Origin of the sequence: Desulfogranum japonicum DSM 18378, assembly GCF_000429945.1 — a bacterium.
In the GTDB taxonomy this organism is placed as follows: domain Bacteria; phylum Desulfobacterota; class Desulfobulbia; order Desulfobulbales; family Desulfobulbaceae; genus Desulfogranum; species Desulfogranum japonicum.
In genome coordinates this window covers 1-115,343 of sequence record NZ_AUCV01000005.1, presented here as the reverse complement: position 1 = coordinate 115,343, position 115,343 = coordinate 1, and the positions used below count along the sequence as shown (strand labels likewise).

Annotated in this window: 98 protein-coding genes, 1 tRNA gene and 1 pseudogene (1 of these 100 running past the window's edge); 47 read left to right on the top strand and 53 right to left on the bottom strand. The window is 47.1% G+C overall.

The window, feature by feature from the left end; genetic code table 11:
* The 5 genes from G493_RS0106095 to G493_RS28050 all read left to right on the top strand — a co-directional run.
* A protein-coding gene (locus tag G493_RS0106095) for an ABC transporter ATP-binding protein/permease (protein WP_028579664.1) crosses the window boundary here: on the top strand, positions 1-2,173 show its 3' portion. It extends 392 nt beyond the left edge of the window; 2,173 of the gene's 2,565 nt are visible here — the last part of the coding sequence; its start codon lies off the left edge, out of view; the stop codon is at positions 2,171-2,173.
* Positions 2,151-2,702, top strand: a complete 552-nt coding sequence (locus G493_RS0106090) for a cyclic nucleotide-binding domain-containing protein (protein ID WP_028579663.1) — start codon at positions 2,151-2,153, stop codon at positions 2,700-2,702. The genes G493_RS0106095 and G493_RS0106090 overlap by 23 nt, the downstream gene beginning before the upstream one ends.
* A 21-nt stretch (positions 2,703-2,723) precedes the next feature.
* Complete coding sequence (locus tag G493_RS0106085) at positions 2,724-3,353, top strand: hypothetical protein (RefSeq protein ID WP_028579662.1); 630 nt, start codon at positions 2,724-2,726, stop codon at positions 3,351-3,353.
* A gap of 157 nt (positions 3,354-3,510) precedes the next feature.
* Entirely contained in the window at positions 3,511-4,374 is an 864-nt protein-coding gene (locus tag G493_RS0106080) for a hypothetical protein (RefSeq protein ID WP_028579661.1), read from the top strand.
* A 68-nt stretch (positions 4,375-4,442) separates the two neighbouring features.
* On the top strand, positions 4,443-4,850 hold the full coding sequence (locus tag G493_RS28050; protein WP_035273810.1) for a PqqD family protein: 408 nt from the start codon (positions 4,443-4,445) through the stop codon (positions 4,848-4,850).
* Here G493_RS28050 and G493_RS31860 read toward each other — a convergent pair whose 3' ends face one another.
* Positions 4,851-5,708 carry a uracil-DNA glycosylase gene (locus tag G493_RS31860; protein ID WP_051309054.1) on the bottom strand — a complete coding sequence of 286 codons (858 nt, stop codon included), beginning with the start codon at positions 5,706-5,708 and terminating at the stop codon, positions 4,851-4,853.
* A 152-nt stretch (positions 5,709-5,860) separates the two neighbouring features.
* Between G493_RS31860 and G493_RS34805 the strand changes: the two genes are divergently transcribed.
* Positions 5,861-6,073 (top strand): FmdB family zinc ribbon protein, encoded by a 213-nt coding sequence (locus G493_RS34805; protein ID WP_084813445.1) that lies wholly within the window; start codon positions 5,861-5,863, stop codon positions 6,071-6,073.
* 120 nt (positions 6,074-6,193) lie between these two features.
* Here G493_RS34805 and G493_RS0106065 read toward each other — a convergent pair whose 3' ends face one another.
* Positions 6,194-6,508 (bottom strand): FtsB family cell division protein, encoded by a 315-nt coding sequence (locus G493_RS0106065; protein ID WP_035273808.1) that lies wholly within the window; start codon positions 6,506-6,508, stop codon positions 6,194-6,196.
* Positions 6,509-6,539: 31 nt separating this feature from the next.
* Between G493_RS0106065 and G493_RS0106060 the strand changes: the two genes are divergently transcribed.
* Entirely contained in the window at positions 6,540-6,959 is a 420-nt protein-coding gene (locus G493_RS0106060; protein WP_035273805.1) for a DUF523 domain-containing protein, read from the top strand.
* Between the two features lie 38 nt (positions 6,960-6,997).
* Here G493_RS0106060 and tatC read toward each other — a convergent pair whose 3' ends face one another.
* The gene (gene tatC / locus G493_RS0106055; protein ID WP_028579658.1) at positions 6,998-7,708 is read right to left on the bottom strand and encodes a twin-arginine translocase subunit TatC; all 711 of its coding nucleotides are present in this window, start codon (positions 7,706-7,708) and stop codon (positions 6,998-7,000) included.
* Positions 7,709-8,239: 531 nt separating this feature from the next.
* On the opposite strand from tatC, the gene serS reads away from it, so the two are divergent.
* Positions 8,240-9,511, top strand: a complete 1,272-nt coding sequence (gene serS / locus G493_RS0106050; protein ID WP_028579657.1) for a serine--tRNA ligase — start codon at positions 8,240-8,242, stop codon at positions 9,509-9,511.
* A gap of 149 nt (positions 9,512-9,660) precedes the next feature.
* Here the strand turns inward: serS and G493_RS0106045 are convergent, their stop codons facing one another.
* Complete coding sequence (locus G493_RS0106045) at positions 9,661-10,599, bottom strand: D-alanine--D-alanine ligase family protein (RefSeq protein ID WP_028579656.1); 939 nt, start codon at positions 10,597-10,599, stop codon at positions 9,661-9,663.
* Positions 10,600-11,069: 470 nt separating this feature from the next.
* Here G493_RS0106045 and rpsU point away from each other — a divergent pair, with 470 nt between their 5' ends.
* Entirely contained in the window at positions 11,070-11,261 is a 192-nt protein-coding gene (rpsU, locus tag G493_RS0106035; RefSeq protein WP_408608808.1) for a 30S ribosomal protein S21, read from the top strand.
* Between the two features lie 250 nt (positions 11,262-11,511).
* Complete coding sequence (xerD, locus tag G493_RS0106030) at positions 11,512-12,417, top strand: site-specific tyrosine recombinase XerD (RefSeq protein ID WP_028579654.1); 906 nt, start codon at positions 11,512-11,514, stop codon at positions 12,415-12,417.
* Positions 12,418-12,508: 91 nt separating this feature from the next.
* Here xerD and G493_RS31855 read toward each other — a convergent pair whose 3' ends face one another.
* The 13 genes from G493_RS31855 to G493_RS0105970 all read right to left on the bottom strand — a co-directional run bounded on the left by G493_RS31855 (position 12,509) and on the right by G493_RS0105970 (position 25,451).
* The gene (locus G493_RS31855; RefSeq protein ID WP_028579653.1) at positions 12,509-13,648 is read right to left on the bottom strand and encodes a two-component system sensor histidine kinase NtrB; all 1,140 of its coding nucleotides are present in this window, start codon (positions 13,646-13,648) and stop codon (positions 12,509-12,511) included.
* A gap of 21 nt (positions 13,649-13,669) precedes the next feature.
* Complete coding sequence (locus tag G493_RS0106020) at positions 13,670-14,515, bottom strand: MBL fold metallo-hydrolase (RefSeq protein ID WP_232363718.1); 846 nt, start codon at positions 14,513-14,515, stop codon at positions 13,670-13,672.
* Complete coding sequence (gene dut, locus G493_RS0106015) at positions 14,457-14,918, bottom strand: dUTP diphosphatase (RefSeq protein ID WP_035273836.1); 462 nt, start codon at positions 14,916-14,918, stop codon at positions 14,457-14,459. The genes G493_RS0106020 and dut overlap by 59 nt, the downstream gene beginning before the upstream one ends.
* Positions 14,919-14,996: 78 nt before the next feature.
* Positions 14,997-17,084: a polyribonucleotide nucleotidyltransferase gene (gene pnp, locus G493_RS0106010; protein WP_028579650.1), complete on the bottom strand. Its 2,088-nt coding sequence runs from the start codon at positions 17,082-17,084 to the stop codon at positions 14,997-14,999.
* Positions 17,085-17,464: 380 nt separating this feature from the next.
* The gene (rpsO, locus tag G493_RS0106005; RefSeq protein WP_028579649.1) at positions 17,465-17,734 is read right to left on the bottom strand and encodes a 30S ribosomal protein S15; all 270 of its coding nucleotides are present in this window, start codon (positions 17,732-17,734) and stop codon (positions 17,465-17,467) included.
* Positions 17,735-17,863: 129 nt separating this feature from the next.
* Positions 17,864-18,607, bottom strand: coding sequence for a tRNA pseudouridine(55) synthase TruB (gene truB / locus G493_RS28035; protein WP_035273800.1), 744 nt, complete (start codon positions 18,605-18,607; stop codon positions 17,864-17,866).
* A gap of 21 nt (positions 18,608-18,628) precedes the next feature.
* On the bottom strand, positions 18,629-19,615 hold the full coding sequence (locus G493_RS0105995; protein ID WP_028579648.1) for a DHH family phosphoesterase: 987 nt from the start codon (positions 19,613-19,615) through the stop codon (positions 18,629-18,631).
* Positions 19,602-19,997: a 30S ribosome-binding factor RbfA gene (gene rbfA, locus G493_RS0105990; protein ID WP_051309052.1), complete on the bottom strand. Its 396-nt coding sequence runs from the start codon at positions 19,995-19,997 to the stop codon at positions 19,602-19,604. Before rbfA ends, G493_RS0105995 begins: the two co-directional genes overlap by 14 nt.
* Before the next feature lie 13 nt (positions 19,998-20,010).
* The gene (infB, locus tag G493_RS0105985) at positions 20,011-23,013 is read right to left on the bottom strand and encodes a translation initiation factor IF-2 (RefSeq protein ID WP_028579646.1); all 3,003 of its coding nucleotides are present in this window, start codon (positions 23,011-23,013) and stop codon (positions 20,011-20,013) included.
* Positions 23,006-23,248: a DUF448 domain-containing protein gene (locus tag G493_RS34800; RefSeq protein ID WP_408608806.1), complete on the bottom strand. Its 243-nt coding sequence runs from the start codon at positions 23,246-23,248 to the stop codon at positions 23,006-23,008. Before G493_RS34800 ends, infB begins: the two co-directional genes overlap by 8 nt.
* Positions 23,249-23,259: 11 nt before the next feature.
* Positions 23,260-24,684, bottom strand: a complete 1,425-nt coding sequence (gene nusA, locus G493_RS28030) for a transcription termination factor NusA (protein ID WP_035273797.1) — start codon at positions 24,682-24,684, stop codon at positions 23,260-23,262.
* A 72-nt stretch (positions 24,685-24,756) separates the two neighbouring features.
* On the bottom strand, positions 24,757-25,218 hold the full coding sequence (locus tag G493_RS0105975) for a ribosome maturation factor RimP (protein ID WP_035273795.1): 462 nt from the start codon (positions 25,216-25,218) through the stop codon (positions 24,757-24,759).
* Positions 25,219-25,375: 157 nt separating this feature from the next.
* Positions 25,376-25,451 (bottom strand) — tRNA-Gly (locus tag G493_RS0105970).
* A gap of 108 nt (positions 25,452-25,559) precedes the next feature.
* On the opposite strand from G493_RS0105970, the gene G493_RS0105965 reads away from it, so the two are divergent.
* Together G493_RS0105965 and G493_RS0105960 are read left to right on the top strand one after the other, a co-directional pair.
* The gene (locus G493_RS0105965) at positions 25,560-28,268 is read left to right on the top strand and encodes a CBS domain-containing protein (RefSeq protein ID WP_153306442.1); all 2,709 of its coding nucleotides are present in this window, start codon (positions 25,560-25,562) and stop codon (positions 28,266-28,268) included.
* A 180-nt stretch (positions 28,269-28,448) separates the two neighbouring features.
* Positions 28,449-29,084, top strand: a complete 636-nt coding sequence (locus G493_RS0105960) for a site-2 protease family protein (RefSeq protein ID WP_028579643.1) — start codon at positions 28,449-28,451, stop codon at positions 29,082-29,084.
* A 154-nt stretch (positions 29,085-29,238) separates the two neighbouring features.
* On the opposite strand, the gene G493_RS0105955 is transcribed toward G493_RS0105960, so the two are convergent.
* Positions 29,239-30,486: an OmpP1/FadL family transporter gene (locus G493_RS0105955; protein WP_232363717.1), complete on the bottom strand. Its 1,248-nt coding sequence runs from the start codon at positions 30,484-30,486 to the stop codon at positions 29,239-29,241.
* A 173-nt stretch (positions 30,487-30,659) separates the two neighbouring features.
* Positions 30,660-32,438 (bottom strand): AMP-binding protein, encoded by a 1,779-nt coding sequence (locus G493_RS0105950; protein WP_084813457.1) that lies wholly within the window; start codon positions 32,436-32,438, stop codon positions 30,660-30,662.
* A gap of 170 nt (positions 32,439-32,608) precedes the next feature.
* Between G493_RS0105950 and G493_RS28025 the strand changes: the two genes are divergently transcribed.
* The 3 genes from G493_RS28025 (at position 32,609) to G493_RS0105935 (ending at position 35,826) form a co-directional block, all read left to right on the top strand.
* Positions 32,609-33,559: a D-alanyl-D-alanine carboxypeptidase family protein gene (locus G493_RS28025; RefSeq protein WP_232363716.1), complete on the top strand. Its 951-nt coding sequence runs from the start codon at positions 32,609-32,611 to the stop codon at positions 33,557-33,559.
* Positions 33,560-33,619: 60 nt separating this feature from the next.
* Complete coding sequence (locus G493_RS0105940; RefSeq protein WP_028579640.1) at positions 33,620-34,549, top strand: hypothetical protein; 930 nt, start codon at positions 33,620-33,622, stop codon at positions 34,547-34,549.
* A 131-nt stretch (positions 34,550-34,680) separates the two neighbouring features.
* Positions 34,681-35,826 (top strand): amidohydrolase, encoded by a 1,146-nt coding sequence (locus G493_RS0105935; RefSeq protein ID WP_028579639.1) that lies wholly within the window; start codon positions 34,681-34,683, stop codon positions 35,824-35,826.
* Positions 35,827-35,874: 48 nt separating this feature from the next.
* On the opposite strand, the gene rfaD is transcribed toward G493_RS0105935, so the two are convergent.
* Genes rfaD through nikA form a run of 6 tightly spaced genes read right to left on the bottom strand, consistent with a single transcriptional unit; the run spans position 35,875 to position 41,874 of the window.
* Positions 35,875-36,828 (bottom strand): ADP-glyceromanno-heptose 6-epimerase, encoded by a 954-nt coding sequence (gene rfaD, locus G493_RS0105930; protein WP_028579638.1) that lies wholly within the window; start codon positions 36,826-36,828, stop codon positions 35,875-35,877.
* Positions 36,829-36,852: 24 nt separating this feature from the next.
* Positions 36,853-37,647 carry an ABC transporter ATP-binding protein gene (locus G493_RS0105925; protein ID WP_028579637.1) on the bottom strand — a complete coding sequence of 265 codons (795 nt, stop codon included), beginning with the start codon at positions 37,645-37,647 and terminating at the stop codon, positions 36,853-36,855.
* Positions 37,644-38,462: an ABC transporter ATP-binding protein gene (locus G493_RS0105920; protein WP_028579636.1), complete on the bottom strand. Its 819-nt coding sequence runs from the start codon at positions 38,460-38,462 to the stop codon at positions 37,644-37,646. The genes G493_RS0105925 and G493_RS0105920 overlap by 4 nt, the downstream gene beginning before the upstream one ends.
* Positions 38,459-39,295: a nickel ABC transporter permease subunit NikC gene (gene nikC / locus G493_RS0105915; protein ID WP_028579635.1), complete on the bottom strand. Its 837-nt coding sequence runs from the start codon at positions 39,293-39,295 to the stop codon at positions 38,459-38,461. Before nikC ends, G493_RS0105920 begins: the two co-directional genes overlap by 4 nt.
* Complete coding sequence (gene nikB, locus G493_RS0105910) at positions 39,292-40,236, bottom strand: nickel ABC transporter permease subunit NikB (protein ID WP_028579634.1); 945 nt, start codon at positions 40,234-40,236, stop codon at positions 39,292-39,294. Before nikB ends, nikC begins: the two co-directional genes overlap by 4 nt.
* Before the next feature lie 33 nt (positions 40,237-40,269).
* Positions 40,270-41,874: a nickel ABC transporter substrate-binding protein gene (gene nikA, locus G493_RS0105905; protein WP_028579633.1), complete on the bottom strand. Its 1,605-nt coding sequence runs from the start codon at positions 41,872-41,874 to the stop codon at positions 40,270-40,272.
* Between the two features lie 307 nt (positions 41,875-42,181).
* Here nikA and G493_RS0105900 point away from each other — a divergent pair, with 307 nt between their 5' ends.
* Positions 42,182-43,018: a DODA-type extradiol aromatic ring-opening family dioxygenase gene (locus G493_RS0105900; protein ID WP_028579632.1), complete on the top strand. Its 837-nt coding sequence runs from the start codon at positions 42,182-42,184 to the stop codon at positions 43,016-43,018.
* A 73-nt stretch (positions 43,019-43,091) separates the two neighbouring features.
* Here the strand turns inward: G493_RS0105900 and G493_RS0105895 are convergent, their stop codons facing one another.
* The gene (locus G493_RS0105895) at positions 43,092-43,463 is read right to left on the bottom strand and encodes a response regulator (protein ID WP_028579631.1); all 372 of its coding nucleotides are present in this window, start codon (positions 43,461-43,463) and stop codon (positions 43,092-43,094) included.
* Positions 43,464-43,568: 105 nt separating this feature from the next.
* Entirely contained in the window at positions 43,569-44,504 is a 936-nt protein-coding gene (locus tag G493_RS0105890) for an Lcl C-terminal domain-containing protein (RefSeq protein ID WP_028579630.1), read from the bottom strand.
* Positions 44,505-44,679: 175 nt separating this feature from the next.
* On the opposite strand from G493_RS0105890, the gene glgX reads away from it, so the two are divergent.
* The 5 genes from glgX to G493_RS0105865 are packed head-to-tail and all read left to right on the top strand — an operon-like array spanning position 44,680 to position 49,380.
* On the top strand, positions 44,680-46,815 hold the full coding sequence (gene glgX / locus G493_RS28020) for a glycogen debranching protein GlgX (protein WP_051309050.1): 2,136 nt from the start codon (positions 44,680-44,682) through the stop codon (positions 46,813-46,815).
* Positions 46,816-46,847: 32 nt separating this feature from the next.
* The gene (locus G493_RS0105880; RefSeq protein WP_028579629.1) at positions 46,848-47,378 is read left to right on the top strand and encodes a GDSL-type esterase/lipase family protein; all 531 of its coding nucleotides are present in this window, start codon (positions 46,848-46,850) and stop codon (positions 47,376-47,378) included.
* A gap of 57 nt (positions 47,379-47,435) precedes the next feature.
* Positions 47,436-48,296 (top strand): hypothetical protein, encoded by an 861-nt coding sequence (locus tag G493_RS0105875; RefSeq protein ID WP_035273790.1) that lies wholly within the window; start codon positions 47,436-47,438, stop codon positions 48,294-48,296.
* 2 nt (positions 48,297-48,298) lie between these two features.
* Complete coding sequence (locus tag G493_RS0105870) at positions 48,299-48,886, top strand: 5' nucleotidase, NT5C type (RefSeq protein WP_028579627.1); 588 nt, start codon at positions 48,299-48,301, stop codon at positions 48,884-48,886.
* Positions 48,887-48,936: 50 nt separating this feature from the next.
* Positions 48,937-49,380, top strand: a complete 444-nt coding sequence (locus tag G493_RS0105865; protein ID WP_051309049.1) for an NUDIX domain-containing protein — start codon at positions 48,937-48,939, stop codon at positions 49,378-49,380.
* 369 nt (positions 49,381-49,749) lie between these two features.
* Here the strand turns inward: G493_RS0105865 and typA are convergent, their stop codons facing one another.
* Positions 49,750-51,549: a translational GTPase TypA gene (gene typA / locus G493_RS0105850; RefSeq protein ID WP_028579625.1), complete on the bottom strand. Its 1,800-nt coding sequence runs from the start codon at positions 51,547-51,549 to the stop codon at positions 49,750-49,752.
* Between the two features lie 483 nt (positions 51,550-52,032).
* Positions 52,033-53,394 (bottom strand): DEAD/DEAH box helicase, encoded by a 1,362-nt coding sequence (locus G493_RS0105845; RefSeq protein ID WP_028579624.1) that lies wholly within the window; start codon positions 53,392-53,394, stop codon positions 52,033-52,035.
* Between the two features lie 547 nt (positions 53,395-53,941).
* Here G493_RS0105845 and G493_RS0105835 point away from each other — a divergent pair.
* Positions 53,942-54,568, top strand: coding sequence for a hypothetical protein (locus tag G493_RS0105835; protein WP_153306441.1), 627 nt, complete (start codon positions 53,942-53,944; stop codon positions 54,566-54,568).
* A 179-nt stretch (positions 54,569-54,747) separates the two neighbouring features.
* Positions 54,748-55,089 carry a histidine triad nucleotide-binding protein gene (locus G493_RS0105830; RefSeq protein WP_028579621.1) on the top strand — a complete coding sequence of 114 codons (342 nt, stop codon included), beginning with the start codon at positions 54,748-54,750 and terminating at the stop codon, positions 55,087-55,089.
* Between the two features lie 208 nt (positions 55,090-55,297).
* Here G493_RS0105830 and G493_RS31850 read toward each other — a convergent pair whose 3' ends face one another.
* Entirely contained in the window at positions 55,298-58,141 is a 2,844-nt protein-coding gene (locus G493_RS31850; RefSeq protein WP_051309048.1) for a response regulator, read from the bottom strand.
* 179 nt (positions 58,142-58,320) lie between these two features.
* Positions 58,321-59,619, bottom strand: coding sequence for a CBS domain-containing protein (locus G493_RS0105820; RefSeq protein ID WP_028579620.1), 1,299 nt, complete (start codon positions 59,617-59,619; stop codon positions 58,321-58,323).
* Between the two features lie 291 nt (positions 59,620-59,910).
* Here G493_RS0105820 and gltB point away from each other — a divergent pair, with 291 nt between their 5' ends.
* The gene (gene gltB / locus G493_RS0105815; RefSeq protein ID WP_028579619.1) at positions 59,911-64,362 is read left to right on the top strand and encodes a glutamate synthase large subunit; all 4,452 of its coding nucleotides are present in this window, start codon (positions 59,911-59,913) and stop codon (positions 64,360-64,362) included.
* 67 nt (positions 64,363-64,429) lie between these two features.
* The gene (locus G493_RS0105810; RefSeq protein ID WP_028579618.1) at positions 64,430-65,851 is read left to right on the top strand and encodes an FAD-dependent oxidoreductase; all 1,422 of its coding nucleotides are present in this window, start codon (positions 64,430-64,432) and stop codon (positions 65,849-65,851) included.
* A gap of 82 nt (positions 65,852-65,933) precedes the next feature.
* Here the strand turns inward: G493_RS0105810 and G493_RS0105805 are convergent, their stop codons facing one another.
* The 3 genes from G493_RS0105805 to G493_RS0105795 form a co-directional block, all read right to left on the bottom strand.
* A complete protein-coding gene (locus G493_RS0105805) occupies positions 65,934-66,653 on the bottom strand; it encodes a helix-turn-helix domain-containing protein (protein ID WP_028579617.1) in 720 nt (239 codons plus the stop codon).
* Positions 66,654-66,866: 213 nt separating this feature from the next.
* Positions 66,867-68,372: a pyridoxal phosphate-dependent decarboxylase family protein gene (locus tag G493_RS0105800; RefSeq protein WP_232363715.1), complete on the bottom strand. Its 1,506-nt coding sequence runs from the start codon at positions 68,370-68,372 to the stop codon at positions 66,867-66,869.
* A gap of 342 nt (positions 68,373-68,714) precedes the next feature.
* Positions 68,715-69,332, bottom strand: coding sequence for a DUF4388 domain-containing protein (locus G493_RS0105795; RefSeq protein WP_028579615.1), 618 nt, complete (start codon positions 69,330-69,332; stop codon positions 68,715-68,717).
* Positions 69,333-69,588: 256 nt separating this feature from the next.
* On the opposite strand from G493_RS0105795, the gene G493_RS0105785 reads away from it, so the two are divergent.
* The 7 genes from G493_RS0105785 to G493_RS31845 all read left to right on the top strand — a co-directional run bounded on the left by G493_RS0105785 (position 69,589) and on the right by G493_RS31845 (position 76,427).
* On the top strand, positions 69,589-70,155 hold the full coding sequence (locus G493_RS0105785) for a flavodoxin family protein (RefSeq protein ID WP_028579614.1): 567 nt from the start codon (positions 69,589-69,591) through the stop codon (positions 70,153-70,155).
* 359 nt (positions 70,156-70,514) lie between these two features.
* Positions 70,515-71,567, top strand: coding sequence for a TRAP transporter substrate-binding protein DctP (dctP, locus tag G493_RS0105775; protein WP_161629797.1), 1,053 nt, complete (start codon positions 70,515-70,517; stop codon positions 71,565-71,567).
* Between the two features lie 71 nt (positions 71,568-71,638).
* Positions 71,639-72,157 carry a TRAP transporter small permease subunit gene (locus G493_RS28005; protein ID WP_035273783.1) on the top strand — a complete coding sequence of 173 codons (519 nt, stop codon included), beginning with the start codon at positions 71,639-71,641 and terminating at the stop codon, positions 72,155-72,157.
* Positions 72,154-73,473 (top strand): TRAP transporter large permease, encoded by a 1,320-nt coding sequence (locus G493_RS0105765; RefSeq protein WP_028579612.1) that lies wholly within the window; start codon positions 72,154-72,156, stop codon positions 73,471-73,473. The genes G493_RS28005 and G493_RS0105765 overlap by 4 nt, the downstream gene beginning before the upstream one ends.
* An 8-nt stretch (positions 73,474-73,481) precedes the next feature.
* Complete coding sequence (locus G493_RS0105760; RefSeq protein WP_028579611.1) at positions 73,482-74,213, top strand: (Fe-S)-binding protein; 732 nt, start codon at positions 73,482-73,484, stop codon at positions 74,211-74,213.
* A 1-nt stretch (position 74,214) separates the two neighbouring features.
* Positions 74,215-75,654 (top strand): LutB/LldF family L-lactate oxidation iron-sulfur protein, encoded by a 1,440-nt coding sequence (locus G493_RS0105755; RefSeq protein WP_028579610.1) that lies wholly within the window; start codon positions 74,215-74,217, stop codon positions 75,652-75,654.
* Complete coding sequence (locus G493_RS31845; RefSeq protein WP_161629796.1) at positions 75,654-76,427, top strand: LutC/YkgG family protein; 774 nt, start codon at positions 75,654-75,656, stop codon at positions 76,425-76,427. The genes G493_RS0105755 and G493_RS31845 overlap by 1 nt, the downstream gene beginning before the upstream one ends.
* A 78-nt stretch (positions 76,428-76,505) precedes the next feature.
* On the opposite strand, the gene G493_RS0105745 is transcribed toward G493_RS31845, so the two are convergent.
* Entirely contained in the window at positions 76,506-78,008 is a 1,503-nt protein-coding gene (locus G493_RS0105745) for a protein adenylyltransferase SelO (protein ID WP_051309047.1), read from the bottom strand.
* 466 nt (positions 78,009-78,474) lie between these two features.
* Here G493_RS0105745 and G493_RS0105740 point away from each other — a divergent pair, with 466 nt between their 5' ends.
* The 6 genes from G493_RS0105740 to G493_RS0105715 all read left to right on the top strand — a co-directional run bounded on the left by G493_RS0105740 (position 78,475) and on the right by G493_RS0105715 (position 82,908).
* The gene (locus tag G493_RS0105740; RefSeq protein ID WP_051309046.1) at positions 78,475-78,765 is read left to right on the top strand and encodes a TIGR03905 family TSCPD domain-containing protein; all 291 of its coding nucleotides are present in this window, start codon (positions 78,475-78,477) and stop codon (positions 78,763-78,765) included.
* 227 nt (positions 78,766-78,992) lie between these two features.
* Positions 78,993-80,183, top strand: coding sequence for an iron-containing alcohol dehydrogenase (locus tag G493_RS0105735; protein WP_028579606.1), 1,191 nt, complete (start codon positions 78,993-78,995; stop codon positions 80,181-80,183).
* 40 nt (positions 80,184-80,223) lie between these two features.
* Positions 80,224-80,790 (top strand): sugar O-acetyltransferase, encoded by a 567-nt coding sequence (locus G493_RS34620; RefSeq protein ID WP_028579605.1) that lies wholly within the window; start codon positions 80,224-80,226, stop codon positions 80,788-80,790.
* Between the two features lie 81 nt (positions 80,791-80,871).
* A complete protein-coding gene (locus G493_RS0105725) occupies positions 80,872-81,873 on the top strand; it encodes an alpha/beta hydrolase (RefSeq protein ID WP_205623644.1) in 1,002 nt (333 codons plus the stop codon).
* Between the two features lie 11 nt (positions 81,874-81,884).
* Complete coding sequence (locus G493_RS27995; protein WP_051309045.1) at positions 81,885-82,247, top strand: cyclophilin-like fold protein; 363 nt, start codon at positions 81,885-81,887, stop codon at positions 82,245-82,247.
* 127 nt (positions 82,248-82,374) lie between these two features.
* Positions 82,375-82,908, top strand: a complete 534-nt coding sequence (locus G493_RS0105715) for a flavodoxin family protein (RefSeq protein WP_028579603.1) — start codon at positions 82,375-82,377, stop codon at positions 82,906-82,908.
* 174 nt (positions 82,909-83,082) lie between these two features.
* Here G493_RS0105715 and G493_RS0105710 read toward each other — a convergent pair whose 3' ends face one another.
* The gene (locus G493_RS0105710; protein WP_028579602.1) at positions 83,083-84,015 is read right to left on the bottom strand and encodes an AraC family transcriptional regulator; all 933 of its coding nucleotides are present in this window, start codon (positions 84,013-84,015) and stop codon (positions 83,083-83,085) included.
* Between the two features lie 381 nt (positions 84,016-84,396).
* Positions 84,397-85,038 carry a TetR/AcrR family transcriptional regulator gene (locus tag G493_RS0105705; protein ID WP_028579601.1) on the bottom strand — a complete coding sequence of 214 codons (642 nt, stop codon included), beginning with the start codon at positions 85,036-85,038 and terminating at the stop codon, positions 84,397-84,399.
* Between the two features lie 313 nt (positions 85,039-85,351).
* Between G493_RS0105705 and G493_RS0105700 the strand changes: the two genes are divergently transcribed.
* Positions 85,352-87,562 carry a molybdopterin-containing oxidoreductase family protein gene (locus tag G493_RS0105700; protein WP_028579600.1) on the top strand — a complete coding sequence of 737 codons (2,211 nt, stop codon included), beginning with the start codon at positions 85,352-85,354 and terminating at the stop codon, positions 87,560-87,562.
* A gap of 181 nt (positions 87,563-87,743) precedes the next feature.
* Here G493_RS0105700 and hrpB read toward each other — a convergent pair whose 3' ends face one another.
* The 3 genes from hrpB to G493_RS0105685 all read right to left on the bottom strand — a co-directional run bounded on the left by hrpB (position 87,744) and on the right by G493_RS0105685 (position 91,501).
* Complete coding sequence (hrpB, locus tag G493_RS0105695) at positions 87,744-90,263, bottom strand: ATP-dependent helicase HrpB (RefSeq protein WP_028579599.1); 2,520 nt, start codon at positions 90,261-90,263, stop codon at positions 87,744-87,746.
* A 129-nt stretch (positions 90,264-90,392) separates the two neighbouring features.
* Positions 90,393-90,983 (bottom strand): NAD(P)H-dependent oxidoreductase, encoded by a 591-nt coding sequence (locus tag G493_RS0105690; protein ID WP_028579598.1) that lies wholly within the window; start codon positions 90,981-90,983, stop codon positions 90,393-90,395.
* 128 nt (positions 90,984-91,111) lie between these two features.
* On the bottom strand, positions 91,112-91,501 hold the full coding sequence (locus G493_RS0105685) for a hypothetical protein (RefSeq protein ID WP_028579597.1): 390 nt from the start codon (positions 91,499-91,501) through the stop codon (positions 91,112-91,114).
* A 592-nt stretch (positions 91,502-92,093) separates the two neighbouring features.
* Here G493_RS0105685 and G493_RS0105680 point away from each other — a divergent pair.
* The 3 genes from G493_RS0105680 to G493_RS0105670 all read left to right on the top strand — a co-directional run bounded on the left by G493_RS0105680 (position 92,094) and on the right by G493_RS0105670 (position 94,849).
* Positions 92,094-92,684: a TetR/AcrR family transcriptional regulator gene (locus tag G493_RS0105680; RefSeq protein WP_028579596.1), complete on the top strand. Its 591-nt coding sequence runs from the start codon at positions 92,094-92,096 to the stop codon at positions 92,682-92,684.
* Positions 92,685-92,771: 87 nt separating this feature from the next.
* Positions 92,772-93,776, top strand: a complete 1,005-nt coding sequence (locus G493_RS0105675) for a YhdH/YhfP family quinone oxidoreductase (protein ID WP_028579595.1) — start codon at positions 92,772-92,774, stop codon at positions 93,774-93,776.
* 203 nt (positions 93,777-93,979) lie between these two features.
* Entirely contained in the window at positions 93,980-94,849 is an 870-nt protein-coding gene (locus G493_RS0105670; RefSeq protein WP_028579594.1) for a radical SAM protein, read from the top strand.
* A gap of 356 nt (positions 94,850-95,205) precedes the next feature.
* Here G493_RS0105670 and G493_RS27990 read toward each other — a convergent pair whose 3' ends face one another.
* The 4 genes from G493_RS27990 to G493_RS0105645 all read right to left on the bottom strand — a co-directional run bounded on the left by G493_RS27990 (position 95,206) and on the right by G493_RS0105645 (position 98,342).
* Positions 95,206-95,559, bottom strand: coding sequence for a putative signal transducing protein (locus G493_RS27990; RefSeq protein WP_084813442.1), 354 nt, complete (start codon positions 95,557-95,559; stop codon positions 95,206-95,208).
* 179 nt (positions 95,560-95,738) lie between these two features.
* Positions 95,739-96,458: a methyltransferase family protein gene (locus G493_RS0105655; RefSeq protein WP_028579593.1), complete on the bottom strand. Its 720-nt coding sequence runs from the start codon at positions 96,456-96,458 to the stop codon at positions 95,739-95,741.
* Between the two features lie 227 nt (positions 96,459-96,685).
* A complete protein-coding gene (locus G493_RS0105650) occupies positions 96,686-97,099 on the bottom strand; it encodes a cupin domain-containing protein (protein ID WP_028579592.1) in 414 nt (137 codons plus the stop codon).
* A 76-nt stretch (positions 97,100-97,175) separates the two neighbouring features.
* Positions 97,176-98,342 (bottom strand): iron-containing alcohol dehydrogenase, encoded by a 1,167-nt coding sequence (locus tag G493_RS0105645; RefSeq protein ID WP_028579591.1) that lies wholly within the window; start codon positions 98,340-98,342, stop codon positions 97,176-97,178.
* A gap of 795 nt (positions 98,343-99,137) precedes the next feature.
* Here G493_RS0105645 and G493_RS0105640 point away from each other — a divergent pair.
* Entirely contained in the window at positions 99,138-100,874 is a 1,737-nt protein-coding gene (locus G493_RS0105640) for an ABC transporter ATP-binding protein (protein WP_028579590.1), read from the top strand.
* Entirely contained in the window at positions 100,874-102,658 is a 1,785-nt protein-coding gene (locus G493_RS0105635; RefSeq protein ID WP_035273780.1) for an ABC transporter ATP-binding protein, read from the top strand. Before G493_RS0105640 ends, G493_RS0105635 begins: the two co-directional genes overlap by 1 nt.
* 206 nt (positions 102,659-102,864) lie before the next feature.
* Here G493_RS0105635 and G493_RS0105630 read toward each other — a convergent pair whose 3' ends face one another.
* Entirely contained in the window at positions 102,865-104,100 is a 1,236-nt protein-coding gene (locus G493_RS0105630) for a Bcr/CflA family multidrug efflux MFS transporter (RefSeq protein WP_051309043.1), read from the bottom strand.
* Between the two features lie 123 nt (positions 104,101-104,223).
* Positions 104,224-105,192, bottom strand: coding sequence for a DUF2860 family protein (locus tag G493_RS0105625; RefSeq protein WP_035273778.1), 969 nt, complete (start codon positions 105,190-105,192; stop codon positions 104,224-104,226).
* Positions 105,193-105,693: 501 nt separating this feature from the next.
* Here G493_RS0105625 and G493_RS27985 point away from each other — a divergent pair.
* Positions 105,694-106,656, top strand: coding sequence for an AraC family transcriptional regulator (locus G493_RS27985; RefSeq protein WP_035273776.1), 963 nt, complete (start codon positions 105,694-105,696; stop codon positions 106,654-106,656).
* A gap of 163 nt (positions 106,657-106,819) precedes the next feature.
* On the opposite strand, the gene G493_RS0105610 is transcribed toward G493_RS27985, so the two are convergent.
* The gene (locus G493_RS0105610; protein ID WP_028579586.1) at positions 106,820-107,671 is read right to left on the bottom strand and encodes an SDR family oxidoreductase; all 852 of its coding nucleotides are present in this window, start codon (positions 107,669-107,671) and stop codon (positions 106,820-106,822) included.
* A gap of 101 nt (positions 107,672-107,772) precedes the next feature.
* Between G493_RS0105610 and G493_RS0105605 the strand changes: the two genes are divergently transcribed.
* Positions 107,773-108,189, top strand: a complete 417-nt coding sequence (locus tag G493_RS0105605; protein WP_035273774.1) for a winged helix-turn-helix transcriptional regulator — start codon at positions 107,773-107,775, stop codon at positions 108,187-108,189.
* 126 nt (positions 108,190-108,315) lie between these two features.
* On the opposite strand, the gene G493_RS0105600 is transcribed toward G493_RS0105605, so the two are convergent.
* Positions 108,316-108,591 (bottom strand): FAD-binding protein, encoded by a 276-nt coding sequence (locus G493_RS0105600; RefSeq protein ID WP_084813441.1) that lies wholly within the window; start codon positions 108,589-108,591, stop codon positions 108,316-108,318.
* 19 nt (positions 108,592-108,610) lie between these two features.
* On the opposite strand from G493_RS0105600, the pseudogene G493_RS27980 reads away from it, so the two are divergent.
* Positions 108,611-109,143, top strand: a pseudogene (locus G493_RS27980) (zinc-binding dehydrogenase); the annotation flags it as partial.
* A gap of 130 nt (positions 109,144-109,273) precedes the next feature.
* On the opposite strand, the gene G493_RS34795 reads toward G493_RS27980, so the two are convergent.
* From G493_RS34795 to G493_RS27965, 5 genes are all read right to left on the bottom strand, one after another.
* Entirely contained in the window at positions 109,274-109,546 is a 273-nt protein-coding gene (locus G493_RS34795; RefSeq protein ID WP_028579583.1) for a DUF4242 domain-containing protein, read from the bottom strand.
* 429 nt (positions 109,547-109,975) lie between these two features.
* Complete coding sequence (locus G493_RS27975) at positions 109,976-111,136, bottom strand: MFS transporter (protein WP_051309042.1); 1,161 nt, start codon at positions 111,134-111,136, stop codon at positions 109,976-109,978.
* 88 nt (positions 111,137-111,224) lie between these two features.
* Entirely contained in the window at positions 111,225-112,304 is a 1,080-nt protein-coding gene (locus tag G493_RS0105580) for a Gfo/Idh/MocA family protein (protein WP_035273770.1), read from the bottom strand.
* Between the two features lie 438 nt (positions 112,305-112,742).
* A complete protein-coding gene (locus G493_RS27970; RefSeq protein ID WP_051309041.1) occupies positions 112,743-113,471 on the bottom strand; it encodes a substrate-binding periplasmic protein in 729 nt (242 codons plus the stop codon).
* 251 nt (positions 113,472-113,722) lie between these two features.
* A complete protein-coding gene (locus G493_RS27965) occupies positions 113,723-114,940 on the bottom strand; it encodes a two-component system sensor histidine kinase NtrB (protein ID WP_051309040.1) in 1,218 nt (405 codons plus the stop codon).
* Between the last annotated feature and the right edge of the window lie 403 nt (positions 114,941-115,343).

Sequence of the window (115,343 nt, the reverse complement as noted above, 5' to 3'; positions counted from 1 at the left end):
GAATGCCATAGGCACGTTCATTGGCGGTGCTATCACCATCCCTCTGACCAGCGTGCTCAGTTTTCTGGTCTTTCTGGGGTATATGTTTTCACTAAGCCCTCTGCTTGCTCTGCTCTCTATGGTGGTATACCCTCTGGAGCTGATTACGGTTCCCATCCTGCAAAACAAGTACAACATTTCTAATCGTAAAAGAATCAAAACGACCAGGTCCATGTCAAACGTGGTCAATGAAGCCATAAACGGTTTACACGAAATACATTCCAATGCCAGCTTTCCTCTTGAAGAAAACAAATTCGGTACATTAACTCAAAAACTGTACCGCATTATAAACCGGCTTAATTTAGTCAAGTATGGTATTAAATTTACCAATAATCTGTTTCAATCCATAGGCCCGTTCATTCTTTTTCTCATCGGCGGGTACCTGGCTATTCAGGGAGAATTTACCCTCGGTGCTCTGATTGCCTTCCTCACTGCCTATGAAAAGGTATATGATCCCTGGAAGGAACTCATTGAATATTACCAATCTCTGCAGGACACCAGGGTTAGGTATAGACAGATCATGAGAATTTTTGACCAGGATCTCGAATATCCGATGTTTCCGGGAGATCGGCCTCCACTTTCCCTTGCAGGCAACATTCGCACAAAAAACGCAGGTTTCACAGTGGATGACGGCCTTAGCCTGCTTAATGATATTAACCTTGATATACGTCCCGGAGAACTCATAGCACTGGTGGGTTTCTCTGGATCGGGCAAATCGACCCTGGCTTTGCTCCTAGCTCAACTCTACTCTATCAACAGAGGGTACATCTTTCTCGATGATGTCGATATCACGACATTGACCAAGTCCGATATAAGCAGCAACATTACCATGATTGCCCAGCATCCATTTATTTTCACAGGGACAATTCGAGAAAACCTGCTTTACGGGGTACATGCTTCCGGCGAACAAGATGTTACACCTTCCCGCAAAAAACTCCTGCAAACCATCTACGACGTAGGCCTCAAGGACGACATTCTCCATTTTGGATTCAACATGGTTCTTCCACCGGAGCGTGTTCAGCCAATCAAGTCACATCTCATGCGGATGCGGCAGATCATCAATCGAGAGCTGAAAAACGAATTCTCCAAGGTTATTGAGCCATATACCCTTGATTCCTTTCTATATTATTCCAGCATCAGAGATAATCTTATTTTTGGAGACAGCCTCAGTGGGAAGTATACAACTGAAAATTTGGCAACCAATAGCGAATTCCGTTACCTGACAGAGGCCAACAAACTCTACCAACGATTAATTGATCTTGGCCTAACCATTGCCCAGGCAACAGTAACGATGCTCAGGGATGTTGGAGATGATGATTTCTTTTTCCAGGGAAGTCCAATGGAGCCACGTGAGCTTGAATATTTTCAGGATATGCTCAACAGTTCCAAAGGCAAGGTTCCCTCCAGTAAAAATGCACAGAACGATCTCCTTTGCCTGGCTCTTCGATTCATTCCCGGCAGACACAAAATCACCACTATTTCCCATGATCTACAGGTTGATATCGTGCAAGCGCGTCATACCTTCCTACATGATATTGTTCACCTGGATTTTAAAGCCTGCCGCAGCGCAAGCGAGCATTTAAGCAATGATACGACTTTACAGCCACTTCCTATTTACCAGAATCACCCCGATTTCATAGCCTATTGTCCCTCACAATACCTCTACAGCCACAGCCTGAAGGATAATATTCTTTTTGGCGCTGTAAAAAAAGAACTCCAGGAGCACCAGGATGTCCTTGATCTTTCTCTTCGTTTTTTTGAGCAGGAAGGCCTGGTTGATGAAATCCTTGATGTGGGTCTGGATTTTGAAGTAGGCAGCCAGGGGGACAGATTGTCCGGAGGACAAAAACAAAAAGTCGCCATAGCAAGGGCCTTCCTTAAAGATACACAGATTATGATTCTGGACGAAGCTACAGCAAGTCTTGACAATAGTTCCCAAAGACGCATCCAAAATGTACTGGAAAGACAATTCCGCGGCAAAAAAACAGTTATCTCTGTCATCCACAGGTTGGATCTTGCCCCTGGATACGATAAAATTTATGTACTTAAATCAGGTTCCGTCATTGAACAGGGAACCTATGATGAACTGATGGCGAAACAAGGTGCATTTTATGAACTCACACGGGCACAATAAAACAACCGCCCAAGGACAGACATGTCAAATCCAGGAAGCGCTGTCCTTTTTGCGAAAGATGCCTCTTTTTAAAGATACTCCGGTTGACATTCTGCGCTTGTTTGCCTACCTAAGTGAGAAAGAGTATTTTTCTGCACGATCATCAATTATTATCCAGGGCCAACCCTGCCAAAAAATGTACTTGATAGTTTCCGGGACAGTGGCAATCTGTGATGAATATAACGGTCGAATGTATAATCTTCAGCAATTGCCGTCAGACGAGATCAATTACTTTGGTGAACTGGCTCAGCTCGCGCAATTTGACTGTTTTTTTTCAGCATGGGCAGAAACCGACACAACGCTTCTCTCCATATCGCGGGAAGCCTTTCAAAAAGTTATGGAAAAATATCCTCAGGCCTACGGTAAAGCCGTTGAAAAAATTATAAAATTACATATTAACCGTTTTGTTGATCAAAATCGAAAGCTCATTGAAAAAACAGAACTCGAGGCCATGCCCGACGGTTCATTTCTCTCACAAGATGAAAGATAATTTTACATCCCGGCCCCAGCCATGAGAACAACGACACACACTGTTTTGCATATATTGGCAACAATTTGGCTGACACTCCTGTTTCCTCTTTCTGCATATCCGGCAGACCAGAAAGCCCCCAAGCAGATTGCCGGTTTCAGTCTGGGAGCCTCTATTGAGGAATACGACTACCTCAGTTACAGCAATTTCCTCAAACAGGTAATCGTGGAGGATATAGGGGAATTTCGCAAAGGTATCATTGAATACGGAGTATGTGATAAACCAGGAAAAATCGTTCGCATCAAAATGAAATACGCCAACACGGAAGAAGCATATTTTAATCGTCTCTTTCGAAGGTATAAAAAACAGCTTGGTCCTCCAACAAAGTATACCGGGGATGCATTTGGAATCCTGAAAGCATGGAAGTGGTATTTTACAGATGAATTGGGTGAAAAAGTTTCCATAACCCTGCAATATAATAAAAAGGATCCTGATGAAAATTTTGGTAGTATGGTAAAAATGTCCCTGCCTGAGCGTATTAAAATTGAACGGGCTTGTTTTAATGAGATTTGCCACGCCAAAACAAAGGAAGCAACCCCGGAACAAAGACGCAACTGGGACCAAATCATCCCGTATTCTGTTGCACCTGAGCAATCAAACGAACAAGAATAAAATCGTAGACCATAAACAGGATCAATACGGACTATCTTTACTATCGCGTTACGCCTTACAGCTCTGGTCTTGACCAAAAACAATTCAGAAAAACAGTCGTATTTCCCTGAAAAATCACTGGAGTCTCCACTGCTTTTCAACAGGAATCATTTATCTCGTGCGCCCCTATCCTGACGATACCCTACAGAACCTGGCCTGGAATAGCCTCTCATTCAAGGCCCCGAACGAATGGACGCCTGTCACCGTATTTCGTGACTACCTTTTACTCGAAAAAGATGGTTTCCCCGATGTCGCGCTGCGCTGGCTGCAAATCAACACACCTCCGGCACCTGAAAAAATCCTGGACAAGATGGCAAAATCAAAGAGATTTTCATTGCACTCTCCCTGGATTTTGCCGCATACGTTCCGGGAATCCCTTCCGCAACTTGACCTGACAGGTTTTTACTGGTCGGAAAATCGGTTCCAGGGACATGGTATATTGGCCATTAACCGTCTTAAAGGATGGATTGTCTTGCTACAGATCTACAATCCGGAATTACTGGAATCATCTCTGCTGATTTCACTGCTTGCCAGCATACACTTCTCCGGTAAAGACGGTCCTACAGACTATGCGCTGTTTGATATTGCCCTGCAGACACCACCCCGATATACGCTACACACATACAGGTTCCTGCCAGGAAAATTTGAATTGAACTTTTCCTATAAAAAAAGCAGACTCTTTTTCTCTCGTTTCAAGCCAGCGGAAATATTACTTAAAGACCATAGTCTTCAGAATTGGGGACACCAACTTGCCGGTTCCCTTCAACCTCTGGAAAACCAACAGGCCAATAGGCAGACATGGGAAGATAAACGCCTGGGGTTACAAAAAGTATTTGCCTTCCTACAGCAAAAACCTGCCCACAAGTGGTTGGAACTAACCCATCATAGGGAGAACAATTGTATCCTGGGAGTGGAATATAACGGTTCTGTACAACCAGAGTCGTTCTTTGATGCAATACGAGAATCTTTTCATCCCCGCTGAGGTGAATATGCTAAAGCCCCGGTATATACACCCATGTTAATAGAAGATGCAATTTCGACAGCTTAGCTATGTTTTCATTTCTTAAAAAAAGTCCCAGCCAGGATCCACTCAGCCGTCAGGAAGCATTGGCCTGTATTCCCGTGCAACATCCATTGATCGAAGAAGAAAACAATGAACAGGGGCTATTGATTCGATATCCTGTGGAGCAGGCACCGTTCTTTGAAAAAGTACTCATCAGGATCTCGGGTACCCATCCTGAGCGCAAATACATGATGAAAAAATTACAACTTGATGTCCTTGGAAGTCAGGTCTGGAGACTCATTGATGGGCAACGCACAGTCCGTGAGATTGCTACAGTCCTCCACAGGGAACATCAACTCAATCCGCGGGAAGCTGAGATCGCTGTGGGCAGTTTCCTGCGCGAATTGGGAAGACGCAGCATCATAGCCATGCGCCAGGCGAAGCAAAATGAGTAATTATACCCTCTTCTCCTGGAGAAAACGCCGTTGAATCTGCTGCAGGTCTTCCCAGGTTGCGCGCTTCATTTCCGGCTGGCCAAGAAGAAATCTTGGATGAAAAGTCACCATAACCTGAACATTGACATGTTCAGCATAGCGATAAGGGAGAAAACGACCTCGTAAACGAATAACGCTGTCATTGGTACCCAAAAGCATCTGACCGGCCATGGTACCCATTGCACAAATTACAGGAGGTCGAACAGCGGCTATTTCGCGACTGAGAAGAGCCAGGCAACGATCCATATCAATTTTACTTTCCCGTGGATGGCCATCACAGAGGCACTTCAAACAATTCGTCACATAGACCTCTTCCTTCCGAAGCCCTAAGGCCTCCACCATTCGCCAGAGCATCTGATCCTCCTGCTCGCCGAAAAGCATTTTTTGCCCAGCTGAAGAAACAAGGCAATAATCACCGACGATCATGAGCTTTACACCACCTGGCCTGCCCGGTGCCGGCTGAATTCTCCTGCCAGCCTGTTCACATTGAGAACAGGCAACAATATCTTTCAATACAGCATCTACAGACTCTCTGCTGAGAGAAGTTGGAGGGGACTGCTGTACAGTCTTTTGCTGCGGGCTTATTTTCTGAGTTGTTTTCTGAGGATACGGCTTCGAACGGGAAGGAACCTTTGGCTGAGCAGTTTTCTCCACCCGCAACAGACCTTCTTCTGCAGGATACGTATCGATTCCCAATTGTTGATGAAAGCAAAGATAGCTGCGAAGATCGTTGGCCAGCAGAGCTGCGTACCGGGCACGTACTTCGGAGTCCTGTACGTTTTTCCCGGCGGATGGGACTGTTTGTTTATCCGATGACAAAGTGAACTACCATGGTTATTTTCTATAGCACACAACCCAAAAAAGGTTACGAAAATACAACCTGTGCAAAAACTACTTACCAGAAGAGAGCCCCCTGTTGCATATAAAGGAACTCGCACCACCTTACAGTACTAGCCCGGAGGAACTGCACAATGCCTATTTATGAATATCAATGTCGCGACTGCAGTACTCTTTTCGAACATTTAACCACGAGTTCGCAAGACAGTGAAACTCCAAAATGTCCTAAATGTGCAAGCAGGCATGTCCAAAAACGTATTTCTGCTTCGGCTATGCGTGTAGGCAAAAAAGGTACTTCTCTGCCGGTTGCGGGTTCTCCATGTTCTGCACCTTCCGGCTTCTCCTGAGCCTGAATTTCAGAGGCCCCGTGCGGGCCGCCATTATTTCAGGCAGTTCCTCTCCCCCACGGTGGCACTATGCGTTAAACGGTGCGCTGCCACCGGCATCTTTAAATGCCTTCACTTCTTCTATTTCCGTTTAAACTCATAAACCTCTTCATTCTTTTTCAACAGGCCGTACTCCTTGCGCGCAACGTTTTCGATATACTTTTCATCATTCTTCAGGAGATCAATTTCCTGCGCGAGTTGTTCATTTTCCTTTTGCATGCGTTGATTTTCCTGTATCTGTATAGTTTGCTGTTTCACGGCCTTACGGTAGGAAAACAAACCGTAGCCAGGAGTAAACAGAAGGGCAAGAATAAAACAGAGGCCCAACAATACAGCGCAACGCAAAAAGATTTTTTTTTGCTGTTGTGCCTGTCGTCTTTTACTTCGATCAATCATAATCAATGCATCTTTGCTCTATTTCATCACTATGAATACCTACCCGACATGCTGCCTTGTCAGCGCCTGCCTCACAGGACTGCCAACGCGATACGACGGCAAAAGCAAGCCGGACCCTCTTTGCCAACAGCATCTGCAGAAACACATCTGGATCCCTGTCTGCCCTGAACAACTTGGTGGACTCACCACCCCTCGGTTACCGGCTAATCTGACAGGTGGAGACGGCCACGACGTATTGCAAGGTAAAGCCCGGGTTATACGATCTGACGGTGAAGACGTCACCACAGCCTTCATTCAGGGGGCCAATATGGTCCTTAACATTGCTCAACAGCAAAATATCCAATACTGTTTGCTTAAATCAAAAAGTCCATCCTGCGGTGCAGGGGCTGTTCTCGGGGTTACTGCGGCACTTCTTCGCAGGCACGGCATCTCAGTTATTGAATACGGTTAAAGGGCCAAGAAAAAGCGAATCATAAATATTTCAGGAGATTATACCCTTTTTTCAATCCCCATAAGCCGAATAACAAAAATGCCGACTTCATAAAGAAGATAAAGAGGGCATCCCATCAGGGCCATATTCACAACATCCGGAGTTGGGGTGAGAACAGCAGCTAAAATGGCAATCCCTAAGACGGCAAATCGTCTGTTGCGTTCAAAGGTTTGCCGTGAAAATAAACCGACTTTCGCACTGAAAACCATAAAAACAGGTAGCTCAAATATCAACCCAAAAGCCAGGATAAAAATAGTGACGAAATTCACAAATTTACCAATGGAAATCACAGCCTTTAAATCTTCGGATTGAAAACCAAGCAGAAACTGCACCCCGTAAGGCAGTGTAACCAGATAACAAAAAACCGTGCCTGCATAAAAAAGCGCACAGGTCGCAGCGACAAAGCCTGCCAGTGATTTTCCTTCCACCCCAAAGGCTTTACCCATAGATTTCCATAAAACCAACGTCAACAGTGGCATAAGTATATACAACGCACCAAAAAAAGAAACCTTCACGTGGGCCAGAAAAGGACCAGCCACGGAAAAAAAATACAACTTTTCGCCAAGATGATCCTGCAACAGTGGAATCAAGCTGTTGGAATAAAGAAATAACCCAACTGTTACCAGAATCAGGGACAATCCAGTATATTTAATTGTTCTGCGTAACTCAGAAAGAAAAACGATAATTTGTGTTCTGGTTTCAGTGTTCATATTATAAATCGACAACCGGCTTTCCCCGTATGGGGGCGTTGCGGAAAAAAATAACTGTCTATGTAACTACTCACAGGGGAAGCCCGGTAAGTTCGATTAACATTTGTATTGACAACGGGTTGCAAGGGGTCCGACATCTCTGCAACCAGGCTGGCGCAGGAAACTGAATACGAGGTAAACCAACCTGATCGCAGAGAGATCGAATGCCCTGTGATCAGTTACCAATCTCTTATATCACGGATGAAAATAACAAACCATCGCCTGAATAGCAATCTAATAGCCATTGCGTTTCATATTACGACGTGCTACAAATCACAACGTATTTTATAAACGATTTTTTCGCTCAGAATCCGCGGTACAGGTACACTCTGTGATCTGCCTGAACATATCACAATGTTTCTGGAGAGACATTTACGCTGAGCATAAAGATTGAACGAGAAAGCAATACTACAAGATGAGCGGCTGTCTCACGCATTGCCCCCCAAGGCCAGGCCGTTTTCCCATCCGTAACAAATACACACCTGAATAACCATGCTAGAGCTTCGATTTATTCGAGAAAATATTGATCTTGTCAGAGAAAAAAGTCAACTCCGTGGTGTCGATCCACAACTGTTTGAACAGTTCACCAGACTTGATGAACAACGATTGGCCACATTGGGAGAGGCGGAAGCATTAAAAAACAAACGTAATACCGTCTCCAAAGAGATCGGTCCGCTCAAACAGGCTGGCGAACATGAGAAAGCTGAACCACTTATTCGTGAGATGAAGCAGGTAAGCGATGCCATCAAAGCCCTGGACACTGATCTTGCCGAAATAGAACAGCAACTTCAGGAAATCGTCCTCTCCATTCCCAACCTATGCCATGAATCTGTTCCCCAAGGCAAAGACGACAGTGACAACCTGGAAATAAAACGTTGGGGTACATTACCCGAGTTCGGCTTCACGCCTAAACCCCACTGGGAATTAGGAGAAGCGCTGGGCATACTGGATTTCGAAACTTCGGCAAAGTTAGCTGGAGCGAGGTTCTCTTTACTTAAAGGTTTTGGCTCCAAACTTTCCCGGGCACTCGTGAATTTTTTTCTTGATCTGCATACACAGCGACATGGGTATACCGAGGTACTGCCACCGTATATGGTGAACAGTAAAACCATGACAGGCACAGGGCAGTTACCTAAATTTGAAGAAGATCTCTTCCGTATCAAAGACTGGGACCTGTGGCTCATACCCACCGCAGAGGTACCTGTTACCAATATACACGCGGGTGAAACCATAGCAGAAGCAGACCTTCCAGTAAAATATACTGCTTACACTCCCTGTTTCAGGTCTGAAGCAGGCTCCTACGGCAAAGATACCCGCGGCCTGATCCGGCAGCACCAGTTTGAAAAAGTTGAATTGGTTAAATTTACTACTCCGGAGAAGTCCGAAGAGGAACTGGAATCCCTTCTTGCAGATGCTGAAGAAGTACTACAGCTTCTGGAACTGCCCTATAGAGTGGTAACCCTTTGCACCGGGGATCTTGGATTTTCCGCCACCAAAACATACGATATTGAAGTCTGGCTGCCAGGGCAACAGGCGTTCAGAGAAATTTCTTCCTGCTCCAATTTCCTGGACTTTCAGGCCCGTCGCGCCGGCATTCGCTATAAGTCCCTTGATCAGAAAAAAAGCAGATTGGTACATACACTTAACGGTTCAGGACTTGCTGTGGGTAGAACCCTGCTGGCCATTATGGAAAATTACCAGCAGCCAGATGGCACCATCGCCATACCCAAGGTACTGGAACCGTACTTTGAAACCCGGTTCTGATGGTTTACATGCCGGCTCCCAGATATGGGGATTGTTGCTCAAGTCGAGTTTAAGGGTCACGGCAAGAAAAACTATCCGACAGGTACCAGCTTTTCAGCAGCAGTAAGACCCAGGGCGCAGGAGTATCTCCTGCGCCCTGCCCGGTAACACTATTTATTTCCACCTTCCATAGCTAACTCAATCAAACGATCCAGCAACTGGCTGAATGACAGTCCTGCTTCAGCTGCAGCCTGCGGAAACAGACTGGTTGGAGTCATTCCAGGAATAGTATTGGTCTCCAGCAAGTACAATTCGCTCCCCTGAAGTATCATATCCGTTCTACTGTATCCGCGCAGCTGCAGGCAGTTATGAGCAGCCACTGCGTAGGCACCGGCTTTGGCTGCAATATCGGCGTCAACATCTGCCGGGCAGATCTCCTGGCTTGCTCCAGGAATATATTTCGCCTCATAGTCAAAAAACTCGTATTTGCTGTCTGGAATAATTTCAATGAGTGGAAGTGCCTGTGGGTTACTGTTTCCCAGCACGCCCACGGTGATTTCCCTTCCCTGGATAAACTCTTCCACCATAACATCATCATCATGCTGAAAAGCCAATCTGAGGGCCGGCGCAAGCTGTTGTTCATCACGTACGATAGTCATACCGATAGAAGACCCCTGTTTCACAGGCTTGACCACCAGCGGCATCTGTAACGATGAAAGAATACGTTCTGGCGCAGTTATATCCCCTTTCACAGCCATAACCCAATCAGCCACAGGAAGTCCGTGCAGACGATACAATTCCTTGGCCAGATGTTTATTCATGGCAAGAGCACTTCCAAGCACGCCTGCCCCCTGATAGGGAATGGACAGTAGGTCTAAAAACCCCTGGATGGTCCCATCTTCTCCAAAGATCCCATGCAAGAGCACAAAAGCGACATCTATACGATCAGCATTACGGGCAATAGCTGCGAGATCGGTGGCAGGGTCATAACGGATAACTTCATACTTGTCTTTATCGAGTGCCTCTTCAACACCTTTTGCACCTTTCAGAGAAACCTCACGTTCATCTGATTTTCCCCCAGCAATAAGTGCTAATCGAATTTTGGCCATCATGTTCCTCCTCGTAATATTGGGGAGTTGCCCCCCTTAAGTAAGCACGCTGTCCTGTGAATTCACTCTCTCTATCTTGCAACAGGAGAGCCACCACGCAATATTGCCAGCATTATTTTCTTAAATAACACTAAACCGGGAAAAATTGGCATTCTCGGACAGCCTCCTGGTATCAAATCGCCAGGGCCCATGCATCCTTTTCACTTTTCCCATAACTATACAGTACAGAACCAGTATTCATCCACCAAACACTTCCCGGAAGTGGGATTTTTTCATTGCAATATTCCCCTTCTCCGGCTTCCATGGATCAGTCTGAAGCGGGAAACATTACACATGTGTGCTTCATATTATCCCGGTGTTACAACGTAATTTTCTTGACAAGCAAATTATGTATGGCTATATTAGCTGGTTTTTACAATTAACCCATTAATCAAAGCTGTACAGATCGCAAAAGGATGTGATGCTCCATGATTGAAGTAGAAGTGAAAGGTGACCTTGAATATGCGATCCGTCAATTAAAAAAGAAACTCCAGATTGACGGAATTAAACGCGAGCTGAAACGACGCGAATTTTATGAAAAACCAAGCGTAAAAAAACGTCGCAAAGCTGCTGAGGCACTGCGTAAACTTCGAAAATTCAACCGCATGCGCAACAGAGGTTGAATATAAAGCTCTGACATCTGTCAGAGCTTTTTTTGTTATTACTCACAGACACTCCATGTGCGGCAAACATGGTTGTCCGGCAAAGTAACCGCCACAGTCGCTTTGGATCGCTAATCTAGTGTCTGTCCATAAATAAAGACTTTTATTCGAGAGCAAGGCATATTAGAAATTATGCCACAGGTAACCTGCATCAACGATGTTACATTTCCTGTAAACGGCTACTTTTTTGCATCCATTCTCCACTCGCAGCGTGAAACAACGTTTTTCTCATCGTCAACTTCTTGAAAACTTCAGGCAACACCTGCTCTTTCAACGCAGGCTGGCTGACAACACCTCCGCAGCCTACACTGCAGACGTGGAAACTTTTCTTCATTTCCTCGCGCAGCAGGGAAATCAAAACCTGAACCAGATCAACATAGAGCATATACGACAGTACCTGCTTCAGGCCCACGAAAAAAACATCAGTAATCGTTCCAATGCTCGTCGTCTTGCGTCGTTGCGATCTTTTTTTCACTACCTGCTGGCCCAAAATCTTGTCCAGCAGAATCCCCTGGAGCATATAGATGCTCCCAAAACAGGCCAAAGTCTGCCCAAAGCATTGAGCCGTCAGGAGGTAGAACAACTGCTTGTGCGGCCGCAGGTCATCACGCCATTAAGCCTTCGCAACCACACCATGATCCACATGCTGTACGCAACAGGACTGAGAGTAAGCGAGCTGGTTCACTTACCCTTAAAAAACTGCAACTTTACAAACTGCCATTTACGCGTATTGGGTAAAGGCAGTAAAGAGAGGATTATTCCCTTTGCAGCAACAACAGGGGAACTTATCCAGGAGTATATACAAAAAAGCAGGCCTGCACTGATCAAGCCACCACAGTGTGAACAGCTTTTTCTCTCCAACAGGGGTCGAGCCATGTCCCGCAACCGGTTTTGGCAAATCCTCCGCGATACAGCAGCCTCTGCCGGTATACACAAGGAAATCAGTCCCCATATGCTGCGGCACTCCTTTGCCACTCACCTCCTCATCGGAGGAGCGGATCTACGCTCTGTACAAATGATGCTTGGCCATGCAGACATAGCCACCACTCAAATTTACACGCAAATCGAAGGGGATCGGCTCAAGGCTGTTCATCGTAAATTTCATCCACGGGGATAGGAATCTGTCGGAGAATTGTAATTTTTTCTCAGCTTAACTTCAATTGAAGATGCTTGCCCAAATTCAGGTAATATTTTTCTGAAACGCAATTTTACTTCTCCGCCTCCGGCTGCTCACAGGGCAGTGCAACGGTAAAATCGGTGTTTCCGTTGTGACAGCGAACGTATATATCCCCACCGTATGCTCGAATAATGCCATAGGAAACCGACAACCCCAGACCAGTTCCGTGAACATCATCTTGAGTTTTGGAAAACGGTTCAAAGATATGCACCATGTCTTCCTGGCTTATTTCTCGCCCGTTATTACGGACCATAACCATCACCCTGTCTCCGTCCAACCATGTTTTCAAAGTGATGGCGCCACCAGTTCCTTTTGCGCAAATCGAATCGCAACTATGCAGAATGAGGTTAATAAAGACTTGTTGCAGTTCTGTCATTAAGCCAACAAGAATAATTTTGTTCTCACCAAATTGGTAATCGAGAGATATCTTTCTGGAAGCAAGATATTTACGTTGCAGCGTGATCACAGAAAGCAACATTTCATGAAGGTCAAATGGAACCTTCTTTCCCGAAGCAGGTCGGTTGAACTGTTGCAGATCTTTTATAAGTTGCCGGATTCGCTCACACTCACTTTCAGCCATTATCAGCAGTTGCCGGTCGCTATCTGCCAGCTCCAGACGCTTCTGAAAATCCCGCAGGACAAAGCGGATGCCAAGCAACGGGTTACCGAACTCGTGGGCAATGGAAGAGACGAGTTTACTTATGGCTTCCATCTTCTGTGCATGATGGAGTTGCTGCATCATTTCGTGCTCCCGGGTCAGATCATTGGCCAGGATAACAATATTGCAAAGACGCCCCTGAGTATCTGCAACCGGGGTAACTATGATCTCCAAGGTCAGCCTGTTACCGGAAGCCGAAGTAACAGATACTTGTTCTTGATACCTCTGCAGCTTGCCTATCCTACGAAAAATCTCTTTTCTGAGCTGCGGAGATACATGTTTTTGAAAATGAGACTGCACCTTTTTTCCCAGCAAGTCGCCCTGGCTGTATTCAAGGATTTCTTCAAACCGAGAATTCACGTATTTGATGAAGCCATGACTATCAGTGATCAGCAGCGGAGCAGGAGAAAACCTTATTATACTGTCAAGCAATTCGTTCTCACATGTAAAACGATGTGCTGTAGCTGATACCTCATGCACAGAACCATTCACATTCAATGTATTCTTGTTCATTTTTTAATCCATGTAACAACCTTACTCTGCCACACGAATAAAAGGGCCCGGTTTATCCTGCGCGGCAATATGGACGGTGACAGTGGAATAATCGTTCAAGTATTGTTGCATAATCTGACCTACAATCTCAGGCGCATTGTTAGTCTCGCTCAAATGCGCTAAAACCAGATGACACAGATTTTCGGAACATAACTCGGAAGCAAAATGTAACGCGTCTTCATTTTCCAGATGACCGCCGGCAGAAAGTATACGTTGTTGCAGATAAATAGGGTACGGGCCATTACGAAGCATACCCGGATCGTGGTTTGCTTCAAGAATCAGCGCCCTGCACTTGCGCAGATGATGACGTATAAGTTTGGTGATTTTGCCTGTATCCGTGCAATATCCCATGTGCAGCCCCTTATGTTGAAAAACAAATCCAACAGGATCAACAGTGTCATGGGAAATAGCAAAAGGATGCACATTCACCCCTTGAATACTAAAGCTCTCCCCAGTTGTGAAATATTGTAATTCTGGCAATTCCTTTATTTTTTGACGACACGCTTCGTGGGTTCCCTGGTTCATATACACAGGAATCGCGTATCTCCTGCCAAGAACGCCCACTCCGGCGACATGATCATTATGTTCATGGGTCACGACAACGGCAGAAAGCATGGTTGCATCTCGTCCAATCATGGACAAACGCCTTTCAATTTCTTTTCCGGAGAAACCGGCATCTACAAGAATTCTGGTGTCTTCGGCCTCAACAAGAGTGCAGTTTCCTTTACTTCCGCTTCCCAAAACGCAAAATTGCATTCCCAGCCCCTGACTATCGGATACCAGTGTGTCCAAACCCACCACTGCCCCTTTCGGTATCGCTGAGCTCATCTACAGCTTCTATCTGTGCACAAATAACCGGCGCAAGAATCATCTGAGCAATTCGGTCACCACGATGAATTGTGAAGGGAGCCTGGGAGAGATTAATCAAACCTATTTTCACTTCACCACGATAATCAGCATCAATGGTACCCGGTGAATTGATGACAGTTATCCCATGCTTGATGGCAAGACCGGAACGAGGCCGTACCTGTATTTCAAATCCAGGTGGAATTGCCACTGCAAAACCACTGGGAACAAGGTACCTCTCGCCAGGCGCAAGCGTAACGGGTTCCGTAATGGCAGCACTCACATCCATACCGGCAGCTAAAGACGAAGCGTATGATGGCAGAGGTATATCTGCTGCTGCCTGCTCATCAAGCCACTTAAATTGTACAGTCACCTGATTTGACATAGTTCCATTATCCTTGTAATCAAAAAAAAAGCCGGCTCCCTGAACGAGGAAACCGGCTGAGGTTTGCAAAAAGAATACTTATTCTTCGCCCTCCTGGAGGGCAGCCTTACGGCTGAGGCGAATCCGGCCACGGTTGTCAATGTCAATAACTTTGACTTTGACCATGTCTCCTTCCTTGAGCACATCGGTAACTTTGTTTACCCTGCTGTGCTTCAACTCAGAAATGTGAACCATACCATCAACACCGGGAAGAATCTGTACAAATGCCCCAAAGTCCTTGATGGTTCGGACCTCACCTTCATAGATTTTACCAACTTCCGGTACAGCGGTGATCTCTTCAATACGTGCAACCAATGCTCTGGCATCTTCAGCAGTGTTACTGAAGATCTTGATGGTACCGTCATCCTCAACGTCAATCTTAGAGTCGTATTCGCTTGTCATTTCACGAATTACCTTGCCACCGGGGCCGATAATATCGCGAATTTTATCCGGATGAATTTTCATGGTAGAGTATTTTGGAGCATGCTCAGAGACATCGGTACGTGGAGTAAGAATTACATCGTTCATTTTCCCAAGGATATGAATACGACCACGTTTGGCCTGATCCAGGGCACGCCCCATGATGGAACGGTCCACTCCATCTATCTTGATATCCATCTGCAGCCCCGTAATACCGGCTTCAGTGCCCACAACTTTAAAATCCATGTCACCGAGATGATCTTCATCACCCAGAATGTCTGTGAGAATAACCAGCTTCTCATCTTCCTTGATCAACCCCATGGCAACACCGGAAACAGGTGCCTTTACAGGTACCCCCGCATCCATGAGCGCAAGACTGGATCCACAGACTGTGGCCATGGAGGATGAGCCATTGGACTCAAGTACTTCGGAAACCACCCGCATGGTATACGGGAACTCGCCATTCTCCGGAAGTATCGCTTCCACACCACGGCGGGCCAGGGTACCATGTCCGATATCTCGACGACTTGGTCCTCGCATGGGACGAACTTCCCCAACACAGAAAGGAGGGAAATTATAGTGCAGCATAAAACTGCGATACACATCGCCACCAAGGCCTTCCAAATGCTGTTCGTCTTTTTCGCTACCCAGTGTGGCAATGACCAGAGCCTGGGTCTCTCCACGGGTAAAAAGTGCTGATCCGTGAGCTCGCGGAAGAATACCAACCTCACATGTAATAGGACGAACATCTTCAAAGGATCGTCCATCAAGGCGTTCACCCTTAGTGACGATACGATCACGCATAATTTTCTTTTTATAACCGCTGAGAAGGTCGAAAACCTCGCCTTCATCTTCGTACATCTCAGGATCGATCTGCTCAAGAACTTCCTGTTTTAAAAGATCGTAACGATCTCCACGAGCAATCTTTTCAGCTGTTGTTACGACTTCCTCCATTCCGGAAGCTGCAGCGGCTTCGACCGCTGCCTGGAGAGCTTCATTTACCTCAGGGGTAGTAACCTCTCTTTTTGCTTTACCAGCTTGTTTCTGTAAATCAAGTTGCAGGTCTATTAAGGGCTGCAGGCCTTCATGAGCAAAAAAGATAGCCTCCAGTACGATATCCTCGGCAAGTTCTTCAGCACGTCCCTCAACCATGACTACCGCAGTTTTAGTTCCTGCAACAACCAGATTTAACTCTGCCTTGGCAAGCTGGCTTTTGGATGGATTAAGCACATATTCACCATCCACATACGCTACACGGGCAGCGGCTATAGGCCCTTGAAAAGGGATATCTGAGATAGCCAGGGCTGCAGAGGCACCATTCATGGCAAGAATATCAGGATCAAAATCCTGATCTGCGGAAAAGACAGTAGCTATGAGTTGAGTTTCACAACTATAGCCGTCCGGAAAAAGAGGACGTAAAGGACGGTCAATGAGTCGGCAGGTTAAAATTTCCTTTTCACTGGGACGACCTATCTCACGACGAAAATAACTGCCAGGAATACGTCCTGCAGCGTACATGCGCTCCTGGTATTCAATGGTCAGGGGTAAAAAACCCATGTCCTTATTCTTTTTTTCAGCGACTACCGTCACCAGAACTTTGGTATCTCCACTGGAAACAACCACAGACCCACTGGTCTGCTTTGCCATCTTTCCGGTTTCAAAGTTAATAGTTCTTCCACCAATCTCAGTTTCAATAACTGTATGCATAAATTCTCCTGATACGGATCATATTAAACTGAAATTGGAGCGAGCATGCATTGCGTGGTTATCGTAAAGGCACAAAGGATGCAGCGACAATGTGCTACCATTTTCTCTGTTTCCTTTGTGTCTTTGCGCCTGCGGCAACATCGGTTGTGCTCAACTCCAATCAGCAAAAAGGCGGGAGGCAGTCCAATACTGCTCCCGCCCTTGTACCATCTACTCAATGTCAGTCTGAAAACGACACATTCTACCCGATTCGAAAAATGAGAAACTTTGCAAGAGGTACAACACCTCTGTGCAGGCACTGTTGCCTGCGATAAATATGTGATGTATCTCTAAACGTGCATCGCAAAAATCTGGCAAAATAATCGTTTCCCTGGACAGTACTATTTACGAATGCCGAGTGCTTTGATGAGCTCACGGTATTTAACAACATCTTTTTTCTGAAGATACCTGAGCAAACTACGACGCTGACCAACCAGTTTCAACAGGCCTCTGCGGCTGTGATGATCTTTGCCGTGTTGTTTAAAGTGCTCTGTCAGATACTGAATACGATCAGTAAGCAGTGCAATCTGTACCTCACAGGACCCAGTGTCATTGGCATGGGTCTTGAACTGTTCAATGATTTCTTTTTTCTTTTCTCCTGTCTGTGCCATGAAAGCACCTCCGGTTTCCTTCTGCTATCAGCAAAGCTATACTCCCTCGGCCCCGCTGAAGTCTGGATAAGATGCCCTACTTGTTCTGTACCAGAGGGTTGGCACAGATAGGGCGGTTCAACCTGGTTGTCATGCCACGTCTGGTATGACAATATGTTCTTGTGGTAATTGTTGCAAGGCATTATCAACAGACATTCCTGCTTCCTGCAATATTTTCTTGCCTGCATCCCCCTCCAGTGTATCAACACAAAGGGCATCATTGACATGGAACGGTCCACTGACGGTTCGCCTCAATGCTGTTAAATAGGCGCCACCACACCCTAAAGCTTTTCCGATATCTGCTCCCAATACCCGTACATAGGTCCCGCGGCTACAGGTGACCTCGATTTCCATCAGAGGAGGTACATATTGTATACAATGCAGAGCGTATATTTCTATTTCCTTCGGTTCTTTGGCGATGAAAATACCTTGGCGGGCATAATGATACAGAGGTTTTCCTTTATGCTTTGCTGCAGAAAAACTAGGCGGGGCCTGAAGTTGTCTACCAACGAACTGTTTTAGTGTAGAATCGATAGTTTCTCTGTCCAGATCTGGAACGGTAAAACGGCCCGTCACTTCTCCTTCAGGGTCGTGGGTGGTAGTGGTCACACCTAGTTCCACTGTTGCCACATAGGTTTTCCGACCTCCCATGAACTTTTCGATATGTTTGGTTGCGGGTCTGCCTGCACAAATAATGAGCAGTCCACTGGCAAAAGGATCCAAGGTGCCTGCATGGCCCACCTTTTTAATCCCCAGCATTCTGCGGATAATCCGGACCATTGCAAAGGAACTTTTGCCCACAGGCTTGTCAATAAGATATACTTCTGCCGTCATCGGATACGTATGATATGCAGCCTAGCTCGTAGCCTGTTCAAGTATGGGGACGAGCATATCTCTCACCTGATCTATACTCTTTCCCCGGACTCTGAAACCGCTGGCATTCTTATGGCCACCTCCGCCAAAGCCAGCAGCCACTACAGACACATCACACTTTCCCTTGGCGCGCATACTGACAGATATCAAGCCTTTATTGATCTCTTTTAAAAACACGGAAACACGAACAGAACGAACCGACCTGGGAAGGTTGATAAAGGATTCCGTATCCTCAAGGGTAGTAAAAGTACGTTCGAGCATATTCTGGCTGACACGTATTATGGCAATACGATCCCGGTTGAACATTTCCAAAGTGGCAAGCACCTCCTGCATCAATCGCAGGCGCCCCAGAGTGTAGTTATCATAAAGATGAGTTGCAATTTCAGCAGGTTTAACGCCTTTCCCCAACAAATAGCCAGCAATATTATGGGTGTGCTTGCTGGTTGATTCATACTTGAATGATCCAGTATCTGTTGAGATTGCAACATACAGACATTCGGCTACTTCCGGGGTTATGGTCAGGTCGAGATCAACGGCAAGATCGTAAATCATTTCACCGGTTGAAGATCGATCGGGCTCTATCCAATGCATTGAGCCAAACCCATCATTTCCCCTATGATGATCAATTACCATAAACGGACTGATGGACAGGAGTTGTGCGCTGTATCGTCCCAGACGTTTTTCATCGCCACAGTCCAGGCTCACACACAAGATGTCTTTACCGGCTCGTTCCCGAAAGAGCTGTAATTGCTCCAATTCCGTATTAACCTGGCCTGAACCGGGCAGAAACCGATAGCTATGAGAAACAGGTTCTTCAGCAAAGGCAAAGACTTTTTTACCTGCACCTTCAAGAAGATGCATTAACCCAAGCAATGATCCAATGGCGTCGCCATCCGGATTAATGTGTGTTGCCAGAATCACAGAGGAGGCCTGTTGAAGGGCAACCAGGACTTGCTCAGGTGTTTTCATCCTTTTTTTCCTGCTCCAGCTGACGAAACAATTCGTCTATTCGTTCTATTTCTTCACTCTGACTGTCATAATGAAAATGAATATCGGGAGTGTAACGAAGATTCAACGCCTTGGCAAGGTGACTACGGAAAAATCCCTTGGCCTTGATAAGTGCTTTTTTGGCATCCGTTACAGAAGACTTCTCTGTAACGGTAAAAAACACCTTTGCCAATTTTAAGTCTGGTGACATGGTCACATGGGAAACCGCCACACTCGCCAGGCGAGGATCAGCGACCTTCTGCCGCAGTAATACGGCAAATTCATGCTGAATAGCTTCGGCCACGCGCTTGGGCCTGGAACTTTCAGGGCGCCGGAGTCCCGGCAGGGTAAAATCAAAATCCATCTTCTAACAGATCCTACAGGTGGGCCTCAACCTCATCAAGGACAAAGGCCTCAAGGTGGTCGCCCAACTTGATGTCATTAAAATTTTCCACGCCAATACCACATTCATACCCGGTCAGGACTTCTTTCACATCATCTTTGAAGCGTTTCAAAGATGAAATTTTAGCAGTGTAGATTACCACACCATCCCTGAGTACACGTACCCCTGCGTGACGTTCAATTTTACCATCGATAACAGAGCAACCGGCAATGGTTCCGACCTTGGGTACCTGGAAAGTGTCACGAACTTCAGCAGTACCGATCACACGTTCCTCAAAGGTAGGTTCAAGCATACCAACCATCGCTTTCTCGATATCTTCAAGGGCATGGTAAATTACGTCGTACGATCGGATATCGACCTGTTCGTGCTCACCAAGTTCTTTAACCTTAACAGTTGGTCGCACATTGAAACCAATGATAACAGCATCAGAAGCTGCAGCAAGATGAATATCGTTCTCGGTAATGGAGCCAGTACCTTCGTGAAGGACACGGACCTTAATTTCACTGGTCGAGAGTTTTTCAGCAGCCTGTCCGAAAGCCTGCAGAGTTCCCTGTACGTCAGCTCGAAGAATAACACGGAGCTCTTTCACATCCTGTTCAGCCATTTTCTCAAACAGGTTGTCCAGTGACACCTTGGAGGCAGAGGCGAGTTCCGACTCTCTGGCTTTCTGCAAACGGGATTCTGAGAGCGATTTTGCCATCTTTTCGTCTGACAGAACCAGAAATTCATCACCAGCCGAGGGAACGCCTGAAATGCCTTGAACCTCAACAGGTATCGCGGGACCGGCTTCACTTACCTGCTCTCCACGATCATTAATCAACATACGTACTTTACCGCTGTACATACCGGAAACAAAGTTATCGCCAACCCGTAGCGTTCCTTCCTGAACCAGTACAGTTGCAACAGCTCCACGTCCTTTATGTAGCTGGGCCTCTATAACGGTTCCTTTTGCCTTTCGCACAGGATCAGCCTTAAGTTCCAGGATTTCCGCCTGTAGCTGAATCGATTCAAGAAGCTCATTGATCCCCAGCCCTTGTTTGGCAGAAGTCTCACAATAAATGGTATCACCGCCCCACTCTTCGGGAATGAGACCAAAATCGCTCAACTCACGTTTTACCCTTTCCGCATCGGCATTATCTTTATCAATCTTGTTGATCGCCACCACTATTGGTACTTCGGCAGCCTTGGAGTGGGATATAGCTTCCTTGGTTTGATCCATAACACCATCGTCAGCAGCCACAACAAGCACAACAATATCTGTAACTTTAGCACCCCGGGAACGCATCTCGGTAAACGCGGCATGGCCTGGAGTATCGACAAAAGTCAGATCTCCGGAAGGAGCCTGAACGTGGTATGCACCTATATGCTGGGTAATACCGCCAGCTTCACCTTCTGCCACATCGGTTTTTCGAATGGCATCAAGGATGGATGTTTTACCATGATCAACGTGTCCCATTACAGTAACAACCGGAGGTCTGGAGATGGCCTCTCCACCCTTTTCATCTTCCTGCTCCTGAAACGCTTCGACTTCCAGCTCTTCAGTCATAGCCTGCTCAACCTCATACCCGAAGTCTGCGGCCACAAGAGATGCTGTATCCAGATCGAGCGCCTGGTTAAGGGTTGCCATAACACCGAGTTTCATGAGAGCGGCTATCACTTCATTTGCTTTGACCCCCATACGTTTTGCAAGGTCGCCAACGTTGATGGTTTCCACCACCTTAATACGACGTTTGATGGCTTTGGTCTCGGCAATGATCTGTTGAACCTGTTTTTCCCTGCGGGTATCTCTTTTTCTCTTTCCTTTGCGTGGACGCATGAATTCGACATCACCGTCCTGGCCATAATCTAGTTTAGAGCGACCCTTTTTGCCACTTTTCGTTGTCTTTTTACTTCGGGCATCCTCTTCGTTCCCCATGGCGACAACGACCCGTTTGCTTTTCTTTTTTCCTTTGCCAGCACGGGAGGCATCCATCTCGGGAACCACAGCTGGACCAGAAGTATCCTGGTTTGCATTGGGTCTGGCTGGACGCGATGGCCGGCGAGGGGGGGCGGGTTTTGCCTTTTTCTCAGGAATGGGGATTTCCACTCGTCCGACTACTTTGGCAAGTTTTTTACCTGTTCTCGGGACGCCATTAATGATTTCCTTACCTCTCTTGGCGGCAGGAGCGGCTTTTGACTCTTCCTTTTTATGGTTCGCCTTTTTTTGCTTCATGGCTGCCTGATCACTTCCAACTAGAGCATCAGTATCGTGCTTTTTCTTCTCGACAGGTCGCCTTTCCTTTGCTTGTACAGGCTGTTCGACGAGCTGCGCTTTCTTTTCTTTTACCACAGGCTGCTCCACGGCTTCTGCCTCATCGACTGGTTCGGCTGGCGGTTCTATATGTACGGCTGCTGCTTCAGCAGACGATTGGACAGCTTCCACTTCAGGTTCCCCTCCTGCTGCCGGCTCTTGACCGGGCAGTGATTCAGGCGCTGGCTCTATTTCAAGCTCTGGCTCTTGTGATGCGGTTTCAGTGGTTACCTCTTCCGCACGTTGCTCCGGCACATTCGTTTCGACATCGGCTGTTTCCGCCTCAGCTGTTTCCATCTCAGCTGTTTCCACGTCAGCAGGTTCTTCCACCGGTTCAAGAACCTCTTCGGACAGTGCTTCAGCTTCCTGGGCTTCCAGCGCTGCAGCCTCTTCTTCTTCAAGACGTTTGAGAGCTTCCTCTTTCTCAGCCTTTGAGCGTCTTCTTACGACCGTTTTAGATCGGGGCTTAACCGTTTCCTGACGATCTTTCAGGTCAATACGGCCTTCTGCCACTCCTGCTGTAACAGCACCTTCCAATATCTTCTTTCGAATGTCTGCAGCCATATCATCATCTACCGTAGAGCTGTGACTCTTAATAGGGTATCCCATCGCTATCAACTTATCAGCCAGTTCTTTACTTTTCAACCCGGCGTCTTTTGCCAGTTCATATACTCGGACCCTACTCATTGCATGCTCCTTCCCATCCATTAACGTGCTCGTCTCGAATTCGCAACACGTGTTTTAGCATCTTTTTCTTTTTCCGGAGCCGACAGTAACACTGTTCGTTTTTACAGCAATACACTCCTCGACCGGGCATATCCCCTTTATCGTCGGCTATCAATGCGCCTTTGTGCCATACGTACCGCTGCAATTCGCCCCGCGATACCTTCAGTCCACATCCCCTACAGGTTCGATGTGGCACATGTGCATTTTTCACTCGTTTTCGTATGGTTGCTGTGTGTTTTCCGCTTCCTGATCTGTTGAAGCAGCCTGCACCTCGTCATCTGCGTCTGTCTCATCCTCCACATCCGTAAAGGGAGACTCGTCTACAGAAATCTCTGCTTCAGCCTCAGCTTCAGCTTCTGGTTCTGGTTCCGCTTCAAGTTCCTGAATATCAGGAGCAGGCACCAAGCCAGCCATCTTAATAACAAGGGCAGCTCGTTCCTCGCCTATTCGGATAATATTCATGAGCTGCTCTGGAGCCAAACCTGCCAGCTCTCCTGAACTTTTTATCCCTGCGGCAAAAAGTTTATCAGCCATAGGCTCATCAACCCCATCAACGGCTACAAGGCTTTTATATCCGGGTTGAGACAGATTCGCGTAACGAGTTTCACTTTTCACATCAATCCGCCACCCCATAAGGCGCGATGCCAGACGCACATTTTGCCCCTGACGACCGATGGCAAGGCTCAGTTGATCGTCAGGAACCACGACCAACAACTGGTTATTTTCTTCGTACACAATGACCATGGAAACCTCTGCAGGTGCCAGCGCATTATAGACATACTTGGCTGGATCTGGGCTCCAGGGAACAATATCAATACGCTCACCCTGCAGTTCCTGCACGACATTCTGTACACGTGAGCCTTTCAGCCCCACGCACGCACCAACGGGGTCGACGTCGGACTCAATGGAGGACACTGCAATTTTTGCACGGAACCCAGGCTCACGACTTGCGCCCATGATCTTAACAACGCCCTCGGCAATTTCAGGCACTTCCATCTCAAACAATTTGATGAGAAACTCGTTACAGGTTCTACTCAAAACAAGCTGAGCATCTCGAGATTCGTGTTTTACCTGCTGCAGATATGCACGAATTCGATCTCCCTGCTTATAAGATCTTTTGGGAATCTGGCCATCTCGCGGCAGCACAGCATCTGTACGCCCGAGGTTGATAATCATGTTGCCACGCTCAAACCGCTGTACGATTCCATTCACGATACTGCCTTCTCTATCACGGAACATGTCATAAATAACATCCCGTTCCGCATCACGCATGCGATGGATAATAACCTGCTTTGCAGACTGTGCAGCGATCCTTCCCAGATCACCGACGTTATCCATTTTTTCGCCTAAATCGTCATCAAGCTCCACTTCAGGATCAAGGCGCCTGGCATCTTCGAGACATATTTCGGTCTCTTCATCATAGACCTCGTCGACAACAGTACGATACTGAAACACTTCGATCTCTCCGAGCTCATCGTTGAACTGCACTTCAATATCCCTGCGACTGCCGTATTTTTTACGCACAGCCGAACGTACAGCCTCTTCAATGGCATCAACAAGTAAAGATCTATCAATGCCCTTATCCCGGCAAATTTGATCGATAATGCGTTTCAGATTTTCCACTCCTACCATAGTCGTTCACTCCAGTGTCGGCAATATTCTCCCAACTTGCCTACCTGTAATAGTCGGACGCGACCTCAGCGCCTATAACGCCAGGCGTGCCCTGGATATTTTCTCAAAGTCCAATGATATTGTACGACCATCCTGTTCCAGGAGGACAGCATCTCCATCAAATTCCTGTATGATGCCGACAAAGACCTTCTGCTCACCAATTGGCTCTCGCATTTTGATCCGGGCCTTACTTTGGACAAAACGTTTAAAGTCGTCTTTTGTTTTCAATGGGCGTTCTGCCCCGGGCGAAGAGACCTCAAGATGATAGGCATGATCTATGAGGTCTTCCACCTCTAGATATGCGCTCACTTCGCGGCTGACATTGGCGCAATCATCAATGGTAACGCCACCTTGTTTATCTATGAAAAAACGTAGCACCCAGCCATGATTCTCCCGTCGGAACTGAATTTCCACAAGTTCCAAACCCATGTCTTCAAGCAGCGGTCCAGCGAAGGCTTCTATGGTTTCGACTATTTTTGCGCCAACACTCTCCACGATATTTCATTCTCCCATCGCACGATTATCAGTAACAACAAGCCAAAAAGGCAATAAAAAAAGCGGGCAAAGCCCACTTTCATGTACACCTGATACTTTGGCGTATGTCTTAGCCAAGAAGACCAAAACTTCTTGGCAGAAGTCCGACGGGCCAACTTGGAGCGGGCAACGGGGCTCGAACCCGCGACCCCAAGCTTGGGAAGCTTGTGCTCTGCCAACTGAGCTACACCCGCACATCCAGCTTACTTGAACAGAGAAATTTACCGCATAACAAAGCATTTGTCAAGCAACATCCAGGCGATGACAAACTATTTTTTTCTATTTTTGCGCAAATCCCCACTATGCAGTATTATACAGCCATCATGGAAATTATCACTACACACATCAATGCTGATTTTGACAGCCTGGCCTCCATGGTTGCTGCAAAGCGCCTCTACCCGGAAGCGGAACTGGTCTTCCCAGGATCCCAGGAAAAATCTGTTCGCGAATATCTTTCCCAGCAATTTCGCAACATATATGCCTTTAAAAAGGCCAAACATATCCATATGGATACGGTTCGTCGTCTGATCATTGTCGACACCAGACAACCTGAGCGACTTGGCGACCTCATCGGCTGCCTTCATAACAGACATCTGTCCATTCACCTGTTTGACCATCACCCGGATCACGCAGGTGATCTCACAGGTGAATACATAAACATTGCCGATGTTGGAGCAACAACAACTATTTTCTGCCGTATCTTTCAAGAGCGTAACATTTCGCTTACCCCTGATGAAGCAACCCTGATGGCTCTAGGCATCTATCAGGATACCGGCAATTTCCTTCACTCCACAACTACACCGGAGGATATGCAGGCAGCAGCCTGGCTGCTTACACAGGGTGCCAATCTCGACGTGGTAACCCAATTTAGCGCAAGAGAACTCAACGCGGAACAGGTCAACTCACTGGGAAGCTTGCTGAAAAACGCTGTCTCGTACTACATCGGCTCCGTAAATGTGGTGGTCAGCAAACTGGTTCTTGCCGAATACATGGACGACTTCGCCGTCATTGTTCAGCGGCTGATGGTCATGGAAAATCTCGATGCTGTATTTGTACTTATCAGCATGGGAGAACGGTTGTACCTGATTGCCCGAAGCCGGATTCCTGAAGTAAATGTCGGCATCATTGCCAGAGCTTTCGGAGGAGGTGGGCATAGCTCGGCTGCCAGCGCAACCATCAAGGACATGACCCTGTTTGAGGCTGAAGAGCGCCTGATTTATTTGCTCCACAGCCATATCCGTCCCAAAGCTGTGGCTGGAGAAATAATGTCGTCTCCTGTCATAGCGGTCCCCCCAGAGGTCACCATACATGAGGCCAGCAACCTCATGACCAGATACAATGTTACGGTTTTACCGGTGGCGGAAAAAAGCGGTAATCCGGAATCAGGTGAACGTCCCAGGGGATTACTGGGCACCCTGTCCCGAATGGTCACAGAGAAAGCAATTTTTCACAAGCTTGGCTCCTTACCTGTTTCCGAGTACATGACCACGGAAATTGCCACCCTGCCCCCTTCCGGGACCCTTGCCGATATCCAAAAACTGATAATCGAACATCGACAGCGATTAATTCCTGTAACCCAGGGCGAAACAATACTTGGCGTCATAACCCGTACTGACCTGCTTGGCCTGTTGATCAACGACCCTGCACATATGCCAGTGGACCTTCTTCAGGAAGATGAAAGTCCTTCCGTAAAACGGTCACGTAATCTAAGCGGTGTCATGACCCAGGTACTCTCCAGGCAAGCAATCACCCTGCTCCGTGATATAGGGGAAAGTGCTGAAAAACTAGGGGTGAACAGCTATGTGGCCGGTGGTTTTGTGCGCGACCTGCTCCTGCATGTACCTAACTCGGATATAGATGTGGTCATCGAAGGAGATGGTATTGGCTTCGCAAAACATTATGCAAAGCAAAAGAATGCCTCTGTCAGGACTCACGACAAATTTGCAACAGCAACGGTAATTTTTCCAGATGACACCAGAGTGGACGTAGCCACTGCCCGTCTTGAATACTATGAATATCCGGCAGCTCTGCCCACAGTGGAATTAAGTTCCATCAAGCTGGATCTCTACCGCCGGGACTTCACCATTAACGCCATGGCCATCCACTTGAATCCGGAACGATTCGGCACCCTGGTTGATTATTTCAACAGCCAGAACGATCTCAAGGAACGACGTATTCAGGTACTGCACAATTTAAGTTTCGTTGAAGATCCCACACGCATTTTCCGAGCAGTTCGTTTTGAGGCACGCCTGGACTTTCAGATAACCAGGCACTCGGAAAAATTGATAAAAAACGCAGTGGACATGCACCTGATCGATCGCTTCACAGAACCACGCTTTTTCTACGAACTGAAGCTGATCCTTTCAGAAAGCAACCCCATGGGATCGTTGCGGCGTCTGGCGGCATTTAAACTTTTTTCGTATATTTGGCCTGATCTGAAACCAAATCTAAAAATTGACCGGCGCTTCATACATCTGATAACCCAGGCAAACAGGTCCATATCATGGTTTAACCTGTTATACCTCCCAGAAAAAATTGAATCATGGATGGTATATCTGCTTGCTATTTACAGTCGGTCCGGGGTGAAGGAACTGGTAGCTTTCTGCCAACGCTTTGATATACCGGCAAGGCAGCGCAAAAAACTCGTCCAGCAGAAAGCCGATGTGGAGCGTATAGCACGCGACATGCTCAAACGACCCTTCATGAAACCCAGTGAGATATATTGGCTGCTCATAGACCTGGAAAATGAGGGCCTGCTATACCTGATGACCATTGCCCGCAAAAGGCATATTCAACAGGCTGTTTCACTCTTTGTCACTTCCTTGAAAAATGTTACTCCACTTATCAACGGACATGAACTCATGGAGATGGGATATCGCCCGGGCCCATTATTTCGAGCCATGCTCAATCACCTGATTGAAGTCCAACTCGACGGTCAGGTGACAACCCATGAGCAGGCAACCGCATTCATCTGTTCAACCTACCCACATTCCGAGGAACGCCCCTTGTAAAAAATACTCAACAGTGGACTCGGAAAACACCAAGGTTTCCGGACTGAAAGAAAACCAAGGATGGATAAGATATTTTTTCCACGCCACAGGTCGCTTTATTTATATTGCGTCTTAATTTATACAGATGTAACCAGCTCCCCTCTGCAAAGAGGACAACCCTTATCTTTCACGAAGAAACAAATGGATCTACTGTACGAAAAACTTCAGGAACTCACCATATGGCTGCCGCCTTTTCTACTGGCCTTGACCTTTCATGAGTTGGCCCATGGGTATGTTGCCTACCGCCTGGGTGATCCCACTGCAAAAAATGCAGGTCGTTTAACAATGAACCCTGTAAAACACATTGACCCACTTGGCGCACTGGTGTTTATATTTGCTCATGTAGGGTGGGCAAAGCCGGTACCAGTCAACCCGGTAAACTTCAGAGACCCGCAAAAAGGAATGCTTTGGGTATCACTGGCCGGGCCTGGGGCAAACATCCTGCTGGCGATCATCAGTCTCCCTGTTTTCATGCTCATAACACATATGTCCATGTTGCCATTATCCATACTCAAACCACTTGTACAAATGGTAGCAGCCAGTGTCTGGATAAACATTGCACTGGCCATATTCAACTGCCTTCCCATTCCACCACTTGACGGTTCCAAGGTGCTCATGAGTCTGCTTCCTCCGCAACAGGCCTATGCTTTTTCAAAATTTGAAACATACGGTTTTTTAGCAATCCTGCTCTTGTCTTACACAGGTGTTCTTTCTCATATCATAGTGCCGGTTATCAACTTCAGCAATAATCTCCTGTGGAGCCTTTCCCGGCTCTAGCAGATAGTGTAGACGATAATCAAGCAACAGGTTGTCCAAAAAACAGAAGCCCGGTGTATCACATACACCGGGCTTCTGTTTCATCGCTGTCTACCGACCAGCTTTATGATATGGTCAGTTCATTTCCTTGGAAGAGTTCAGAAAATCATCCTTTTCACAACTTCCAGGTAAGACCCACTGTGAACAGATGTGCCGCTGCATCTTCGAATGTCCCGTTTGCTGCTCTATTGCTTACAGTGCGACTTTCTTTGTCATCATACAGGTAGGCCACACCAACTTCCACACTTTCATTCACCTGATAACGCGCTCCCAGAGAATACAGCTTGGCATCAGAATCAGGTAACTCAAACCCGAGATGTTCATCTGGGGCAGGGTTCTCGTCAATGGCAAATCCAGCCATCAGGGTCAAGCCGTTTTGCAAGTCATATTCGGCACTGATACGGAAACTATCAGTATCGGACCATTCCCTGGTCTGCGGAGTATCAAAAGCAGAGTATAATACAGGATTTGTCAGGGTTGTACTGTAGTTGAAGTCAAGATTCTCGTAATCTGACCAATAGGTTCGATCATACTCCAACTCTACAGTGAGTTGATCAAAAAAGGTATAGGAGGCCGCTACAGCAAGAACGGCTGGCAAAGGAATGGATACATCAGCACCTCCATTGTAGGCACCAGGGCCCATTGAAGTCGCCAACTGAGCGTCACCGTCTATATCCAGATCAACCTCAGAACGATAAGTGACAGCCAGATTCAAGTTTTCCAGTGGCCTGGCGGTCATAGCAACATTAAAACCGCTTTCCCAGGCATCCCCTTCCATGGACCTGCTCAAAGTAGTGCCATCGGAGAGCATGCCGGCACTGCTGACTTTTCCGTCAGCATATACTGCCCGTACGCCGAGTCCCAAAGAGAAATAATCGCAGATTTTATACGAAACGGTCGGGTTGGCTTCGAAAATTTTCAAGGTGAATTCTTCGGCATAGGTCTTTGGATAAGGATCATTCCATTTTTTTGAAAGACCTCCAGGCGCTGTAAAAGAAAAACCTACTCTGAAATTTCCATAATATGGAGACACAGCAAAAAAGGTTGGAAGCAAGAAATCTTCCTCTTCTGAGGTTCCGCTATACAGGGGACTGCGACTATCTGTGTAATCAATGGCAGAAAGGTGAATCCAGGTGGCATTGAACTCAAGAAATCCAGTGTCCTCCAGCCAGGACATATTCGCTGGATTATAATATGTGGCATCGGCATCAGGTGTATAGGCGACATATGCCCCGGACCTGGCCGTGGAATTAATAGACTGTTCAGGAATCCTCCAACCAGAACCATGGGCAGTTCCCGCAGCCGTCAAGAATAGCACGCCGGCAACAGCCAACGCTTTGTTCATTTCTCCTCTTTTTTGCATTTCTTCTCCTTGTATAACAACTCATAGGGGAGACTAATACGCTTAATACTCCCCTGTATTTGTAACTGGTGACAGGCTGCCTGGCGCACCGTATTAAGCCATACGCAAACCAGGCTGATCACGGAAAAATCAGGTGCACTGTGAGCAGTTACCTCTTTTTTTCCCAGCCTGTGCTACATATTCATATTATCTGCCGAATACAGATAACGTTTAATCTTATGGGTTGGTGTTTTTATGAATGGCTCTCTTCTCTCCAATACTCTGGAGACACGTGATGAAGGCGGCAGCTGTTCATTCACAGACACGCGCATCTCTTCCAGGAGGGTGGCAATATATTGATGTCTTTGGGTTCGTGTTTTTCCCAAAGTTTTCCCATCAATAAATTCATAATCAGGATACACCCACGCCTCAAGCATCCCCCTGTTCTCCACCACCAGACATTCAAGAACATACTGGTAGGAATTCACACGATGTTCAATAATTTCCGGATACACATTTTCGCCATTGGAAAGCACGATCACTGATTTTGAACGTCCCTTAATATGAAGATTTCCTTCCTCATCCAGTAAACCGAGGTCACCGGTTCGCAGCCATCCATCTTCACTGAACACCTCACGGGTAGCCTCAGGATCATTCAGGTAACCCTGCATGACATTTGGCCCCTGTGCTTCAATTTCACCGATACCGGTTTCAGGATGGGGATCACAAATGCGTAACTCTACGCGGGGAATAGCCTTGCCTGTGGAACCCAGTCTGATGCTGTTGTCACCAAAAGGTCCTCCGGCAAGCAATGGCGAAGCTTCTGTCAATCCATAGCCTACAAGAAAGGGGAAATTGGCATCGCGCAAAAACTGCTCGACTTCGGGATTAAGTGCTGCCCCCCCAATCCCCATAACCTCCATGCGTCCACCAAAAAAATCACTCAGTTTTGACCCGACCTTTCGAAAGACTATTTTTCGCCCCACACCAAACCTGCACACAAAAGAGAGCACCTTGCTTTTCTCAACTGTCGGCAACACCCTCTTCTTGTATATTTTTTCGATAATCAGAGGCACGACCAGCATAACATGGGGACGTTCCTTGGTACATATTCGTTGCAGTAATGCTGGAGTGGGGGTTTTACCTGCATACACCACCCGGCTGCCACTCAGCAGAGGCAACAGAAAACCAACCGTAAACTCATACGTGTGGGAAATGGGTAACACCGAAAGAAATACCCATCCGGGTTGGACGTCCATAACTCCACCTGCAGAATAGGCGTTACTGCACAGATTCTCATGGGAGAGCATCACTGCTTTGGAAAATCCTGACGTACCAGAGGTGTACAGGATCGATGCCAGATCATCTCTTAGAACATGCGGGAAGACCAGCGTTTCTTTCTCAGCATCTTCGTTATAGCGATCCAGTGCTTTTCCAAGAAACTCACTGAAAGGTTCCAAGGTAAGTAATCCGGTATCATCCTGGTAATTATCCAAGGTAACGATATGTGCAAGATCCTTTTTCAGATCGTAAATTTTATCTATCTGTCTTTGGGTAATGAAAACAATTTCACATTCCATTTCCGAAATGATATGATGCACATCAGATTCGGGCAAATCAGGAAAAATCGGTACAGCACTGGCTCCTATACGGACAATAGCCATATAAGCGATAACCCAGTTATGTGAGTTTTCACCTAACAGGGCAATACGTCCACCTTTTTCAATTCCGATCTCAAGGAAATATGCTGCCAGGCTCAATACCCTGACATGGAGTTCCTTAAAAGTAAGCGGTTTCTCCAGAGCCATACCTATGGCCGGCAGATCCCTGTACCGCCTGCAGGCGATATCCAACAGATCGTTCAGAGTAACGGCATTTTCCTGAATAACAGGCAAATTTTCCGCATTCTCTCTAGCTTCGGCAGCCACAGGGGTTGGCGCTGCCTCAACATGTATAATCTCTTCTTCGGCCATGATGTTCTCCAACTTCAAACCTCTTCCTTTACAATTTCGCGTTTTGATACCATAATCAGCAAGAACTTTCAAAGAAAACGGGGATACACAGGCGCACGGCACCATCTGTTTGTTTCTCTTTTTTTTATCGACGTTTCTTTATCTTAACACAAACACATTCTTCAATGTATATGCAACAGTGTATCACCTCTGCACAAAAACTTGTTTTCTGTCTTATTATCTTTTGCTTTTCACCGTCGCTCCATGCCGGAAATATTCCTGTACTGCGAGACACAGCTAAAAAAAGCCCTGAACAGACACAAGCGGTTACCCAGCAGGAAAGCATCTCACCTTCTCCGGATAACACCTCCAGTTCACGACGTCCTCCTCGTCCGCTTCCACCTGTCGGCAAGTGGATCAGCAGCAAATCAGTTATGATCATGGAAGCAGATACAGGACGCGAACTGTTCAGCAAAGCGCCGGACAAAAAAAGACAACCCGCCTCGACCATCAAAATCATTACCGGCATGCTGGCCCTGACATATCTCGAAAAAATAGACATGATGCAGGTAAGCAAACGGGCGGCAGATATGCCCAGCTCAAAAGTCTACCTGGATACCAACATGCTCTACGTAGCCGATGACATGATAAATGCGGTTCTGCTCGGCTCGGCAAATGATGCCAGTGTTGTCCTTGCTGAAAACATAGCGGGAAGCGAACAGGAATTCAGCAAACTTATGACTGTATATGCAAAACTCTGGGGAGCGCATAATACAGTATGTAAAACAGCGTCAGGCCTGACAGCCAAAGGACAATATTCAACAGCCCGTGATCTTGCCACTATTTTTAGAAAAATCATGCAGAATGAAGACTTTGCCAGCAGAATGAAACAAAGAAAAGTGGAGACAACCTTTGGCAAAACCATATACAACCACAACAAGGCGCTCTGGCGTATTAAAGGTACGGACGGTGGAAAAACCGGATATACAGCTAAAGCGCGCCAAACGTATGTGGGGCAGTTCACCAGGAACAATCAGACCATTATTGTTGCCCTTATGGGCAGTGAAACCATGTGGGGTGACCTGAAACGGCTGGTTGACTATGGATTTCGCAAACTTGAGCACATAGAGTATGCTCAATAATACAGCAAAATGTAAAGGCGGGAAAAAAGGACACGTCTAACGTACAAAAAAGGAGACCAGATGGAAGATAGCTATAGCGTCGTATTCACCTGCGAAATACAACCTGACGCAGAAACATCCGAAGTAATAAAAAACATAGCAAATCTCTTTAAAACAACCGAAGAAAAAGCAAAAGCCTTGCTCTCTTCCAGAAAGCAAAGAGTATTAAAAAAGAATCTCAGCTATGACATGGCTTTACAATATAAAAAGAAGTTGACCGAAGCAGGTCTGCAGATAGAAATACGGGACGAAACACTTAAAAGCCCCCCCTTATCTCCAAAACCTGACTCGCACCAGAAAAAGACAGCAACTCCCCTTCATCCTCCTGCCGCAGCTTCCGCTCAGATGGAAAAAAATGTTACCCAAAGCTCCCGGGCATCAGGAAAGAACTCTTCTCCAACTCCTCCAGATACAGATAGCAACAAGACTGAAAATCAAAATGTTTACGCCCCACCACAAGCCAATCTGATTGACAAAAATCTGAATTCAGAAACAGACAGCCTTTTACACGACCTCAAATACCGAAGCACCTGGTCATTATTATTATTAACAGTTGTAACGCTCGGAGTGTACAGCGCCCATTATGTAAGACGTCAGTCTATGGTTATCAACACTTACCTTGGCGAAGATGAGCAAATATCACCTGTATTTTACAACATCATATTAGTGAGTTCGTATATTTTGCTCATACTCATCCTCTTATATGTTTCTGTGCTTCAGAATGACAGCCTGGACCTGGCTAGTGACATATGTAGTAGAGGCTCGAATATTTTACTGTTAATATGGGCATTCATGGCAAGAAAAAAAATGAATTCTCTTCTTTCTGCTGTTAAAGGAGGGGATTACTGGTTCCATGGTTTTTGGACTTTCTTCTTCCAACATCTATATTTCAACTATAAAATCAATAAAATAACAGCCTCACAGAATTCTTCAAGCCAGGAAAGTATCTGAAAAAGACTTTTTGTATCAGGCCAAGGTATTCCCGAAAACACAGGCACGTGTTGCCGTAGACACCATGCGGCAACACGTGCCTGCAGCATTAGAATGCTCCTTATACCACAGTACAGAGGGTAACTACTCACATGAGTACAAGGGAACAATTAATCCATCTTCGTCACCGCCTCCATGCATTGGCATGCATTTCCGGCCAGGAGGCAAATACCCGCGATGCGTTGCTTGATTTCTTTCAACCATTCAACACATGCTTCCGCACCATACCTGTTGGCAACTCAGGCATGGCCCTCATCTTTTCCGGAAAAGAACCTGGCCCCACGCTATTGCTCCGTTGTGAACTGGATGCAGTTCCTGTTGCGGAAACGTTGCCTCTCGAATATGCATCAATAACCCAAGGAGTTTCCCACAAATGCGGGCATGATGGTCATATGGCGATCATGGCAGGTGTGGGTACTGCTCTGGCGGAAAAACCATTATCACGGGGACGGGTTGTTGTACTGTTTCAACCTGCTGAAGAAACCGGAGAAGGAGCGCTGGCTGTGGTTAATGATCCTGCATTCTCAGCCATTATCCCTGATTATGCCTTTGCTTTCCATAATCTTCCAGGATATCCACAAGGGAGTATTATTGTGAGAGAGGGAATTTTCACCTCTGCCTCCCAAGGCATGAGCATAACACTGACAGGCAGTTCCGCCCACGCAGCACAACCGGAAACCGGCAACAGTCCGGCTCGGGCAATGTGTCAATGCATTCAACAGCTACCCCTCCTACCCCAGCAGCAAAGCCTGAGCAGCCAGACCTGCCTGAGTACTGTTGTTGGCGCACGCCTGGGAGAGAAAGCCTTTGGTACGGCTCCGGCGGTGGCCGAGGTCTTTCTGACGTTGCGCAGTGAAACCGACGCTGCCATGACACAACTTACCCAGGCAACAGAAGAGAAAATCCACAACATCGCAACGGCAGACAACCTCACATATCACATTGAATATAGTGATATCTTCACAAATACGGTCAATTCTGTAGATGCTGTGGAGATAATAAAAAGGTCAGTGGGTGAGGAGCAACTCATTGTCTCTGATAAACCGTTTCGCTGGTCAGAGGATTTTGGAAGAATCGCCGCAGCGTCCGGTAGTGCTGCCTTTTTTGGAATCGGCGCCGGCGAAGATTGTCCGGATCTGCATGACCAGCTCTACGATTTTCCTGATGCGTTGCTTCTCCCGGGACGCAACGTTGTTCTTCGTATAGTTGAGACAGTACTTGGCTACACAATGAAATAACCGTGACAGGGATACGGGAAGAAAGAGACCGACAGGGTTGAATATATTCTACGACTCGGTTTTCCTCAGCCACTCCATGTAACGCTGAACACCCTGTTCCACCGGCATAAAAGTTCCATCAAACCCGGCAGCTCGTAAACAGGTGATGTCTGCCTCTGTAAAGCTTTGATACCGTTTTTTAAGATGATCCGGAAAAGGAATATATTGGAGTTCACCAAAGCCGAAAAAGCTCGACACTGCACTGGCGACGGTATTAAAACTGGAGCTTTTTCCCGTACCGACATTAAATATACCAGAAACTGCCGGATGTTCCAGGAACCACAGAATGACCCTGACCACATCCTCCACATGGATAAAATCCCTCCGTTGTTCTCCAGCGGAATACCCGGCCGATCCCGAGAATAATTGCATAACCCCGTCTGCCAGCAACTGATTGCGTAAATGCAAAGCAACACTGGCCATACTGCCCTTATGTTGTTCGCGGGGACCATAGACATTGAAATAACGCAACCCCACTACCTGGCTGTCGTCACGCCTCATATTCTGACGGACATAACGATCAAAAAGGGTTTTTGAATACGCATATACATTTATTGGCTTTTCATACCTCTCATGCTCGACAAAAACCGTCCCGTTTCCATACACAGATGCACTGGAAGCATAAATAAAGGGGATATTTTCCCGACGCGCATAATGATACAGGAATTTTGAATACTCGTAATTCGTATCCATCACAAATTTACCATTCCACTCAGTAGTGGATGAACATGCGCCATTATGCACAATGGCCTCTATTTCCCCCTGAAATACACTTCCTCTTTCCAAAGAAGATTTCAAGACATCCTTATCCAGATAGTCATGGATAGATGCGTCCGCAATATTCGTGAATTTTGTTCCATCGGTAAAATCATCGACAACAACAATGTCTGTGATCCCTTTTGCATTCAAGGCATGTACCACATTGCTACCGATAAACCCCAATCCACCGGTTATAATAATCATAATGTAACTCCCAGGTTCATAATGTCACCCTGCAGCCTGCGGCCAGGCTGGCAATATGGCATGAGCCAGCTCCCTCACAACTGGATTTTCCGAATCCTCGGCACAGGATATATCTTGAAGGTGAGAAGAAACACGCCCCCCATCCAAGACAACCACTTTGTCGCAAAAACCGGCGACAATTCGAATGTCATGGGAAATAAAAAGATACGACACATGTGTTTGCCGTTGCAATTCACGCAGCAATGCCAGTATCTGTGCTTGAATCAGCATATCGAGACTGCTGACAGCTTCGTCAAGGACAATCAGTTTAGGCTCAATACTCAATGCCCTGGCAATACAGACGCGCTGTAACTGTCCTCCACTGAACTGATGCGCATATTTCCGTTTATCCTGAGGGTCAAGCCCAACCATTTGCAACAGTTGATCAATTTTCTTCTCTAACTCCCCAGTGGATAGGCGCTGGTTGTTGCGAATGGGTTCAGCTATAATATCAAAAACCTGCCATCGTGGATTTACTGACCCCTGGGCATTTTGAAAGACGACCTGCACTTCCCTTCGAAACCGGCGCCAGTCTGATCGCGAAAAATCCATCATATCCTTGTCCCGGTATCGTATATTCCCCCCATTGGGACGTTCCAATCCCAGAATCAAACGCCCCAGGGTACTTTTCCCTGCTCCGCTTCGTCCAATGACCCCGACACTGCACTGTTCCTCCACAGTCAACGACACATCGCTGAGTGCTTCAACGTTGTCTCTTTGTACAAACCATCCCCCCCGATGATACGTTTTATTCACGTTGGTCAATTCAAGCAACTTCATGAATGTACCTCCCCTGAAAGGTCTTGCCCATAAAGACTGAAGTGGGCTGATAACAATGCCTTGGTATACTCTTCACGGGGATGGGCAAAGAGCTTGGCTACCGGTGCCGACTCTATTACCCTGCCCTTGTGCATAACCAGTACATTATCAGCCAACCGGGCAATTACGCTTAAATCATGGGTGACCAGGAGTACGCCCATATTCTTTTCTTTTTTAAGACGATCAATGAGTCCCAGAATACGTGACTGGACAATGACATCCAAGTCCGTTGTCGGCTCATCGGCAATAAGTAATTCCACCTCAAGGAGCAACGCAAGACTCACCATAATCCTTTGGAGCATTCCCCCCGACAATTGAAAAGGATATGCAGCCAGAATTTCATCGGGCTGTTGGAAACCAAGTTCAGCAAGGGTCGATCGTATTCGGTTAATATTTTTTGCAACATCGAGCTTATGTGCACGCAGAGTTTCCTTGAGATGATAGCCAACGGTAAAAACAGGATCAAAACAGCTCACCGGGTTCTGCATAATCATAGCAGCCCTCTTGCCCCGTATACAGCAAAGTGGAGTCTTATCGCCTACCGTTCCTCGTATCAACTCCACCTCACCCTTGCTGCAATGCAGGTTTTTGGGCAACAGATCCATTACAGCAAGGCAGGTTAAAGATTTCCCACTGCCTGATGCACCGATCAGCCCTGTTGCCTTGCCCCGCATCACCTCCAAGCTGACGTCACTGACCAGAGCGCTGTTGGAAGGACTCTGATTTGCGAGAGAAATCTGCAGATCACGTATGGATAGAACAGATGCACAACTCATGAGTTTTGTTCCTTTATAACCGGGTCAAGTGCATCACGAAGTGCATCGCCCAGAATATTGAACGACATGACCGTAATAAATATCATACAACCGGGGTAGACAATGAGTCCCGGATCGGTCCAAAGAAATTGGCGGGCATCGCTAATCATCACCCCCCACTCCGGGGTGGGTGGCGTTACGCCAAGTCCTAAAAACGACAGTCCGGAAACATGCAGTATCATGTGACCGATATCCAGAGTAGCAAGAATCACCAATTGGGCAAACACCGGCGGGATGATGTGTTGAATAACAATTTTCATACGCGATGCCCCTCCGACCCTGGCGGCCAGAATATAGTCACGATTCTTAAATGACAGGACAAAACCCCTTATCATTCGTGCGTACCAGGCCCAATGGGTCAAAACAATCGCGATAATCACATTGGTCAATCCCGTACCCAGAATTCCAATCAGAAACATGGCTAAAATAAAGGTGGGAAATGTAAGGAAAACATCGCACATGCGCATGAGAAAGGCGTCAACTCGTCCACCGGCATACCCGGCAAGGCATCCCACACAAAATCCCATGACCAGAATACATACGATAATTGCAGCTACTGATCCAACCGATACCCGTGCTCCATAAATAAGCCTGGAAAAGGTATCCCGACCAAGGTGGTCCGTACCAAGCCAATGGTCTGAACTTGGTCCCTGGAGTTTCAGTTCCAATTGGACATTGTTGGGATCACACGGGGCAATTTTCGGGGCAAAAAAAGCGGCAACAAGAATTATGCAGGCAAGCAAGACAGCAAATCGTGAAAGAGGACGCTGTAATAACCGAGGAACAAAGTTCATCTGTTTCCCTCCCCGGCCAAACGAATACGCGGGTCAATAGCAGCATAGCATATATCGACCAGCAGATTGCACAGCACGAAAATGACCACCATAAGAAGGAGAAAACACTGCATTACCGGGTAATCCCTGTTGTAAATGGAAGACACGGCAAATCGGCCGACCCCTGGCCATGAAAAAATACTTTCAACGACCACGGCACCGCCAAGCAGTTCTCCGACGTGCATACCAATGGCTGTTATCACTGGAATCAGAGAATTCTTAAAAACATGTACCCCTATAACCGTCCGTTCACGTAAACCACGAGCACGTGCATACAACACACTGCGTGTATGAAGATTTTCCAGCATGCTCGCACGAATCAACCGAATATTGATGCTTATGGACATAAGGGCCAGACTGACTGCAGGCATTATCAGATGCGATATGCCACCACGTCCCATGGGAGGCAGCCAGTGGAGCCACACTGAAAAAACGGTCACCAAAAGAAATCCCATCCAGAAGTTGGGCATGGACACTCCAAAAAAAGCAAAGGCACGGGTCATATGATCTGGCCAGCAGTCTTTGTTCAAAGCCGACCACATTCCCAGCGGAATGCTGACCAGGAGCGTCAACAGCAACGAGACGCCGGCCAGCTCCAAGGTTGCCGGTAAATAGTACAAGATTTCAGCCAACACCGGACGATGTGTAACGTAGGAGAGACCGAAGTCAAGCCTGAGTGCCCTGCCTGCCCAGTCAAGATATTGGACAAGCAGAGGTTTGTTCAGCCCTAAAAATTCCCTTGCTGTGGCCAGTGCTTCATCCGTTGGCGGAATCTGGGAAAGGCGCAGATAGGAAAGAGCTGGATCATTGGGACCTAATCGAAGTATCAAAAACACCAATACTGAGACCGTAAACAATATTGGTATCAAGAGGAGCAGACGCCGAAAAATAAAGTGCAACATTGTACGTTATGTTCCTTCAGGTCAAATGCAATCTCATCGTTTCTTTTCTATCAGCTCAAACGGTATTTCCGCTTTAAGCTGCCCGTATTTCACTCCTTTGAGATCCTTTTTATGGACAATAACGCCACGGATGTAGGTGAGTGGCAGGTATACTGCCTGTTCATGCAAAGTGGTCAGGATATACCGGTACAACTCACGGCGCTGCCCCTCGTCGGTTGATAATAGGACTTCACTGATTTTGGCGTCGATTTTTTCCTTCATGGGCAAACCGAGCTGCGCCTGGTAATCGGCGTGGGAAGGTGCGCGCATACTGCTGCAAAAGGAATGCGGGTCATAGGGAGCACCCCAGGTTTCGTTGAACACCATTCCAAATTCTCCTGTTTTCTGGCGGTTGATATTGGAATCAGGCTCTTCGCCAATCATGTGAATTCGTATCCCAACTTTCCAAAGATCACCCTGAATGGCCTCAGCTACTGCTTTTTGTTGGGCATCGTTTCCAACGAAGCAAAAATCAATAACTAATTCCTTCCCATTTTTTGTTCTGATTTCACCAGGGGCATCCTGTTTCCACCCCGCCTCTGCCAGGAGTTTTTCTGCCAATGCCGGATCATAGGTAAAAGGAGTAAGTCCAAGGTCACAGTATGGGGTATCGGCCGGATATAAAGTATCTGCCTTTTCTTCGACACCGTAAAAGATGGCTTTAACCAGGGCAGCCTTATTAACGGCATGCTCGATAGCCAGGCGTACAGGCAGCTCGGCAGTGGGCCCGCGATTTGAGTTTATAGCAATTATCCTGCTTGCCAGGGGAGGTGAAATTTTGGTCACATAATCCGGCATCTTCGTGAAACGCTCAAAGGCATCGAAGCTGATTTGTCCACTACCATGACCTGCAGTCCCGTGGATAAGGTCTATTTCGTCGGTTTCCATGGCTATGGCACGTGCAACAGGATCAGAGATGACTTTAACCAGCAGCTTGGAAAACGCTGGCTTCTGCCCCCAGTATCGGTCATTGCGCTCAAACAGGTCATATTCCCCTTTGCGAGTTTCCATCAATTTCCAGGGGCCGGTGCCAACTGGTTGTATGATACCTTTAGCGGTATTTCCGTCCTCAGGCATAGCTGCCGGACTCATGAAACGAAGCGGCCTGATAAGGCAAAGTTCCTGGAGTGTAGGATAGTAGGCATGTTTCAGGGTCAAACGAAAGGTAAATTCATCCAGGGCTTCCACTTTGTCTATCTGGGCAACGAGTTCCAGCCATTTATGACGTGCTCTGTTAAGCAAAACCGCTTCGAAATTTTTCTTTACCGCTTCAGCATTGCAAGGTGTTCCATCTGTGAAAATGACATCTTCACGCAGGGTAAAGGTGTACACTTTGCCATCCTCTGAAATAGTCCAGGCTTTTGCAAGCCATGGCATGACCAGATTCCCTTCACCATATTTCACCAGCGGCTCATACACCATTGCCTGTGCAAACATTTGATTTGGCGAATACATATGAGGATTTAATTCCCCGACATTCGCTCCCCACGAATAAACAAGGGTATCGTCATCGTTCGCCATAGCCGGGGAAATACACGAGCAAAACAGAGTAGCCACAAGAGCCACAGCTATTACCTTAAAATTGAAACAGGTATGCATCTTCTATCCTTTTTGATAATCTGAACACTGAAAAGAATAACTCACAACCAGGTAACACGAAAAAAAAAATCGTGTTACCTGGCAGGCCTAATTATCCTGTCCAGAAAAAAACATCAAGCAATTTTGTTACGAATCATAAATTCGTATTACCAAAGGAAAGAAAAAAACGACCTAACTACTCATTGGGGGCTTAAGCGACTAAAACTTAGAACTTTTCTGCATTTATAACTGATCTCTTAACCTGAATACAATTCCTCATCGATGGACAGATACTAACCAAAAACTCTTTTGCGATGGAGGCCTTCCGTTGAACACCGAAACAACCAGTACGTATAAAGGAACTGTCATATATTTTTCCCATGGCGGGGGTCCCATGCCCATACTCGGTGAACCAAGTCACCAAGCCATGATTGCATTTATGGAACAACTCCCTCAACACATACCGAAACCTGAGGCAATTCTGGTTATCAGTGCTCACTGGGAAGAAGAAACAGCAACCATTCTCAGTGGTTCCCATCCTCCACTGCTCTATGACTACTATGGTTTTCCCGAGGAGGCTTACAGCCTTACCTATCCTGCACCTGGAAACCCGGGATTGGCAAAAAAAATCAGTGAACTACTCGAAGAACAAGGTCTTACCGCTCGTCCAGACACAGAACGAGGATTTGATCACGGGTTATTCATCCCCCTGAAAATGATGTATCCGCGAGCTGATATCCCTTCACTCCAGCTGTCCCTCGTCAAAGGACTTGATCCGGCAATACATCTGAAACTGGGCAAGGCTCTTCACCCTTTGCTTCAGCAAAATATTCTGGTTATCGGCTCTGGTTTTTCATTTCATAACATGAGGGAATTTCTATGGGATGGCTCCAATCCTGCAGATGAAGCCAATGATCAGTTTCAGGACTGGTTGGTGGAGACCTGCACAGCCGCTCTATCACCTGCGCAACGAGAGGAGCAATTGCTCCATTGGAGCCAGGCCCCTTCAGCCCGCTACTGTCACCCGCGAGAAGAACATCTGCTGCCATTGCATGTCTGCGTAGGTATGGCTGGATACAACTGCCAGGGAACTAAAATTTTTGATGATTATATTTTAGGAAAAAGGGCTGTAGCCTTCCAATGGCTGAGCTCTGTTGAAAAATAAGGCAGCAGCGTCGCTCTGAAAACAAAAAGGCTGCCCGCAGGCAGCCTTGATATATCTTTCCGATACAATAAGATCAGATTTTTTCCAATTGCTGATTGACCAGAGCGAGCATGGCTTCACGCTTAAACGGCTTCTCCAAGGTAGCAATGTCCCCAAGGTATCCGGCCATTGTAAGATAACGTTCAGCTTTAATGGCTCCGCCACCGGATATGGCTAAAATTTTGATAGCAGGATAATCGCGAACCAACTCCATGATGAATTTCAGCCCATCCTTGACGGGCATAATCATGTCGGTGATGATAAGATCAAAAGAATACTTGCCGACAAGGGCCATACCGTCTTCTCCATTCTCTGCGGTATGGACCTCATAGCCTTCCTGTTCCAGCATCTGTGTCAACATTGTACGAATTTGCTTTTCGTCGTCAACAACCAGTATTCGTTTCAAAGGACACTTCTCCGACTGTTGTTTTGATAATTATCCCATACCGCTCACCATATGTTCAATACTACATTTTGGTCTCTCACCAATCAACAGCTTTTTCGTTTTTCTCTATTTTTTTCTTCGGCATAGACGACCAAAGCCCCCTGGAATTGTTCCAGAAGCCCAGAACGCCCTTCCCTGCTTAAAGTCTACAAACCAGTATCCGCCAGGGCTTCTGACAGCATCAGCAAAAATAAATGGCTGGGCTGCGGAAAAACACGCATGTATATACTGATCCTTGCTGTTTTTCTCTCTCCGCATCAGTGATAACGCCTCCGCCAGCGTCGGTACCCGCCAGTCATCATACCCGGCAAAATGCTCACTATTCAACCGGGAAACCTCCTTGCGAAGGCCACGATTACTGGTGATGTCCACACCTTCGCGTTGCCACATCAGTCCGCTGCGTAAATCTGTCACTGTCAGATCATCTTCATTGTCTACGAGTTCTGCCTCATAGGTTCCATCAGGATTACGCTCATGATCCACCAGAGAATAACGTTTTACCAATGCCACTATATCTTCTTCGCTTAACTCTGCAGGCTCAGATGGCAGAACCACAGCGTCCATTCCTGCTTTATGGGTCTTTGCTGAAGGCAAGCCAGAGGCTTTTAAGGTTTCCTCTTTTTCATCAACCAGGGGTATAACCAGAGAGCTGTCATCACTCTCCACCACGTTTTTCAACAGCCATTGTTTCAGTTTGTCATTAATGGCATGGGTACGTTCAAACATGGCAACTTTTCCCTGTTGGGCAACACACTCACGAACCATTTCTTCCGGAGCTAAAATCTCCGCAACAACTCTGGCATGTTTAATACCTCGCTCCATCAGGCACAGCTTGGGGTCATCTTCCCACCCATCAATGAAAAAATAATAGGTTCGTTCGTTTTTACTGCGAATACGTTCAACTCCCCCCCAACTTTCAAACGTGCCAAAAGTATATTCCGGAGTCATCTCCCAATCAATGGTTGGAATGCCAGATATTTGTAATTTAGTAAAAAGTCCCATGTAGCCTCCATTTAGATGTACTAAAACAGCAAAGCGAGTACAATATGCATTTACGTGACGTTCAGTCCACTTCGCTGGCCAGAATACTGATTATGTACAAGCAGACACCTCGGTATACCTGCGGGCGAAGTCGTTCCCTCAATTTGATTATAATAATTATTATCAGGAGGTCAAGATGAAACAGCACTATGTGGTACACACAGGCACCCCCTTGCCTCTTGGATCTTCCATCACTCCCAATGGCGTCAACTTTGCCCTTTTTTCCCGCCATGCCAAATCTGTTACCCTTGTTCTCGAAACCGATGAGAAAGGGAAAACAGAGTTGCAGCAGATTCCATTGGACCCGGTACGTAATAAAACCGGTGATATCTGGCATGTCTGTATGCCAGACGTGCCTCTTCCCCTGTATTACGGTTACATTCTCGACGGTCCCTGGGATCCGGGTGGAAACGGACATGCCTACGACAAGACCAGGATACTCCTTGATCCCTATGCAAAAGAATTGCGCCCGGCTCAATGGGGGACCAGGAGAGATTGTTTCGGCAAACGCCCATGCTGCCACCTCCGCGTCGACCCGTACGACTGGGAAGGTGACCTGCATCCCAAGACCGAATTAAAAGACAGCATTATTTATGAAATGCATGTCCGCGGTTTCACCCGACATCAGTCGGCTGGAGTTTCCCATCCCGGCACATTTCGCGGGATCATGGAAAAAACCGAGTATCTTCAATCTCTTGGAATAACAGCTATTGAACTGATGCCTGTCACAGAGTTCAACGAGAATGAATCGCTCTTTGTCAACCCCAAGACAGGTAACCCCCTTAAAAATTACTGGGGGTATAACCCCGTGTCTTTCTTTGCTCCAAAATCGGGATACTGCTCAGAGCCTACTGATGCACTCAATGAATTCCGGGACATGGTAAAACATCTTCACAAGGCGGGTATCGAAGTTTTTCTTGATATTGTTTACAACCATACCGGTGAAGGCGGTATTGAAGGGCCGACGACAAGTTTTCGTGGCATTGACAATACCATCTACTATTTACTTGATCCCTGGACACGCGCCTATCTAAATTTTTCCGGCTGCGGTAATACCTGCAACTGCAATCATCCCATTGTACGTAACCTGATTATAGATGCTCTGCGCTGGTGGGTGGTGGAAATGCACGTCGATGGATTCCGCTTTGACCTGGCATCAATTCTTGGCAGGGATTCAAACGGCCATGTGCTGCCCAATCCGCCAATGGTGGAAGCTATAGCTGAGGATCCCGTACTTTCTGACGCAAAAATCATTGCCGAAGCCTGGGACGCCGCAGGGTTGTACCAGGTCGGCAGTTTCTCGACCCATCATCGATGGGCAGAGTGGAACGGACGATTCCGTGATGATGTCCGTATGTTCATGTGTTCAACCCAGGGCTCCATCCCTGCCCTGGCAACACGTATTGCCGGCAGTTCAGACCTGTACCAGCACAACGGCAGACGTCCCTGCAACTCTATCAATTTCATAACCAGCCACGACGGATTCACCCTGCATGACCTGGTAAGCTATAACCAGAAACATAACCTGGAAAACGGCGAAGACAACCGCGATGGAGATAACCACAACATCAGTTGGAATAGCGGCAAAGAAGGGAAAACCATCAGCAAATCCATTCTAGAAATGCGTTCCCGCAGGATACGTTCATTCCTCACTATCCTGTTCATTTCCCAGGGAGTACCCATGCTGGTTGCGGGAGATGAATTCGGCCGTACCCAGAAAGGCAACAACAACGCCTGGTGTCAAGACAACACAACCAGCTGGATCAACTGGAATTTATTGCTTAAAAACGCTCATCTGTTTACCTTTGTTCAATACCTTATTACACTACGCAAACAACATGAAGTCTTTCGGCGTGATGATTTCTTTGCCACGGCAAATCACGAAGAAGAACCGTTACATATGCAGGAAATCAGTTGGCATAGCCTGGTACCCGGCGAGCAGGATTGGTCACCGGAATGTTTGACCCTGGCTTTTCTCCTTACAGGTTCTCACTTTCCCGAGCCAGACGACGATTTTTATGTCATGCTGAACGGTGAGAGAGAAAAAGAAAAAACCTTCCTCATCCCGGCACCACCTGTTCGGCAGCAACAACGGATATGGAAAAAAATTATTGATACCTGCCAAACAGGCGCAGATGACGCTCTCCCTCCAGACCAGGCACAACCTGTCACTGCAGGAAAGAAAATATCGATATTACCCATGGGTTGTATTGTTTTACAGTCCAGCCCGTTAGCCCAGAAAAAAACAACCTGTTCCGGGAAACGCAGGTAAACACCTGTATCCCGGCCAAGGAGGTGAAATAGATGACCACAGTACTAATGCTTGGAGATTCACTCATAGAATGGGGCGACTGGAATACGCTGCTTCCTCGATACATGGTGATAAATCGTGGCATAGCTGGTGAAACAACAGAAGGTCTTGCCGGTCGTCTGCTGGACGAGCTCAACGACCAGGATGAACCAGATGTACTGTTGCTTCAATCCGGGACCAATAACCTGCTCATGGGGAACCCGCATTTTACGGCTATCTATTCCAGCCTGGTCCCAACCATTCGTTCGTTCTACCCACGCGCTCCAATTCTGATAAGCTCACTCATGCCCATGCCTGTGGTTGCAGAGCACGTACTGAAGAAAGTCAACCAGGAGCTGCGGGATGTTGCGGAGGCAACGGACAATTGTTACTTTATGGATGTTGTTCCTCCATTTCTTGAACAATGCCTGCCCATAACCCACCCTGGGTTTCTGGCTGACCAGGTGCATTTAAGCACCCGCGGCTACCAGGTATGGGCAGCAGAAATAGAACGACACCTGAATACAATTCTGCGGGTCCAGTAAGATACCGGCATGTATTCACGACCTGCTCAACATGCTTTAACTTTATGGAGTATTCCAATGCACACTATTATCCTTCGATTTATTACCCTCAGCTGCGCCTTTCTATTGTGCTCCAGTCTGCCCTTTGCCCTGGCAGATGACGCCCAAAAACCACCAGCCAACCATGCGGTGGTGGAAGATCAATCAATCTTGGGCACAGTTACGGAAACCATGAACAGTGGGGGATATACCTACCTCCTGGTAAACAGCGAATCACAGAATACCTGGGTAGCAATCCCTGAAACCACTGTAAGCGTCGGGCAGAAGGTTATCTGCCTCCCGGGGATGGAAATGATTGAGTTTACCTCAAAAACACTGAAACGTACTTTTGCCTCTATTATTTTTTCTCCAGGACTAGCTGAAAATACCGAAAAAACCATTGTAGTATCTTCTCCGCAGGAGAATAAAGCGACCTCAGGTGACACCAGGGAGGAAACCAAACAAGACAGTTTTGCAGCGGCTTTACAAGCTGAACAGAAACAGGCACAGAATCCCCATGGGATTGAGCTTGCAGATCAATCGGGAGGCAGCATGGGAGCAGTAGTACCCATGGCGGAAATACAGATTGAAAAAGCTGCCGACGACGCCAGCTACACCGTTGCTGAGTGCTTTGAGCAAGCAGCCAGTCTGGATGGTAAAAACATTGTTGTACGGGGCAAAGTCATGAAGGTTTCACCGAAGATCATGGGCCGCAACTGGGTACACATTCAAGATGGTACAGGCAACCCCATGAACAATAGTCATGACCTTGTGGTAACCACCCAGGATATGCCTGAACAAGACAGTATCATTACTGTCAGCGGCACCCTGCATGCAAACCGTGATTTCGGAGCCGGATACAAATACGCCGCCATTATCGAAAACGCCTCTATTCAATAATCATGGTTCCACAAAGATTTCACCCCAGTGATATAGGATTTGATTTTGATGGCGTAATCGCCGACATAGGAGAAGCCTTTATTCGCCTTGCCTGTGAAGAATATGATCATTGCGGTATCGCTCTGGAGCAAATTACCAGCTTTCATGTGGAACAATGCCTGGATATGCCGGAGGAAATTGTTGAAACCATTTTCCTGAAGATCCTCAAAGATTCATTGGCCACTGGCCTGATTCCAATGCCTGGTGCCGTCCCTGTACTTGAGGAAATGAGCCAAACCGCACCAGTGACAATCATCACGGCCCGCCCCATTGGTGATCCTGTGGCCAGGTGGATGCAGAATTACTTCTCAGAAGAAACTCATCAGCAAATACGTCTGGTGGCAATGGGTGATCACGACGACAAGGTACGACATATCAAGGAACTGAGCTTGACCTGTTTCATTGATGATCGTGTAGAAACCTGCCTGCAGTTGAGAGAGGCCGGCATCACCTCCTACCTTTTTGCGCAACCCTGGAACCGCAGTTGCACCTCCCTGCCGCGTATGAAGAGTTGGGAAGACATACGTTCCCTGTATTCCAAGACACTGTGAATATGTTCACCAGATAACCCGACAACCAAAAGCACAACTAAGGTACTCCCATGCAATGTTCATCCTGTGGAGCTGAAATAACAGTATACAGAAACCCTGTACCCACTGTTGATATCATCATAGAAATCAATGGAGGTATTGTACTCATTGAACGAAAAAATCCACCCCTGGGCTGGGCATTGCCAGGTGGTTTTGTTGACTACGGCGAATCCTATGAGAATGCTGCCCGCCGGGAAGCTGAAGAGGAAACCGGCCTGCAGGTGACATTGTCAACACAGTTTCATACCTATTCCAATCCGGAAAGGGATGAACGGCAACACAACACCTCAACTGTCTTTATCGGCCAGGCAGAGGGTAAACCTGTTGGTGCAGATGATGCTGCCGAGGCGCGTATCTTTCAGGAAGACAATCTGCCCGACTTGGTATTTGATCACAAGCAGATTCTGAGTGATTACTTTCGCTTCAAGAAAACAGGAAAACGTCCGGCCATATGACCTGGATTGCTCACGATCAGCCGGATATATATCCCCATAGCATAGGCAGCCCTAAGCTATGGGGAACAAGAGCTTTCTCCGACAGATTCCTAGAAAAGAGCCCGAAGCACAAAAAAGGTAGCAAGCCCCACACCTATGGAGCTGTACATCAATAGTCAGGGGATACAGTCACTTCCATATTTTCGCAGGGCGATGGTAAACGTGGTCAGGCCTGCGACAGTAGCTATCAACAAAATAACAAGTTCCTTCATTGCCCCTCCTGAATCTCCCACACAGGCACTCACTCACCGCTTACTGGATAACGCACCTGTTAACATACAATATTTCAGGGAACGACAGCAGAAAACCTGTTATCTTTTCAGTCTACAGTTATCCTCGAATTTTCGCTCCCTTCTGCTTACGGAGACGAATTGCTTTAGGGGTAATCTCTACCAGTTCGTCATCGTTAATATATGATATGCAGTCTTCCAGGCTCATGTCAACTGGGGGAGTGAGAATTACCGCATCATCTGAACCGGCAGCACGCACATTGGTGAGTTTTTTCCCTTTCGCAGGGTTAACAATGAGATCTGCCGGACGACAATGCTCACCTATGATCTGCCCCTGATACGTATCTACACCGGGACCAACAAACAAATGGCCACGGTCCTGCAGGTTAAACAGAGCATAAGCCACAGTGGTTGCGGGTTCTTTCACAATCATAACACCGTTGATACGATTCTGTATATCCCCTGCGTAGGGCCCCCATTCTGCAAACACATAACTCATGACACCCATTCCCCTGGTATCGGTGAGGAACTGGGAACGATATCCTAAAAGTCCACGTGTAGGCACTTTGAAGATCATACGGCTCATCTGGTTATTTACCTGCATATCCAGCAGCACGCCTTTAAGCTTGCCCAACTTTTCGATGACGATTCCCTGATACTGCTCATCCACATCAACAGTCAATTCTTCGTAGGGTTCCAGAGTCTTTCCGTTTTCCTCCCGCATGATAACGTGGGGTCTGGTGACCTGAAACTCATAGCCTTCTCGCCTCATTTTTTCAATGAGGATGGAAAGGTGCAATTCACCACGGCCTGCAACACGGTACCCCACCGCATCCTGCAATGGTTCAACCTGGAGAGCCACATCAGCAAGGGTTTCTCTGCCAAGTCGATCTTCAAGATGCCTGGAGGTTACATATTTTCCATCCAAGCCGGCAAACGGAGAATCATTTGGTATGAAATTCATGGAAATGGTTGGCGGGTCAATCTCAATCAACGGCAAAGGTTGTGGATCCTCGGGATTGGTAAAAGTGACTCCCACAGTAACATCTTCCATACCTGCCACGGCAATAATGTCCCCGGCAGAGGCCTTGTCCACAGGTACTTTTTGGTCACCTTCAAAGCTAAATATTTTGTTGATTCGAACAGGTTCAAGTGAACCATCACGGCGTGATACAACCAGGTTGGAACGTAGATCAAGACGTCCGTTTACAATCTTACCTATTCCCAGACGCCCCATGTACGGGGAATAATCGATGGTGTTAACCTGCAGCTGCAACGAAGCTTCTGGGTCTCCGGAAGGTGGTGGTACATGGTCTACGATCATTTGCGAAATCAGATCCATCCCTGTTCCAGGAACCACTTCCGCCTCCGGATCTTCAATGGCAAACCCTGCCTTGGCAGATGCATATACCACGGGAAAATCCAAAATCTCATCGGGTGCTTCCAGTCGATCCAACATGCCAAACACCTGATCTACAACCCAGTCACAGCGAGCCGCGGGTTTATCAATCTTATTGACCACTACCAACAGAGGCAATCCCACGGCCAATGCCTTTTTAACCACAAAAAAAGTCTGAGGCATGGGACCTTCCTGAGCATCGACTAACAAGACAGCTCCATCGGCCATACGCAACACCCGTTCAACCTGACCTCCAAAATCAGCATGGCCGGGGGTATCAATAATATTAATTTTATAGTCTTTGTAGATGTATGATCCGTTTTTAGAGGCAATGGTGATACCGCGTTCCCGCTCAAGATCCATGGAGTCCATCAGGCGTTCAGCCACATCCTGATTTTCGCGGAACATACCGCTGTGACGAAAAAGCTGATCCACCAGAGTGGTTTTACCGTGATCAACATGGGCAATTATAGCGACATTACGAATATTTTCTTGCTGCATATGGTCTCACCTCCGGAGGGAGGATTTTTTAAAGGTATCTAAAAAAATTCACTATTCTTGAAGAGGGAAAATCCATTGAGATGGTTCCATCTCGCATATCCTGTTTATCAGAAAGGCGGGTGGAAATCGGTTGAATTACAGTTCCCAGATATAAAGATAAAGGGATGCATTACCTCTTTTACGCAAAAGCGTTGACGCACATGATTTCGAATAAACACCTCTCTATGAAACATGGATGGCAGACATTCGATAATCATCTTGTAAAAAAAGCGCAGACTGTACAGCAAGAGAGGCAAAAAAACAAGGAGATTGCACACGGTCTCTTGACTTGCATCAGTCCCTGCCAGCCAGATTGCAGGTAATAACCACGCTCCACTGTACAGCCAGATACGCATCTAGCCGCAAACATATGTGTAATATTCAAAAGATAGTCTTTTTGAAAATCACATCAAAATACTATAACCATATACACCTGGCATATGCTTATAAAGAAGAAAAAAGCATTTTTCTGGCCTCTGCAGAGCGAACGAGAAGGGGAATTCCGGTATCCACATAATCTATCACTCTGGCCTTCTTACCCGGTGACGGCCGCATAACCCTGCCAACAACCTGCAGCAATCTGCCCTGGAATTTAATTGGAGTGGCCAGAACCAGGCTTGTCAGACCAGGACAATCAAACCCTTCACCAATCAGTTGAATGGTCGCCAGCAGCACCTGTATTTCCCCCTGCTGCACCTGGTCCACAATGGTACTGCGTTGCTCCTGCGATATCTGCCCGGTCAGAACGGCAGTTATGCATTGCCGCTCATGCAGCATGCTGGATATTTCTTCACACTGCTGAACACGATCGGACACAACCAGCACTATCCCATCCGGATCATTTTTGACCAGCCCGTCTACATCGTCGGCGATCTGAGTATTTCTTTCTTTGTCTTCTGCCAACGCTTTCATCAGTTTACTGTATTCACCGCGATACCTGTAATGAAAAGTGGTTTCTTTACAGATCAATTCAGGAATAACCACTGCCCCTGAAGCGGCCAGGACTTCATTGCTTACCTGATGCACCCTGTCGCCCATGTAGAGATAGATCAACCTGGTCATGCCGTCTTCCCGTCGAAACGCTGTAGCTGAAAGACCAAGCATATAGGTACAGTCAAAGGCAGAAACAACATCTGTGAACAGGCTTGCCGGTACCCTGTGGCACTCATCCACAATCAGCTGCCCAAAATGTCCGGGCAGCGTATCGAGATGTTTTCTAGCAGTATTGACAATAGCCACGGTTATCGGCTGCAGTTCAAATTTTCCACCACCGGCCTGGCCTGCCTCTGTTCCCAAAAAACAACGTATACGTTCTTTCCATTGGAACAAAAGTTCCTTGGAATGAACAAGAATAAGGGTAGGCTGTGAACGCCTGGATATAATATTCAGGGCCATGATTGTCTTCCCCGAGCCGGTCCCAGCCTCCAATACGCCAAAAGAATGCCGGCACACATCTTCTACCGCCAAAGCCTGGTAGGGCCGCAGGTCTCCTGAAAACGAAACAGCCAGAGGATCCAGACTCCGTCGATTATCAATTATCTGCGGCGTGCAGCCTGCATGCTTACGACACATGCGAACTGCGCCATTGCCAAAGCCGCGTGGAAAACAGAGTGCATCCTTCTGCTCGGAATAAAAATGCAAGGTAGGTTTCAGTGTTTTTCCGACCCAGCGACTATATCGTTTCGCATCCATATACTTGGGGTTATCTATGGTCAGATACGAACGGATGGAGTCAAGGACCGATGAAGGAGCCCCGGTCAGACAACACTGACGGTCAACTGTCAGGGTGATGGTGGGGTTAGTCATGGTGAGCGATATCTCTCTGAATGTTGACAAGCCCCGATATTACAAGTGGAATACAAAAGTCACATCAGGGTCAAACATGGTATACATCTTTTTTCAAGCAGCACAGCGTACAAAAAATAGCATAATAAAACAAGTAACATATTATAAGCACAATTACCGTCCGTACCTTGTTACCGACACTTGCGAACTTTACAAAAGAGTATACAATAGACGTATTGACTTTCAGGGGAGCGTTGACATTTCACAGGCTACAAGTATCAGCCAAACCTTTTAAGACTTCCCCCTGTGGTCGACTCTGGCATACTTTCACATGGGACTGATGACACTATTTCCCTTAACTGGTGTCTGTCCATAGATGAGTTTTTTTACTCAAGTTGAGGCAAGCGTATACTCCGAGGCATGCGATACAATTTTCCACAGACATAGAGTTGATATCGGAATCTACGTTTACCTAGAAGATAACATTTTGAGCATAACGCAAAAATTGTGTAAAAAAGCCATTTATGGACAGGCACTAACTCAACCTCTAACCTTATATTATCTGTCTATGACTTGTTCAATTTTCTTTCGCAGAACCTACAAACTGCTCGGATTATGCGTTCTGTTCACAGCTCTTAGCGCATTTTCGGCTCAGGCAGCCGCCCGTAACATCCATCTCCAGCTCCCGGCAGAAGCATTACTTGCTTCCATCCAGCAGGTTCTTCCTTTACCTCTGGCAACAGGCCAGAATGATCTGGACGGCGATATTATGCTCACGTCCCTTGATTCGCTCAGTATAGACGGCAATATCATACATTTTCGCGGCATGGTTCATGGCAACGACCTTGCAATGAACACACAAATCGCCGGTCAAAACATCCGTCTAAAACTTGGTGCGGTTCAGCTTCCCATAACCTGTGACCTGGCAACACGTCTTGATACCAAGAAACGTTTGCTCTATATCACGCCAACCTTCAAATCAGCTGCCCAAAATGACAATAGCCAGCAGACAGGCCTTGATCCCCTGTTGGGAAGCCTCAGTAACAAGGAATATTCCATTCCATTTGATAAATGGAACATTCTCAATTTACAGTTAGGCAATCAGCAGGTTCCCCTAGCCATGGATCCTGTACGTATTGCGGGTGTTAAAAACACTCTGATTGTAGAGATGCAGCCCCGTCCTGCAAAACACTGATCAGGAGGCTGTCCGGGAAAAAGCTTTTTACTCAGATCAAGGCATTTCAAAATACTAAGCGCAGCCCTATGTTTCATGTTGCGAGCATTATTTTTCTGAAATGCCATCGAGCTGAGGAAAAGGGCATTCTCACACAGTCAGTCTCCTGGGATTTTTTCCATCATATAAGGAGAATTACCATGCCAACAGACTGTCTATTTTGCAAAATTATCGCAGGTGACATTCCAGCTGAAAAACTCTACGAAGATGAAGATGTCCTCGCCTTTCGAGACATAGCTCCACAGGCTCCTGTCCATTTTCTGGTTGTGCCTAAAAAGCATATTTCAGGCCCCACCGATGTTGCGGAGGAGGATGAAAAGGTGATCGGAAAACTCATGCGTATTGGCAGCAAAGTCGCACAACAGGAGGGGATCGAACAGTTCCGAATTGTCTTTAACAATGGTGAGCAGGCGGGCCAGACAGTTTTTCATGTACATATGCACGTACTTGGCGGTCGCAGTATGCAGTGGCCTCCAGGCTGAAAGCTGAAAGCATGAAATATGCCGGGCGCAGAACATTTTTTCACGCTCTGCGCCCCAGACAGTGTACGACTCCGTATCTCACCTGCGTATGGCTGATTTCTCGCGACAGTTTGGTGGTGCGTGCAGCGCAACTGGCCTACACTGATCGCAAAAAGGAACTACACAAAAGAAAATTAACGACTATGCCAAAGGCCATGGGCATGAAAAATCAAGGCAGGTGCCGGGCCAGATACTTTTTCAACTCTTTTATGCTATATGGTTTTTCCATGGCATCCACGCAGCCGAATTCCAGATAACTTTGCATATCCGGATCAAAATTATCCCCACTGCAGATAATTATATTTGCTCCTGCATCAAGGCTGAGAATCTTCTCAGCAGTTTCCCTCCCTCCTAGCCCCTTGGGGACACGGGCGTCTACGATGACCAGCTTGTAGGGTCTTCCTTGTTCCATGGCCTTCTGAAACATGGCAACAGCCATTTTTCCATGTTCTGCGACACTGACTTCACAGCCAAGGGATGTCAGCATCCTTGCTGCCACTCTGCGAACGCCTTCATCATCATCCATCACCAGTACACAGGGTTTGCGCAACTCACTGTGCGGCTCGCCAGACTGTAGAGGTAAAGGGTCCGACTCTTCGTTGTTTTCCCCTTTTGTACTGCCCTCACCCTTCATGGTGCCATGGGCGGAAATACAGGGCTGGAGAGCATTTTTAATTGTTGTAACCAATTCTTCATAGGAATCCTCGACATAGCCTCCCCTGGCCTTTCGGCAAAGGAGCTGCGCTCTTTCCGCCCAATCAAATATTCCACACTGCAGAAGCATTCCTTTCAGGGCATGTGCTGTTTCACCAAGCTGCTTATAGTCTTTCTCTGACAAATCCTGCTCTGCCTGGGTTACTTTCGTTTGCATGTTGCGAATAAAAGTATCCAGGATAGTGTTGGCCTGCTGGAGGGAAAACGCATTGCTCTGCTGCAAAAAACTACGCATGTCTTCCAAGCAGATTTGACCAGGACGGAGTGAACCGCCTTCGGAAAGAGCCTGATGCTGTCTGTTTCTGGACGTTTGCGAGGCATATCCTCCGGTATGGATCGTAAAAGCGCTGAAAAGCTGATCGGGATGAAATGGCTTGGTCACATAATCATCCATGCCTGCTTCCAAGCACATCTCCATATCACCGCTCATGGCATGGGCGGTCATTGCGATAACCAATGTGTGCCGTCCCTGCAGCCTTTCCTGCAGATGGACAAGCAATTCAGGTTCAATGGAACCCTTGGGTATTTTTCCTTCTTCCACCGCCCTGATCAATCTGGTGGTGGCCAAGCCGTCCATAATAGGCATCTGCACATCCATAACCACCACATCGTAATTATCATGGCTCAACTTTTCTACAGCTTCCAGTCCATTGGCCGCCACCTCCACAGTATTATCCTTCTCCAAAACCATTTGGGCAAGTTCACGGTTGGCCTCATTATCATCAACAACCAGAATATGCAGACCACTCACTTTAGCCTGACCGGTGTATGAAAAACTTGCTTCCTCGGAGAGCTGCGAATCACCGCCCTCTTCCAGGCAAACAGTAAAGTGAAATGTGCTCCCCTGATCAGGCTGACTTTCAACCCATATCCGCCCCCCCATCATTTCCGCCAACTGTCGGCTGATAGTCAGCCCCAGGCCGGTTCCACCGAAGCGGCGCACATAGGACTTGTCTGCCTGTTCAAAGGTGTTGAAGATAATATCCAGCTTATCTTCTGCAATGCCGATCCCGCTGTCTTCAACAGCAAAATGCAGGACAAATTGCCCGCTTTTCTGCAACACTGCAGCTTTATTCACTTTTATCCGCACCATACCGCTATGGGTAAATTTGACAGCATTACCCACCAGATTCAATAAAATCTGGGTCAACCTGAGATCATCACCCAAATAGACATCAGCCATGTTGTCATCTTTCACATAACTGAGGTCAAGCCCCTTTTCCAAGGCAGACATTTCCATGGTGGAAACAACGGATTTCAGAACTTCTTCCAGCTTGAAAGGCTTATAGCTCAGTTGCATTTGCCCTGCTTCAATCTTGGAAAAATCCAGAATATCGTTGAGTATACCCAGTAGGCTATCTGCCGATGTTTTCACAGTTTGCAGAATTTTTTTCTGGCGTGCCGGCGGCTCGTCTTCCAACGCAAGGTGGGTCATACCGATAATGGCGTTCATCGGGGTGCGTATTTCGTGACTCATATTGGCGAGAAACGTGCTTTTAGCGCGGTTCGCTTCCTCTGCCATTTCCTTGGCGGCAAGCAAATCCTTGGTTCTCTCGTTCACCTGCTCTTCCAGATGTTCATCCCGCTGCTGTATCTGCTCAATCATCTTATTGAAGCCGCTTGCCAAGGCACCTAACTCATCATCATTGATAATGGGTGTCCTCGCTGCGTAGGATTTTTCCTTGCTGACCTTCTGCATGGTGGCAAGCAGGCTCAGGATAGGCTCAACTATAACGCGCAACAGGCCGGATGACAGCAGCATGGCCATCCCCATACCTATGGCTAACCCCATCCCCATGAGCAGAATAATTAACACCTGACTTTTATTAAGATTATCGAGACCGGCACGGAGATAAAGAAAACCGATGGGTTCATCTTCCAGTTCAATGGTTTTACCCACAGAGACATGATCAGAATGAAAGTGTACGCCCATGGCAAAGCTGGCTTCTTCTGTATCGTTTTCCGCGATGATCTTGCCTTGGGTTCCACTCCGCTCATAACTGGCAAGCAGAACTTTATTTTTGGAATAGACCTGCCCTTGAAGGATAGAAGGTTTGGCAACCAGTGAACGTAGAATTCCCTGCAGCGAAGCAGTATCCTTGAAAGCTACTCCTGCCTGGCAGTTTTCACTTATAACCCCGGACAGCGTCATAAGCTCTTCTGTAAATTGCCTGCGCAGCAGGTATCGCTGACCAGCAAGAAAGACAATAGCTGTGAACAAAAGAGCAACCAGGCAAGAGCCCAAAATGATAATATGCAGTTTTCCCTGTATAGAAAGTTGTCGGAACCACTTTTTCATGGCTGCCAAATAAATCCTATCTGATGAAATGGAAAAAAAGCGTTACATATCACCCCTTGCCCTGTACTCCTTTTCTGGTGAATTGAAACAGATAATGACCATATACCTACAATAACAGGATAGCACTCATAAAAAAAAGAACCAGTTAAAATCACTGTTTTGCTATGAGCCTTTTAAAATTATTCTGGAAGCATCCCGTACAGATAATTAATAATATCTGTACGGGTAACAATACCTATAACCTCATCATCCTGAAGAACAGGCAGATGCCCAATATTTTTCTTCACCATGAGTTCCGCGGCTTCGCTTGCCATGACGTCGGGAGCGATGGAGGTAACATTTCTGGTCATAAAAGCTTTCACAGGGCTGTTCCACTGGCGGTCGCTCTTTAATTTTTTAAAATCCCATAATACAACTATGCCCAGGATACCTTTACCGCCGGAAACGATCACACCACGTATCTTTTCCTTTTCCATGAGCGTGCGAACCTCGTGCATTGGTGTATCTTCCGTAACCGTGGTTACAGGAAAAGACATCATATCTGCAACCAATGCTTCTCCGCCCTGGTTATTTTCCAGAGCACAGATGATCTCTTGCCGGACTGTCCCGGGAGCTTTTCTTTCATCCCGGATAACAGCAGAACCTGCTCCAGGATGCCCTCCTCCCCCAAAAAGCTCTACCACTCTTGCCACATTAATTTCCGGTACAGCACTCCGGCCAATGACAAACTGCCCCCCATCATTATTGACAAATATAACAAAAACAGCGTCAGCATTTACAATTTTACTATAATGTTGCACAACCATGGCCAATTCGGCGCGTTTGTCAACGCGCACAACTCCCATACCAACACTGTGACCATGAATATCTATTACTTCTGCATCACGCATGAGACGAAAAAGAATTTTCTTCTGTGTCTCTCCATAAGCCATATTCAAAAATTCCACGGCAATGGTCAAGTCTGCTCCCTGTTCCAATAGAAATGCAGCAGCATGGGCATCCCTTGGGGTCGTGGAGCTGAAGGTCAGCTGGCCTGTATCTTCATAAAGGCCAATCAAAAACACTGTTGCCTGCAACGGGGTCAACTCGATGTTTTTTGCAATGAATTCCTCCACAAACAGGGTGATGGTGGCACCCACCTTCTCCACGCGCTGCCAGGAGGCATTGATATCCCCTATGCCCATATGGTGATCCCATATCTGGATCTCAAGGTCCTCCTTTTGTTGTAACGCTTCCATCCGATCAAGCCTATGCCAGGTATTGGTATCCACCACCACAAGACTCTCAACATCCTCCGATTCGATTTCATTGGGAAGCACGATATTAAAAGCAGTTTTATGCAAGGCGAGAAAACGTTTAACGTTGGGATTCACGCTTTTAGGGCAAACAGCTACACATTGCGGATAATACACAGTGGCTGCCAGGATGGAGGCCAGAGCATCAAAATCAGTATTTTTATGGGTTGTTACAATTTGCATTACCGTAAATAACAAAGTATCGGTTATAGATAGAAAAGGACAGCGCTAAGGGAATACCAGTTGCATTCAGATGTCCAGATGTTCGGGTTCAAGTACTGCACATAGTCTACACTGGATATATACGCTGGCCAATAAAATCCTGTCTTTAAAAATGCGGTGTCCTGAGGGTTGCGGAAAAACAGCAACTATCCAAAAGTTGCGAAGTATACCGGCTGGCAGACTCCCCCTCAAATAACCAACACCATTACCCACGGTGAGTCCCTTATGACAGAGCATCCACTTTCACACACTATATCAAAAGGTTTGTACAACAACAGCGACTACAAAGACAACTGCGGTTTCGGACTGGTTGCCCATGTGAACGGTGAAGCCAGTCATACGTTACTGGCAACAGCAATCGAAGCACTCACGAGCATGACCCACAGGGGTGGTATTGCCGCAGATGGCCGAACAGGTGATGGCTGTGGGCTTTTAATCCAAAAACCAGATCTCTTTTTACGCAAAGTAGCTGAAAAATGTTGCTCAACCCCGCTCAGTGACCTCTATGCGGTAGGTTCCATCATGCTCAACCGGGACAAAAAACAAGCTGAGCATTGCCGCAAAATCCTGACCGCGTCCCTGGAGAAACAGGGCCTGCAGATTGCCGGTTGGCGTGAAATCCCTACAGATACCAAGTGCCTTGGACCGATTGCCCTGGAATCCATGCCATCTTTCGTTCACCTGTTTGTAAACGGTTGCGCCCTGGATAAACAGGAGTTTGCAGCAAAACTGTTCATGGCGCGAAGAATGGCGGAAAGAGAACTTGCAGAAGACCGGGATTTTTATATCGCCAGTCTCAGCACCGAAGTGCTTTCCTACAAAGGTCTCATGATGCCGGCAGACTTGTCTATCTTTTATCCGGACCTGGCTGACAGGAACCTGGAAACGGCAATCTGTGTCTTTCATCAACGATTTTCCACCAATACCATGCCCCAATGGCAGCTGGCACAGCCATTCCGCCTCCTGGCGCATAATGGCGAAATCAATACCATCACCGGTAACCGCAACTGGGCCCTGGCTCGCACCCCAAAATTCATCAGCCCCCTGTTACCTGATCTGGATAAAGTTCCTCCCCTGATCAACCTCCATGGATCAGACTCATCAAGCCTGGATAATATGCTGGAGATCCTTATTACCGGGGGCATGGAACTGCACAGGGCAATTCGGGTGCTTGTGCCTCCTTCTTGGCAGAATGTGGAACATATGGACGCTGATCTTCGCGCCTTTTTTGAATACAACTCCATGCACATAGAGCCTTGGGACGGACCAGCCGGTCTGGTTATCACCGATGGCCGATATGCCGTATGCGCCCTGGATCGGAACGGATTACGCCCTTCCAGGTGGGTACTGACAAAAGATAATATCATCACTGTGGCTTCTGAAGTGGGGGTAACCCATCATGCCCCGGAAGACATCCTGGCCAAAGGTCGACTGGGACCGGGAAAAATTCTGTCAGTGGATACAGCCACCGGCACCATTCGTCATTCCAGGGAAATTGACGAACAACTGAAACAACGTCACCCTTACAAACGATGGTTGAAAAATAATACCCTGCGTATTGAAGCCTCTCTGGAAAAAGAAGATGTGGAACGTAAACTGCCTGACACGGAACTCAAGGCATTGATGAAACTGTTTCAGGTCACTTTTGAAGAGTGCGATCAGCTCTTGTGCCCTCTGGCAGAAACTGCCCAGGAGGCCACAGGATCCATGGGCGACGATACCCCCATGGCGGTGCTCTCCAGAACACAGCGTCCGTTGTACGATTTCTTTCGCCAACAGTTTGCCCAGGTTACCAACCCTCCTATCGACCCTCTGCGGGAAGCCATTGTCATGTCGTTGGAGACCTGTGTGGGGCCGGAACTTTCCATCTACGAAGAAACAGAAAATCACGCCGCCCGTGTGCGTCTCTCCTCGCCGGTATTGTCCATTGGCCGCTTCAAGGCCCTGGTCAATCTTGACCGTTGGGGATACCCTGTTCATCGCTGTAAACTCTATTACAATCCGGAAAAAGAAAACCTGCAGCAGGCGCTGGACAACCTTGCCCAAAAAGCCTGTGATGCAGTTCGGGCAGGTGCGGTACTCCTGGTTCTCTCCGATGACTATGTGGAGCCGGATCTCCTCCCCATACATGCCCTGCTTGCCACGGGAATAGTGCATAGACAGTTGTGCCTGCAAGGCATTCGCTGTGACGCCAATATCATTGTGGAAACAGCCACGGCCAGGGATGCCCATCATATTGCCTGTCTGATAGGCTACGGTGCAACAGCCGTATTTCCATACCTGAGCTATTCAATCTTTAATCATCTGCATGATCAAGGAAGGCTGGTGGTAACAGTTGACCAGGCGTTTAAGAATTATCGTAAAGGCCTCAACAAAGGACTGCTGAAAATTCTTTCCAAGATGGGCATCTCCACCATTGCCTCCTACAGAGGTGCGCAGCTTTTTGAAATTATCGGCCTGCATCGGGAGGTGGTTGATCGTTGTTTCCAGGGAACCCCAAGTCGCATACAGGGGGCTGATTTTTCCGACCTTGAAGCAGATCAAAAGATTCTTGCCAGGGATGCATTTCACAAGCCGCAACAAGCCATTCGTCCGGGCGGTATTTTAAAATACATGCATGGCCAGGAATTTCACGCCTTCAATCCTGACGTTGTCCATGCCCTGCAATTTGCTGTCAATTCCGGAGAATACGAGCATTGGCAAAAATGTGCAGATCTGATCAATTCCAGGCAGCATGCCACCCTCAGAGATATGTTGCAACTGAAGACAGGGCTGGAGCCAATCCCCCTTGATGAGGTAGAACCGATCAGCGAAATCGTAAAACGCTTTGATTCTGCGGCCATGTCCCTTGGAGCCCTCTCACCAGAGGCACATGAGGCGCTTGCCATGGCCATGAATACCTTGGGGGGACGCTCCAACAGCGGCGAAGGAGGTGAAGACCCTGAACGTTACGGTACGAACAGAAACTCCAAAATCAAGCAGATCGCTTCTGGCCGTTTTGGTGTTACCCCCCATTACCTGGTTAATGCCGAAGTTATGCAGATTAAGATTGCCCAGGGAGCAAAGCCTGGTGAAGGTGGACAGCTCCCTGGCGGTAAGGTCAACGATCTCATTGCCGAACTGCGCTATTCCACTCCTGGTGTGACCCTTATTTCCCCTCCACCCCACCACGACATCTACTCCATAGAAGATCTTGCCCAGCTTATTTTTGATCTGAAACAGATTAATCCGGATGCTCTGGTTTCAGTGAAACTCGTCTCAAGACCTGGTGTCGGCACCATTGCAGCTGGGGTGGCAAAAGCCTATGCGGACCTGATCACCATTTCAGGATATGACGGAGGTACTGCCGCAAGCCCACTCTCATCCATCCACTATGCAGGTTCTCCCTGGGAACTGGGTTTGAGTGAAGCACATCAGGCCTTGCAGGTCAATGGCCTGCGTGGCAAAGTGCGGTTGCAAACAGACGGCGGACTCAAAACCGGGCTTGATGTCATCAAGGCTGCTCTGCTTGGAGCTGAAAGTTTTGGCTTCGGCACAGCACCCATGATCGCCCTTGGATGTAAATATCTACGGATCTGCCATCTCAACAACTGTGCCACCGGTGTGGCCACGCAACGTTCCGACCTTCGAGATCGTCATTACAAGGGCACGGTGGAAAAGGCCATGAACTATTTCCGGTTTGTTGCCCAGGAAACCAGGCAGTGGATGGCTGCCCTGGGAATAGGAACATTTGAAGAACTCATTGGCCGCGCAGACCTGCTTGTGCCAAGTCAAGGTGAAACCGGCAGGCAGCAGCGGCTTGACCTTTCGCCCATCATTTACAGGGACTCATCGCTGTCAGATAAGCCCCGCCATTGTACGGTCCGACAGAACCAACCCTTTGACAAGGGTATCCTTGCGGAAACCATGCTCAAAGACATGTTGCCGAGTATAGAAAAAAAATCCGGTGGCACGTTCATCTATGAGGTGACCAATCGCGACCGCTCCATCGGTGCCAAAATCAGCGGTGCAATAGCAAAAAGACACGGCAATCAGGGCATGACGGACACCCCGGTCAAGGTTCTGCTTACAGGTGTTGCCGGCCAGAGCTTTGGAGTCTGGAATGCCGGAGGATTGGAAATGTATTTACATGGGGATGCCAATGATTATGTTGGCAAGGGAATGGCTGGCGGCAAACTGGTCATATCTCCTCCAGCCGGATCTGCCTTTAAAACATGTGAAACCAGTATCATGGGTAACACATGCCTCTACGGTGCCACGGGTGGCACACTCTATGGTGCCGGGATAGCCGGAGAACGTTTTGCAGTACGAAATTCCGGTGCTATGGCTGTTATTGAAGGTGCCGGAGATCACTGCTGTGAATATATGACCGGAGGTATGGTCGCGGTACTGGGAAAAACCGGGGTTAACTTCGGGGCTGGAATGACGGGCGGCTTTGCCTATGTATTGGATATGGACAACACCTTTGTGGATAAATACAACCATGAACTGGTTGAAATTCAACGTATCCATTCCGGATATATGGAGGAGTACCGGCATCACCTGCACCAGGTGATTGAAAAATTTGCCAGGGAAACAAACAGTGATTGGGCCTGGCACCTGCTGGACGATTTTGTTGATTATATAGGCAACTTCTGGATGGTCAAGCCAAAGGCCGCTGAATTTGCCGACCTTTTAAACCGACTACGACAACGTGGCGAATAACCACCTCTTGCCAGTATATATATTTCCATGGTGAGTCCCCGTATAATGGTTACCCAGGTGATTACCTATGTCAAATCGATTACACAATGCTTTTCAGTTTCTTGATGTTGAACGTAAGCTGCCTCCCAAGGTGAGTATTATAACCAGAAAAACAGCATTTCGTGAAATTTACGAATCTGAAAATCTATCAGCCGTCCAGCATCAGGCCCATCGATGTATTGAATGCGGCAATCCATATTGTGAGTGGAAATGCCCGGTACACAACTACATACCCAACTGGCTCAAGCTGCTAAGTGATGGCAATCTGAAAGAGGCTGTCGAGCTCTGTCATCAAACCAACTCATTGCCCGAAGTGTGCGGCAGAGTCTGTCCGCAGGATCGCCTGTGTGAAGAGGCCTGTACCCTCAACGACGGCTTTGGTGCCGTGACCATAGGAAATGTTGAAAAATACATAACAGAAAAAGCATTCAAAGCAGGCTGGCGTCCTGATCTTTCCCAGGTCAAATGGACCGACAAACGAGTGGCTGTAATTGGCGCAGGCCCTGCAGGACTTGGCTGTGCGGACGTCCTTGCCCGGAATGGGGTGCATGCCACGGTTTTTGACCGCTATCCCGAAATTGGTGGCCTCCTGACATTTGGAATTCCCGAGTTTAAATTGGAGAAAACCATCCTGCAACGACGCAGAAAAATATTCACAGCCATGGGAATTACCTTTAGCCTTAACACGGAAGTAGGCAAGGATATTCCTTTTGCCCACCTGCTGAAAAAATATGATGCTGTGTTTTTGGGCATGGGTACCTACCAGTTCATGAAAGGCCACTTTCCGGGTGAAAACCTTACAGGGGTTCATGACGCCCTTCCCTACCTGATTGGCAATGTTTGTCATCACCGTGGATATGAAGTGGCTGACAGCGAATACATTGATGCGGCAGGTAAGCGGGTTATTGTTCTTGGAGGTGGCGATACAGCCATGGATTGCTGCCGGACAGCCATTCGTCAGGGCGCACAAAGCGTAACATGTGCCTATCGTCGCGATCAGGAAAATATGCCGGGATCAAAACGGGAAGTCATCAATGCCCAGGAAGAAGGCGTTACCTTCCTGTTCAATCGACAACCCAGCGCAGTGACAGGAGAAGGCAGGGTAAAGGGCATAGAACTGGTAACAACGGAACTCGGAGAAGCGGATGAAAGTGGACGCAGAAGACCGATCATTTTACCGGACAGCAAAGAAGAACTGCCTGCTGACCTGGTGATCATTGCTTTTGGTTTCAGACCGAGCCCGCCAACATGGATAAAAGAACATAATATCGACCTGCATGAGTGGGGAGGAGTTATTGCCAGGGAAACAAACGAATACCCCATGCAGACCAGTAACGCAAAGGTATTTGCCGGCGGAGATATGGTGAGAGGGTCGGACCTGGTCGTTACAGCAATATGGGAAGGCAGGCAGGCGGCCAAGGGAATTTTAGGATACCTGCAGGTAGAATGATGGGGTGTGCGCAATATGCGCACCGCACTATTCTTGTTCACAAATATGCTCTACCTGCAGATTTACCGCCTCATATATCTCTCTACAGTTCAATCACACCCTGCTCATCTTCCACCAGGGGTGGCAGCAGAGATTGCACCTCTGCCGGGCTCCATTCATCCTTGCCGGACAGGGTTGCAGCATTGATCTGGTTAAGTCCCCGGGCAATTTCTGCATAGCTTTTGCCTTTTTTCCGTAAGCGCAGCACTGATTGTGACAACTCTTCACGCCTGAAAACTTTTTTGGAAGGCGCTGCAGAAAGCTCCTGAACAGCTCCCTTCAACTGGTCCTGTTGCCGTTCATCTTCTGGTGCCGAGGGCTTATATTCCAGTTGAAAGCCTACCATGAAACGCATCAGATCTTCTATCTGACGATCCCTTCTGGCAAGCTGTGCACGCATATCTTCCAGTTGTTCCCGCAACAGTTGAACCTGTTCCTTGTACACTTCAAGCAACTCATCCAGGTAGCTGTTTTGTTCAACCTGTCTTTGTCCACCTGTTCCGCCCTTCGCGCGGGTACCCAGTGACTCGCCTTTTCTGTTCAAGCTTTCTCCATCCTGCCCGTAAGTCGAGAGCAGTTCACGCCCCTGATGCCAACGTTCAAGGTCTTGACTTTTAAAACGCACTTCCTGCTTTCCTGTAACAGGATTGAGAATCATCCTGTAAGGCAGCCCTTTTTTACGATACCTGCTGATGGTTTTAGTGGATACATTAAGATATTCGGCTGCCTCTTTCTGCGATACCTGATATTCAGTCTCACTCATCGACTACCTCTGTCTCTTCGTTCAAAACACAATCCATACCTTTACTGCAGTAAACCGTAAAAGCCGGTAGAGAGCAAGCCTGTTCAGCTCCTTAACTACCAAACAGTACCTCCACCAGCAGCATAGAGTCATTGTCTGTCCATAAATAAGAATTCTCGTTGCAAGACCAGGTAAGAAAAAGCTCCGAGAAGTCCATCTATGGACAGACATGAGTTAGCAGGCCTGTTCGTATTGCCGGCAAAGTTCTTTCCCCGACAAAACAACATTGCTTAAAAATCGATCAATGGCGTCCTTATCGACATTTGTATTAGTTATAAGCAGACGCATGACAACCTGCCCCTTTACATATCCGGTCCCAACCAGAGCTCTCTCGGTTTTCTGCAATTGCGAACGTAAAGCAATGGTAAACTCGTCCTTAGAAGAACCCACGGGAGGAATATAACGAAAACAAAGATTAAATGATTCGCGCGGGACAACCATCTCCAAATTGGGATTGGCCAGAATTCGTTCTTCAGCGTATCGGCATAACTCGTAATACTTCTCAACACGGGCAGCCAGTCCCTGTTGGCCGTAAAATTTCCAGTCAAGAAACCATTTCAGGGCATCCACTTTTCTACCGCATTGCAGTGAAAGTGTTCCCAAATCCCTGGTCTCACCATTATCGCCTTCCCGAAAAATGTAACTTTCATCCCCAGCACTGCAGATCTTGCGCAATATACCAGACCGTCCGTTGAAGAGCAGTACGTTGCACATCAACGACGAACCAAGCATCTTATGAAAATCCAGGGTAAAGGAATCGCTCTCTTCCAAACGCGGCAGATATTTCAGCCGTAAGCGCTCACTGAGCACGGCTGCACCTCCCCAGGCCCCATCTACATGCAACCAGAATCCATGTCTGTCTCGCAAGTCCAGGAGCGCACCGATGGGATCATACGCTCCCCGTACCGTGGTACCGGCAGTGGCTGCCACAAAAAAAGGCACACATCCTCTCTGTTTCGCGTTTTCAATGGCCTGCTCCAGGGCATCCGGTATCATCCGACCGTGATCGTCTATGGCCACTTTAATCAGATAATCAGTGCCAATACCCAGGATAGATGCCGCTCTATCCATGGAGTAATGGGCATCCTCATTGACAAATGCACACAGAGGGGCTTGCCCGAACAATCCCTGTGTTTTGGTACACGTACTGTGTGTATTGCGTGCAGCCATCATGGCAATCATGTTGGCATTGCTCGATCCGGTGGTCATCTGGCCGACACCATTCTTAAAACCTACCAGATTCAACATCTCCTGGAACATATACTGCTCCATCAAAGTGGAAACCGGTGCTGTTTCATAGGTACACGCAGAGGTGTTGGATATCGCAGTGACCATCTCTCCCACCATGGATGGCAGATTGGCCCCGGCCCACATACGGTTTAAATAGCCGGGATGCCCGGTCTTCACAGCATATTTCAGGTACTTTTCCACCCAATGGAAAAGCTGGTCCAGATCCTCCTGGCTGTCTTTTTTCTCAAGCTGCAATAATTCACGCAGTTCCTGAGGTTCATGATACTCAACAAACGTACCTTGCGTCTGTTGACAGTGATGCTGCTCAATCAGTTTAAATAAACGTTCAAATACTTTTTCCTGTTCCATGCCTTGTACTCCACCCCCCCATAACACACCACTCTCCGAAATCGCCCATAACACTCCGGTGTTTTGGGGAATCCGGTTCATTGCATCTTCCTGACACTGGGGCCATGCAAACAACATGGAACCACGCAGCCAGGAAACTGCTTGGATACATACCCTATTTTAGCAACTATGCCTACAGAGTATCTGGCATTTCTCTCGACTTTTAAAAAAAACAATACTCACGGGTGATATTGATATACTCACCGGCTGAGAAATCATGGAGTGTAGACAATGAAAAACCATAGATGGCAGGTGGACGGGAGGACCAGCAGACAATCGAACAGCCCCACAGGACAAAACAAACCAACGTCTATCGCTGAAGATCCATGAGACTTGAACTGTCGAGGTAGTGACTATTACACCAGCCCAAGGCTGGCATGCTCATCACTGGGAGTGATCAATGTGCATCGCACCCTGAAGTAAAAGTGCGTCAACACGCTCATGAAGTCGCTGCTCATCTTTTCCTGGAGCATGATCCAGATAAAAAGAGAACACGCCTTCGCTCCAGGTGAGAACATCAAAAAATGCTTCACGCATTTGACGACTGAGGCTTGCGGTCAGATTATTGCGACCAATATACCCTTTTGCAATGAGTATCTGACCAAGTCTCTGAGTATTACCATTCTGTTTTTGAATAGCCAGGCATTCGTTCAGCTGTTCTTCAGTGATACGGCCACTGGCGAGAAAGAGCTCACCAATTTTGGTCTGTTTGTTGTCCAGTGCGCCAAATATCAAGGCTCCCTTCTCAAAAAAGAAAAAGCCATTATTGCTGACACCCTGCACTTCAAGTTCACCGGTAAGACCGGCAAAATTGAAAAGTTGAAAGACATCTTCCAGGCCAATGGCTGCAATATCTCCACGCAGAGCGGGTAAAACGCAGTTACACATTGCCTCTCTTTTGACATCCATACTCATTTCAAGCGGTTCAATTATGGTGTTATGATTACCACCAAAGAAACTTTGCAGTACAGTCTTCATGGGTAGCTGTCGGTAAAGGGTCATATAAAGGCATACTCTTAGGTTCAGTTTCCCACTCACAGAAAAAAAGTCAAGCCATTTTTACTCCAGAAACCCTTGTGCCACAAAGAAAATCAGCTTATCGCACGAACTGATCCCTGCCTGATTTTCAGGAAAAATTCTGACAGATTTTAGAAAAGCAAGATGCATTTTCGCAGAGAAAATTATAAAAATATGCTACAAAAGCGGATCGATGAATAAAAATATCCAATGAGCATACGCTTGTAAGGAGAACATCCAGATGGAAATTTTAAATATTCTGGGCAGCCCGAGGAAAAACGGAACTTCTGCTCGTATTGCCAAAGCTTTCGCTGAAACAGCAGAACGCAGAGGCGCAGATATTTACAGTTATTACCTCAATGGATTGCAATATCGTGGTTGTCAGGGATGCGAAGGGTGTCATACCAGATCAGATAAATGTATTCTCCGCGATGACGCGACTGAGATTCTCGACAAGATGTACACAGCAGATGTTGTGGTATTTTCAACACCAATTTATTTTGGCGATGCGAGCGGGCAGTTCAAATTGTTTTACGACCGTATGTGGTCCCTCATCGGACCTGAATATAAAAAAGACCCCGAAAATGCAAGCCGATTGGAAGCAGGAAAAATTGCCGTGCTGATTTTGGCCCAGGTCGCCCGTTCCTCAGAACACGAAGACGTACTTGACCGCTATACCATGTATCTGGAGATGTACGGTTTCAAGGTGTTGCCCATTGTTGCCAAAGGGCTGGACATGATGCCCAATACCGACATCAGCACATTTGCCATGGAAGCGGAACAACTGGCCAGAGAACTGGTCATATAATCAATCGGATTTACTGGCCACACCTCTGTATCTGTGGTCCAGCAAACAGACAAAAATGTGCGGATCGTTTTCCATGAAGCAAAAGCAAAGCATCAGCATTCCTTGCCATACAGACAAAAATGATTGACAATTCATTCACAGCGCTGTTAATAACTGCGCTCTCACAGTAAGTTCCATAAACCATATTACCGGTGCCTATCCTGAAACACAGAGTTTTTTTGTTCAACTTCGAGATATGCGATACATTTTGCCACAGGTATATACTCAATATTCATCGGATTATTTTGAGCGCCCTGCAAAACCTGAACAAAAAAATCATTTCCGGATTGTCACTCACCAATTATCAGGGGGTTTCTGTCATGCGGACACCATGCGCAATCCTGGCCACACTGGTCTGCTTCTCACTGTCACTGCTGTGTACGACCAGCGCCTTCAGTGAGGATAAAATTGTTTGGAAAATGGCTACATCCTGGCCGGATGGAACTATTTTACAGGAAGCTGCCAACGATTTTGCCGACAAGGTAAGCAAAATGAGCGGCGGTCGGCTGACCATTAAAAGCTATCCGGCAGGTGTTCTCATGGGAGCACTGGAAGTTGCTGACGCAGTTCGCATGGGTACCATTGATGCGGCACACAGTTCTGCCAGCTATTCCGTTGGCCAGTTACCAGCAGCACCGTTATTTGGCTACATCCCTTTTGGTATGGAACCTATTCCTTTCCTGACCTGGATGTACGAAGGCGAAGGCAAGGAGCTCTTTGCAGAACTCTATGCAAAGTTTGACTATGGATATGCAGCACCCTGCGGTATCATTCCCAGTGAAGACCTGGCATGGTCTAACAAACCCATCACCACGATGGAAGATTTCAAAGGTCTGAAATTCCGCACCTCCGGGTACTGGGGTGAAATCCTTAGCGATGCCGGCGCCTCGGTAATGATGCTGCCTGCCGGAGAGGTCTATGAGGCTATCCAGCGAAAGGTGCTGGATGCAGGTGAATTCTCCATTCCCAGCATGGATAAAGATCTGGCGTTTTACGAAATTGCTGATTACCTGCTTCTGCCCGGTATCCACCAGACAAGCACCATTCTTGACCTGAAGATCAATAAACGCTCCTGGAGCAAACTTCCAGACGATCTGAAAGCAATCATCGATGTTGCCGCAAAAGCCACCACCCTGGAAATTCTGACAAAATGCATTAAAGCAGATGTTCCTGCCCTGGAGTTCTTCAAAGAAAAAGGCGTAAAAATCCAATACCTTTCTCCTGAAATCCAGAAAGAGCTTGCCAAAAAGGCAGAGACCCTGATGATAGCCAAAGGTGAGAAAGATCCTTTTTTCAAGAAAGTATACGAATCACAGAAAAATTTCAGAAAAGGGTATGATGAGTACCAGAAACTCATGCAGCCTTCCTACTGATATTCCCACGTATCTATGGAGGAGTCACCTGCAGATCGGGTGACTCCTTTATTGTTTGCAGGTCATTTTCCATGAACGCTCTTCGATGTATAATCCGCACCATAGACAGTGTCAGTGAGTTAACCGCCAAGGTGATCATCTGGCTGGTTCTGGTGCTGACCGCAATAATCAGCTACGAAATATTTTCCCGTTACGTGCTCGATGCACCCACAAAATGGTCCTTTGACCTGAGTTATATGATTGGGGGCACCTTCTTCCTGATGGGAGAAGCCTGGACGTTAAAGAGAAGACAGCATGTGCGCATAGATATTTTTTACAGACTCTTTTCGCGAAAGACCAGAGCTGTAATTGATATCGTGATGTATCTCGCGTTGTTCTTTCCCCTCTGGGGAGGCATACTCTATGCTTTGATTCCTTATGTACAGTTTTCCTGGGAAATAGGAGAACGTTCCATGCAGGGATACTGGCAGCCAATTATCTATCCATTTAAAACCGTTATGCCGATCGCTGTCTCCATGCTCCTGCTGCAAGGCTTGGCAGAAGTGCTCCGCAACCTTGTTTTCATCTGTGGAGGAGAAGAAGTCAAATGAGTCCGGAAATTTCAGTTCTCCTCATGTTTGCTGTCCTGTTCGCAGGCATCTTTCTCGGTTACCCCACAGCCTTTGTCTTAGGTGGTGTGGCCTTTCTTTTTGGTGCCGGTAATATGGGCATGGACATCTTCGGTCTGTTCATCACCCGCCTTTTCGGCCTGATGAAAAACTACACCCTGTTGGCAGTGCCGCTGTTTCTATTCATGGGTGTTTTCATGGAAAAATCAGGCATGGCCGAACGTCTGTTCAATGCCATGCACATCCTTTGGGGTCGATTCCGTGGCGGACTTGGTATTTCCACCATAGCCATTTCAGCTATCTTTGCCGCGGCAACAGGTGTTGTCGGAGCATCTGAGATCACCATAGGCCTGATGGCCCTGCCGGTAATGCTGGAAAAAAAGTACAACAAATCTCTGGCGTGCGGGGCGATCTGCGCAGGAGGTACCCTGGGTATACTGATTCCTCCCAGCGTCATGATCATTGTCTACGGCCCCATTGCACGCATATCAGTGGGCAAACTTTTTCTTGGCGCCCTGATGCCCGGCCTGCTGCTCGTCTTACTCTACATGCTCTACATAGCTATCCGCTGCTACCTCAGACCCCAGGACGGGCCCCCACTGCCAGTTGAAGAACGGCAGACAACAGGTGGACAAAAAATTAAAATACTGCTGACCTCAGTTATCCCGCCTGCCTGTATTATTTTCTCTGTGCTGGGCTCAATTTTCTTTGGCATTGCTGCTGTTACAGAGGCTGCAGCCGTGGGTGCAGTTGCCAGCATGCTGCTGGCTGCATCATATGGCAAACTGAATTTTTCAGTGGTAAAGGAAGCCTGTCAGCAAACCCTGACCATCACTGCAATGATCATGATGATCGCCATTGGCGCCAGTTTCTTTTCCACGGTCTTTGTTACCCTGGGAGGCGACGAGGTTATCACCTCTCTCTTTATGAAACTGCCCATGGGTAAATGGGGCGTATTGGCTGCCATCATGTTGCTCCTGGTACTGTGCGGAATGTTCATTGACTGGATGGGAATCCTGTTCATCATTGTTCCCCTGATTACTCCCATAGCGGCTGAACTTGGTTTTGATCCTGTCTGGTTTGCAGTGCTTGTTATGGTGAATCTGCAGATTTCCTTTCTGACGCCACCCTTTGCCTATTCGATTTTTTACCTTAAAGGCATTGCTCCTCCAGGCGTTGAAACCGTGGACATTTACAAAGGAGTCATGCCCTTTGTCGGCCTGCAGGTTTTAGCCATTTTGCTGCTTATACTCTTTCCCCAGATCATTACCTGGATGCCCTCGCACCTGATCAATTAACATAAACCATGAAGCACACACCACCTGTCACACTGTTTGTCCAGTGCATTATTGATACTATTTACCCGGATGTCGCAGAGGCCATGGTCAAGGTATTGGAGGACCTGAACATTCAGGTCTCCTGCCCAACCAGCCAGACCTGCTGCGGCCAACCCGCATTCAACTCCGGGCACCGTCAGGTTGCCAAGGCAGCTGCCTGTAAATTCATTGACCTGTTTGAAGAGGCAGAGATCATTATCTCGCCTTCAGGTTCCTGTGTTAATATGGTACGCCATCACTACCCAGAACTGTTTGCAGACGATCCTGAAATGCAAAAACGTGCCATAAAAGTCGGCGCCAAAACCTATGAGTTTACCCAGTATCTGGTGGATGTTCTCCAGGCCGAGGATGTGGGCGCCAGATTTGCCCGCAAGGTCACCTACCATGCGTCCTGTCACCTGAATCGTTTTCTCGGTGTAGACAGGCAACCGAGAGCCCTGCTCTCCCATATCCGGGAGATGGAACTGATCGAGATGAAAGACGCAGATCGTTGTTGCGGTTTTGGCGGCACCTTTGCCGTGAAATATTCAGACATTTCCGAAGCCATTCTCAAAGAGAAAGTGGACAACATTCTGCAAACCGGCGCAGAGGTGGTGACTGGCTGCGACATGGGATGTCTGATGAATATTCAGGGTATGCTCAGTCGTATCAATGCATCGGTTGAAGTAAAACATATTGCCCAGTTGCTGGCGGAGAGATGATATGGCTGGGATAGACTCGGAAAAGTATAAACAGAACGCCCATAAAGCCATTGCAGATCCAGTACTGCAGTCTGCCCTCACCAGCCTGCAGGGACGTTTGGGACCTGCAACCAAAAAGCTGTACAATACACTGCCGGAAGGCCAGGAACTGCGAAAAATTGCACATCAGTATCGCCGTAAAGCTATTGATAACCTGGATGTTCTTCTGGAGACCCTGGCAGAAAATATCCGGTCCCATGGAGGGCAGGTCCATTTTGCACCCTCAGCTGAAGATGCTGTGGAAATCTGTGTGCGCATTGCCCTGGAAAATCATGTTCGCACTGTGGTCAAGGGTAAATCCATGGTCACCGAAGAAATCGGACTCAATGATGGCCTGGAACAGGCGGGTATCGAGGTGACCGAAACCGATCTGGGCGAATATATCATCCAACTTGCCGGTGAACGGCCAACGCACATCGTGGCTCCGGCCATCCACAAAACCCGCGAACAGATAGGAGAACTGTTTACAGAAAAACTTGGCACTCCTTACACCGATGACCCACCAACCCTGACCCAGGATGCCCGCAGGGCACTGCGCGAAAAATTCCTGACAGCTGATATGGGTATTTCCGGCTGTAACCTTGCCTGCGCAGAAACCGGACATATCACCACAGTCTCCAACGAGGGCAACATTCGCATGGCAACCACCCTGCCCAAATTGCATGTTGCGGTCATGGGAATGGAGCGCATCGTTGCCAATCTGGAGGAGCAGCAGGCTATCCTCCGTCTTATGTCCATGGGTGCTGCGAGCCAACAGATCGGCGGCTATGTGAGTTATGTTGGCGGCCCGGCTGCCCCCGGCCACAGTGACGGGCCGGAGCAGTTCCATCTGATCATTGTGGATAATGGACGTTCAAAGATCCTGGCTGATGAGACATTCAGGGAAATGCTCTGCTGCATTCGTTGCGGGGCCTGCCTGAACATCTGCCCGGTCTACGGAAAAATTGGTGGTCACAGTTACGGATCAGCCTACAGTGGCCCTGTCGGGGCTGTCGTAACGCCCCTGCTATTTGGCATCAACGATGCCTCAGATCTCTGTTCGGGCGAATCTCTTTGTGGTGCGTGCAGACAGGCTTGTCCACTGGAAATCAATTTGCCGAGGATGCTGTTGGCCTTACGATCCAAGCTCTCCGAAGGTGATCCCAGCTGGCAGGTCAAACCAGCCCGCAACCAGGAAAGATGGCTCTTTCGCTGCTGGCAGTTTGTTAACGGCAATCGCACGTTATATAACCTTTTTTATGCAGTGGCACGAAAAGCACAAAAAATTCTCCCCACCCAGGATGGCATGATCAGGAAGCTCCCCTACCCTTTTAATGGCTGGACCAGCCAACGCAACATGCAGCCTCTGGCACCAAAAACCTTTATGCAGAGATGGCAGGAGAAACAGGAGGGGAAAAAATAATGCAACAGACGTTCATAAGTACCATCAAACAAGCGCTGGGAAGATCACAGGGATCAAAACCTGCAGAAGACCTTTTCACCACCGAGCCTTCTGAGCATGAAAAAATAGTGCTTACACAGATCCAACAGCGCACATCTGCCCAGCATAACGCAAACATGTCGAGGCTCCGCGAGGTCACAGGCCCCCTGTATGTTAACCTGCACGAACATAGTAGCCTGGAAGAGACTGCAGAGGCCATTGCCGCGTTAATTAAGGAAAAGTCACCTGAATGGGGAACGGAAAAACATGTCTGCCGCTGGGATCATCCATTAATAAACCAACTCAAGCTGGAATCTCTGCCGGAGTTATCGGGAATCCCTATTCATACGACCCCGATTTTTGACGTTACAGACCAGGCCAGGCCAATTCCATCCAGTCAAAAAGAACAGTTTCGAGCCCAGGTGGAACAGTCATTTATCGGCATTACTTCTGCAGATTACTGTGTGGCGGCAACAGCAACTCTTGCCCTTCGAAGTCGTCCCGGACAGAGCCGATCGGTTTCTCTGGTTCCATCCATCCACGTGGCTGTTGTTAAAGAGAAAAAACTCCTTTCAACCCTCGAGGAACTCTACACTCTGCTCAAATGGGATCCAGCCGAACGTAAGGAAGGCCTGACCAACAACCTTTCCCTCATATCCGGCCCCAGTAAAACCGGGGACATCGAACTTATAATGGTTCACGGAGCGCACGGCCCTCGGGAATTGCACCTGTTTATTATAGGTGAAGAACAATAAGCACAACCATACACCTGACTTCGCGAACAGTATTTTCCGCAGCCCTGATTCGGGGAAAGCGGCTTCCCCGGACTTCTCCTACGTTCCACAGAAAGTTTGCAATACTCGCTCCTCTGTTGTAGGAGGCAGCATATATTCTGCGGTGTCAGGTTGTTCTGAAAAAGGGTTCTTCAACACGTCCATAAAGCGCTGTATCTCTTCAAACCTGTTTTCTTTTTCAGCCTGCTGAATCGCTTTTTCAACCCTGTGGTTCCTGGGAATATAGGCGGGATTTGTTCTATTCATTAAAGAAACAATATTTGCGCCGGAAGCAGATTCCCGCAATAACCTCTTTTTCCATTGTAACATCCAGTTATCCAGTTCTTCAGGACGCTTAAAAAGGGCAGAATACCGCCCTGAAAGCGTATTTCGGTTGATATTGTCTGCCAGGTACCTGAACGCCAGGGTGTAATCAACGTTTTGCTCCCGGAGTATATCGAGATAGTTCTCAACTAATTCAATATCTTTTTCCTCCACCTTGTTCAGGCCTACTTTTTTCAACATTCCCTGTTGCCAGTTATGTAGAAATTGCACCTGGGTGTGTTCAAGGATAGGGGTGTAAAGGCTACGGGAGGTATCTTCGTCCTCGTCAAACAGATGGAAAAGGCAATGGGCCAAACTGCTGAGATTCCAGAGAATGATGCCGCCCTGATTGCCATAACGATAGCGGCCATGGATATCAATGGAGCTGAATACGGTATTGTGGTCATACTCATCCATGAAGGCACAGGGGCCGTAATCAATGGTCTCACCGCAAATGGAGGTGTTATCGGTGTTCATAACGCCATGAATGAAACCAAGTTGCATCCATTTGGCTACAAGTGCTGCCTGCCTGTCACAGACCTGTTTGAAAAAACTGATATAAGGATTTTCATCCCTGGCTGCTTCAGGATAGTGACGGCGTATGGCGTAATCTGCCAGTTGACCGATGGCTTCCAGATCATTTCTTGCAAGAAAATACTCAAATGTCCCGATGCGCATATAACCAGAGGCTACTCTGGTAAGTATACCGCCCGGCAATTTACCGGTCTGGCGCAACACCTCTTCACCGGTGGTCACCATAGCCAGTGCTCTGGTAGTTGGTACACCAAGAGCATGCATCGCTTCACTGACAATATATTCGCGAATGACAGGGCCAAGGGCAGACTTGCCATCACCGCCTCTGCTCCACCTGGTACGTCCTGAACCTTTCAGTTGAATGTCGTACCTCTTCCCTTTTAGAGTAACAATTTCTCCAAGAAGAATGGCTCTTCCATCCCCAAGCTGGGGAACGAAAGAACCAAACTGATGGCCGGCATATGCCATGGCAATGGGCTCAGAATCAGCAAACAGCATATTGCCGGAAAAATAGCCGGCCAAATCCATATCACTCAACCCCTGGAGGCGAAGGTTTAAATGGTCTGCCAACTCGTTATTAAAACAGATCAGTCGAGGTTGAGGCACCTTGTCAGGGTTACAGTGATGAAAAAACTTCTCTTGAAGGCGAATGTAGGTATTATCAAAACCAGCAGAATGATTCCCATTGACCGTAGTGGATTGCATGTCATGTCTCTCAAGCTTAAGTTAGGTAGCAACACACATACATTCTAGGAATCATTCTCACTTTTTCAAGCACAACTGATGATAATTACAAAATACTCAAAGGCAGGAAAAATATGACCTGCGCATATTTTCAGAGCAAAAGTCTGTTAATGCGTTCGTTATTAAGAATCAACAGGGTAACCATATTACCCCCCAGCCAATAGGTAAGCAGTCGTGGCAGGTGTACCTTTCGCATTTCAAAAAAACTCGCTCAAAATCCTGGTCAGGGCTCATATTATGCTTACTTTGCTGGTATCCACTTATATAGCGTATCGGGTCATACCTGAGCCAAGCTGATCGCGAAAAGATCAATTGCACTGTGAGCAGTTATCTTTGCTGAAAAAACCAATTGCAGGTCACTTGATGCAGGTGTATTTACGGAGTGTTTTTGATTTTATTTTTAAAGAATTACGTTAAGGATTTTTTTATGCAATTTTTAAATATAGCTGAATTTGCAAGAGATAACGAAGGTGAGAGCTTTATTCCAGAGGGAGTATGTGCGAAAAAAATCACATTCAGTTTAGAAGAAGGCAGAGTACACAATCTTAATTTTGTTGGTGGATGCCAGGGAAATCTCAGTGCAATCTCAGTATTGCTCGAAGGTATGCCGGCAGAAGAAGTCATTGAGAAGTTAAAAGGTATTATCTGTGGCAACAAAGGTACCTCATGCACAGATCAACTTGCAAAAACCCTTGAAAAACAGCTTTCTATCCGCTGATTAAACAGTTTCAACCGGTGTATCCGTTTTTTATCACAAAGACTGACAACAGACGGAAAGCTTGACAAAGTCAGTTTCAAAAAAAAGAAACACCAATGACCTCTCTGTCATTTTGGAGAATCAGACAATAACTCTGGAGTATCGTTCTAACAGGTTTTCCTTTATGGGCATATAGTGGAAGCATCCAATCAGGATGCCCATTCATTAGCCCCAGCAAGGAGAACACAATGAATTTTGAATTTTATAATCCCACCCGTCTTATTTTTGGTGCAGGTTCCCTCAATCGCCTTGGAGAGATCGTAAAAGAAAAAGGCTCTCGAGCACTCCTGGTAATCGGTGGAGGCAGTGTGAAACGTAACGGCACATTCCAACGTGCCGTTACATCACTTGAACAGACTGGTGTCACAGTCGTCGAGTGCTCTGGCATTGAACCCAATCCGAGAATCACTTCCGTTGCCCGCGGTGCGCAAATCGCTCGTGAGGAAAACTGTGATGTTATCGTTGCCCTGGGCGGAGGATCTACCATGGACGCCTCCAAAGTTATTGCAGCAGCAGCCCTTTACCATGGCGATCCATGGGATCTGATTGGCCATGGCCAGGAAGACTGGGTTATCCCAACAAAAGCACTTCCTGTTGTTACTATCCCGACTCTCGCTGCGACCGGGTCGGAAATGAACGCTGCTGCGGTCATCAGTAATGAAGAAACCAAAATAAAATCGTTTGTACAGTCTGATGCGCTCTATCCTACTGCCGCTGTTGTAGACCCTGAACTCACCTTAACCGTCCCTCAAGACCAGACCGCCTATGGTGTCTGCGACATCATTGTCCATGTAACCGAGGCATATTTCAACGGTATTGATGGTACCCCCATTCAAGATCATTTCGCCGAGGGTATTATTCTCAACACCATTGAATATGGTAAAAGAGCAGTTGCCGATGGCAACGATCTTGAAGCACGTGCTCAACTGCAGTGGGCTTCCATCCTTGCTTTGAATGGATTCATGGCTGCAGGCATGAACCCGGCCGGTTTTCCTGTGCACATGATCGAACATGCAATCTCCGCCCACCACGACATCACCCATGGTGCTGGCCTGGCAATCGTCAATCCTGCATGGATGAAATTTGCCGCCAACCATCGTCCTACCAAATTTGTACAGTTTGCCGAGCGTATTTTTGGACTCCAGGCAAAGAGTAACGATGATATGGATTGTGCTCTGGCAGGTATTGCTGCCTATGAGGAATTCCTCAAGTCCATAGGCTGCCCAACACGACTTAAAGAAGTTGGCATCGGTGATGAGTTGCTTGCCCAATATGCGGAAGATTCTGCGCTGGTACTGCGTGACGGTGAGGGCAAACTCCTTAGCCGCCCTGCCATGAGCAAAGACGATATTGTTACCGTACTCAAGACAGCCTTGTGAAAGTTCACCTTAAAGGTATCTGGATACAGGGAGAAACGCTATGAAATCGAACGAAATCAGAAGAATTATCAAACAAGGGGAACCGATTGTCGTTGGAACTACAGCACACGCCCTCTTGGTCAAACACAGCAACGAAGCACTGCGGATTACTGCACAACTGAATGGATCATACCATAATCCAGACGAAATACGTTCGCTGTTTGCTCAATTAACAGGAACAGATATTGATGACTCCTTCTTTATGTTTCCTCCGTTCTACACCGACTTTGGCAAAAATATCACAATAGGAAAAAATGTCTTTTTCAATACCGGCTGTACCTTTCAAGATTACGGCGGAATTACCATCGGTGACGATACGCAGATAGGCCAGAATGTTGTGTTGTGTACTCTGAATCATGGCATCGCAGCAGACAAGAGACAAACAATCTATCCACTCCCCGTTGTCATTGGCAAAAACGTATGGATAGAGGCAAACGCGACAGTCCTACCCGGTGTGACGATAGGTGATAATGCAATTGTTGCTGCTGGTGCCGTTGTCACCAAGGATGTTCAACCCGACTGTATTGTTGCAGGGGTACCAGCAAAAATGCAGAAAGTAATCAAATAAAGACACGCGGGGAATATAATTTTAAAAATGGAGACGAACATGAAAACAAATTTGTTCCATACAATCTCGATAATACTAGTGATGAGTACGCTTGTATTCATAACCGGTGTTACCTGGGCAGAAGATGCCGCATGGGATAAAACCTTTGCGAAAAGTGAAAAGGTCGTCCACGAAAAAGTTGCCTATCCCAATAGATACGGAATCACCATAGCTGCAGATATGTATCTGCCAAAAGATATAGATACATCAAAAAAATATGCAGCCATTGTTGTAGGTACCCCTTATGGCGGTGTGAAAGAGCAGGGAGCAGGCATTTACGCACAAACCCTGGTAGAGAGGGGTTTTATTACCATTGCCTTTGATGAATCTTTCAATGGAGAAAGCAGCGGAGAGCCAAGACACGTATCATCTCCAGAAATTTTTGTTGAAGATTTCAGTGCCGGAGTTGATTTTCTCGGGACACGCCCATTTGTTGACAAAAATAAAATTGGTGTGATTGGCATCTGTGGCAGCGGCGCATTCTCCCTTACCGCGGCACAGGTTGATCACCGTATCAAGGCCGTTACCACGGTGAGTATGTATGATATGAGCCGTGTAATCCGTAACGGATGGAAAGACGGAATGACCGATGAACAGCGCAACAAAACCCTTGACCAGCTTGGAGAGCAACGCTGGAAGGATTTCGAAAACGGTAGTCCATTCTTACCTCCAGGATTCCCAGAAGAAGCGGCTGCTTCCATTCCCGAAGGATTAGACCCTATTTCAAGCGAGTTCTTCGAATATTATGGAATGGCCCGTGGTCACCACCCACGGTCACACGGCCCATTTACACTGACAAGCAATATGGCTTTCATGAATTTTCCTTTGTTGAGCTATATTCAATCAATTTCACCAAGACCTATTCTGTTCATCATGGGCGAGAATGCTCACTCAAGATACTTTACGGAAGATGCATATGAAATGGCCGCCGAACCCAAAGAACTCGTTATTGTTCCCGGCGCCAGACACATTGATCTGTATGACAGAGTGGATATGATCCCGTTTGACAAAATCACCTCTTTTTTCCAGGAGTCTTTGAAATAAGAAGAAACAAAATGAATAAAACAGAAATACTCTTGACCATCGGAGAAGCGGTAATCCCTGCAGTCTTGAACGACAGTACTCCGTCCAAAGAACTTATAGACATGCTCCCTTATACAGTGAAACTTCAGAGGTATGCGCATGACTACTGCGGTGTGATGAAAGCCCTTTCCTATAACCAAAGTGAGCTGCGTAACGGATGGTCAAATGGAGATCTCGCATTTGCGGCAGATGGCAACTATTTTGCCATCCTCTATAAGGATGAAGAGATTTCACAACAGTACGGCAATATGGTGACACTCGGCAAAATAACTGTTCAGCCTTCAATAATGGATACTCTTGATGAACAGATCTCTGTCACCATTACTCTGCAATAACAAGTAATTTTGATGGTGCGTGTGACGCGCACCCTACGGTTCGGGTCCATGCGAAAGGTAGGGTGCGTCATACGTACCGTATTAAAAAGAATGGCTGATTTTTGTTGGCAAGCGCATAAAAAATATCATGAGCAAAAAAATACTAATACTATCATCTACCCCAAGAAAGAACGGTAATTCAGACATATTATGTGACGAATTCAGGAAAGGCGCCTGGGATGCCGGCCACAGTGTGGAAAAAATACGATTATCAGAAAAAAACATCAACTATTGTACAGGATGCTGCACCTGCATCGGTAAACCCGGAGCATGTGTCCAGCAGGACGATATGAATGAAATCCTGACCAAAATAGTTGCCGCAGATATTCTGGTATTGGCCAGCCCTGTCTATTTTCGTTCCTTTAATGGGCAGATGAAAACCTTCATCGATCGAGTCTGCCCTGCGTATCCTATGATCCACAATACAGACGTATATTTTATCGCTTCCGCTGCCGGAGGAAGCCTGCCAGTAGAAAGCACTTTTCAAAGCTTCAGAACTTTCACAGACTGTCTGGATGTTGTTGAAAAAGGAACAATCTCTGTTACCGGTATTTGGGACGCTGGCAAGGTAAAAAATACCAATGCCATGAGCGAAGCGTATACCATGGGGAAAAATGCGTAGCGCATACGTTGCATCACCTCTTTTCTTCCCAAAAAAGAAAAGAGGTGACGAGCAATACTAAGATGAGATAAGCTGCGAATGATATCAGCTATTATTGTGGCGTTGCTTCGCAACTACTCATAGGGGAGACATAAGCCAGGCTGATCGCGGTAAGATCAGGTGCACTGCAACCAGTTATGTTGCTTCAAGCAGTCTTTTTATATCCCGGGAAGGAGGGGCTCCGAACAGACGGCTGTATTCACGACTGAACTGCGAAGGGCTTTCATAACCAACCTCAAAAGCTGCTGTAGTAGCATCTTTCTGTTCCATAAGCATGAGTTGCCTGGCCTCGTTCAGGCGCAGCCTCTTCTGAAACTGCAACGGCGTCATAGCTGTCATTGCCCGGAAATGATGATGAAGACTTGACGTGCTCATCCCTGTGTAGGCGGCAAGATCATCTATTTTAATGGTTCTGTCGTAGTTTTCCTTCAACCAGTCAATTGCACGCGCTATTTGGCTACTGTGACTTCCAAGCATTGCAATCTGCAGTAAACGCTGTCCCTGCTCGCCTGTGAGCAGACGATATAAAATCTCCCTCTGAATAAGAGGGGCAAGGATGGGAATATCATCAGGGTGCTCAAGCAGATCAAGCAAACGCAGAATAGCCTGTACAACCGGCAGGGATATCTTGCTCACCCCGATACATCGATCAGCAGATGGGGAGCGGTTAATCGAGATATCGTTATTCAACATCATCTGGGCTATGATTTTCCTTTCCAAATTCAGTACCAATCCCAAATAAGGCTTTTCCCTGCTTGCTTCCATGATCTGTGCCACCAATGGTAAATCTATTGATGTTACCAGGTAATGGTGCTGATCATACACATACTCTTCTTCACCAAGTACGACGCGTTTATTCCCCTGCGCGATCAGACAAATGCTTGGTTCCTGCATATAACTGGTCAACTCAGTAGGCTCTTCCTGCCGGTAAATAGACAAGGCAGAATATGCTGTGGTTGGCTCATTTCGCTGAGCTAAGGTGAGATGGTCCAGTCGTTCTGTTAAAGTAGCAAGTGAGGCGGCCAGAGTACGCTCATCCTGCTCTGACATTGTACTTTCAGAACTCATAACATCCCTCCTTTTGAAAATTTCTCACATATGAATCAAACGATGATCTTTTGCAAACCAATGTATTCCTGGAAAATCAGGCAAGGGCTGTGGAGGATCAATTAAGCAAATTTGAAGCCGCTTGATTGATTATAAGTACAAGAACTGCCTCTGACAATTTGAGATTTAAACATGGCAACCGATTCTATGAAGTTAATGTGAAAAAACTGGACGATATATCGTCAAGGACGGATATCTTTTACCAGTAGCCAGCTACTTTGACAATATCCCCAGCCCAGACGTAGACAGAAAGAAAAAGCACATCACAAAGTATAAAGGAGTCTTTATATTTGCCGGAAAATACTCATTACTGCCTCTATGGCATCATGGGGCAACCAACCTTCACGTAGTTACATCTAGTATTTTTAAAAATAATGTATTCAGCTTTTCCGGAATATCTTCCGGGCGCTGGGCTCCTATTATGGCTTCATCGCAACCGCCCCGAAAGCTGTAAAACATGACCACAGCAGTCCAGTGCTCATCATCAACCTTCCAGGCTCCTGCCTGGACGCCATCACGAATCAACTGAGCAAGATATCTGGTTATTTCAGCATCCGCCATTGCGTTGCGAAATGGCATGCCAGTACTGTAGATAACTATGTCATGAAGCTCCTGCATTGCAAAGTAGGCATTAACGGCTCCATCTATCCACGCTTTGATACGACCTCGCCAATCATCATCATGACACATATCTACACGTGAACGAATACGTTTCATAACTTCTGATTCAAAACCTTCCCTTAAGACTTGAAGCAATTCAGCTTTGTTTGAAAAATAATGATACAGTGTGCCTTTTGCCACATTGGCGGCAGCAGCGATTTCATCCATGGTGGTCGCCTCGTAGCCCTGCTCAACAAAGAGCTTGCCTGCAGCTTCTATTAACGTTGCCCGTCTTTGATCCGACCTTCTCGGTCCTGATGGTGCACCGATTCGACGAGTATTCTTTTGGCCAGATTGAGTTGCAACGGTAGTGGATTTTTTCATGTTTATCCTCTTGGTCCCTGTTCGGAGAGCCCCGGTGTGCCTAAAAAGCTTTTTCGACTCATAGTCGATTTAAAATTGACTGCCAGTCTATTTTGACATACATTGCATCATATGTGAAATACTATATCGCGATAAGAAAACAGTATAACAGCATGTAAAAAACATGTATCTGCATACACAGTTGCTACTTCCTCTTTTTGATGAACGGGAATACCCTGCTGAGTTGTATAATAAAATACTCCCATAGAGATTGGTCGATCCATAAGCCAAGGGGCAGAAAACGTACTATTCTCAACCAAGTCTGGAGACACACATGAAAGAAATTCGTAGAAGCTATTGTGGTCTTTGCCACCCGCGATGTGGAACCCTGTTGCATATTGAAAACGACAAGGTTGTAAAAGTAACCGGCGATCCGGATCATCCAATCACCCGAGGAGTCATCTGCGAACGTGGCCGGCTGATGCGGGATCACCTCTATCATCCGCAACGACTGAATCATCCTTTAAAGAGAGTTGGTGAAAAAGGAGAAGGCCGCTGGCAACAGATATCCTGGGAACAGGCACTGGATGAGGTAGCTGAAAAACTCTCACATTTAAGGGATACATACGGGGCCGAGACACTCGCCTTTACCCACGGGACCAAACGAACATACCACTGGGATTGCCGCCGCTTTTTCAATCTCTTCGGTTCTCCCAACACCTGCGGAGTAAATACTATCTGCATGTGCCCAAGCTATGCCACGGAATTTGCGACCTATGGCGGCATGATTATGGGCAGCGAAGTACCTGCTGCCAAATGCATTGTTCTATGGGGTTGTAATGCGTCACAATCAAATCCGATTAATCTCTATCCTAAAATTCTTGCAGCTCGAAAAAAAGGGGCCAAACTGATAATCATTGATCCCAGAAGAACCAGAGAGGCAGAAAAGGCAGATTTATGGCTGCAGATTAGGCCGGGCACGGACCTCGCTTTAATGCTAGGCTGGATTCGCCTGATTATTGCTGAGGATCTGTATGACCATGAATTTGTATCCCGCTGGACCATTGGTTTTGATGAATTACAAGATGCGGTTGAGAGCTATACTCCGGAAAAGGTTGCAGAGATCACTGGCGTGCCTGTTGATCTTATTCAACAATCGGCAAGAATGTATGCCACAAACGGCCCGGCAGTAATTCCTTTCGGACTTGGTCTGGATAAACAGGGCGTCAATGCCACGCAATGTGCAAGGGGCCGGGCAATTATCCGAGCCATTACCGGCAACCTGGAAATCCCTGGAGGCGAGGTCTTTTCCCTTGCCGGTGATATAGGAAAAATCAGGGATTGGGAATATTTTGAGCTCAACGACATGATGCCGGAGCATCAAAAAGCCAAGCAGCTTGGCGTGGACAAATATCCATTTTTCGGCTTCCCCGGGTGGGAAAAAAACACGGCCGCAAACAAGAAACTACCAGAAGGATACATGGCCGCCCCTGAGGCCTGGCATTCCAACCTGGCACATGCCAGAGAGGTTATGGACGCTATTATTACCGGCAAGCCCTATCCGGTAACAGCTGCAATAACACTGGCAAACAACCCGCTTCTAGCCCTGCCCAATACGAAAAAAGTATTTGAGGCTCTGCAGGCACTGCAGCTTTATATGGTTGTGGATTACTACATGACCCCGTCTGCAGCGATGGCTGACTATGTTTTTCCGGCAGCTTCAACTGTGGAAACCTCTGAGCTCTGGCTGACCGGGGGATTTTGCATGGCCTGCCCGCAGGGTATTGAGCCAATATTTGAGCGGCGTAACAGTTATGACTTTTACCGCGGGCTTGGTATGCGGTTGGGCCAGAAAGAATATTGGCCCTGGGAAAATATCGAAGAAGTATATGACCACGCTTTGGAACCGGTTGGCTTGACATTCAAGCAACTGGTGGACCAGTACGGTGTTTTTGGCAAAAAGGAATATCGCCGCTACGAACAGTTCGGATTCGGCACTCCTTCGGGTAAGGTTGAGCTGAAATCCTCAATTTTTGAAGAACTGGGCGCAGCCCCTCTTCCTCAATACCATGAGCCTGTGTGGAGCCCAGTGGGAAATCCGCAGCTGGCAGAGGAATATCCGCTCATCCTCATCACAGGAAGCCGCTTCATGCCCATGTATCAATCAGAACAGCGGCAAATCGAAAAGGCACGCCAGAAAGTACCGGATCCTTTGGTCTCAATACATCCTTCAACAGCTGAAAAGTTAGGATTGACCGAAGGCGACTGGGCCGTGATCTCCACGCCGCTTGGCTCGATACGCCAGCGGGTAAAAATTACGGATGTAATGCATCCCAAGATGGTTGACATACAACATTCCTGGTGGTTCCCCGAGCGTGACCCGAAACTTCCGGAACTTTTTGGCGTTTTTGAATCAAACGCGAATGTTCTCTGTCCGGATGATCCTGAATTTTGCAGTCCGGAAATAGGCAGCTGGCCACATTCTGCCTTGTTGTGTCGCGTAGAAAAAGAGGTGGAGAACAGTACTTCCACTTCAGGGTCATAAAATAACCATGCAAACTTAGCCCGGATGTAACTACTCACAGGAGATACGAATAAGCTTGAATATCTCCCATATTTGTAACTGGTTACAGTGTGCCTGAGGTTTTCGCAAGCAGGCTGGTGCAGCGTATTGAGTCATACATAAGCCAGGCTGATCGCGGAATGATCAGGTGCGCTGTGAGCAGTTACCTATTCTTCTTTCTTGGTTTTGTCCGCCGAGTGGGAGGTGTTTCCAACGGATTATCGGGCCAGAAATGTTTTGGATAGCGGCCCTTTAACTCCTTTTTAACTTCTGGATAACTCCGTTGCCAAAAGCTGGCCAGGTCCGAAGTTACCTGGACGGGGCGTCCTGCAGGAGACAACAGATGAAGCAAGACAGTAACCTGGCCACCGCAAACAGTAGGTGTGTCGGTGCAACCAAACATTTCCTGGATACGGACCGCAAGTACAGGCAATTCCCCTGAGAGATAATCCAAACGCAGATTGGATCCACTTGGTACCAAAATCTTTGCAGGCGCCTCTCGAGCTAACTGCTGCTGTTTTTCCCACCCAAGCATAGTATTAAAAACATCCAGTAGCTTAATCTGTTTAAGCTGCTCTAAGCGATTCACTCCACCAAGGTAGGGTTCAAGCCAGCCAAGATCGTCAATTAAGGTATTGGAACTCAAATCTGGCCAATTTTGCTGTGGTTGCCACTGGCGCAGGCAAGTAACACGAGCTTGCAGTTGTCGCGTTTCCCTGTCCCAGGGGAGACACTCCAATCCGTTCTGTCGAATGCCATCGAGCATTGCCCCGACCATTTCTTCAGCCCTCAGGTCTGACAATGGTTTTTCTTCAACAATAATCTCACCGAGACAGAGAAGATTCTGTGCTGCTACCCTTTTAGCAGCATCGTCCCAGGTAACCTCACGTTTCCTGATAAAAATACTGCTGTGTTGCTGCTGCAGTATTGAAATATCAATTGCCTCAGCGAGATGAATTCGTCCCTCTTGCCTGCCTGCATCGAGATTGGATACAACTACATATTCACTTGCAGTCAAAGGATCTTCTGGCAATAGAGCTGCTCCCCTGCCGTTGGCCAGTTGATATCTCTGTCGACTTCCCATTCTTCTCCTGGCAACCCGGTCAGGATAAGCATTGACCAGAAGATGACCGATTTCCTGTTCATCACCGGGGCTGAATTTCACGTTGATGGCGCTCCGGAATATTTTGGCGGCCCTGTCAACCAGACGACAGGATTTGGGGTCTCCTCCTTCCCGCTGGACGGCAGTATTGCCCTTTTTTCGCCATAGTTGCAGGAGCTGCCAACGGACACTGATCTCAGCAGTGCTATTGGTAATGCCACGTTGCAATATATCTCGTTCCGAAACCAGGGCTGCGATATCACATGCCAATGCACCCTGGCCATTTTTTTTCGCTTGAATGAGCATATGGCTGAGCCGGGGGTGCACGGGTAAGCTGGCCATCTGGCGTCCAGCGGGAGTAATACGGCCTGACCCGTCAACAGCCTCAAGGGTCTGCAGCAGCGCAATGGCCTGGGCATAACCACCAGCACGGGGAGGATTGATCCATTGCAGTTCCAAAGGATCATGGACTCCCCACAGGGCGAGTTCCAAGGCTAAAGGGGAAAGATCTGCGGTAACAATTTCCGGAGGATGAAAAGGTGGGAAGCTATAATGCTCTTTCCTGGTCCATAGACGAAAACAATGTCCGGGAGCAAGGCGCCCTGCCCTCCCTGCACGCTGATCAGCAGTCGCTTTTGATACTCTTACAGTTACCAGCCGGCTGAGACCGCACGCTTCTTCAAATTGCGCCCTGCGTGACCAACCGCTGTCAACTACAAGAGTAATGCCTTCAATGGTCAGACTTGTCTCGGCAATGGAGGTGGCCAGAATCACTCGTCTCTTACCGCTTGCATCGGGCAGTATTGCGCGATATTGATCCTCCTGGGTCAGGTTGCCGTACAGTGGCAGAATGAACAAATCCTGATCCTGGATTTCGTTGCGAAGGGTTCGTTCTACTCCTCGGATCTCTCCAATTCCAGGGAGGAAGACCAATACATCCCCTTTATGCTTAGACAGCACCCTGCAGATCCCTGCAGTGGTTGTGTCGCTGATATGGCCCCGTGGTTCCCGGTCCAGATATTCAATGGTTACCTCATGGCTTTGTCCCGTCCCTGTAATAATGGGCACGTCACCGAGAAGCTCAGCAATGGGAACAGTATCCATGGTTGCGGACATAATCAACAGTCGCAAGTCTTCCTTCAGTTGTGAGATATCAAGACAAAGTGCCAAGGCCAGATCTGTATGAATTGAACGCTCATGAAATTCATCAAAGATAACGAGTCCCACATCTGACAAGTCGGGATCAGCCTGCAATCTTCTTGTTAAAATGCCTTCAGTAACCACTTCAATACGGGTAGCCTCTGAAACTTGCCTGTCAAAACGAATCTGATACCCTACAGTTTCTCCAACTTGTTCATTTCTCAGAGAAGACATTCTGCCTGCAGCAGCCCGTGCGGCAAGTCTCCGTGGTTCAAGAATAAGGATCTTTTTCCCGGCAAGCCAAGGTTCTGCAAGAAGTGCCAAAGGCACAATGGTAGTTTTGCCTGATCCAGGAGGAGCGGCCAATACGGCAGATCCTTCTGTGAGAGCCTTTTTTAAGGCAGGCAAACTTGCACGAATGGGAAGATCGGGCAGTTGCATACTAGTATTTGGTAGGTATATCAGATAGTTTTTTGTCAGTGAGTGCCTGACCCAAATTAAAGATTTTCATTTGAAAGCAGGTAAACGAGGTATAAGATTCCGAGAAAGTCATTTATGGACAGGCACGAGTTAACAAAAACTCGTAGAGACTGTTTCCTTTACTTCATTGAGCCAAATTTCTCTTTGTTCCACCGTGCTCGTTACAATGATATTAAACATTCTTCGATGGAAATCACGAACTCCACACAGGTCAAAAATGCAGTTTTTCCAAATGGTTTCAAGAGGGTCCAGGAAAGTATTCATTTCACGATCTGTCTCTGTGTTGGATGTATTAAACACAATAGCCTTTGTTGCTTTTAACAAACCGTTAGGTACCCCCTCGCCACCGTCATTTTCCAAAAATTCATAGGTAACTCCTGGTCGCATAATCCTGTCAACCCAACCTTTAAGAATCGCAGGTGGCATGCCCCACCAGTTAGGATGAATGATAACGAAGCCGTCTGCTTCTGAAGCTTCCTGACAATGCCGTTGAATTTCAGAAGGCAGAAGTGCATCTTTTGCAATTTCTGCAGCTGGAAGACATGGGTCAAAGCGCTCTTTATATAGATCGTGGAAGGCTACTTCATGACCATTTTGCCGTAACACCTCAATGGTTGTATTGGCTATAGCATGATTAAAGCTAGAAGGATCTGGATGAGCGAGTATTACTGATATTTTCATTTTCTGTACTCTATTGCTTTATTTGTATACAAAACGCTAAAATCACCAGTTTACCTGGTGCATTTTCATACGAAGATTCAAGCAGGACTCCATTTTTACCTGGAACTGAACCTGACCGCCTGAATTTTTTATTTGTTTGAGCTACCGGCTCGAGTATGTTCACACATTTCTATGGTAGCGGGCTCACACTGGCCGTAACAACGTACATGCCCGCTACTGTCTAACAGGACAGCGCCACCAGCCTCTGTTGAACAGAACACTAAACCATCACTGCGTTTCGCGCAATGCCCCTTGCCACAAAGCACCTGGCCGTCGGAAGTACGCTCTGCATCACCATCAAAGTGACGAGAGCACCAAACTATACCGTTACTATCGGCCAGACATCGCCCGGCACCACAATACGCCTCTCCATATCTGTCTTTAAGGCAGTCTGCAGATATATAAGCTGGATTTACCAACACCATCGCAAGTAACCAGATACTGGCTAAATATGCTGAAGGTCCTCCTTTGATTATCATGGTAGAATCCTCTTCATGGAATAAAGGTAACTGCTCACAGTGCACCTGATCTTCCCCGATCAACCTGGCTTACGTATGATCCAATACGCTGCGCCATCCTGATTACGAAAACCCCAGACACCCTGTAACCAGTTACAGATACAGGGGAATTTCAGTTTTACCCGTTTCCCCTATGAGTAGTTACCTTCAGGCAATGGCAAACCGAGGGGTTAATCCCCTGGTAGCAATCCGGTTGGCTTTAGCGGGTGATGTGACAGAAGTTCAACCTGAGGGGTATGAGTAGTTACGAAGAATCATAGATTACACAGGGCATGTCAACTATCCTCTGGTGACTGGCTAGAAAAAAATACGGTCACACAATTAGCAGCAAAAGGCGTGTTTTTCAGAAGTGCTAGGTTATTAGCCCTTTCAGGAGTTATCTCAAACTAACAGATTGGGAGAATGTTCAATTTTGGCGGTACAAATTTCTTCATTGTAATGCAAGAGCTTTACTGTAGACACACAACAGTAACACGCTAATATAACGTGTAAATATAAAAAAAATAAAATAAGACTTGTTTTTCGAGACGACTGGTCATATATTTTTTTTTACATGAAAGAAAAACAGGAAGAAAAGAAACTCATCATTATTAAAGAAGGCTTAAAGGTTCTTTACCGAAAAGGGTACAACGCAACCGGAGTTAAAGAAATCACCGATGCAGCGGGTATTCCTAAAGGAAGTTTCTACAATTACTTCAGTTCCAAGGAAGATTTCGCGGTTGCGGCCATGCAGTATTTCACCAGCAGGGAACTTGCTGTGATGGAAGAAATACTCACCGATACGCAAACTCCGCCTCTTGAACGTATTGAGAACCTGTATCGGATGAAGATAGAGCATTTCATCAGCAAAGGGCGGTATTCTTTTGGCTGTTTTTTATGTAACATTACCCTTGAAATGGCCGATATTAGCGAAATGATAGCTGCAGAGGCAAGCAAAGCCTTTGACCAAGAGTATCAGCCCATTATCAATTGTTTACAGGAAGCTAAGGATAGAGGTGATCTACCTCAAGAAAGTGACATTCACCTCAAAGCTGAAACACTACGAAATAGCTGGTTCGGTGCACTGGTGATTATGAAGGCCAATAAGAACGAAAAATCACTGCTTAGTTTTCAGCAAAGCTTACGAGATCTTATTTTACGTTAATATAATACCTTTAACTGACACCACAGAGAAATAATCCGCTTCAACCCAAGACGACTGGTCATATTGCCAAGACAAAAGGAGTAAAACATGGAAAATTTGGAATTTAGAGCAATGGTTGTAACTGAAGGCGAAAACAAGACCTTTACCCGTGAAATTATCCAAAAAGAAATTAACGATCTTCCTGAAGGCGATGTGATCATCAAGGTTGAGTACTCTTCACTCAATTATAAAGATGCTCTCTCAGCCACCGGCAACAAGGGTGTTAGCCGCTATTACCCTCACACTCCGGGAATTGATGCGGCTGGTACGGTTGTGGAAAGTATCGACAAAAATTTCACCCCAGGTGAAGAGGTACTTATCACAGGGTATGACCTTGGAATGAACCATTCTGGTGGTTATCAGGAGTATATACGTGTACCTGCAAACTGGATCGTAAAACTGCCTGAAAATCTCACCCTGCGCGAGAGTATGGTGTATGGAACTGCCGGGTTCACAGCAGCTCTTTCTTGCTACAAGATGATCAATAACGGGGTGAAACCTGAGGATGGCCCGGTATTGGTGACAGGGGCAACAGGTGGGGTTGGAAGCATCGCGGTTTCTATTCTGGTGAAATCCGGATATGAAGTTATAGCGGTTAACGGCATTAAAGATGAAAAAGAGTATTTACTTGAACTGGGGGCCAAAGAAGTTATTTCCATTGAAGAAGCAGATGATAAAAGTGGCCGTCCATTGCTTAAACCCAGGTGGACCGGTGCAATCGACACCGTTGCAGGAAATATTCTTTCAACAGCTATTAAAACAACCAAATATGGTGGTTCTGTGACCTGTTGCGGCAATGTAGGTTCTGCAGAACTGCACTCCTCAATTTATCCCTTTATTTTAAATGGTGTTAGTCTGCTTGGCATTGATTCAGTGAACTGCCCGGTTGATACCAGAATGGCAGTATGGAATAAAATCGCTTCAGACTGGAAGCTTGAGTATTTAGACAAGATTACCACTGAACTTCCTGACCTGGAAGCCCTGGATGAACGTATTGATCTTATCCTCCAAGGTAAGAACCGCGGTCGTGCGATTGTGAGGGTGAGCAAATAATTCTCCTATACGCCGGCAATAATCGAACCAACCAGCATGGCTGGATCAAGTTAGCCAGCCACAACGAACCGTGAAAGTTTATCACTCCGGCATGGTGCCTTCTGCTCTCTGCCAGAGACTTTCATATAAAAGGGCGGTCGGCAAACATGGCCGCCCTTGATGACCATGAGAAGTGAAGGATATTACGAATCAGGAGCAAAGACATGGATTATCAGGGCAACATCTTTCGACCGCCAAGTGAAGCGAAGTCAATTTTACTACAGGTTACAACCGGCTGTTCCCACAACAAGTGCACCTTTTGCGATATGTATAAGGGGAGCCGGTTTTCCATTAAGAGTGATGAGACCATTATGGCAGACATCGACTTTGCCGAGCAGAACTGTAAATGGCAGGAGCGACTTTTTATCTGCGATGGTGACGCCTTGATTGTGCCGCAAAAGCGTTTGCTTAATATCCTTGGGAAAATCAGACAAAAACTGCCCAGGGTAAACAGGATAGGTATCTATGCCAATACCAAGAGTATTGCCATGAAGTCAGAACAGGAACTACAGGAACTGCATCAGGCCGGTTTGGATATTGCCTATATGGGAGTTGAGTCGGGAGATGATGTGACCCTTGAAAGGATTCGTAAAGGCTCTGACAGCAAGCGCCTGATTGAAATGGGCCAAAAGCTTACAGCCAGTGGAATGACGTTGTCTCTGACTGTGCTGATCGGCGTTGCCGGGCGGGAACGTTCTCAGATCCATGCCAGGGAAACCGGCAGAGTGCTCACAGCCATTGATCCAAAGTACGTCGGTGGGCTAAGTCTTATGCTCAATCCCGGAACTCCACTGTATGAGGAGTATGAGCGGGGCGAATTTCAGCTGCCCGATACCTTGGAAATGCTTGCAGAACTGCAGACCATGATTGAACATACCGAACTGACAGACGGATATTTTCATGCCAACCATGCGTCCAACTATTTGCCGGTTAAGGCGCGGCTTCCTGAGCAAAAAGCTGAAACGATTCGCCTTATTGACAGAGCACTTAACGGGGAGATCAGCCTCAAGCCTGACTACCTGAGGGCGTTTTAACCTGGGTCGTAACCTCCCCCAGGCCACTGAATTTTTCAGTAATCAGCCTGGATTACTTATCCCATTAGGGGGCTGCTCAGGAAACGGAAAAAAGCACGTTAAGACATCTCGATTATGTGGCGAGTCTTTTCACGGTGACTGGTCAAGCACCGCGATTCATGGCGACGACGTCGCCATGAAAGAGTACGTGTGAAGCTTCTCGCCCCCCTGTTCATGTGAAAGTTACCTGTAGCGGTGGGCAATAATGACTTTTCTGGCCCCCTCAATAAACGCCACTGAAGATGAGGGATCTCCCACACTACCCACACACTACCCAACACTGAGATCACGTTACGTAACAATGAATGCCCAATTAATCAGCTTGATGTTGGCCCGTTAGCTTTTATACTCTTCATGTCTTTTTCTGTGCCGCAATTCCAGCATTCAGTAAATTGCCCTTCAAGTATTTCATGGCACTTAGAACATTCCCAGGGAGGCAAATTGTCTGTGAGTGGTTCGATTATTTCCTTTACGATTTCTTTTGCTATTTCAATTTGTTCAGGATCAATAATACATACTTCTGGCCAACATTCATTTATTGGAATCTCACCAAGAGCAGAGCTGGTATATTGGTTCCGAATCACACATTTAATATCTCGAGATTCAAGGATATTTTTAACGTGAGCAACCATTGTAAAGTTTGGTGAGGAGTATATTCTCATGCTCTTCATATTTTTGTTCGGTCCTGGAGATGCGGTTTTCCAGAATCCGGTCCCTCGGTTGTACTCACTTTCGCGTAAAATGATCGCATCACCTAAGCCTAAGGGTCGCGGAAAATAATAAATATCTAAAAAAACAGCCAACGTTCACGCAGAACTGGTTCCACCAGCAAGTCGCAGCATGAACGCCTTCAGTAAATCGCAGGAATCAACCGATAGCGTACACGTCGCACATAGTCGCGGTACCCCGGCAACTCGTCTTGTAAAGTCTGGTCTTCCAACATCGTTCTAATCACCGTAATAATTAACGCCAGCGCCACTGGAACAAATGTCCAAATCGAGCTTAAGGCCAGCACCATGCCCGGAAGTGCCAACATATTTCCAGCATAGCCTGGATGTCGTACAAACCGATAGGGGCCACTATCACATACCACATGCCCTCTATCCGTCTGAATACGCACCACGCTGGAAAAAAAACGGTTCTCTACCAATGCCCACGTGGCGAAAGCGTATCCAAGAGAGATCAAGAGAAAGCCGAGCAATATAAGCCATAGCGGCAATACGGGTGACCAACCAAAACGGTGATCCAGCCCAGCCACAATGACCAGAGGAAAACTCACACTCAATGCCATCAACGGAGCAAGTACTTTATCCCAAGCTTTCGCACATTGGGCCTTCTTGGTGTTTTGTCGTTCAACCAACAACCCTGGATGCCGCCGTTCCGCCGAAATGCGCCCCCCTAGACCAGCGCCAACAAGCAGCAGGGAATACCCCCATGCCTGCCACCAACCGAAATCCCCTCCACATACAAACAGAACCAGTGGTATGGAGAGATACACTACAACTAATCTCATCCAATGGCTAAGGGATGCTGCTTGAGCTATCTTTAAATCATCTGCATTCGATGACATGCCACGGCCTCAAATCACATGACTTTTAGTGGTACCTGATCACGGGGTTAACAATATTGATATTTCAACCAGTTCAGAGCCATAACTGGTCACAGGTGCTTCAGATAATACCCGCTCTCAAAAGAGTGTTTATTTTTATTCTACCACCTCAAGCCAACCCTTTGACAGTGATGTCTGTGCTTGCTCTTCCCATGTACATTTGCCAAGCCAGGGGATCAGCCTGTCCTTTATTTCAGTGTATCGTACTCGTTTCTGTCCACAGGTTCCTGCCATTCATTGGAGGAATTTTCTCCGGGAACTTCCACGGCAATATGAACAAACCAACTGTCTTTTGCAGCTCCATGCCAGTGTTTTACACCAGCAGGAATGACGACGACATCGCCGGCATGCAGTTCCTGAGCTTCCTTACCGAACTCCTGGTACCAGCCTCGTCCACCGGTTACCAGCAGGATTTGGCCACCGCCCTTGTCCGCATTGTGGGTATGCCAGTTATTAATACAACCAGGTTCAAACGTTACATTGGCGGTTACGACACCTTCCAGAGTCAACATATTCAGATAGCTGGTGCCTGAAAAATACTTACCATAAGGATTCACTTCACCCTTATCAAAAATCACACTGTTTTCCAGATTGTTCTCCATCTGATTACTCCTATCATTTACATATAATTATGGTATTTTCGTTTCTTAAAGATGTCCTTGAAAGACGCCGTGCGCGTTAGAAGCACTCTTTCAAGATTTCAAGGATTTCATCGCTGTTCAGTTTCTTGTAGCCACCATCTAACAGGAAGCTTGACTCTGCTATTTTAGGCAGCATTTCTTCTGTTGCTCCGAGCTCTTTGAGCGAAATCACAATGCCGCACTCCTTGCAGAATACTTCCAGCGCATCAATTCCTGCTTTGGCCAACTCTTCTTGTGACTTGCCTTCGGCAGGGATATTCCATACTACCATGGCAAAACGTGCAAATTTATCAAGTCCATGGGGCATGACGTGGCGGTAATAGGGAATTGAAATTGCAGCCAATCCCATACCATGGGCACAGTCGGTATATGCGCCGAGCTGATGCTCAATCATGTGGACTTCCCAGTCCTGGGTTTTGGAAAGCCCTGTCACGGTATTGAGTGCCAGGGTCGCATTCCACATGATATTGCTGCGAGCTTCGTAATCCTCCGGATCGTTTAAGGCAACACGCACATTATCAATGGAGGAACGAAGCAGTGCCTCGATAAGGTAATCTGTGGTATTGTTATCATTTCCGCAGAAGTACTGCTCCATCAGGTGAGACATGGTATCAAAGACACCGCTCACCATCTGATACGGAGAAACGGTGTAGGTATATTCCGGATTAAGGATAGAAAATTTCGGAAAGATTTCAGGAGGGAACACCCTGCCTCCCTTGATTTTCATCTCTTCATGAGTGATGACAGAACCACCATTCATCTCCGAACCAGTACCGGCCATGGTAAGAATGGATGCCACTGGAACCGTTTTATTGGAGACAGGTTGGAATTCTAACCAGTATTTTTTAAAAGGTTCTTCCTCACAATAGGCTGAAACAGAAATACCTTTTGCGCAGTCTATGACAGAACCTCCACCCACAGCCAGGATAAGGTCAACGCCATGGCTGCGGACCAGCTCACAGCCTTCCAACATCTTATTATAGGTAGGGTTAGGCATTACACCTGAAAGCTCCACAACCTTTTTGTCGGCTTCCTTTAAGATAGCGATAACCTGGTCGTACAACCCATTTTTCTTGATAGCGGCCTTGCCGTACACCAGCAAAACGGTCTTGCCATAGTGAGCCAGCTCGCCGCTCAAGTTACTTAAGGCCTCTTTGCCAAAATGAATGGTGGTTGGGTTATAGTAGGAAAAATCCAGTAACATGGTCAGATCTCCTTATTTAATACATTGTTTTTTGGTTCATGCCCGTTTGACAGGATTTCTTTTTCTCTGAGGTCCGCAAAAACGAGTATGCTGAATCATTCATTGAAATGGTGGCCAACACCTTTTCTCAAAGATACCTCCTCTGGCAAGAATCCGTTAGAATGATACTCCATTACTTTTGCCTGATTCTCCAAATTTCTGTGGCAGAGATAACTGTTTCACTGTATCTATATATCGTCATACTCGCCTACATTCCACGAAACAGCCACGCAGGAAAGTCCCAGAAGATTCCATTACAATACAACGTATTACATCGAGGGTTTGACAGCTTCCAGAAGCAGAAGAATTGTTTAGCGTATCGGTTAGACATAACCGGCATGGCAACGCCAGGTGTCGTTGGATAGATTACAGAGATACCAAGTGTACAGAACAGGGAACACCAGCTGTCTGATCAGGCGACCCACCAAAGGATATTCTTTGTTTTAGGGTCACGGAAAAAATAAATTATCCAATCTTGCTTGTCTCTCAACTCGGTAACGTCGTCGCGTCAATGGCTCAATACGGCCAGCATGGAACCATTGACGCGACGACGTTACCAAACCGATATCTTACGCAATTTTGAGATATTTTTTCTTTTCCGCGACCATTACTGGCCTATCGAGCACATTCAGACGATCAGGCAATAATCTTACAGGATTACTCCAACGGTAAAAATGGTCTCAATTATATTGTCAATGACAAAAGGCCGCCTGTGTACTTTCAAAGCCTTGATCCATTAAAGACAGATAAAACAGCATGAAGCTCTTACTACATTTAAGGTGGTTTTTCCGCCGTTATTGGTATGCATACAGCCTGGCCCTGACCATGCTCATTGCAGTTGCCGCAATCAATATGATCATCCCCTGGACCATAGGACAATCCATAGACCACATCCTGGAAACTGGCGATCTGGTAAAAACCAAACACTACCTCATCGGATTGCTTGCCGGTGCTTTTGCCGTCTACCTTTTACGGTATGGCTGGCGCCGCATGCTTTTTGGCACGTCTTACAGGCTTGGAAACATCCTGCGCCGGCAATTCTATCTCCGCCTCACCCGCCAGGGACAGTTCTTTTACAACACGCACTCAACCGGCGATCTGATGGCTCGGGCAACAAACGACATTGACGCGGTGGAAGTCGCTGCCGGCGAAGGTATTCTCTCCGGGTTTGATGGCTTAATAACATTTATCGCAGTCGTGGTGATGATGTTTTGCTTTATCGATTGGCGTCTTGCTGCGGTCGCTGTTCTTCCTTTCCCATTGATGGGTATAGGTTTTTACCGTCTGTCGACTCAGGTGCATCATCAATTCAGGGATAGCTTGAATAAATTTTCAGCGCTCAATGAGCAAACCCAACAGGCAATCATCGGTATCCGTATGATCAAGGCCATGGGGCGTGAAAAAATTGAAACAAACAAATTCGAAAAAATCGCCGAACAGGCGGCAGGCAGCACATATCTGGTGCAACGTTCTGAGGCAAAATTTCACCCCATTGTACAACTGAGCCTGGGGGCTGCCATGCTCATTGTTTTGCTGGCCGGCGGATGGCGCATCCACGAAAACCAGTTAACCATAGGCCAGTTGACCAGTTTTACCATGTACTTATCCGAATTGATCTGGCCCATGTATGCCTTCGGTTGGTTGTTGAACATCCTGCAACGAGGCAGTGCTGCGATTGAACGGCTTGAAGAATTACTCACCTTGCCTGATTCCATACCTGATTGTGGTAAATCTGCTCCGACCGGGTATGAAATAACGGTCAGCAACTTAACGTTCAGCTACCCGGACAGTTCACTGCCAAGCCTCAAAGATATCAATTTTACCTTGAAAGAGAATCGGGTTTTGGGAATCACCGGTGCAACCGGGGCAGGAAAATCCACCTTGCTGCAACTGCTCATGCGTTATTGGGAAACCCCACCAGATACTATTCGTCTGGCAGACTCTCTTTTGCAGGATATCCCGCTCAAGCATCTGCGAGCCAATTATGCGTATGTGCCCCAAGACGCTTTTCTGTTCAGTGCGACCATACGGGAAAATATCCAGATGGGGTACCCGGAGGCGAACGATGAAGAGATTGTTGAAGCGGCCAGACTCGCTGCCATCCATAAAGAACTAGAGCATTTCCCCGATGGTTATAACACCATGGTCGGAGAAAAAGGGGTTACCCTTTCCGGAGGCCAGCGTCAACGTATCGCTATTGCCAGGGCTCTGATCCGTCAGTCCCCTGTGTTGATTTTAGACGATGCCCTTTCAGCCGTTGATATACAGACAGAAAAGATCATTATTCAGCATTTACGAAAACGTCCAAGGCAAACCCTGATACTTGTCAGTCATCGTTTGTCAGCCATTGAACATGCCGATGAAATACTCGTGCTGTCTCAGGGAAAAATCATCGAAAGGGGCACACATCAGCAGCTGGTCGCTGATGATGGATGGTACTCACGCATGGCGGCCTACCAGCAAATGGAACAAGCGATGGAGGATGCACCCTGATGGAACACAAAACAGATGCAACAGATCATACAGATTCCGGCTCGCTGCGTTTACTGATAAGCTACGTTATTGCCGATAAGTCACAGTTTATAAAGACACTGCTTTTGGTTGTAATAGCGACAGGTTTTGATGTCCTTGGCCCTATGCTGGGAAAAGTATTTATTGATGACTTCATCATTCCTGACCAGTATCCCACAGGGCCTGTAATCGGTACGATTACCCTGTTTATCGCAACGGTAGTACTGAGCACGTATCTCAATTACCAACAAACCTTGAAGTTTGTTGATATGGCGTTGAACGCCGTTCTTGATATCCGTAAAAGTGTCTTTAAACATATTCTGAAGTTACCTGTTGCTTATTTTGACTATGCCCGTACCGGGCAGTTGGTCAGCCGCATTACTAACGATACGGAATCAATTAAGGACATCTATGTTCAATTTCTTTCAAGTGTCATCAGTAACCTGATTCTGCTCATCGGAATTCTGGTGGCAATGGCGATTCTTGATGTTCAGTTAATGCTGGTATCTCTCCTGCTTGTCCCCATTGTTGCGACTCTGATCTATCTGTATCAACGTTTCAGCGTCAAGATAGTTGCCGAAAGCCGCCAGCTGCGTTCAGATATCAACGCTACGGTAAATGAATCTATCAGCGGTATGCCGGTAATTCAGGCTACCAATCAGCAACATTCCAAACTTAACCAGTTCGACAAGATTAACAGCCGCTATTACACAACACGGCTTCAAACAATAATTGTCGGTTCCTTTCTTTTACGTCCGGCAATTAACCTGCTCAGTATCATTGTGCTGGCTGGCGTTGTCTGGTTTTTCGGGCTCAAAGCCGTGCAGGGCGTTGCACAGGTAGGCGTATTGTATGCGTACCTCAATTACCTGGGCCGCTTTACTAAACCGTTGGTTGAAATCACTCAGCGTTTCGGCCTCTATCAGCAGGCTATCGTTGCCGGCAACCGGGTCTACCAGTTACTTCAGGAAACGTCAGCACAAGAGCAGCAGGGAATCCACAAACAGATCGAGCATGGTCGGCTCTGCATTGAAAATATGAGGTTTGGCTATACTGCGGACACACCGGTTTTGGAGGATGTGAATATCACAATTGAAGCCGGCCAGTTTTTTGCCATAGTCGGCCACACAGGTAGCGGCAAAAGCACTTTGCTCAGCCTGCTGCTGAATCTTTATCAACCTCAATCTGGACGAATCACCATCGATGGACATCCCCTGCATGAGTTCGACCATGATACCCTGCGACAAGGGGTGGGGTTGATTCCTCAGGAACCTTTTATTTTAGCCTCTTCAATCTACGATAATATCGACATGGACCGCAATTTGGATGCAGATGCTGTCTATCAGGCAGCCACACAGGCACACCTACATGCAGTCATACTATCAATGCCCGATGGTTACCAGACTCAGTTGGGAGAAGGAGGCCTGCGTCTTTCAACAGGTCAACGCCAGCAGTTAATTATTGCACGGGCTTTAGCAGGTAACCCCAAAATCCTGTTACTCGATGAAGCAACTGCAAACGTTGACAGCGAAACAGAACAAATCGTGCAGCAGGCCCTGAACCAGGTCAAAGACCTGGTTACCATCATTGTTGTTGCCCACCGCTTATCAACCATTCATCATGCAGACCGGATTCTGGTACTTGACCGTGGCCGAATAACGGAACAAGGAAGCCATCAGCAATTAATGAAAATCCCCCATGGCCGTTATCGAGCCATGTATGAGTTACAACAACAGGAAGAGAAAGTCGTGCAAGCAGCCAGCTAGGGAAAACAGGATATTTCTTATCGTAATATGATTGTATAAAAAATCATGAGAGGTCCTGGTTAGTGCCTGTCCATAAATGGTCTTTTCGCCCGATAGCTGTGTTATCTTCAAAATTTTATCCTCGGAATATCAGATATATGCCTGTGGTAAAATTTTAAAGATGCCTTGCTCTCGATCGAAAATCCTTATTTATGGACAGACACTAGTTAGGCAGCTTTGCCAACGCTTTGTTTTAAAAGGCACAAGGTAGAGAGCACGCAACCGAGCCCGGTTACGCCTATGACCAGCCCCATGGGCCAGGGGGTTTGGTCTGCCAAGATACCCACCAGAGCAGACCCCATAATACCGCTTCCGTAATGTATAGCGCCCACCAACGCAGAAACAGCGCCGGCACGTTCAGGGAAATGTGCAAGCGCACCTGTAACGGAATTGGCCACAATCAATCCACTTGTTGAGACAAAGAGAAAAAGTGGTATCACCAGCCCCCAGAGACCGCCCCACCCTGTTCCTGCTGCAACAGTAACCATAATTGCGGTGATAAAAGCACTCAGTGCTCCAAGGTGTAATATTTTGTCATAACCATGCCGCATGACAAGCCTGGTATTCAGCATATTGGCTCCCATAATTCCAGCAACCGCCAGGCCGAACAATAAACCGTAACGTTCCTCTGGAATGTGGTAGTAATCAATATAAGCAAAGGGCGTACCTGCAATATAGGCAAACATTCCCGCATAATAAAAGCCTCCGGTCCCGGCGTAGCCCAGCACCCTTCGATCGCATAGGAGCCTAACATAACCGGAAATGGAGTGAATCAGCGGGGCATTGTTTCTTCGTGACTCCGGTAGCGTCTCAGGAATAGTCCATAAGGCAATACAAGTAAGCACACCGATACTCACCAAAAACCAGAAGATGGCACGCCAACCGGCAATGAGCACTATCTGACCGCCAACCAGTGGCCCGATCAAGGGTGCAATGGCCATCACTGTTATAAGAATGGACAACATACGTGCTGCACGATTGCCGTCATACAGATCACGAATCATAGCACGAGACAAGGCAACACAGGAACAGGCACCGAGTGCCTGTACAATACGCCAGCCGATCAGGACATGCGCATCTCCCGCCATTGCACAGCCGGCTGATCCTATCACAAAGAGAAGCAACCCTGTTGCCGTTGACGGACGGCGACCATATCGGTCACTGATTGGCCCCCATACAAGTTGACCAAAACTGAAGCCGATAAGATAGCCGGAAATAGTCAGTTCAATAGTTCCGTGATCCGCCCCCAGGGAACGGCTCATTGCAGGCATGGCAGGCAGATAGAGATCAGTTGATATTGACGCAAATCCCATGAGTAAACTGAGAACACCAAGCACATACCAGCCTTGGGTGTCAATGGAACCGGATGACACCTTAAATTTTTTTCTATCTTCCAAACGCATGACAATCTTTTAATATCGTAGACATATTCAAATCAGCTATAGGCGAGCCATTAAGCTCTTCCTGGCTGGTCATAACCGTTCTTAGGGTCACGGAAAGATCAGGTGTACTGTGAGCAGTTACAATTAAAAACGGTACGTAACTATCGCACCGACAGTGGTTGCTTCAGTATCGTAGAAATCAATATTACTTTCTCCACGGCTGACACTCACCAGCCCGGTCAAAGACCAGTCCTGGAGATCAAATGGAGCAATATACGTAGCAGCGAGGCTTGCGCCGTAAGCATTGTTGTCTCGAATTTTGTTGAAAATCGGGTGCATTTCGTCATATTCGCTGTAACTATAAAACACACGTGGCATCACAAACATTTTTCCAAACCGAAGCCTGCTTTCGAGTTGAAATTTGTATTTGATAAAAGAGTTTGCATCCCCGTCATAGTCCCCTTTTCTGATACTCATCGTGGGCCGTATTTCCACGTTGGGGTTCACGTTGAACGAATAATTCATCTTCAATGAATAAATGGCCCCATCTCTTGATAATTGGGAAATCCTTTCACCAATCAGATCATCATCCACATCTGTCGCCATGTACACAAGCTGGACTCTCAACCCGCTTCCCATGATCCGGTTTAAGCCAAGTGTAACCCCATAAATATTAAGATCCGTTTCTTCCCTGGCTTCTCCAACAAGAAAAGGGTCTTCCCAGACTTCTGCAAATGGTGTGACGAAAACACTGGTGTCAATGATCCCCAGGTTGCCGACCTCATAGCTGGATCCCAAATTCAAGGCAAGACTTCCAACCTCATCAATAGGCGGATCTATTTTAAAATACACCTTTGCACCATCAGTTTTTCCAATGTCCCAGGTAACCTCAGGCAGAATAACCGGTACAAAGGTTGTTTGTCTGCTCGGTGCGGAATCAAGAGAATCAAGCCACTTGTTTGAGCTTTCGGGGTTAAGGTTATTTGCGCTGTCAATGATCATGAATCCGCCCCCCAGGGAACCGGATATATCATTATCTTCCTGGGCAACAACCTGTTGGGAAATGAGGGTGACTGATGAGACTGCAATCATGCATGCTAATAATTTTTTCATGTATCATCCTGTGGCTTTTGATAAGTATAAAAATATAACGATGGTGAAATATAAGACAGTAACCACAATGCTGCTAACGTAATCCAACGAATTTCTTGCATGATACGCCAAACCTTATTGCTATGGCTTACGCTTACAAATCACGCTTCATCATCAAAAAAGTTGCAGCCCACTACTCTCAATAAGGCTGTCGTCAGAATGTCCAGACGCAGATTCAGAGAGTAACATCAGTGACGACCAGAAAATTAAATACCAAAAGCTTACAACCGCATTGTAACGATTCTCCATATTCCTTGCCTAATCCTCCACGGGTAACGCATTGCCTTGTAAAAGCCTGTTCCTTAGTTACTATTCAAAAAATAACATCTGAATCCGTGACTGTTTTTGCTAATAAATGTATCAACCTGTAATTACATAAAAATTATACAATTCATGATTTCGAGCAATGGCCATGCGGAACGAAGGATGCTCACGGATTCAGGTAGAAGGAAGAGGTGAAGAATGAAGACCTATAACCAAACATTAGAGCAAGACCTTCACAGTCTTGACACCCTCCAGCTTTCACTCATTGAAAAAATGCACCGTTTAACACGGGATAATCGAGGCAACCCGACCACGGCATACCCTTCGCTGTTTCTCTTCAGGCAGGAAGAACCCCTGGAAAGAACCGGCTATATGCAGGAACCAAGCCTTTGCCTGGTAGCCCAGGGTCGCAAACGTGTTGTACTTGGTGAAGATGAATATATCTATGATGAGCATCATTATCTTTTGACATCCATAGATCTCCCCCTGTTAGCGGAAATATTTGATGCCAGCCCACAGCGACCATACCTGGGAATCACATTAAAATTAGAGAGAAAAATAATTGCTCAGATGATGTTGGAAAATGAGATCCCGACAACATCAACAGAATCGGCTGTTACAGATCGAGGGATGCTTGTTAGCCAGCTTTCAGTCCCGATACTTCGAGCTATACTACGCTTATTGGAATTGCTTGATCATCCTGAGGATATCCCAGTTCTTGCACCTCTCATACAAAGAGAAATACTATATCGTCTTCTTACAAGTGAACAGGGACAGCGTCTTCGGCAGATTTCAATGATTGGCAGTCATAGCCAACTGATTGCACGGGCGATTGGGTGGCTGAAAGAAAATTACGATAAGACCATCAAAATTGATGACCTGGCCGCTTACACCGGCATGAGTTCTTCAAGTCTTCATCAACACTTCCGTGCGATGACCGCTATGAGTCCGTTACAATTTCAGAAAAGACTGCGACTCAATGAAGCAAGAAAAATAATGTTTATGGAACAAATGGACGCGACAACTGCGGCATTTCAAGTTGGCTATGCCAGCCCTTCACAATTCAGCCGTGAATATAGCCGCCTGTTCGGATCGCCTCCATCACAGGATATTAAATCGCTACTTGAAAAAGATAGTCTCAAATATCTCACTAAGGCTTAAGGGGCGAAATACTACCTTGTCGGTCTATCAAACAAAAAGAACAGACAAAAAACAAAAAGTTGGTACTTATGACGGCTATGGGATCATTGGGTCCTAAAGAGCGCATCCCCTTTATCCTCAAGGGGTGCGCTCTTTGTAACCACTCTTACAGCTATCAGGAAACTCAGAGCAGAAAGCCTTTGAGAACCTCAGTAAGTAGCGTAGTCGGCCGGCCAATAAGTTGGCTGAGCTGTTTGCTGTCGTCAAAAAGTCCGCCCTGTGCAGCTCCGTTGTCGGACTCCGAGAGCATTGCCGCAATGGGCTCAGGCAGACCACCATTTTTCAGCAGGTCAAAATACTCGCTTTGGGTCAGATTCTTATATTCCACAGCTTTACCGGACTGTTTTGCAATCTCATCTGCAAAATCCTTCAGGGTGTAGCTCTCGTCTCCAGCCAGTTCGTACACTCGCCCGGCCTGATCGGCACTGAGCAGTACCACAGCGGCCGCAGCGGCATAGTCCGCTCTTGCTGCAGAAGCAATTTTTCCTTCGCCGGCACAACCGAAAACAGCCCCATGCTCGAATGCTGAAGGTGCAGCCCCTGCATAATTTTCCGTATACCAGCCATTACGCAGGATCACTGCAGGTAGGCCGGACTCTTTGATGGCTTTCTCTGTGTCAAGATGCTCAAAGCGAAGCGGCAACGGTGAAGTGTCCGCATGCAGCAGGCTGGTGTAGGCGAGGAGCTCGACACCAGCCTGCTTTGCTGCATTGATTACATTGACGTGCTGGGCGCTTCGTTGTCCCACCTCACTGGAGGAGATCAGCAATAATTTTTTTACACCCTGCAGCGCCGGTAGCAATGTATCCGGCTGGGCATAATCCGCCGCTCTGACCACCACGCCCTTCTGCTGCAGATCGGCAACTTTCTCCGGGGTTCGGACCAGGGCAACAAGTTGAGACGGTTCGGTTTTAGCAAGCAATTGTTCAATTACCAGACGGCCAAGTTGGCCTGACGCTCCTGTTACAGCAATCATATTTTTCTCCTGTGTATATTTTATTTAAGATTGTACTGCTCTCTAGTGGTATAGTATAGGCTCAACGCTTTACTAAAGTAAGTACACACCAAAAGGTAAGTATGAAAAAATCTAAAAAGAACTCAGCAAACAATAGTTCGTTGACGGAAAAGTTTCGCAAGGGCAACCTGTTCGCTGCTCCCTGTCCCTCTCGTCACGTCCTCAAACATGTATGCAGCCAATGGGGATTACTGGCGTTGATGGCGCTTCGCAATGAACCGGTGATGCGTTTCAGTGAACTGCGCAGAAAACTTGGTGGTGTCAGTGAGAAAATGCTCGCCCAGAGTTTGCAGGCCCTGGTCACAGACGGCTTTGTGAATCGGACTGCGTATCCCGTCGTGCCTCCGCATGTTGAATACAGCCTTACCGAAATGGGAAAAGAGGTGGTGGAACACGTTGCGAAACTGGCTGACTGGATTGAATGCAATATGCCACGGGTCATGGAAGCACAGCAAACCGGGGGAGAGCGGACCCTGTAAGAGGAGCCACTCTCCACACCATTGACGCAAATGCTGATCTATCTTTGCCCTTCCACGAGTTATGCTATGGTAATAAGGAAATCTTGAGGACTTCAGGCGATGGAGCCTGAATTTCAGGTCTGCATTTTATAAGGTTGCAAGCTTCTTCCCGACAACATACCCCTGAGTGTAGTTATGGCCCAGGTTCAGTCCTGCAACAGTCATCGGATATTCTACGCCGCCAAAAAAGTTTCCGGCACAGTTCCCGGCCGCATAGAGTCCTTCAATGGGATTGCCATTGGTATCCAGACACTGAAGCTCCTCATTGACCTCGACACCGGAACAGGACATAGACATACCCAGATGGCGATGAATGCCATAAAAAGGTGGGGTGTCGATTGTCTGCAGGAACTTCGATGGCATACCAAATTCAGTATCTCATGTAGCGGTTGGTAGTATGGTCGACAGCTGCCAGGAATGTGACCAATGCCATAACCATGAAGAACAGTTTTGCCGCAATGGGATGACGCCAACCTATGGGCTCCAGACTGGATTTCCGGTGAAATCACCCAGGGTGGTTATTCCAAGCATATTGTAGTTCGAGAAGAATTTGTCCTAAGGGTTCCCGGTGCTTTGGATCTTGAAAGAACCGCCCCTACCCTGTGTGCCGGTATCACCGCCTACTCTCCCTTGTGCAAATGGCATGTTAAAGAAGGCAGCCGAGTGGGAGTGATAGTTCTTGGTGGTCTCGGTCATATGGCTGTAAAACTGGCTGTAGCTATGGGTGCAGATGTAACTGTAATCAGTCGTTCGAAGAATAAAGAGCAAGATGCAAAAGAAATCGGTGCCAATGGCATTCTTGCCTCAACTGATGTGGATGCTATGGAAAAGGCTTGCTCCTCATTTGATCTGATTCTTTATACAGTGCCTGTTAAGCATGACGTAGATATCTATACACCGTTACTTGATATTGATCGCAGAATATAGTTTTATTCTTTCATAACTCTCGTCTCCGAGTTTCTGCCGGCAACTGATCACAGGCGAATGCCAACAAGGCTTATCATCCCGTGATCAGTTATTTTTCAAGGCAATGAGACAAGAATATTCACTCTGCTGTGGTCGGGTCGATCATTGACGAGACCTTTGATATCTTGTTCGCCGGAAAGCCACCCTGTCGTGCGTGCTCTAGCAGTGTGTCTTCGTTTGGAGCGATGTACACGCAATAAATCTTATCGTCGGTGACATAGCTTTGCACCCACTGAATCTGTGGCCCCATTTCTTGTAGAATACCACACGACTTTTGCGCAATAGCCTTCAACTCCTGAGACGATAATTCTCCTGCCCCAGGGATCTCTCTCTCGATTACAAATTTTGGCATAGCTGTTACGTTCCTTTAATTGATTACCTCTTCGACTTCCTTAATACCCCTTCAAATGATTACAGAGTAAAATTCGCATTTCACCTCTATCATCTGAAGGACAATTGCTTAATTTCTTGAAAATCATAGAAAAATAGCAATGTTTCAACAGACTTCCACTTGAACATAGATAAGAGTACGCGTCCACCAGTTTTTAGCTGAAAGAGCAAAGTGCCTAGACCTGAAAAACTAATCTTCAGGAGTTTTATTAAACATAAACGTAACTACTTATAGGGCAGACGGATAAACTTAAAACTCCCCTGTATTTACAACTGGTTACAGGGTGCCTGAAATTTTCGTAATCTGGCTGGCGCAGCATATTGGATTATACGTAAGCCTGGCTGATCGCGGAAAGATCAGGTGCACTTAAGCAGTTATCTATAAAGAAATTTAGGATGAAGAGTGTGTCACAGGCGTCATAACATCTTCATGGTGCGGACTACGGGCAAAAAGAAGCGTTATAAGACATCCGACTCCGGCCAGGAATGCATAGCATACAGCCAGTTGAAACAAGTTCATAAAATGGGAAAGCTGCCCTGATATAAAACTTGGAATTGCTGCTCCTGTGTATGAAGTAGCATATATTAACGATAAAACGCCTGCACGTTCTTGAGGTGCAATGTCTGCGAGCAGTGAACGTATGCTACCGGTAAGTGTCACTCCTTGGGCGATTCCAGCAAGGGCACTTGTTGTCAGAAAAAGAAAGATAGCTGACATTTTCAACGAGAGAAGAATCGCCCCCAGAGCCAGGGTAAAAGAGATCATTCCGATACGCTGGGCGTTGACAGGTGTAAGAAACTTGTTCAGGGGGCCTCCCACAGCACTGGGAAGCATGAACGAAGAAAACACGAGAGCTGCCGTGAGCGCATTTTGAGAGCCGAGTTGGTCAGCGGCAATGGAAGGACCAAAGGCCTGATAAAAACCTCCAAGGGCCCAGGTAGCGACAAACGTACAGGCCGCTACAGGATATAAGCGACGGTCAGCATGGGGCATTGAAAATCTGGGCCGAAGCGATGCAAGTATCCCGGGAGTCCGTTTTACAGTCTCTGGACTGAACATCACCAGAACAGTACAAATAGCCAGTACAACCAAAATCACCAAGTAACACAATATCTCCGGATAGGGCCCATATTCAGCAAGGCTTCCCGATGCCAGAGCGCCCAATGTCAAACCTATCATCCCACCACAACTGACAATGGCTGCCGCCAGCCAATGCAGAGCTGGTGGAGCGTTATCAACAATATACGAAGTCACAGTGCTGGAGGCCAACCCGCAGGAAAGACCGAGCAGGAGACGTCCTATAATTAATGGGGTTGCACTGTCTACATCAAGAAAGATGACACATGCGACAGCAGCCAGAGCAAATGACAGCAAGGTAACAGGTTTGCGGCCAAGATGGTTTGAAATACGCCCGAAAAACAGCAAAGCGGTTACAGCACCAACAAAATAGACAACAGCTGTCAGGGAAAGATCACTATAGCTCAGCCCATCACTGCGGCGATAGATATCATAGAGGGGAATAGGCGTCGCCGATGCTGCAAAGATCGCCATAAAAGAAACCGACGACGCTATAAAACCAAAATATTTCATTATATATTTAATACTTCGTAGTATTTCAATGCAGAGATTGCATTACAGATCATGCCCGCGCAGATTTCTCAATCTTATCGAGAAGTTCATGCAGGGCTACAGCATCCTGGAATGATGGGGCTGTCTGCGTTCCGTTACAAAGATCATTATACAAGCGTTCATAGACCCTGCCCACATTTCTGGCCCCGGCAAATTCCGGCCAACCTTCGTATGCAGAATCTTCCGGCATCAGCGATACTAATTCTGTCTCCTCGCCGCGGGCGCCACGTACTGTCAGCTGAATCATCTGGGCATGACCTAAGTCACCTGTTACCTGGATGTCACCTTCTGTACCATTGATTTCCCACATTAGATTGGTGCCCCGGGAGACTCCTCCGCGATAATGAATCGACAGTGCTGCTCCACTGGCCAGAGTCCCGTGAACCATAATCTGATCAGGTACTGTTTTATTTCTTACGTCACCAGTATCAGTGATTTTTACAGTGTTATAGTGGGTTACAAAACGAGCTGACAAGGCATCAACCTCTCCCAGCACATCACGCATGGCCGCCAGGGTATGAGCAAGGGGGATAGACTGCATTGTCGCTCCGTTTTTTTCATCAAACAAATAATAGAGTTCCTCTACGGTATCTGCTGCCCAATTCCCTCCAGACCCTATCAGGGTGGTGGAAAGAACCTCCCCGACAAATCCTTCTTCGATGAGTTTTTTCAGGTGTTCGATTTCCAACGCAGGTCGTGCCTGAGTACCGACAACAGCAACCACTCCTTTTTTCCTGGCAAGTTCTTCAAGCTGGCGAGCCTCTTCCAGGCCATTACCCAGTGGCCACTCGCAATAGACATGCTTTCCGGCTTTTAGAGCCGCTGTTACCAGCTCTAGGTGATGGGGAACTTTTACGGTTACAACAACCAGATCTACCTCTGGAGAGTTGACGAGTTGGTCAACATTTTCAAAGGCATGTGGCAAATTCAAGGCTTCAGCAGTTCGACGAGAACTCTCTGGCGTACTGTTTGCCGCACCAACAATGGTGAATTTATCCCCCAGGACCTTCAAAGCAGGAAGATGAGCGGTTGCAGCCCAGTGGCTGTCTGGATTGAGGCCAATAAATCCAACACGAATGGGAGTGTTCATGATGTGCATTCCTTTTGTTAGATGAAAAACAGAGTTATTCCCTTATTACCAAAGAAATGTAATCATGGTGTCATCAGCATGTTTGGCTGATCCTCCATAATCATTGCCTATTACTCCGGAACAGCTCTAACTACAGCGTGGCACCACACTTCCTCTATTAAATCAGCTTCTTGGGACAACTAATCAGAGGCATGTGTCTGGAAAATGGAAATTTTGAAAAATATATGGTAGACGAATCAACGACCGAAGAACTGCATGAGCGCGTCGGGGTAACGTGCAACTTTAATTTCTATTATTGATCAACTCGCTAACAACTCCCGCAAATTTTGATGGTGCGTGTAACGCACCCTACGGTCCAAGTCCATGCGAAAAATATTGCCAGTTTGTTTTTTTGGGGGTTGTGGCTCAGGAATCAGTTACGAAAAAGGTTTGACACAACTATTGTCCACATACCTCCTGATAATCTTTTGTAGCCTGCTCCTGTATTCTTGTGAACTCTCCTTCTTGCTGCATTCGCGTTAATATGACTTCCAACTTCGCTGCAAGGCCCCTATGACGTTTATGAAGATAATGATAAAGGACAAGCTGATCAATCGGGGGCTCTAAGATCCGAACGCCTGACACGTCGAGATTCTTCAGCCGGCATTGTGCACTTCTGCTCTCCACGACTACATCATTACGACCGGTATCGAGCTTAAGAAAAGCCTGTTCGACACTATTGACTTCCTCCACATGCATACCCTTTGTTCGTAATTCTGCGAGTTTAAACCCTCTCACAAAGCCAATTGAGTATGGTGCCAGACTCTGCCACCCCTTAACCGCAAATTCTGTCTCTTTAGTATAGACCACAATATCTACATAGCCCATTGGGACGGAAATCATAACAAGATTAGGATAGGTCTGCTCAAGTCCGGCAAGACGAAGAAAGGCTCCATCCGTACCGCCGCTGTTGGCCGTGACCATGGCACGTACGTTGGGTAGTTCTCGAAATTCAAAGTCGATGCCCAGTTCCGCATAAGCTTTCTTCAGAATACGCTCCCCTGCTAGAGTCGTTGCTCCGGAAAGCTTTTCCGCACGTGAAAGCACCAAGTGATCCTGCGCTGCAAGTGGATGCATAGTGAACAACACGAAAAGCACAACACACCAAAGCGTATACCGTGTTTTCATAGCGTGTCCCCTTTCTTTTTTCTCACAATCATCAATGCGGTTGTCTGGTAGCAAACTGCAGCATCTACCTCAACGTCCGGAAAGTTTCACGAGTGCGTCGGGGTAACGTGCTCCTTCAATCTCATACTTTGCTGATTCGATCTCAGCCAGGAAAGTGTTATGTGGGCGGGTGTGACACCATCATGCCCTTCCGCAATTCTACATGTTTGCGATTGTTTCACGTGCTTCATTTAAATCTTAGTTTCGCACCATTACCCTCTCTCTTTCAATGGCAAAGAGATGGTGAATTTTGCTCCGTTGCCAGGACTGGATTCTACAGATATTTTTCCCCCATGGTTTTCGGTAATGATAAAATAGGAAACACTCAGTCCAAGACCTGTGCCAGTACCCACGGGTTTAGTAGTGAAAAACGGTTCAAAAACTCGTTTCCTGGTAGCTTCATCCATGCCCGGTCCGTTGTCTTCAATCTCCATTACCGCCATTTCAGAATCGTGTTCCATCCGTGCTTTCAAAACAAACCTGGGCGATTCTGTTCCTGCTCCCTGCATGGCCTGGGCGCCGTTACGCAAAATATTCAGCAACACCTGCTGGATATTAATACTCTGGCAAGGCGCTGAAATGGAAGGGACAGCATACTCTTTAACAATAGCGATCTTTTTGAAATCATACTCTTTTTTAAGATCATAATCGGTAGCAGCCAGTTCCAAGGTTTTATCGATGAGTTCGGCAAGATCGCAGGAAGAAACTGTTGCTTCGTTTTTCCTTGAGAAACTGAGCATATTTCTTACGATACCTGCTGCCCGCCTGCCAGATTCATTGATATTGCCAAGCAGCCGAGGTATTCCCCTGGCCTTCATAAAGCTTTCAATTGCGTCCAACGTCGTCCCCGCCTCTTTGGCCGCCCTTTCGTTGGCAGGCATATGAATATTGGTTCCCAGCCTATTGGATATAACTTCAGCAGACTGCATCATACCAGCCAGAGGATTGTTAATTTCATGGGCCATGCCAGCCGCCAGACCGCCTACAGATAACATCTTTTCGCTCTGGATCATCATTTCTTCCATACGCATATGTTGGGTCACATCATCAATACGGATTACGGCCCCCTCAACCCCATTGGCAACCAGAGGAAAAATAGTGATATCTTCATAGCGGTCTTCGTGATCCACCTTGCGGGAGACTTTAGGTGAGCTGATTATTCGGCATTCCTTGATGGCCGTCTGAATCCGATCTGTTTCATTGGCCAAAAGAGGAAATACTTCTGCCAGCGGTTGAGAACGAACGTCTTCTAAGCTCAATCCGGTGAGTTCTGAGGCCCGGCTGTTCCATTGAGTAACTTTACCATCGAGGTCCACCGCTACAAGTATCGACGGCATGGAATTGATGATATTTGAGAGATAATTACGCAACTGGCGCATTTCTTCTTCATTCTGCTTACGTTTGGTAATATCCTGTATTGAGCCCTGCACTTGAACCACACAACCATTTATTACGACAGGATGGCCGATGATTCGAACCCATTTGTGACATCCCTTTATATGAAACTACCTTCTGCCCCGGACTCGAGGTAGGTTAACATCGTCTTGATTACAGGTCACAATTCTGGTTTCCTTGGTCCTTATTACTCTGATTGTCGTGGCTGGACGCTGGGGGTACTTTCAGTTTTATATCCGTAGTCTCTTTCGAGCTGACAATTCGTTGTGCCGGTGTCCAGCCGGTCATGTTAGATCCCGCGCTCTATCGCTTCAGTTCAGTTTTCGACCTCATCGTGACAATCAGAAAAGATAATGACTCTATTCTTTGCAATGAGCTACTCTACTACCGGCACCAATTGAAAACCCATGGTTTTTGCTTGTTGCTTCAGCCGATTGA

Excerpts from the sequence above, each read along its gene's own strand:
- G493_RS0106090 (WP_028579663.1), top strand. The coding sequence starts at position 2,151 with ATGAACTCACACGGGCACAATAAAACAACCGCCCAAGGACAGACATGT.
- G493_RS0106085 (WP_028579662.1), top strand. The coding sequence starts at position 2,724 with ATGAGAACAACGACACACACTGTTTTGCATATATTGGCAACAATTTGG.
- G493_RS28050 (WP_035273810.1), top strand. The coding sequence starts at position 4,443 with ATGTTTTCATTTCTTAAAAAAAGTCCCAGCCAGGATCCACTCAGCCGT.
- G493_RS34805 (WP_084813445.1), top strand. The coding sequence starts at position 5,861 with ATGCCTATTTATGAATATCAATGTCGCGACTGCAGTACTCTTTTCGAA.
- G493_RS0106065 (WP_035273808.1), bottom strand. The coding sequence starts at position 6,508 with ATGATTGATCGAAGTAAAAGACGACAGGCACAACAGCAAAAAAAAATC.
- G493_RS0106060 (WP_035273805.1), top strand. The coding sequence starts at position 6,540 with ATGAATACCTACCCGACATGCTGCCTTGTCAGCGCCTGCCTCACAGGA.
- tatC (WP_028579658.1), bottom strand. The coding sequence starts at position 7,708 with ATGAACACTGAAACCAGAACACAAATTATCGTTTTTCTTTCTGAGTTA.
- serS (WP_028579657.1), top strand. The coding sequence starts at position 8,240 with ATGCTAGAGCTTCGATTTATTCGAGAAAATATTGATCTTGTCAGAGAA.
- G493_RS0106045 (WP_028579656.1), bottom strand. The coding sequence starts at position 10,599 with ATGGCCAAAATTCGATTAGCACTTATTGCTGGGGGAAAATCAGATGAA.
- G493_RS31855 (WP_028579653.1), bottom strand. The coding sequence starts at position 13,648 with ATGAACAAGAATACATTGAATGTGAATGGTTCTGTGCATGAGGTATCA.
- G493_RS0106020 (WP_232363718.1), bottom strand. The coding sequence starts at position 14,515 with ATGAGCTCAGCGATACCGAAAGGGGCAGTGGTGGGTTTGGACACACTG.
- dut (WP_035273836.1), bottom strand. The coding sequence starts at position 14,918 with ATGTCAAATCAGGTGACTGTACAATTTAAGTGGCTTGATGAGCAGGCA.
- pnp (WP_028579650.1), bottom strand. The coding sequence starts at position 17,084 with ATGCATACAGTTATTGAAACTGAGATTGGTGGAAGAACTATTAACTTT.
- rpsO (WP_028579649.1), bottom strand. The coding sequence starts at position 17,734 with ATGGCACAGACAGGAGAAAAGAAAAAAGAAATCATTGAACAGTTCAAG.
- truB (WP_035273800.1), bottom strand. The coding sequence starts at position 18,607 with ATGACGGCAGAAGTATATCTTATTGACAAGCCTGTGGGCAAAAGTTCC.
- G493_RS0105995 (WP_028579648.1), bottom strand. The coding sequence starts at position 19,615 with ATGAAAACACCTGAGCAAGTCCTGGTTGCCCTTCAACAGGCCTCCTCT.
- rbfA (WP_051309052.1), bottom strand. The coding sequence starts at position 19,997 with ATGGATTTTGATTTTACCCTGCCGGGACTCCGGCGCCCTGAAAGTTCC.
- infB (WP_028579646.1), bottom strand. The coding sequence starts at position 23,013 with ATGAGTAGGGTCCGAGTATATGAACTGGCAAAAGACGCCGGGTTGAAA.
- nusA (WP_035273797.1), bottom strand. The coding sequence starts at position 24,684 with ATGGTAGGAGTGGAAAATCTGAAACGCATTATCGATCAAATTTGCCGG.
- G493_RS0105965 (WP_153306442.1), top strand. The coding sequence starts at position 25,560 with ATGCAGTATTATACAGCCATCATGGAAATTATCACTACACACATCAAT.
- G493_RS0105960 (WP_028579643.1), top strand. The coding sequence starts at position 28,449 with ATGGATCTACTGTACGAAAAACTTCAGGAACTCACCATATGGCTGCCG.
- G493_RS0105955 (WP_232363717.1), bottom strand. The coding sequence starts at position 30,486 with ATGCAAAAAAGAGGAGAAATGAACAAAGCGTTGGCTGTTGCCGGCGTG.
- G493_RS0105950 (WP_084813457.1), bottom strand. The coding sequence starts at position 32,438 with ATGGCCGAAGAAGAGATTATACATGTTGAGGCAGCGCCAACCCCTGTG.
- G493_RS28025 (WP_232363716.1), top strand. The coding sequence starts at position 32,609 with ATGCAACAGTGTATCACCTCTGCACAAAAACTTGTTTTCTGTCTTATT.
- G493_RS0105940 (WP_028579640.1), top strand. The coding sequence starts at position 33,620 with ATGGAAGATAGCTATAGCGTCGTATTCACCTGCGAAATACAACCTGAC.
- G493_RS0105935 (WP_028579639.1), top strand. The coding sequence starts at position 34,681 with ATGAGTACAAGGGAACAATTAATCCATCTTCGTCACCGCCTCCATGCA.
- rfaD (WP_028579638.1), bottom strand. The coding sequence starts at position 36,828 with ATGATTATTATAACCGGTGGATTGGGGTTTATCGGTAGCAATGTGGTA.
- G493_RS0105925 (WP_028579637.1), bottom strand. The coding sequence starts at position 37,647 with ATGAAGTTGCTTGAATTGACCAACGTGAATAAAACGTATCATCGGGGG.
- G493_RS0105920 (WP_028579636.1), bottom strand. The coding sequence starts at position 38,462 with ATGAGTTGTGCATCTGTTCTATCCATACGTGATCTGCAGATTTCTCTC.
- nikC (WP_028579635.1), bottom strand. The coding sequence starts at position 39,295 with ATGAACTTTGTTCCTCGGTTATTACAGCGTCCTCTTTCACGATTTGCT.
- nikB (WP_028579634.1), bottom strand. The coding sequence starts at position 40,236 with ATGTTGCACTTTATTTTTCGGCGTCTGCTCCTCTTGATACCAATATTG.
- nikA (WP_028579633.1), bottom strand. The coding sequence starts at position 41,874 with ATGCATACCTGTTTCAATTTTAAGGTAATAGCTGTGGCTCTTGTGGCT.
- G493_RS0105890 (WP_028579630.1), bottom strand. The coding sequence starts at position 44,504 with ATGGGACTTTTTACTAAATTACAAATATCTGGCATTCCAACCATTGAT.
- glgX (WP_051309050.1), top strand. The coding sequence starts at position 44,680 with ATGAAACAGCACTATGTGGTACACACAGGCACCCCCTTGCCTCTTGGA.
- G493_RS0105880 (WP_028579629.1), top strand. The coding sequence starts at position 46,848 with ATGACCACAGTACTAATGCTTGGAGATTCACTCATAGAATGGGGCGAC.
- G493_RS0105875 (WP_035273790.1), top strand. The coding sequence starts at position 47,436 with ATGCACACTATTATCCTTCGATTTATTACCCTCAGCTGCGCCTTTCTA.
- G493_RS0105870 (WP_028579627.1), top strand. The coding sequence starts at position 48,299 with ATGGTTCCACAAAGATTTCACCCCAGTGATATAGGATTTGATTTTGAT.
- G493_RS0105865 (WP_051309049.1), top strand. The coding sequence starts at position 48,937 with ATGCAATGTTCATCCTGTGGAGCTGAAATAACAGTATACAGAAACCCT.
- typA (WP_028579625.1), bottom strand. The coding sequence starts at position 51,549 with ATGCAGCAAGAAAATATTCGTAATGTCGCTATAATTGCCCATGTTGAT.
- G493_RS0105845 (WP_028579624.1), bottom strand. The coding sequence starts at position 53,394 with ATGACTAACCCCACCATCACCCTGACAGTTGACCGTCAGTGTTGTCTG.
- G493_RS0105835 (WP_153306441.1), top strand. The coding sequence starts at position 53,942 with ATGACTTGTTCAATTTTCTTTCGCAGAACCTACAAACTGCTCGGATTA.
- G493_RS0105830 (WP_028579621.1), top strand. The coding sequence starts at position 54,748 with ATGCCAACAGACTGTCTATTTTGCAAAATTATCGCAGGTGACATTCCA.
- G493_RS31850 (WP_051309048.1), bottom strand. The coding sequence starts at position 58,141 with ATGAAAAAGTGGTTCCGACAACTTTCTATACAGGGAAAACTGCATATT.
- G493_RS0105820 (WP_028579620.1), bottom strand. The coding sequence starts at position 59,619 with ATGCAAATTGTAACAACCCATAAAAATACTGATTTTGATGCTCTGGCC.
- G493_RS0105810 (WP_028579618.1), top strand. The coding sequence starts at position 64,430 with ATGTCAAATCGATTACACAATGCTTTTCAGTTTCTTGATGTTGAACGT.
- G493_RS0105805 (WP_028579617.1), bottom strand. The coding sequence starts at position 66,653 with ATGAGTGAGACTGAATATCAGGTATCGCAGAAAGAGGCAGCCGAATAT.
- G493_RS0105800 (WP_232363715.1), bottom strand. The coding sequence starts at position 68,372 with ATGAACCGGATTCCCCAAAACACCGGAGTGTTATGGGCGATTTCGGAG.
- G493_RS0105795 (WP_028579615.1), bottom strand. The coding sequence starts at position 69,332 with ATGACCCTTTACCGACAGCTACCCATGAAGACTGTACTGCAAAGTTTC.
- G493_RS0105785 (WP_028579614.1), top strand. The coding sequence starts at position 69,589 with ATGGAAATTTTAAATATTCTGGGCAGCCCGAGGAAAAACGGAACTTCT.
- dctP (WP_161629797.1), top strand. The coding sequence starts at position 70,515 with ATGCGGACACCATGCGCAATCCTGGCCACACTGGTCTGCTTCTCACTG.
- G493_RS28005 (WP_035273783.1), top strand. The coding sequence starts at position 71,639 with ATGAACGCTCTTCGATGTATAATCCGCACCATAGACAGTGTCAGTGAG.
- G493_RS0105765 (WP_028579612.1), top strand. The coding sequence starts at position 72,154 with ATGAGTCCGGAAATTTCAGTTCTCCTCATGTTTGCTGTCCTGTTCGCA.
- G493_RS0105760 (WP_028579611.1), top strand. The coding sequence starts at position 73,482 with ATGAAGCACACACCACCTGTCACACTGTTTGTCCAGTGCATTATTGAT.
- G493_RS0105755 (WP_028579610.1), top strand. The coding sequence starts at position 74,215 with ATGGCTGGGATAGACTCGGAAAAGTATAAACAGAACGCCCATAAAGCC.
- G493_RS31845 (WP_161629796.1), top strand. The coding sequence starts at position 75,654 with ATGCAACAGACGTTCATAAGTACCATCAAACAAGCGCTGGGAAGATCA.
- G493_RS0105745 (WP_051309047.1), bottom strand. The coding sequence starts at position 78,008 with ATGCAATCCACTACGGTCAATGGGAATCATTCTGCTGGTTTTGATAAT.
- G493_RS0105740 (WP_051309046.1), top strand. The coding sequence starts at position 78,475 with ATGCAATTTTTAAATATAGCTGAATTTGCAAGAGATAACGAAGGTGAG.
- G493_RS0105735 (WP_028579606.1), top strand. The coding sequence starts at position 78,993 with ATGAATTTTGAATTTTATAATCCCACCCGTCTTATTTTTGGTGCAGGT.
- G493_RS34620 (WP_028579605.1), top strand. The coding sequence starts at position 80,224 with ATGAAATCGAACGAAATCAGAAGAATTATCAAACAAGGGGAACCGATT.
- G493_RS0105725 (WP_205623644.1), top strand. The coding sequence starts at position 80,872 with ATGAGTACGCTTGTATTCATAACCGGTGTTACCTGGGCAGAAGATGCC.
- G493_RS27995 (WP_051309045.1), top strand. The coding sequence starts at position 81,885 with ATGAATAAAACAGAAATACTCTTGACCATCGGAGAAGCGGTAATCCCT.
- G493_RS0105715 (WP_028579603.1), top strand. The coding sequence starts at position 82,375 with ATGAGCAAAAAAATACTAATACTATCATCTACCCCAAGAAAGAACGGT.
- G493_RS0105710 (WP_028579602.1), bottom strand. The coding sequence starts at position 84,015 with ATGAGTTCTGAAAGTACAATGTCAGAGCAGGATGAGCGTACTCTGGCC.
- G493_RS0105705 (WP_028579601.1), bottom strand. The coding sequence starts at position 85,038 with ATGAAAAAATCCACTACCGTTGCAACTCAATCTGGCCAAAAGAATACT.
- G493_RS0105700 (WP_028579600.1), top strand. The coding sequence starts at position 85,352 with ATGAAAGAAATTCGTAGAAGCTATTGTGGTCTTTGCCACCCGCGATGT.
- hrpB (WP_028579599.1), bottom strand. The coding sequence starts at position 90,263 with ATGCAACTGCCCGATCTTCCCATTCGTGCAAGTTTGCCTGCCTTAAAA.
- G493_RS0105690 (WP_028579598.1), bottom strand. The coding sequence starts at position 90,983 with ATGAAAATATCAGTAATACTCGCTCATCCAGATCCTTCTAGCTTTAAT.
- G493_RS0105685 (WP_028579597.1), bottom strand. The coding sequence starts at position 91,501 with ATGATAATCAAAGGAGGACCTTCAGCATATTTAGCCAGTATCTGGTTA.
- G493_RS0105680 (WP_028579596.1), top strand. The coding sequence starts at position 92,094 with ATGAAAGAAAAACAGGAAGAAAAGAAACTCATCATTATTAAAGAAGGC.
- G493_RS0105675 (WP_028579595.1), top strand. The coding sequence starts at position 92,772 with ATGGAAAATTTGGAATTTAGAGCAATGGTTGTAACTGAAGGCGAAAAC.
- G493_RS0105670 (WP_028579594.1), top strand. The coding sequence starts at position 93,980 with ATGGATTATCAGGGCAACATCTTTCGACCGCCAAGTGAAGCGAAGTCA.
- G493_RS27990 (WP_084813442.1), bottom strand. The coding sequence starts at position 95,559 with ATGAAGAGCATGAGAATATACTCCTCACCAAACTTTACAATGGTTGCT.
- G493_RS0105655 (WP_028579593.1), bottom strand. The coding sequence starts at position 96,458 with ATGTCATCGAATGCAGATGATTTAAAGATAGCTCAAGCAGCATCCCTT.
- G493_RS0105650 (WP_028579592.1), bottom strand. The coding sequence starts at position 97,099 with ATGGAGAACAATCTGGAAAACAGTGTGATTTTTGATAAGGGTGAAGTG.
- G493_RS0105645 (WP_028579591.1), bottom strand. The coding sequence starts at position 98,342 with ATGTTACTGGATTTTTCCTACTATAACCCAACCACCATTCATTTTGGC.
- G493_RS0105640 (WP_028579590.1), top strand. The coding sequence starts at position 99,138 with ATGAAGCTCTTACTACATTTAAGGTGGTTTTTCCGCCGTTATTGGTAT.
- G493_RS0105635 (WP_035273780.1), top strand. The coding sequence starts at position 100,874 with ATGGAACACAAAACAGATGCAACAGATCATACAGATTCCGGCTCGCTG.
- G493_RS0105630 (WP_051309043.1), bottom strand. The coding sequence starts at position 104,100 with ATGCGTTTGGAAGATAGAAAAAAATTTAAGGTGTCATCCGGTTCCATT.
- G493_RS0105625 (WP_035273778.1), bottom strand. The coding sequence starts at position 105,192 with ATGAAAAAATTATTAGCATGCATGATTGCAGTCTCATCAGTCACCCTC.
- G493_RS27985 (WP_035273776.1), top strand. The coding sequence starts at position 105,694 with ATGAAGACCTATAACCAAACATTAGAGCAAGACCTTCACAGTCTTGAC.
- G493_RS0105610 (WP_028579586.1), bottom strand. The coding sequence starts at position 107,671 with ATGATTGCTGTAACAGGAGCGTCAGGCCAACTTGGCCGTCTGGTAATT.
- G493_RS0105605 (WP_035273774.1), top strand. The coding sequence starts at position 107,773 with ATGAAAAAATCTAAAAAGAACTCAGCAAACAATAGTTCGTTGACGGAA.
- G493_RS0105600 (WP_084813441.1), bottom strand. The coding sequence starts at position 108,591 with ATGCCATCGAAGTTCCTGCAGACAATCGACACCCCACCTTTTTATGGC.
- G493_RS34795 (WP_028579583.1), bottom strand. The coding sequence starts at position 109,546 with ATGCCAAAATTTGTAATCGAGAGAGAGATCCCTGGGGCAGGAGAATTA.
- G493_RS27975 (WP_051309042.1), bottom strand. The coding sequence starts at position 111,136 with ATGGCGATCTTTGCAGCATCGGCGACGCCTATTCCCCTCTATGATATC.
- G493_RS0105580 (WP_035273770.1), bottom strand. The coding sequence starts at position 112,304 with ATGAACACTCCCATTCGTGTTGGATTTATTGGCCTCAATCCAGACAGC.
- G493_RS27970 (WP_051309041.1), bottom strand. The coding sequence starts at position 113,471 with ATGAAAACACGGTATACGCTTTGGTGTGTTGTGCTTTTCGTGTTGTTC.